The sequence below is a fragment of the Streptomyces sp. NPDC001914 genome (assembly GCF_042891215.1).
Lineage (GTDB): Bacteria > Actinomycetota > Actinomycetes > Streptomycetales > Streptomycetaceae > Streptomyces.
The window spans coordinates 167,852-261,179 of the sequence record NZ_JBIASW010000005.1 but is presented as its reverse complement, the minus strand read 5'-3'; the positions used below and the strand labels follow the sequence as shown (position 1 = coordinate 261,179).

General features: G+C 70.5%; 82 protein-coding genes and 3 tRNA genes (1 of these 85 only partly in view). 34 read left to right on the top strand and 51 right to left on the bottom strand.

Features of this window, described 5'->3' with window-relative positions:
* Window positions 1–170: 170 nt before the first annotated feature.
* Window positions 171–980 carry a carbon-nitrogen family hydrolase gene (locus ACFYYF_RS16760; protein WP_388776202.1) on the bottom strand — a complete coding sequence of 270 codons (810 nt, stop codon included), beginning with the start codon at window positions 978–980 and terminating at the stop codon, window positions 171–173.
* Window positions 981–1,134: 154 nt separating this feature from the next.
* On the opposite strand from ACFYYF_RS16760, the gene ACFYYF_RS16755 reads away from it, so the two are divergent.
* Complete coding sequence (locus ACFYYF_RS16755) at window positions 1,135–1,959, top strand: maleylpyruvate isomerase family mycothiol-dependent enzyme (RefSeq protein WP_365479071.1); 825 nt, start codon at window positions 1,135–1,137, stop codon at window positions 1,957–1,959.
* Window positions 1,960–2,196: 237 nt separating this feature from the next.
* On the opposite strand, the gene ACFYYF_RS16750 is transcribed toward ACFYYF_RS16755, so the two are convergent.
* Together ACFYYF_RS16750 and ACFYYF_RS16745 are read right to left on the bottom strand one after the other, a co-directional pair.
* The gene (locus ACFYYF_RS16750) at window positions 2,197–3,495 is read right to left on the bottom strand and encodes a nitrate/nitrite transporter (RefSeq protein ID WP_388776199.1); all 1,299 of its coding nucleotides are present in this window, start codon (window positions 3,493–3,495) and stop codon (window positions 2,197–2,199) included.
* Window positions 3,492–4,166, bottom strand: a complete 675-nt coding sequence (locus ACFYYF_RS16745; protein WP_361688497.1) for a GntR family transcriptional regulator — start codon at window positions 4,164–4,166, stop codon at window positions 3,492–3,494. Before ACFYYF_RS16745 ends, ACFYYF_RS16750 begins: the two co-directional genes overlap by 4 nt.
* 203 nt (window positions 4,167–4,369) lie before the next feature.
* On the opposite strand from ACFYYF_RS16745, the gene ACFYYF_RS16740 reads away from it, so the two are divergent.
* Entirely contained in the window at window positions 4,370–5,266 is an 897-nt protein-coding gene (locus ACFYYF_RS16740) for a serine hydrolase (RefSeq protein ID WP_361688494.1), read from the top strand.
* 83 nt (window positions 5,267–5,349) lie between these two features.
* On the opposite strand, the gene ACFYYF_RS16735 is transcribed toward ACFYYF_RS16740, so the two are convergent.
* From ACFYYF_RS16735 to pdhA (ACFYYF_RS16725), 3 genes are read right to left on the bottom strand one after another with little or no spacing between them, the layout of a single operon-like run.
* Window positions 5,350–6,807 carry a dihydrolipoamide acetyltransferase family protein gene (locus ACFYYF_RS16735; protein ID WP_388776195.1) on the bottom strand — a complete coding sequence of 486 codons (1,458 nt, stop codon included), beginning with the start codon at window positions 6,805–6,807 and terminating at the stop codon, window positions 5,350–5,352.
* Window positions 6,808–6,816: 9 nt separating this feature from the next.
* On the bottom strand, window positions 6,817–7,797 hold the full coding sequence (locus ACFYYF_RS16730; RefSeq protein WP_361688488.1) for an alpha-ketoacid dehydrogenase subunit beta: 981 nt from the start codon (window positions 7,795–7,797) through the stop codon (window positions 6,817–6,819).
* A 2-nt stretch (window positions 7,798–7,799) separates the two neighbouring features.
* Window positions 7,800–9,029: a pyruvate dehydrogenase (acetyl-transferring) E1 component subunit alpha gene (gene pdhA, locus ACFYYF_RS16725; RefSeq protein ID WP_361688485.1), complete on the bottom strand. Its 1,230-nt coding sequence runs from the start codon at window positions 9,027–9,029 to the stop codon at window positions 7,800–7,802.
* Window positions 9,030–9,441: 412 nt separating this feature from the next.
* Between pdhA (ACFYYF_RS16725) and ACFYYF_RS16720 the strand changes: the two genes are divergently transcribed.
* Window positions 9,442–10,104 carry a response regulator transcription factor gene (locus ACFYYF_RS16720; RefSeq protein ID WP_365479060.1) on the top strand — a complete coding sequence of 221 codons (663 nt, stop codon included), beginning with the start codon at window positions 9,442–9,444 and terminating at the stop codon, window positions 10,102–10,104.
* Between the two features lie 135 nt (window positions 10,105–10,239).
* Here the strand turns inward: ACFYYF_RS16720 and ACFYYF_RS16715 are convergent, their stop codons facing one another.
* Window positions 10,240–11,796, bottom strand: a complete 1,557-nt coding sequence (locus ACFYYF_RS16715; RefSeq protein ID WP_388776190.1) for a protein kinase — start codon at window positions 11,794–11,796, stop codon at window positions 10,240–10,242.
* Between the two features lie 304 nt (window positions 11,797–12,100).
* Between ACFYYF_RS16715 and ACFYYF_RS16710 the strand changes: the two genes are divergently transcribed.
* Window positions 12,101–13,717, top strand: coding sequence for a protein kinase (locus ACFYYF_RS16710; RefSeq protein WP_388776187.1), 1,617 nt, complete (start codon window positions 12,101–12,103; stop codon window positions 13,715–13,717).
* A 197-nt stretch (window positions 13,718–13,914) separates the two neighbouring features.
* Here ACFYYF_RS16710 and ACFYYF_RS16705 read toward each other — a convergent pair whose 3' ends face one another.
* Entirely contained in the window at window positions 13,915–14,457 is a 543-nt protein-coding gene (locus ACFYYF_RS16705; RefSeq protein ID WP_037614800.1) for a bacterial proteasome activator family protein, read from the bottom strand.
* Between the two features lie 228 nt (window positions 14,458–14,685).
* On the opposite strand from ACFYYF_RS16705, the gene ACFYYF_RS16700 reads away from it, so the two are divergent.
* On the top strand, window positions 14,686–15,549 hold the full coding sequence (locus tag ACFYYF_RS16700) for a hypothetical protein (protein WP_388776183.1): 864 nt from the start codon (window positions 14,686–14,688) through the stop codon (window positions 15,547–15,549).
* A 369-nt stretch (window positions 15,550–15,918) separates the two neighbouring features.
* On the opposite strand, the gene ACFYYF_RS16695 is transcribed toward ACFYYF_RS16700, so the two are convergent.
* From ACFYYF_RS16695 to pdhA (ACFYYF_RS16665), 7 genes are all read right to left on the bottom strand, one after another.
* A complete protein-coding gene (locus ACFYYF_RS16695) occupies window positions 15,919–16,899 on the bottom strand; it encodes an NAD(P)H-quinone oxidoreductase (protein ID WP_365479047.1) in 981 nt (326 codons plus the stop codon).
* A 30-nt stretch (window positions 16,900–16,929) separates the two neighbouring features.
* Window positions 16,930–18,036, bottom strand: coding sequence for a potassium channel family protein (locus tag ACFYYF_RS16690; protein ID WP_388776181.1), 1,107 nt, complete (start codon window positions 18,034–18,036; stop codon window positions 16,930–16,932).
* Window positions 18,037–18,103: 67 nt separating this feature from the next.
* Complete coding sequence (locus ACFYYF_RS16685) at window positions 18,104–19,588, bottom strand: molybdopterin molybdotransferase MoeA (protein ID WP_388776178.1); 1,485 nt, start codon at window positions 19,586–19,588, stop codon at window positions 18,104–18,106.
* Window positions 19,585–20,640, bottom strand: a complete 1,056-nt coding sequence (locus ACFYYF_RS16680) for a DUF6457 domain-containing protein (protein ID WP_388776175.1) — start codon at window positions 20,638–20,640, stop codon at window positions 19,585–19,587. The genes ACFYYF_RS16685 and ACFYYF_RS16680 overlap by 4 nt, the downstream gene beginning before the upstream one ends.
* Before the next feature lie 80 nt (window positions 20,641–20,720).
* Window positions 20,721–22,286: a dihydrolipoamide acetyltransferase family protein gene (locus ACFYYF_RS16675; protein WP_388776760.1), complete on the bottom strand. Its 1,566-nt coding sequence runs from the start codon at window positions 22,284–22,286 to the stop codon at window positions 20,721–20,723.
* Window positions 22,286–23,290 (bottom strand): alpha-ketoacid dehydrogenase subunit beta, encoded by a 1,005-nt coding sequence (locus ACFYYF_RS16670; protein WP_361688455.1) that lies wholly within the window; start codon window positions 23,288–23,290, stop codon window positions 22,286–22,288. Before ACFYYF_RS16670 ends, ACFYYF_RS16675 begins: the two co-directional genes overlap by 1 nt.
* A complete protein-coding gene (gene pdhA / locus ACFYYF_RS16665) occupies window positions 23,287–24,456 on the bottom strand; it encodes a pyruvate dehydrogenase (acetyl-transferring) E1 component subunit alpha (RefSeq protein ID WP_388776172.1) in 1,170 nt (389 codons plus the stop codon). The genes ACFYYF_RS16670 and pdhA (ACFYYF_RS16665) overlap by 4 nt, the downstream gene beginning before the upstream one ends.
* Window positions 24,457–24,630: 174 nt before the next feature.
* Between pdhA (ACFYYF_RS16665) and ACFYYF_RS16660 the strand changes: the two genes are divergently transcribed.
* Entirely contained in the window at window positions 24,631–25,131 is a 501-nt protein-coding gene (locus ACFYYF_RS16660; protein WP_382783426.1) for an Lrp/AsnC family transcriptional regulator, read from the top strand.
* A 213-nt stretch (window positions 25,132–25,344) separates the two neighbouring features.
* On the opposite strand, the gene ACFYYF_RS16655 is transcribed toward ACFYYF_RS16660, so the two are convergent.
* Both ACFYYF_RS16655 and ACFYYF_RS16650 read right to left on the bottom strand, forming a co-directional pair.
* The gene (locus tag ACFYYF_RS16655; RefSeq protein ID WP_361688449.1) at window positions 25,345–25,935 is read right to left on the bottom strand and encodes a TetR/AcrR family transcriptional regulator; all 591 of its coding nucleotides are present in this window, start codon (window positions 25,933–25,935) and stop codon (window positions 25,345–25,347) included.
* Window positions 25,932–27,446: a 3-hydroxyacyl-CoA dehydrogenase gene (locus tag ACFYYF_RS16650; protein ID WP_388776169.1), complete on the bottom strand. Its 1,515-nt coding sequence runs from the start codon at window positions 27,444–27,446 to the stop codon at window positions 25,932–25,934. Before ACFYYF_RS16650 ends, ACFYYF_RS16655 begins: the two co-directional genes overlap by 4 nt.
* 148 nt (window positions 27,447–27,594) lie before the next feature.
* On the opposite strand from ACFYYF_RS16650, the gene paaN reads away from it, so the two are divergent.
* Window positions 27,595–29,310: a phenylacetic acid degradation protein PaaN gene (gene paaN, locus ACFYYF_RS16645; RefSeq protein ID WP_361688443.1), complete on the top strand. Its 1,716-nt coding sequence runs from the start codon at window positions 27,595–27,597 to the stop codon at window positions 29,308–29,310.
* Window positions 29,311–29,332: 22 nt separating this feature from the next.
* Here paaN and ACFYYF_RS16640 read toward each other — a convergent pair whose 3' ends face one another.
* Genes ACFYYF_RS16640 through ACFYYF_RS16630 form a run of 3 tightly spaced genes read right to left on the bottom strand, consistent with a single transcriptional unit; the run spans window position 29,333 to window position 32,450 of the window.
* Window positions 29,333–30,082: a TrmH family RNA methyltransferase gene (locus tag ACFYYF_RS16640; protein WP_388776166.1), complete on the bottom strand. Its 750-nt coding sequence runs from the start codon at window positions 30,080–30,082 to the stop codon at window positions 29,333–29,335.
* Window positions 30,079–31,311 carry an HTTM domain-containing protein gene (locus ACFYYF_RS16635; protein ID WP_388776164.1) on the bottom strand — a complete coding sequence of 411 codons (1,233 nt, stop codon included), beginning with the start codon at window positions 31,309–31,311 and terminating at the stop codon, window positions 30,079–30,081. The genes ACFYYF_RS16640 and ACFYYF_RS16635 overlap by 4 nt, the downstream gene beginning before the upstream one ends.
* The gene (locus tag ACFYYF_RS16630; RefSeq protein WP_388776162.1) at window positions 31,308–32,450 is read right to left on the bottom strand and encodes a DUF5819 family protein; all 1,143 of its coding nucleotides are present in this window, start codon (window positions 32,448–32,450) and stop codon (window positions 31,308–31,310) included. The genes ACFYYF_RS16635 and ACFYYF_RS16630 overlap by 4 nt, the downstream gene beginning before the upstream one ends.
* A gap of 261 nt (window positions 32,451–32,711) precedes the next feature.
* On the opposite strand from ACFYYF_RS16630, the gene paaA reads away from it, so the two are divergent.
* From paaA to ACFYYF_RS16600, 6 genes are all read left to right on the top strand, one after another.
* A complete protein-coding gene (paaA, locus tag ACFYYF_RS16625) occupies window positions 32,712–33,752 on the top strand; it encodes a 1,2-phenylacetyl-CoA epoxidase subunit PaaA (RefSeq protein WP_361688434.1) in 1,041 nt (346 codons plus the stop codon).
* The gene (gene paaB, locus ACFYYF_RS16620) at window positions 33,749–34,036 is read left to right on the top strand and encodes a 1,2-phenylacetyl-CoA epoxidase subunit PaaB (protein WP_164372737.1); all 288 of its coding nucleotides are present in this window, start codon (window positions 33,749–33,751) and stop codon (window positions 34,034–34,036) included. The genes paaA and paaB overlap by 4 nt, the downstream gene beginning before the upstream one ends.
* On the top strand, window positions 34,033–34,752 hold the full coding sequence (gene paaC / locus ACFYYF_RS16615) for a 1,2-phenylacetyl-CoA epoxidase subunit PaaC (RefSeq protein ID WP_365479020.1): 720 nt from the start codon (window positions 34,033–34,035) through the stop codon (window positions 34,750–34,752). Before paaB ends, paaC begins: the two co-directional genes overlap by 4 nt.
* Window positions 34,746–35,273 (top strand): 1,2-phenylacetyl-CoA epoxidase subunit PaaD, encoded by a 528-nt coding sequence (gene paaD / locus ACFYYF_RS16610; RefSeq protein ID WP_361688427.1) that lies wholly within the window; start codon window positions 34,746–34,748, stop codon window positions 35,271–35,273. Before paaC ends, paaD begins: the two co-directional genes overlap by 7 nt.
* Window positions 35,273–36,337 (top strand): 1,2-phenylacetyl-CoA epoxidase subunit PaaE, encoded by a 1,065-nt coding sequence (paaE, locus tag ACFYYF_RS16605; RefSeq protein ID WP_388776157.1) that lies wholly within the window; start codon window positions 35,273–35,275, stop codon window positions 36,335–36,337. The genes paaD and paaE overlap by 1 nt, the downstream gene beginning before the upstream one ends.
* Window positions 36,338–36,567: 230 nt before the next feature.
* Entirely contained in the window at window positions 36,568–37,701 is a 1,134-nt protein-coding gene (locus ACFYYF_RS16600) for an acyl-CoA dehydrogenase family protein (RefSeq protein WP_388776154.1), read from the top strand.
* Window positions 37,702–37,856: 155 nt separating this feature from the next.
* Here ACFYYF_RS16600 and ACFYYF_RS16595 read toward each other — a convergent pair whose 3' ends face one another.
* The 4 genes from ACFYYF_RS16595 to ACFYYF_RS16580 all read right to left on the bottom strand — a co-directional run bounded on the left by ACFYYF_RS16595 (window position 37,857) and on the right by ACFYYF_RS16580 (window position 41,577).
* Window positions 37,857–38,204, bottom strand: a complete 348-nt coding sequence (locus tag ACFYYF_RS16595; protein WP_361688417.1) for a rhodanese-like domain-containing protein — start codon at window positions 38,202–38,204, stop codon at window positions 37,857–37,859.
* A 33-nt stretch (window positions 38,205–38,237) separates the two neighbouring features.
* On the bottom strand, window positions 38,238–39,287 hold the full coding sequence (locus ACFYYF_RS16590) for a hypothetical protein (RefSeq protein ID WP_388776151.1): 1,050 nt from the start codon (window positions 39,285–39,287) through the stop codon (window positions 38,238–38,240).
* A 144-nt stretch (window positions 39,288–39,431) separates the two neighbouring features.
* Window positions 39,432–41,027 (bottom strand): DUF2252 domain-containing protein, encoded by a 1,596-nt coding sequence (locus ACFYYF_RS16585; protein ID WP_388776148.1) that lies wholly within the window; start codon window positions 41,025–41,027, stop codon window positions 39,432–39,434.
* 187 nt (window positions 41,028–41,214) lie between these two features.
* The gene (locus ACFYYF_RS16580; RefSeq protein WP_388776145.1) at window positions 41,215–41,577 is read right to left on the bottom strand and encodes a winged helix-turn-helix transcriptional regulator; all 363 of its coding nucleotides are present in this window, start codon (window positions 41,575–41,577) and stop codon (window positions 41,215–41,217) included.
* Between the two features lie 299 nt (window positions 41,578–41,876).
* Between ACFYYF_RS16580 and ACFYYF_RS16575 the strand changes: the two genes are divergently transcribed.
* Window positions 41,877–42,527 (top strand): FMN-dependent NADH-azoreductase, encoded by a 651-nt coding sequence (locus tag ACFYYF_RS16575; RefSeq protein WP_388776142.1) that lies wholly within the window; start codon window positions 41,877–41,879, stop codon window positions 42,525–42,527.
* Window positions 42,528–43,029: 502 nt separating this feature from the next.
* Here ACFYYF_RS16575 and ACFYYF_RS16570 read toward each other — a convergent pair.
* Window positions 43,030–43,116 (bottom strand) — tRNA-Leu (locus ACFYYF_RS16570).
* 607 nt (window positions 43,117–43,723) lie between these two features.
* Between ACFYYF_RS16570 and ACFYYF_RS16565 the strand changes: the two genes are divergently transcribed.
* From ACFYYF_RS16565 to pknB, 6 genes are all read left to right on the top strand, one after another.
* The gene (locus tag ACFYYF_RS16565) at window positions 43,724–44,566 is read left to right on the top strand and encodes a DUF3662 and FHA domain-containing protein (protein WP_361688404.1); all 843 of its coding nucleotides are present in this window, start codon (window positions 43,724–43,726) and stop codon (window positions 44,564–44,566) included.
* A gap of 10 nt (window positions 44,567–44,576) precedes the next feature.
* Window positions 44,577–45,098, top strand: coding sequence for an FHA domain-containing protein (locus ACFYYF_RS16560; protein WP_361688401.1), 522 nt, complete (start codon window positions 44,577–44,579; stop codon window positions 45,096–45,098).
* Between the two features lie 120 nt (window positions 45,099–45,218).
* The gene (locus tag ACFYYF_RS16555; protein WP_365479000.1) at window positions 45,219–46,757 is read left to right on the top strand and encodes a Stp1/IreP family PP2C-type Ser/Thr phosphatase; all 1,539 of its coding nucleotides are present in this window, start codon (window positions 45,219–45,221) and stop codon (window positions 46,755–46,757) included.
* Window positions 46,758–46,783: 26 nt separating this feature from the next.
* On the top strand, window positions 46,784–48,229 hold the full coding sequence (locus ACFYYF_RS16550; RefSeq protein ID WP_361688396.1) for an FtsW/RodA/SpoVE family cell cycle protein: 1,446 nt from the start codon (window positions 46,784–46,786) through the stop codon (window positions 48,227–48,229).
* Window positions 48,226–49,707 carry a peptidoglycan D,D-transpeptidase FtsI family protein gene (locus ACFYYF_RS16545; protein WP_388776138.1) on the top strand — a complete coding sequence of 494 codons (1,482 nt, stop codon included), beginning with the start codon at window positions 48,226–48,228 and terminating at the stop codon, window positions 49,705–49,707. The genes ACFYYF_RS16550 and ACFYYF_RS16545 overlap by 4 nt, the downstream gene beginning before the upstream one ends.
* A 170-nt stretch (window positions 49,708–49,877) precedes the next feature.
* Window positions 49,878–51,866 (top strand): Stk1 family PASTA domain-containing Ser/Thr kinase, encoded by a 1,989-nt coding sequence (gene pknB, locus ACFYYF_RS16540; protein WP_388776136.1) that lies wholly within the window; start codon window positions 49,878–49,880, stop codon window positions 51,864–51,866.
* 195 nt (window positions 51,867–52,061) lie between these two features.
* On the opposite strand, the gene ACFYYF_RS16535 is transcribed toward pknB, so the two are convergent.
* The 5 genes from ACFYYF_RS16535 to ACFYYF_RS16515 form a co-directional block, all read right to left on the bottom strand.
* Window positions 52,062–52,823, bottom strand: a complete 762-nt coding sequence (locus tag ACFYYF_RS16535; protein WP_388776134.1) for a class E sortase — start codon at window positions 52,821–52,823, stop codon at window positions 52,062–52,064.
* Between the two features lie 99 nt (window positions 52,824–52,922).
* Complete coding sequence (locus tag ACFYYF_RS16530) at window positions 52,923–54,008, bottom strand: class E sortase (RefSeq protein WP_388776757.1); 1,086 nt, start codon at window positions 54,006–54,008, stop codon at window positions 52,923–52,925.
* Between the two features lie 404 nt (window positions 54,009–54,412).
* Entirely contained in the window at window positions 54,413–55,051 is a 639-nt protein-coding gene (locus ACFYYF_RS16525; protein WP_361688385.1) for an aminodeoxychorismate/anthranilate synthase component II, read from the bottom strand.
* Between the two features lie 189 nt (window positions 55,052–55,240).
* Window positions 55,241–55,984 (bottom strand): class E sortase, encoded by a 744-nt coding sequence (locus tag ACFYYF_RS16520; RefSeq protein ID WP_388776754.1) that lies wholly within the window; start codon window positions 55,982–55,984, stop codon window positions 55,241–55,243.
* 66 nt (window positions 55,985–56,050) lie between these two features.
* A complete protein-coding gene (locus ACFYYF_RS16515; RefSeq protein ID WP_361688382.1) occupies window positions 56,051–56,833 on the bottom strand; it encodes a DUF881 domain-containing protein in 783 nt (260 codons plus the stop codon).
* Window positions 56,834–56,975: 142 nt separating this feature from the next.
* On the opposite strand from ACFYYF_RS16515, the gene crgA reads away from it, so the two are divergent.
* The gene (crgA, locus tag ACFYYF_RS16510) at window positions 56,976–57,230 is read left to right on the top strand and encodes a cell division protein CrgA (protein ID WP_361688379.1); all 255 of its coding nucleotides are present in this window, start codon (window positions 56,976–56,978) and stop codon (window positions 57,228–57,230) included.
* 290 nt (window positions 57,231–57,520) lie between these two features.
* On the opposite strand, the gene ACFYYF_RS16505 is transcribed toward crgA, so the two are convergent.
* Together ACFYYF_RS16505 and ACFYYF_RS16500 are read right to left on the bottom strand one after the other, a co-directional pair.
* Window positions 57,521–58,432, bottom strand: coding sequence for a rhomboid family intramembrane serine protease (locus tag ACFYYF_RS16505; RefSeq protein ID WP_388776129.1), 912 nt, complete (start codon window positions 58,430–58,432; stop codon window positions 57,521–57,523).
* A 151-nt stretch (window positions 58,433–58,583) separates the two neighbouring features.
* Complete coding sequence (locus tag ACFYYF_RS16500; RefSeq protein ID WP_361688373.1) at window positions 58,584–59,111, bottom strand: peptidylprolyl isomerase; 528 nt, start codon at window positions 59,109–59,111, stop codon at window positions 58,584–58,586.
* A gap of 442 nt (window positions 59,112–59,553) precedes the next feature.
* Between ACFYYF_RS16500 and ACFYYF_RS16495 the strand changes: the two genes are divergently transcribed.
* Window positions 59,554–60,255 carry a DUF5324 family protein gene (locus tag ACFYYF_RS16495; protein ID WP_365478978.1) on the top strand — a complete coding sequence of 234 codons (702 nt, stop codon included), beginning with the start codon at window positions 59,554–59,556 and terminating at the stop codon, window positions 60,253–60,255.
* Window positions 60,256–60,748: 493 nt separating this feature from the next.
* Here ACFYYF_RS16495 and ACFYYF_RS16490 read toward each other — a convergent pair.
* Window positions 60,749–60,821, bottom strand: a tRNA-Ala gene (locus tag ACFYYF_RS16490).
* Between the two features lie 181 nt (window positions 60,822–61,002).
* On the opposite strand from ACFYYF_RS16490, the gene ACFYYF_RS16485 reads away from it, so the two are divergent.
* On the top strand, window positions 61,003–61,551 hold the full coding sequence (locus ACFYYF_RS16485) for a transcriptional regulator (protein WP_037614940.1): 549 nt from the start codon (window positions 61,003–61,005) through the stop codon (window positions 61,549–61,551).
* Window positions 61,552–61,677: 126 nt separating this feature from the next.
* Window positions 61,678–63,777 (top strand): protein kinase, encoded by a 2,100-nt coding sequence (locus ACFYYF_RS16480; protein WP_388776124.1) that lies wholly within the window; start codon window positions 61,678–61,680, stop codon window positions 63,775–63,777.
* Window positions 63,778–63,818: 41 nt separating this feature from the next.
* On the opposite strand, the gene ACFYYF_RS16475 is transcribed toward ACFYYF_RS16480, so the two are convergent.
* Both ACFYYF_RS16475 and ACFYYF_RS16470 read right to left on the bottom strand, forming a co-directional pair.
* Window positions 63,819–65,408, bottom strand: coding sequence for a hypothetical protein (locus ACFYYF_RS16475; RefSeq protein ID WP_388776122.1), 1,590 nt, complete (start codon window positions 65,406–65,408; stop codon window positions 63,819–63,821).
* A 262-nt stretch (window positions 65,409–65,670) separates the two neighbouring features.
* Window positions 65,671–65,799 (bottom strand): DLW-39 family protein, encoded by a 129-nt coding sequence (locus tag ACFYYF_RS16470; protein WP_003999697.1) that lies wholly within the window; start codon window positions 65,797–65,799, stop codon window positions 65,671–65,673.
* 327 nt (window positions 65,800–66,126) lie between these two features.
* On the opposite strand from ACFYYF_RS16470, the gene ACFYYF_RS16465 reads away from it, so the two are divergent.
* On the top strand, window positions 66,127–66,549 hold the full coding sequence (locus ACFYYF_RS16465; protein WP_388776119.1) for a DUF6344 domain-containing protein: 423 nt from the start codon (window positions 66,127–66,129) through the stop codon (window positions 66,547–66,549).
* A gap of 375 nt (window positions 66,550–66,924) precedes the next feature.
* On the opposite strand, the gene ACFYYF_RS16460 is transcribed toward ACFYYF_RS16465, so the two are convergent.
* The 10 genes from ACFYYF_RS16460 to dnaA all read right to left on the bottom strand — a co-directional run bounded on the left by ACFYYF_RS16460 (window position 66,925) and on the right by dnaA (window position 80,607).
* On the bottom strand, window positions 66,925–67,143 hold the full coding sequence (locus ACFYYF_RS16460; RefSeq protein ID WP_388776116.1) for a hypothetical protein: 219 nt from the start codon (window positions 67,141–67,143) through the stop codon (window positions 66,925–66,927).
* 47 nt (window positions 67,144–67,190) lie between these two features.
* Window positions 67,191–67,264, bottom strand: a tRNA-Ile gene (locus tag ACFYYF_RS16455).
* Window positions 67,265–67,365: 101 nt separating this feature from the next.
* The gene (locus ACFYYF_RS16450) at window positions 67,366–68,073 is read right to left on the bottom strand and encodes a DUF3566 domain-containing protein (RefSeq protein ID WP_361693345.1); all 708 of its coding nucleotides are present in this window, start codon (window positions 68,071–68,073) and stop codon (window positions 67,366–67,368) included.
* A gap of 18 nt (window positions 68,074–68,091) precedes the next feature.
* The gene (gene gyrA / locus ACFYYF_RS16445; protein WP_361693347.1) at window positions 68,092–70,683 is read right to left on the bottom strand and encodes a DNA gyrase subunit A; all 2,592 of its coding nucleotides are present in this window, start codon (window positions 70,681–70,683) and stop codon (window positions 68,092–68,094) included.
* A 42-nt stretch (window positions 70,684–70,725) separates the two neighbouring features.
* Entirely contained in the window at window positions 70,726–72,789 is a 2,064-nt protein-coding gene (gene gyrB, locus ACFYYF_RS16440) for a DNA topoisomerase (ATP-hydrolyzing) subunit B (protein ID WP_361693349.1), read from the bottom strand.
* Between the two features lie 678 nt (window positions 72,790–73,467).
* Window positions 73,468–74,043, bottom strand: coding sequence for a DUF721 domain-containing protein (locus ACFYYF_RS16435; RefSeq protein ID WP_388776112.1), 576 nt, complete (start codon window positions 74,041–74,043; stop codon window positions 73,468–73,470).
* Window positions 74,040–75,164 carry a DNA replication/repair protein RecF gene (gene recF, locus ACFYYF_RS16430; protein WP_361693353.1) on the bottom strand — a complete coding sequence of 375 codons (1,125 nt, stop codon included), beginning with the start codon at window positions 75,162–75,164 and terminating at the stop codon, window positions 74,040–74,042. Before recF ends, ACFYYF_RS16435 begins: the two co-directional genes overlap by 4 nt.
* 141 nt (window positions 75,165–75,305) lie before the next feature.
* Window positions 75,306–76,181 (bottom strand): phosphogluconate dehydrogenase (NAD(+)-dependent, decarboxylating), encoded by an 876-nt coding sequence (gene gnd / locus ACFYYF_RS16425; protein ID WP_361693355.1) that lies wholly within the window; start codon window positions 76,179–76,181, stop codon window positions 75,306–75,308.
* 189 nt (window positions 76,182–76,370) lie between these two features.
* Complete coding sequence (dnaN, locus tag ACFYYF_RS16420; protein ID WP_361693357.1) at window positions 76,371–77,501, bottom strand: DNA polymerase III subunit beta; 1,131 nt, start codon at window positions 77,499–77,501, stop codon at window positions 76,371–76,373.
* Window positions 77,502–78,591: 1,090 nt separating this feature from the next.
* The gene (gene dnaA / locus ACFYYF_RS16415; protein ID WP_388776107.1) at window positions 78,592–80,607 is read right to left on the bottom strand and encodes a chromosomal replication initiator protein DnaA; all 2,016 of its coding nucleotides are present in this window, start codon (window positions 80,605–80,607) and stop codon (window positions 78,592–78,594) included.
* A 398-nt stretch (window positions 80,608–81,005) separates the two neighbouring features.
* Here dnaA and rpmH point away from each other — a divergent pair, with 398 nt between their 5' ends.
* The 9 genes from rpmH (at window position 81,006) to ACFYYF_RS16370 (ending at window position 88,021) form a co-directional block, all read left to right on the top strand.
* A complete protein-coding gene (rpmH, locus tag ACFYYF_RS16410) occupies window positions 81,006–81,143 on the top strand; it encodes a 50S ribosomal protein L34 (protein WP_006381191.1) in 138 nt (45 codons plus the stop codon).
* A gap of 21 nt (window positions 81,144–81,164) precedes the next feature.
* Window positions 81,165–81,536 (top strand): ribonuclease P protein component, encoded by a 372-nt coding sequence (rnpA, locus tag ACFYYF_RS16405; protein WP_078942937.1) that lies wholly within the window; start codon window positions 81,165–81,167, stop codon window positions 81,534–81,536.
* Complete coding sequence (gene yidD, locus ACFYYF_RS16400; RefSeq protein WP_361693362.1) at window positions 81,533–81,886, top strand: membrane protein insertion efficiency factor YidD; 354 nt, start codon at window positions 81,533–81,535, stop codon at window positions 81,884–81,886. The genes rnpA and yidD overlap by 4 nt, the downstream gene beginning before the upstream one ends.
* 3 nt (window positions 81,887–81,889) lie before the next feature.
* Window positions 81,890–83,191, top strand: coding sequence for a membrane protein insertase YidC (yidC, locus tag ACFYYF_RS16395; RefSeq protein ID WP_388776102.1), 1,302 nt, complete (start codon window positions 81,890–81,892; stop codon window positions 83,189–83,191).
* 15 nt (window positions 83,192–83,206) lie between these two features.
* On the top strand, window positions 83,207–83,716 hold the full coding sequence (locus ACFYYF_RS16390; RefSeq protein ID WP_266760610.1) for a R3H domain-containing nucleic acid-binding protein: 510 nt from the start codon (window positions 83,207–83,209) through the stop codon (window positions 83,714–83,716).
* Between the two features lie 118 nt (window positions 83,717–83,834).
* On the top strand, window positions 83,835–84,551 hold the full coding sequence (gene rsmG / locus ACFYYF_RS16385; protein ID WP_361693366.1) for a 16S rRNA (guanine(527)-N(7))-methyltransferase RsmG: 717 nt from the start codon (window positions 83,835–83,837) through the stop codon (window positions 84,549–84,551).
* 360 nt (window positions 84,552–84,911) lie between these two features.
* Entirely contained in the window at window positions 84,912–85,985 is a 1,074-nt protein-coding gene (locus tag ACFYYF_RS16380; protein ID WP_361693398.1) for a ParA family protein, read from the top strand.
* Window positions 85,982–87,076: a ParB/RepB/Spo0J family partition protein gene (locus tag ACFYYF_RS16375; protein WP_388776099.1), complete on the top strand. Its 1,095-nt coding sequence runs from the start codon at window positions 85,982–85,984 to the stop codon at window positions 87,074–87,076. Before ACFYYF_RS16380 ends, ACFYYF_RS16375 begins: the two co-directional genes overlap by 4 nt.
* Before the next feature lie 327 nt (window positions 87,077–87,403).
* The gene (locus tag ACFYYF_RS16370) at window positions 87,404–88,021 is read left to right on the top strand and encodes a GNAT family N-acetyltransferase (protein ID WP_361693370.1); all 618 of its coding nucleotides are present in this window, start codon (window positions 87,404–87,406) and stop codon (window positions 88,019–88,021) included.
* Between the two features lie 88 nt (window positions 88,022–88,109).
* Here ACFYYF_RS16370 and trxA read toward each other — a convergent pair whose 3' ends face one another.
* The 6 genes from trxA to murJ all read right to left on the bottom strand — a co-directional run.
* Complete coding sequence (trxA, locus tag ACFYYF_RS16365; RefSeq protein WP_361693372.1) at window positions 88,110–88,442, bottom strand: thioredoxin; 333 nt, start codon at window positions 88,440–88,442, stop codon at window positions 88,110–88,112.
* Between the two features lie 45 nt (window positions 88,443–88,487).
* Window positions 88,488–89,447, bottom strand: coding sequence for a thioredoxin-disulfide reductase (gene trxB / locus ACFYYF_RS16360; protein WP_388776095.1), 960 nt, complete (start codon window positions 89,445–89,447; stop codon window positions 88,488–88,490).
* Window positions 89,448–89,570: 123 nt separating this feature from the next.
* A complete protein-coding gene (locus ACFYYF_RS16355) occupies window positions 89,571–90,497 on the bottom strand; it encodes an anti-sigma factor family protein (RefSeq protein WP_388776092.1) in 927 nt (308 codons plus the stop codon).
* Window positions 90,494–91,225: an RNA polymerase sigma factor SigM gene (gene sigM / locus ACFYYF_RS16350; RefSeq protein WP_361693378.1), complete on the bottom strand. Its 732-nt coding sequence runs from the start codon at window positions 91,223–91,225 to the stop codon at window positions 90,494–90,496. Before sigM ends, ACFYYF_RS16355 begins: the two co-directional genes overlap by 4 nt.
* Before the next feature lie 28 nt (window positions 91,226–91,253).
* Entirely contained in the window at window positions 91,254–92,969 is a 1,716-nt protein-coding gene (locus ACFYYF_RS16345; RefSeq protein WP_388776089.1) for a protein kinase family protein, read from the bottom strand.
* Window positions 92,970–93,087: 118 nt separating this feature from the next.
* Window positions 93,088–93,328 carry the 3' portion of a murein biosynthesis integral membrane protein MurJ gene (murJ, locus tag ACFYYF_RS16340; RefSeq protein ID WP_388776087.1) on the bottom strand. The gene runs 2,003 nt beyond the window's last position, so the window shows 241 of its 2,244 coding nt (coding positions 2,004–2,244); the start codon falls outside the window, past its right edge — the gene reads right to left on this strand; its stop codon occupies window positions 93,088–93,090.

Genomic DNA, 93,328 nt, shown 5'->3' with positions numbered 1-93,328 from the left:
CCGACGCGAGGCCGGGTCCGACGCGAGGCCGGGTCCGACGCGAGGCCGGGTCCGACGCGAGGCCGGGTCCGACGCGAGGCCGGGTCCGACGCGAGGCCGGGTCCGACGCGAGGCAGGGTCCGACGCGAGGCAGGGTCCGACGCGAGGCAGGGTCCGACGCGAGGCAGGGGTCAGCGGGACGGGGTCGCCAGGCCCAGCAGGCGGTCCTTCAGGGCCGGGAACTGTTCCCTGGTCTCCGCGACCTTCGCCGGGTCGAACTCCACGGTGAGGATCTCCTCGCCCGCACCCGCCTCGGCGAGGACCTCACCCCACGGGTCGACCACGATCGAGTGACCGGCCTGGGGAACTCCCGCGTGCGTACCGGCCGTTCCGCAGGCGAGGACGTACGCCTGGTTCTCCACGGCGCGCGCCTGCGCGAGCAGGGTCCAGTGGGAGCGGCGCCGCTCGGGCCAGCCGGCGGACAGGACGAGGGTCTGCGCCCCGGCGTCGACGAGTCCGCGGAAGAGTTCGGGGAACCGCAGGTCGTAGCAGGTGGCGAGGCCGATGACGGTCTCCGGCAGCCGCGCGGTCACCAGTTCCGTGCCCGCGCCCATGAGCACGGCCTCGCCCTGGTCGAAGCCGAAGCGGTGGATCTTGCGGTAGGCGGCGACGCGTTCGCCCGCGGGGGAGTAGACGAGAGAGGTGTTGTAGAGGGAGCCCCCGGGGCCGTTCCCGGAACCGGCGCGCTCGGGGATCGAGCCGGCGTGCAGCCACACGCCCGCGTCGCTCGCCGCCTTGCTCATCGCCTCGTGGGTCGGACCGTCCAGCGGCTCGGCCTCGGGCCCGAAGCCCTCGTAGGCGAAGGCGCCGGTGGTCCACAGTTCGGGGAGGACGACGAGATCGACTCCGGCTTGATCCCGTACCAGGTCCGCCACGCGGAGTCTGCGGTCCGCGACCGATTCGTCGTCGTTTACGTCGATCTGGAGGAGCGAGGCGCGCACACTACCACCGTCCTGGCATTCGAGCCGTCCATACGGGCCTACGATCGTCACACGAAAGCACTGCCGGGGTGCCTCACAGCAGCGTAACTTAGCGTCCCAAGACACCCGCTGCCTGTGAAATGCCCGCGTCCAACCGCCCGAGGGGTCCCGTTCCGTGAGTCTGCATCCGAGTCTTCAGTCCTACGCCGACGCCTGGGCCCACTCGATCGAAGCGATATCCGAGCTGGTGCAGCCGCTTGTGGAGGGCGAGTGGAACCGGCGGACTCCGTGCCCCGGCTGGTCGGTCCGTGACATCGTCTCGCACGTCATCGGGCTGGACTGCGAGATGCTCGGCGACCCGCGGCCGATCCACACGCTTCCCCGCGACCTCTACCACGTGACGAACGAACACCAGCGGTACATGGAGATGCAGGTCGACGTGCGCCGCCACCACACGGCGCCGGAGATGACCTCCGAGCTGGAGTACACGATCATCCGCCGCAACCGGCAGCTCCGGAACGAGTCGCGGCAGCCCGACGCGAAGGTGCGGGGCCCGCTGGGCACCGAGGTCACCCTGGAACACGCGATGCGCAACCGCGCGTTCGACGTGTGGGTGCACGAGCAGGACCTGCGCTACACGCTGGGCCGGCCGGGGAACCTCGACTCCCCCGGATCGGTCGTCGTGCGGGACCAGCTCCTGGCCGCGCTGCCGAAGATCGTCGCCAAGGACGCGGGGGCGCCGGCGAACTCCGCGGTCGTCTTCGACGTGCACGGTCCCGTGGAGTTCCTCCGCACCGTCCGTGTCGACGCCGACGGACGCGGCTCGATAGACGGTTCGCCCTCTCTCGGGCCCGCCGTCAGCCTCGCCCTGGACTGGGAGACCTTCGTCCGGCTGGCCTGTGGCCGCGTCGGCCCCGACGCGGTGTCCGACCGCATCAAGGCCGAGGGCGACCCGGAGCTGACCACGGCGATCCTGCGCAGCCTCGCCGTCACGCCGTAACGGGCGGGGCGGGGCGCACACACGGGCAGCGGGGCGGGGGTCTTCCCCCGCCCGCCGTCCCGCTCCGCACGTCCCGTACGACGGCAACCGCAAGCGCAGCCACGGTCACAGTCACCGCCGCAGCCGCAGCCGCAGCCGCAACGACGGCAACAGCGGCCGCGACAGCCACCGGCGCCGGCGCCCACCGCAGCGGCCGCGACCACCGCGTCGGCCGCGGGGCGGTGCGGCCCCCGGCGGTCACGCCGGTACGTGCACCGTCTCCACCCGGCTGGCGACGAGCCGCTCCCGCTCCCGGCGGGCCGCCTGCTCCCGCAGCCGGAAGATCTGGCTGAGCCCGAGCGCCTGGAGCACGAACACGGCGGAGAAGGCGATCCGGTAGTCGTCGCCGGTGGCGTCGAGCAGGACGCCGATGGCCAGCAGCGTCGTCATCGACGCGGTGAAACCACCCATGTTGGTGATCCCGGACGCGGTTCCCTGACGCTCCGGCGGGTTCGCCGGACGCGCGAAGTCGAAGCCGAGCATCGAGGCCGGCCCGCAGAAGCCGAGCACCACGCACATCACGACCAGCAGCCACATCGGCGCGTGCTCGCCGGGGTACACCAGCACCGCCGCCCACACGATCGCCGTCGCCGCGACCGTGCCCAGCGCGAGCGGCAGCCGCGCGGTGTGGTGCCGGGCGACGATCTGCCCGTACACCAGCCCGGCGGCCATGTTGGCCAGGACGACGAGCGTCAGCAGCTCACCGGCCGTGGCCCGGGTGAGGCCCTGGGCCTGGACGAGGAACGGCATCCCCCACAGCAGCAGGAACACCATCGCCGGGAACTGCGTGGTGAAGTGCACCCACAGACCCAGCCGGGTGCCGGGTTCCCGCCAGGACGCGACGATCTGACGGCGGACGTAGGCGGCTCCCTGGTGCGGGAACGGCTCCGGCCGGTGGCCTTCGGGGTGGTCCTCCAGGAACAGCAGCAGGAGGACGAGGACGAGCACACCGGCGGCGGCGCTGCCGGCGAACGCGGCCGTCCAGCCCACGCCGTGCAGCAGCCGGGCGATCACGAGCGTCGAGACGAGGTTGCCCGCCATGCCGGCCAGGCCCGCGAGCTGGGCGACGAGCGGTCCGCGCCGGGCGGGGAACCACCGGGTGCCGAGCCGCAGCACGCTGATGAACGTCATCGCGTCACCGCAGCCCAGCAGGGCGCGCGAGGCGAGCGCCATCCCGTACGACGATGAGAACGCGAAGCCCAGCTGTCCGGCCGTGAACAGCAGGACGCCGATGGTCAGCACCTTCTTGGTGCCGAGCCGGTCGACGAGGAGCCCGACCGGTATCTGCATGCCCGCGTAGACGAGCAGTTGGAGGATGGAGAAGGTGGACAGGGCGGAGGCGCCCACGTGGAAGCGGTCCACGGCGTCGAGCCCGGCCACCCCGAGGGACGTGCGGAAGATGACCGCGACGAAGTAGACCGAGACGCCGATGCTCCAGACGGCGATCGCGCGCCGACCGCCGGGCGGGTCGCCGGGCAGTGCGGTGGACGAGCTCATCGGACCTCTCCCCGTGCCAGGTTGGAGAACCAGCTCACGTGTCCGTGGATGAGCGCCACGACCGCGTCGGCGTCACCGGAACGCAGCGCCTGGAGGATCTGTTCGTGCTCGACGAGCGTCTTGGTGATCCGGTCGGGGTGGGCGTGCATCACGGCGACTCCCATCCTGAGCTGGCGGTCGCGGAGCTGGTCGTAGAGCCGGGAGAGGATCTCGTTGCCGCCGCTGCGGACGATCTCGGCGTGGAAGCAGCGGTCGGTGACGGCGGCGGCGGCCAGGTCCCCGGCGGCGGCCTGTTCCTTCTGCCGGTCGAGCAGTTCCTCCAGGCGGGCCAGGAGCTGCGGCGACGCCGGTACGGCCTTGCGCGCGGCGTGCTCCTCGACAAGCTGACGGGTCTCGACCACGTCGGCGATCTCCTGGGCGGAGACCGGCAGGACGAGCGCGCCCTTCTTCGGGTAGAGCTTGATCAGCCCTTCGGCCTCCAGGCGGAGCAGGGCCTCACGGACGGGGGTGCGCGACACGCCCACCGCGTCGGCGAGTTCGCCCTCGGTGAGCAGGGCCCCGCCTTCGTAACGGCGCTCCAGGACCCCGTCCTTGACGTGTGCGTAGACGCGGTCGGCTGCCGGCGGCTGTTTCACGGGGGGCCGCGCCGGCGCGGGAGGGGCTGAAGGCATGCGCACATCATAGATACAACACGTACGCATGGCCGGGGGCATTTCAGCATGCGGACCCCTCAACAGGCCCCGCCTGTAACCCAGGTCACATGAATTTCACGCGTTTGCCGCACATCCCTTTGCGCTTCCCGGGAGTCTGAACTGGGACGGCACTCCCATGTGCCGTTCTCCCAGGGGCATTTCGTGCATTCGGAGCGTTTATTTTGATTACCGGCATTAAGGGCACGCGTTTCCGCAGGGCCGCCGCCGTGACCCTCACCACCGGCGCCGTGCTGGCAGCCGGAGCCTTCGGCGCCGCGCCGGCGGGCGCTGTCGCCACCCCCACGATCGCCGCCAAGGGCGGCTACACGATGAACAACGGGACCGGCACGACCCTCTTCAAGAAGGCTGCGGACACCAAGCTGTCCACCGGTTCCACCACGAAGATCATGACGGCCAAGGTCGTGCTGGCCCAGTCGAACCTGAACCTCGATGCCAAGGTCACGGTCCAGAGGGCGTACAGCGACTACATCGTCGCCAACACCGCTTCCTCGGCCCACCTGATCGTCGGGGACAAGGTCACGGTCCGTCAGCTTCTCTACGGTCTGATGCTGCCGTCGGGTTGTGACGCCGCCTACGCGCTCGCCGACAAGTTCGGCTCGGGTTCGACGCGCGCCGCCCGCGTGAAGTCGTTCATCGGCAAGATGAACACCACGGCGCGGAGCCTCGGCATGACGAACACGCACTTCGACTCGTTCGACGGCATCGGCAACGGCAGCAACTACTCGACGCCGCGCGACCTGACGAAGCTCGCCAGCAGCGCCATGAAGAGCACCACCTTCAAGACGGTCGTCAAGACCGTCAGCACCAAGCAGAAGGTGACGACCGCGAGTGGCGGCTACCGCTACTACACGTGGGAGAACACCAACAAGCCGCTGCTGACCGGCTACTCCGGCACGATCGGCATCAAGACCGGTTCGGGCCCCGAGGCGAAGTACTGCCTCGTCTTCGCCGCCACCCGCAACGGCAAGACGATCATCGGCACGGTGCTCGCCTCCACGTCGATCAGCGCGCGCACCTCGGACGCCACGAAGCTGCTGAACTACAGCTTCGCCAGGTAAGCGACACACAGAAGGGGCCTGCCGCGCACCGCGCGGCAGGCCCCTTCCTGTTGGCGTCCGGGCCCGGACCCCGGCCGATCCGGTTACGCCCAGGTGATCAGCCGCTTGGGCTGCTCCAGGACGGCCGCGGTGTCGGCGAGGACCTTGGAGCCGAGCTCGCCGTCGACCAGGCGGTGGTCGAAGGACAGCGCCAGCGTGGTGACCTGACGGGGCTTCACCTTGCCCTTGTGGACCCAGGGCTGCAGCTTGATCGCGCCCACCGCGAGGATCGCGGACTCGCCGGGGTTGAGGATCGGCGTGCCCGTGTCGACGCCGAAGACGCCGACGTTGGTGATCGTGACCGTGCCGCCCTGCATCGCGGCCGGCGAGGTCTTGCCCTCGCGCGCGGTCGCCACCAGCTCGCCCAGCGACTCGGCGAGCTGAGGCAGGGTCTTGGCGTGCGCGTCCTTGATGTTCGGCACGATCAGACCGCGGGGGGTGGCCGCGGCGATGCCCAGGTTCACGTAGTGCTTCTGGACGATCTCCTGGTTGGCCTCGTCCCAGGACGCGTTCACGTCCGGGTTGCGCTTGATCGCGACCAGCAGGGCCTTGGCCACGAGCAGCAGCGGGTTGACCCGCAGCCCCTGCATGTCCTTGTCCTGCTTGAGCTCCTCGACCAGTCGCATCGTGCGCGTCACGTCGACCGTCACGAACTCGGTGACGTGCGGCGCGGTGAACGCCGAGCCGACCATCGCCGTGGCCGTCGCCTTGCGGACACCCTTCACCGGGATCCGGGTCTCGCGCGCGCCGTCGAACGACGCGGCCGGGGCCGGGACCTGCGGCTGGACGCGGGCCGGGGCCTGCGGAACCGTTGCGGGGGCCGGGGCCGCGACCGGGGCGGGCGCCTGCGCCGGAGCGGCCGCCGCGTGCACGTCCTCCCGCGTGATGATGCCGTCCGGGCCCGACGGGGTGACCGTCGCGAGGTCGACACCGAGGTCCTTGGCGAGCTTGCGGACCGGAGGCTTGGCGAGGGGCCGCTGCTGGGGGGCCGCGGACCCGTGGCCGTTGAGCTCGCCCTGGATCGCGGTGGCCGCGTACAGGGGCTCGCCCTGCTGGACGGGGGCCTCGACGCCCTTGCGGGGGCGCCGCTTGGTGGAGGACTCCGCCACGCCGTACCCGACGAGGACCGGCTTGCGGTCCTCGGGCTTGGCCTCCTCGACGGGGGCTTCCACGGGGGCGGCCGGAGCGGCCGGGGCCTGCTCGGCGGCCGGGGCCACCGGGGCGGGGGCCGCGCCACCGGACACGTCCACCGCGATGATCACCTGGCCGACGTCCACCGTCGTGCCCTCGGGGAAGCGGAGTTCGCTCACCACACCGTCGTACGGGATCGGCAGTTCGACCGCGGCCTTGGCGGTCTCGACCTCGCAGACGACCTGCCCGTCGGTGACCTTGTCACCGGGCTGGACGTACCACTTGAGGATCTCCGCCTCGGTGAGTCCCTCGCCCACGTCGGGCATCTTGAACTCGCGGAGTCCCGACGCGTTCTCAGTCATCGTCGTCACGACTCTCTCCTAGTACGCCAGCGAGCGGTCGACGGCGTCGAGCACCCGGTCGAGGCCCGGAAGGTACTCCTCCTCCAGGCGGGCCGGCGGGTACGGGGCGTGATAGCCGCCGACCCGCAGGACGGGCGCCTCCAGGTGGTAGAAGCACCGCTCGGTGATGCGGGCCGCGATCTCCGCGCCCGTCCCGAGGAACACCGGCGCCTCGTGCACGACGACCAGGCGGCGGGTCTTCTCGACCGAGGCCTGGATCGAGTCGAAGTCGATCGGCGACATCGAGCGCAGGTCCAGGACCTCGATCGACTTGCCCTCCTCCTGGGCGGCCGCGGCGGCCTCCAGGCAGACCTTCACCATCGGGCCGTACGCGACCAGGGTGAGGTCGCTGCCCTCGCGCGCCACCCGCGCCTTGTGCAGCGGACCGGGGATGGCGTCCTTGTTGACCTCGGACTTGTCCCAGTAGCGCCGCTTCGGCTCGAAGAAGATCACCGGGTCGTCGCTCTGGATGGCCTGCTGCATCATCCAGTAGGCGTCGCCGGCGTTCGAGGGAGAGACCACCTTCAGGCCCGCCACGTGCGCGAACAGCGCCTCCGGGGACTCCGAGTGGTGCTCGACCGCGCCGATGCCGCCGCCGTACGGGATGCGGATGACGACGGGGAGCTTGATCTTGCCGAGCGCCCGCGCGTGCATCTTCGCGAGCTGGGTGACGATCTGGTCGTACGCCGGGAAGACGAATCCGTCGAACTGGATCTCCACGACGGGGCGGTAGCCGCGCAGGGCCAGGCCGATCGCGGTGCCGACGATGCCCGACTCGGCGAGCGGGGTGTCGATGACCCGCTCCTCGCCGAAGTCCTTCTGGAGACCGTCGGTGACCCGGAAGACACCGCCGAGCTTGCCGACGTCCTCGCCCATGATGAGGACCTTGGGGTCGGCCTCGAGAGCCGTGCGCAGCGATTCGTTGATCGCCTTGGCCAGCGCCATCTTTTCGGTCGTCATGGCTACTTGCCCTCCCCGGCGTCCGCGAACGACGCCTGGTAGGCGGCGAACTGGGCGCGCTCCTCGTCGACGAGCGCGTGCCCGTCCGCGTACACGTTCTCGAAGATGGCGAAGTTGTCCGGGTCCGGCATGGCTCGCACCACTTCGCGTACTCGCTTGCCCAACGCTTCGCTCTCGGCCTCGAGTTCCGCGAAGAATCCCTCGTCCGCGTGGTTTCCGGCCTCGAGGTAGGCGCGCAGGCGCAGGATCGGGTCCTTCGCCTCCCACGCCTCGCGCTCCTCGTCGGCCCGGTACTTGGTCGGGTCGTCGGAGGTGGTGTGCGCGCCCATGCGGTAGGTGTACGCCTCGACCAGGGTGGGGCCCTCGCCGCTGCGGGCCCGCTCCAGGGCCCACTTGGTGACCGCGAGGCAGGCGAGGACGTCGTTGCCGTCGACGCGGACGCCGGGGAAGCCGAAGCCCTGCGCGCGCTGGTAGAGCGGCACGCGCATCTGGCGCTCGGTCGGCTCGGAGATCGCCCACTGGTTGTTCTGGCAGAAGAACACGACGGGCGCGTTGTAGACCGCGCCGAAGTTGAAGGCCTCCATGACGTCGCCCTGGCTGGAGGCGCCGTCACCGAAGTACGCGATCACGGCCGAGTCGGCGCCGTCCTTGGCGACGCCCATGGCGTAGCCGGTGGCGTGCAGCGTCTGCGAGCCGATGACGATCGTGTACAGGTGGAAGTTGTTGCCGTTCGGGTCCCAGCCGCCGTTGTTCACACCCCGGAACATGCCGAGCAGGTTGGTCGGGTCGACCCCGCGGCACCAGGCGACGCCGTGCTCGCGGTAGGTCGGGAAGACGTAGTCGTCGTCGCGGGTGGCGCGGCCGGAGCCGATCTGAGCGGCTTCCTGGCCGAGCATCGAGGCCCACAGGCCCAGCTCGCCCTGGCGCTGCAGGGAGGTGGCCTCCGCGTCGAAGCGGCGGCTCAGGACCATGTCCCGGTACAGGCCGCGCAGCGCCTCGGGGGTGATGTCGGCGACGTACGGGTCGTACGTGGCGTCCTTGACCCGCTTGCCTTCCGGGGTCAGCAGCTGAACGAGTTCCGGCTCGCCGCCCGTCGCCCCGGGCGACTTCTTGGCGGCCGCGCCGGCGCTCCTGCTCGCGGCGCTCTTGGTACCGGTCGTACTGGCGCTCGCGGCGCTCTTCGTACCGGCGCTGCGTCGCGGCTTGCGCGCGGCAGTGCTCTCCACGGTCACGTGTGCTCCTCCGTCGGTCCGGCCCCCGGGGTTGCCGGAAGGCTGGGGTCCCCCTCGCTCGCGGTTCGAGCTCGGGAGAGCGGCTCGCCTGTTCCGGCACCCGGGCACGGGGTGGGTGCCACTCGGCCGGGAACAGGCGTGACAGGTGCCCCGGCGAGCGCCCTGCAACTGCCACGTTACCCAGTGCTTCACATTTCTGTGAAACCCCTCCTGACCTGCGATTTTGATAGGAAATCCAAGTACTTGGAAACGTGGATTTCCTACTAGATCGAGCAGATCGGAACAGTTGCTGGTCACAGCACTGGTCACAGCCTTGCAGGGGGCCGGAACCCTGGCACGTTATCCCGGCCACCCCGGGCTCGGGAAGAGTTCACCTGGGGCAATGCCGATGGGCGTGTGTGAGACTGACAGCGTGCGTGAAATCGGGAAAATCACGGTATTCCTGCTCGATGACCACGAAGTGGTGCGCCGCGGTGTCCACGAACTGATCTCGGTCGAGGACGACCTCGAAGTGGTCGGGGAAGCCGGTACCGCGGCCGACGCACTGGTACGGATCCCGGCCACCCGCCCGGACGTGGCCGTCCTGGACGTGCGCCTCCCGGACGGCAGCGGTGTCGAGGTCTGCCGTGAGGTCCGCTCCGCGAACGAGGACATCAAATGCCTCATGCTGACGTCGTACGCCGATGACGAGGCCCTGTTCGACGCGATCATGGCGGGCGCCTCGGGCTATGTCCTCAAGGCCATTCGCGGTCATGAACTGCTCGCGGCCGTTCGGGATGTCGCGGCCGGGAAATCGCTGCTCGACCCGGTGGCCACCGCGCGTGTCCTGGAAAGGCTGCGGGACGGCGGCACCCGGGACGAGGGCCGGCTCGCCCGGCTCACCGACCAGGAACGCAGAATCCTCGACCTGATCGGCGAAGGGCTCACCAACCGCCAGATCGGGGAGCGACTGCACCTCGCCGAGAAGACGATCAAGAATTACGTGTCGAGCCTGCTGTCCAAACTGGGAATGCAGCGCCGGTCGCAGGCGGCCGCCTATGTGGCCCGCAAACAGGCGGAACAGCGGAACTCCTGAACGATCATGGGTCTGTGATCGGGAGCCTGCACCAGGAATCTGTGAACAGCGGCTCGTGATCAAAGGCTCGTGAACAGAGGCTGGTGATCACCACACTCCCGGGTCCGATACGCGTACGGACCCGGGAGGACCGGATCAGGGCCCGTCGCCCGCGTCGGGGGACTCGGTCCCGGCCGGCGCGCTGCTCTCCGGCTCGTCCGTCGGCGACGCCGGCGTGGTCGGTGCCGCCGTGGTCGGCGCGGTCTTCGTCGGCTGGCCCGTCGGCTGGTCCGGCGTCTCCGGGGTGGTCGCGTTCTGGGACGGCTCGTACGACGGGGGGTAGTCCGTGGTGTCGCCGGTGTTGGTCGAGTCGTCCGAGGTGCCGTCGTCCGTCGACTGCTCCGTCGTGTCGTCCGTGGGCTGCTCGGTGTCGTCGTCGTTCCCGCTGGAGTGCGAGACGGTCGGCGTCGGCGTGGTGCCGGTCCCCGAACCCGTGCCGTTGCCCATGTTGTGGAGCGCGAGCCCGACACCGCCGGCGATGGCGATCAGCGCGAAGAGCGCGAGGATCCACAGCTTGCCGCGGCCACTGCCCCGGTTGCCGTGCCCCTCGAAGCCGCCGTCGTCACCGGCCCCGTAGGGCGGGATGAGCGGCGCCGGGATCTGCGTGGTGCCGTAGTCGCCCGGGTGCGGCAGCGAGGCCGTGCCGACGAAACCGGCTCCCTGGCCGTGCGGCCCCTCGTGCATGGTGACCGGGCCGGTGTTCCAGGTGCCGGTGTGGCTGCCCTGGTCGTACAGCATCTGGAGCGCGTACTGGACGAGTCCGCGCATCTCCTCGGCGGTCTGGAACCGGTCGTCCGGATCCTTCGCGAGGGCACGCATGACGAGCCCGTCGAGCTCCGGCGGCACCTCGTGCGAGACCTCCGAGGGAGGCATCGGGATGTCCTGGACGTGCTGGTAGACCACCGACAGCGGGGTCTCGCCGGTGAACGGGGGCCGCAGCGCGAGGAGTTCGTAGAGCAGACAGCCGGTCGCGTACAGGTCGGAGCGGTGGTCGACGGCCTTGCCGAGCGCCTGCTCGGGGGAGAGGTACTGCGGGGTGCCCATGACCATGCCGGTCTGGGTCATCGTCGACTGCGCGCCGTGCAGGGCTCTCGCGATGCCGAAGTCCATCACCTTGACGGCGCCGGTCTCCGTGATGATCACGTTCGCCGGCTTGATGTCGCGGTGCACGATCCCGTGCTGGTGCGAGTAGGCCAGCGCCTCCAGGACTCCGGAGACGATGATCAGCGCCTGCTCGGGGCCGGGGGCCTCGGCGTTGATCAGCAGGTCGCGGATCGTGTGACCCTCGACGATCTCCATGACGATGTACGGGACGACGCCGTGCCCGACCACGTCCTCGCCGGAGTCGTACACGGCCACGACGGCGTGGTGGTTGAGCCCCGCGACCGACTGGGCCTCACGCGTGAAACGGGCCTTGGACACCGGGTCCTCGGCCAGATCGGCACGGAGCAGCTTCACCGCCACGGTCCGTCCCAGGCGCACGTCCTCGGCGGCGAACACCTCGGCCATGCCGCCCCGGCCGAGCCGGTGTGTCAGCCGATACCGGCCGTCGCCGACCAGCCCGCCGTTACCCCACATCTCCGGCGCATCTGACATACCGCCGCCAGTCGCCTCGGGGTCGGACGGGCCCTGAGCGCGCTGCTGCTGTGCCATCAGTCCTCGCCGTCGTTTCTGCCCGCGGTCTGCGCGGTGGTTGTTACGGTCTCCGTCGGGCCACGCTACAGGCTCCACGCAGGCCGCCGGTCCGGGATGAGCGTGAGACGGACCGGCCGTCCGTCCGCCGGAGGCCCGTCCGTGCAAATTCCGTGTACCGGCCGTACGTCACCTGTAACGCTTCCGCGACGCTTCTTTCTCAGACGGTCACGGAACGGGCACCGAGCTTGACGTGTCCGTGCCCTCGGGCAGACTTGGCCCGGAATAAGCCAATCGATCACCGATGCCGCGGGGGACGCAGAAGATGAGCCAGGACGGCGCACAGGGCCGCTACGCGGGGCGCGCGGTCGCCGGTGGCCGCTACCAGTTGCGCGATCTGCTCGGCGAGGGCGGTATGGCCTCGGTGCACCTCGCCTACGACTCGGTGCTCGACCGGCAGGTCGCGATCAAGACGCTGCACACCGAACTCGGCCGGGAACAGGCCTTCCGCGAGCGCTTCCGCCGTGAGGCCCAGTCGGTGGCCAAGCTCACGCACACGAACATCGTCTCGGTCTTCGACACCGGCGAGGACGACCTCGACGGCATGACGACGCCGTACATCGTCATGGAGTACATCGAGGGCAAGCCGCTCGGCTCGGTCCTCGACGCGGACATCCAGCAGTACGGCGCCATGCCCGCCGACAAGGCCCTGAAGATCACCGCGGACGTCCTGGCGGCCCTGGAGATCAGCCACGAGATGGGCCTGGTCCACCGGGACATCAAGCCCGGCAACGTGATGATGACCAAGCGCAACGTCGTCAAGGTCATGGACTTCGGCATCGCCCGCGCCATGCAGTCCGGCGTCACCTCCATGACGCAGACCGGCATGGTCGTCGGCACCCCGCAGTACCTCTCCCCCGAGCAGGCGCTCGGCCGGGGCGTCGACGCGCGGTCCGACCTGTACTCGGTCGGCATCATGCTGTTCCAGCTCGTCACCGGGCGGCTGCCGTTCGAGGCGGACTCCCCGCTGGCCATCGCCTACGCGCACGTCCAGGAGGAGCCGGTCGCGCCCTCCTCGGTCAACCGTTCGCTGCCCCCGGCCGTCGACGCGCTGATCGCCCGCGCGCTGAAGAAGAACCCGAACGAGCGCTTCCCGAGCGCCGAGATCATGCGCGACGAGTGCCTGCGGGTCGCCCAGTCGTTCCAGGCCGCCGCGCCGAACATCGTGCCGGGCGCCCAGACGCCGAGCGGTTCGGGCGTCGGCTCCGCCGTGTTCCCGCCGGTCGACCAGGGCACTCCGGCCCCCGGCCCCGTGCAGACGCCGTACCAGCCGCACCCGTACGGCACGCCGGCTCCCTCCCCGGCCTACGGCTACCCGCAGCAGGGCGGCTACCCGACGCCGCCGCAGACCGCCGCGTACTCCGGGCAGCACGGCGTCTCCACGCCTCCCCCGTACAACCTCTCGCCCCAGGCCGCGGGCGGCCAGGGCGGCGCCAAGAGCAACAAGCCGGTCGTGGTCGGCTCGGTCCTGGTCTCGCTCATCGCCATCGGCGGTCTGATCACGGCGCTCACGCTGAACGGCGGGAGCGACGACGACAAGGGTGGAGGCGGCCACAGCACCGCCAGCTCGTCGGCCACCGCGGCCGAGGGGCACAAGGGCCCGGACACGTCGAAGACGATCGACACCGAGAAGTGCACGGACCCGACGGAGTCCTACAACGACCCGAAGAAGATCGAGGTCCCGGACTTCCACTTCAAGAACCTCAGCTCGGTGAAGTCCTGTTTCCAGGCCGCCGGTTGGCGGATGAAGATCACGCGGGTGGACGAGAACACGTACGGCGAGGACACGATCATGGACCAGTTCCCCTCCGCCGGTGACGACGTCGACCCCAAGAAAATGCCCGAGATCGAGCTCAAGGTGTCCTCGGGTGATCCGTCCTAGCGACCCCGGGCACCTACGGGACGCGGAATCCGGACGCGAAAGCGGGATGCGAAGCGGGACGCGGAGACAGGACGTGGAATCGAGGACGGGCCCGGCACTTGAGTGCCGGGCCCGTTTCCTGTCGGTGGTGACCGCACGCCGCCGGGGTGACGGGGCGGTGGCTCGATGACCGCGTGACGACGCGGCGACCCGCGCGGTTACAGGTACGGCCCGCCCGAACGGCCTCCCGTACGGGGGTCCTCGTCGCCCTCCAGACCGCCGACACCCGGCGGCAGCGCACGGCGCATCTGCTCCAACTGCGCCCTGGCCGCCATCTGCTGGGCGAACAGGGTCGTCTGGATCCCGTGGAAGAGCCCTTCCAGCCAGCCCACCAACTGAGCCTGCGCGATCCTCAGTTCGGCGTCGCTGGGAGTCCCCTCGTCCGTGAAGGGCAAGGAGAGCCGCTCCAGTTCCTCCACGAGCTCCGGAGCGAGACCGTCCTCCAGCTCCTTGACGGAACTCGCGTGGATCTCCTTGAGGCGGACCCGGCTGGCCTCGTCCAGAGGTGCCGCGCGCACTTCCTCCAGCAGCTGCTTGATCATGCTGCCGATGCGCATCACCTTGGCGGGCTGTTCCACCATCTCCGTCACCGGGATCTCTCGGGAGTCCTCGTCCCCGGTGCCGCCGAGCGCCATCCCGTCCTGTCCGACGACCAGGATCTGAGGGTTCTCGGGCGACCGTTCGTTCCTCGGCATCTCCATGCCGCCATTCTCTCGCACCCACGTACTCCATCACGGTGGTGCCCCCCGTACACGGTGATCCACCACCTACGTCGCACCAGTTGGCGAAGTGAGGGGGCGGAACGGCCTCTGAAGTGCGCGAATGACGTCACTTTCTGTCGAGATGCCGGGATCACGACGTCATGTGAGGCTGGTTCCGTCGATCACGGCACCCGTCTTGGCGAACCGTTCCGGGAGGGGGTCACCGACGTGACTCCATGGCTGAGCACCCTGCCCACGGCCGGACTCCTCACGGCCGCCCTGCTGACCGGCGCCGCCCCCGTCACCCACGCCGCTCCGGTGGTCTCCGGGAGCTTCTCGTTCGCGGCCGCGGCCGGGTCCGGAGGCCTCACCTCCGCCCCGGCTCACGCATCCACCGCGGGGCACGCCTCCACCGCGGGGCACGCCTCCACCGCGGGGCACGCCTCCACTGCCCTGGCCCGCTCCGGGGACCTCGGGCCCACCGCCGGGGCCGGCCGCAGGGGCGGCTCGGCCGCCGTCTCACGGGACCCCTCGGATCCCGTCGGCACCTCACCGGTTCCGCCCGCCGGCGGCGACGGCTCGGCCTCTCCCTCCACAGGGGTGACCACCACACCCGCCCCGTCCACCACACCCACTCCGGGGTCCGGATCACCGCATCCGTCACCTGGACGGACCACCCCGCCCGTTCCCTCCGGCCAGGGGCCCACCGCCTCGGACGCGGCCGGTCCCACGGCCTCCGATCCGGTCCGTCCCACCCCTACGGCGGACCCCTCCCGCGCGGGCAGCTACGCGGGCCAGGGACGCGACCGGCCCGGCCGCGCCGAGCCGGTCACTCCGGACGGACAGGACAGCCAGGACCCGGACAGTCCTGACCTCCAGGACACGGCCCCCGCCGCGGACACCTCGATCACGGAGCCGAGCGAGACCTCGGACCCCTCGGGCGACAACGCGGCCCCCGTCCAGCAGAGCGTCGTGGGCCCCGGCTCCACGCCCGACGGAGACCTGGCGATCCTGCCGCTCGGCAGCGGCCTGATCCTCATCGGCCTGGGCCTCGGCCTGGCCTTCCTGGGCCTACGAGCCCGCAACCCCTGAGCCACCCTCCGGAAACCGGGCCGTACCCGACCGCTGAACCGGCCCCTGGGAACCGGGCGGTACCCGGCCGCTGAGCCGGCCTCCGGAAGCGGGGCGGTACCCGACGGCTGAGCCGGCCTCCGGAAACCGGGCGGTACCCGACCCCTGAGCCGGCCTCCGGCAACCGGGCCCTACCCGCGACCGCTGAACCAGCCCCCGGAAACCCGGCGGTACCTGGCCCCTGAGCCGCCCTGCGGAGCCTGCGGGTGCGCGCCCGGCCGAGCCTGGGCCCGGAAACCCGCCTGTACGCGCATACGGGGCGGGGCGCGATCGCCGGACCGCGCCCCGCCCCGCCTCAGCGGCACCGCCCGCCGCGGGCGAGCTCGCCCCCTAGGGGGCGATGAGCAGCACCTTTCCGATGTGGCTGCTCTCCTCCAGCACCCGGTGCGCGTCCGCCGCGTCGCTCATGGGCAGCTCGCGGTCGACGACCGGACGCACATGGCCGGAGTCGAGCAACGGCCACACGTGCTCACGCACGGCCGCCACGATCGCCGCCTTCTCGCCGAGCGGCCGGGCCCGCAGCGAGGTCGCGCTGATCGCGGCACGCTTGGTCAGGAGAGCGGCGATGTTCAGCTCCGCCGTGACGCCGCCCTGCATGCCGATGATGGCGAGCCGTCCGTTGACGGCGAGGGCACGCACGTTCCGGTCGAGGTACTTGGCCCCCATGTTGTCGAGGATGACGTCCGCGCCCGCCCCGCCGGTGGCCTGCCTGATCTCCTCGACGAAGTCCTGCTCCCGGTAGTTGATCAGGATGTCCGCGCCCAGCTCCGCGCAGAAGTCGAGCTTCTCCTTGGTGCCCGCCGTGACCGCGACCTTCGCGCCCACGGCCTTCGCGAGCTGGATCGCCATGGTGCCGATGCCACTGGAACCGCCGTGCACGAGCAGGGTCTCGCCGGGACGCAGGTGGGCGACCATGAAGACGTTCGACCAGACGGTGCAGGTCACCTCGGGCAGTGCCGCCGCCTGACGGAGCTCCAGCCCCGCGGGCACGGGCAGCAACTGTCCGGCCGGGACGGCGACCTTCTGGGCGTATCCGCCGCCCGAGAGCAGCGCGCACACCTCGTCGCCCACCGACCAGCCGAGAACACCCGGGCCGACCGCGGCGACGCGCCCCGAGCATTCGAGTCCGGGGTAGGGGGAGGCGCCGGGCGGCGGGTTGTACAGACCCTGCCGTTGCAGCAGATCGGCACGGTTGACGGCGCTCGCCACCACCTCGACCAGCACTTCGCCCTCGGCCGGCACCGGATCGGGCACCTCGTCCCAGACCAGCGCCTCGGGCCCACCAGGTTCAGGAATCGTGATCGCGTACATGAGAAGGACGCTACTCCTGGAAGGTGCCGCCTACTCCCGCGGCAGGGGCCGAATGTCCGTCGCCTGCCGCGGGCTGTACGAGACCCGGACGATCGTGATCAGCCGGTCCGTCAGCTCCAGCGCTGCGGCGTCCGGATCGTCGTATCCGAGGACGCGGTGCCCCCGTACGACGCTGACCACCAGGTCGGTGGTGTCGCGGGCGCTCATGCCCACCTCCGCCTTGGTGACGGGCCGCTCCACGATGTCGAGCCCGCTGCCCTGATGGATCAGGTCCTCCATCACCATGCCCGCGGCGGGGCTGAGCACGGAGAGACCGAGCAGCCGGCCCGCGGCGCTGGCACTGGTGATGACCGCGTCGGCACCGGACTGCCGCAGCAGCGGCGCGTTCTCCTCCTCGCGGACGGCGGCGACGATCTTCGCCCCGCGGTTGAGCTGCCGTGCCGTCAGAGTGACCAGGACCGCCGTGTCGTCCCGCTGGGTGGCGATGATGATCTGCCGTGCCCGGTGGAGCTCGGCGCGCATCAGGACATCGCTGCGCGTGGCGTCCCCGATCACCCCCGCGTACCCCTCGGCCGTGGCCGCGTCGACCACCCTGGAGCTCGGGTCGACGACGACGACCTGCTCCTTCTTGAGTCCGCTCGCGCAGACGGTCTCGATGGCCGACCGCCCCTTGGTCCCGAACCCGACAACGACGGTGTGATCGCGCAAAGCCGCCCTCCAGCGGTTCAGTCGCCACTCCTCACGGGTGCGTTCCGTGAGGACCTCCAGCGTGGTGCCGACCAGGATGATCAGGAACAGCACCCGCAGGGGCGTGATGACCAGGATGTTGACGAGCCGGGCGATGTCACTGGTCGGGGTGATGTCGCCGTATCCGGTGGTGGAGAGGGTGACCGTCGCGTAGTAGAAGGCGTCGAGCATGTCGACGCTGCCGTCGGAGTTGTCGGTGTAGCCACCGCGGTCGACCCAGACGATGAGCGCGGTGAGCACGAGCAGCAGCAGCGCCATCGACAGCCGCTTCGCCACCTGCCGGATCGGCCGCTGCACGACCTTCTGCGGCAGCTTCACCTGGTAGGTCACGAGGTGTTCGTCCGCCTGGCGGGCGATCGTGTCGTCGCCCGGAAGTTTCACGTGAAACACTCCCCGCTCGGATTCATGCCGCTCAGGCCCGCGACCGGCTCGGCCGGGCCCCACCCGGCCCGCCGGCTCAGGCGAAGCACGCGTCGATCCCCGTGACGGCCCACGGCAGATCGATGAGGTCCAGCTCCTGCCCGGCACGGGCGCCGCCCGGCGGTACGACCGCGAGTGCGTCGGCGGCGGCGATCCCGCGCAGCATCGCCGGACCGTTGTAGTGCAGCGGCGCGGCCCGTTCGCCGCGCAGCGAGACGGGGATGAGCCGGGTGTCGTACGGGTGCCCCTGCACGGCCTCTCCGAGCGGCAGCGTGTACGGCTCCGGGGCCGCGCGTCCCGCCAGCGTGCGCAGCAGCGGCTCGGCGAGCGTGAGCAGCCCGGAGACGGCGGCGAGGGGGTTGCCGGGCAGGCCGACGAGGTGCTGGTTCTCCTGGGTGCGGGCCAGCAGCATCGGGTGTCCCGGCCGCACCTTGACGCCGTCCACGAGCAGTTCGGCGCCGATCCGGCGCAGGGTGGGGTGGACGTGGTCGACGGGGCCGCCCGCGGTGCCGCCGGTGGTGACGATCAGATCGGCCATGGAGCCGGTGATCGCCTTGTGCAGCGCCTCGGCGTCGTCGCCGAGCCGACGCACCGCGACGACCTCGGCGCCCAACGCCCGCAGCCACGGCGGCAGCATGGGACCGAGCGCGTCCCGGATGAGCCCTTCCCGGGGCAGCCCCTCGGTGAGCAACTCGTCTCCGAGGACGAGGACTTCGGCACGCGGGCGGGGGACGACGGCGAGCGTGTCGTAGCCGGCGGCCGCCGCTAGACCCAGCACGGCGGGGGTGACCAGGGCTCCGAGCGGCAGCAGTTGGTCGCCGCTGCGGCACTCCTGGCCGCGCGGGCGGATGTCCTGCCCGTGCGCGAGGGCCAGGACGCCCCGGGAACGGACGGGGGACGACTCCGGCGCGGCGCTCGCGTGCAGGCGTCCCTTGTCGTCGAGGTGGCCGTGTTCACTGCGCAGGACGGCGGTCGCGTCGCGCGGGACCCGTGCCCCGGTGGCGATCCGGACCGCCTCGCCGTCGCTGAGCCGCTCCGGTTCCGCGTGCCCGGCCAGCACACCGTCCTCCCGCACCTCCCAGGGACCGGGTCCGGCGACCGCCCAGCCGTCCATGGCCGAGGTGTCGAAAGGGGGGAGGTCGGTGAGCGCGGTCAGGGGAGCGGCGAGAACGAGGCCGAGGGAGGCGTCGAGGGGCACCGGGACGGGGGTACGGCGGGGCAGCGAGCGGGCGGCCCGCTCGGCGACGGTCCGGGCCTGCGGCCACGGCGTGGCCCGGTGCCGGCCGTGCTTGCCCTGACCGCTGTCCTGGCCGCTGTCCTGACCTCCGGGCGGCGGGACCGCCGCCGGGTCGCTCCCCTGGGGGCCGGGGACGGCACGCTCCGCCCGGCCGGGCTCGCCGAGCGGGCGGGCGCCCGTGCCCTTGACCAGGGCGAGCGCCTCCTCGACGTCGAAGTCGTCGTCCTGACCGTCCCGGCTGTCCTGGCCGTTCCGGCTGTCCCGGGTGGAGCGGGCGGCGGTCATCCGGCGTCCGGCCCGGTGGCGGACGTGGCCGGGCCGCCGGGCGAGGCGGTGTCCGGCGCGGCTTCGGTCGTGTCCTCGTCGGCCCAGCGGAGCGCGAGCGCGGCGGCCTTGCGGGCGGCTTCGGCGACCGCTTCCGGGCCTCCGCCGGCCCGGGCGGCCGCGTATCCCACGAGGAACGTGGTCAGCGGCGCGGCCGGCCTGGCGACGCCGTGCGCGGCGTCGCGTGCCAGGTCGAGCAGCGCACCGGTGTCGACGTCCAGGTCGATGCCCAGTTCGTCCTTGACTGCGGAAATCCATTCATCCAGCACGTGCCCATGCTCCCTGATGCGTGCTCGAGCGGCGGCGATGTCGCCCCAGGTGTCGCAGTCGAAGGACGCGACGGGTTCGGCGATGCGAGCGAGGTCGAGGGCGGCGACGAGCCGCCGCAGCGGCAGCCCGGTGAGGCTCCCGTGCGCGGCGGCGAGCACGCCCAGCTCGCGGCGCAGCGCGTCGGCACGGTAGACGGCCACCAGGGGCTGGTCCCGCCCCTCGGGGTCGACGAGGAGAACACCGTCGATCCGAACGCCGGGGTCTTCGGCACGGACGCCGGGTCCGGTGGGGGTCGGGTGGGATGCGCCCGAAAGGAGCGCGGGCTCGGGTGGACCGGCGGAGCGGAGGGTGTCCAGCAGGCGCCGGACCGTCTTCTCCTCCAGGAACGGCAGATCCGCCGAGAGCACGAGGACGTACGGCGCCGTGGTGTGCCGCAGCCCGGCGTCCAGGGCGGCGACCGGTCCCCCGCCCGGTGGGTCCTCGCGGGCCCACTCCACGGGCCGCGCGGTGGGTCTGGGCCCGGCCACGACCACCGTGCGGGTGGCATCGGCGCAGGCGGCCAGCACCCGGTCGAGCAGGGTGCGGCCGCCCACCCGCACACCGGGCTTGTCCTGGCCGCCGAGCCGGCGGGCGGCACCGCCCGCGAGCACGACGGCGTCGTACCCGGCGTCGGCGCCGGGGTCGCCCCGCCGGTCACGGCCGCCCGGCCGCCCGGTCGCGCCCTCGTGCTCGTACGCGGTCATGCCCCGAGTATGGGCGCCCGGGAGTCGGGTGCCACCCCCGGGGCACGGCCGCGGTGACCGGGGGTGGCCGGACCCGTGTCCTACAGAGTCCGCAGCAGCACGGCCGGCTGCTCCACGCAGTCCGCCACGTACCGCAGGAAGCCGCCCGCCGTACCGCCGTCGCAGACGCGGTGGTCGAAGGAGAGCGAGAGCTGGACGACCTGACGAACCGCCAACTCGCCCTGGTGGACCCAGGGCTTGGGGATGATGCGGCCGACGCCGAGCATGGCCGCCTCGGGGTGGTTGATGATCGGCGTGGAGCCGTCGACGCCGAACACGCCGTAGTTGTTCAGCGTGAACGTGCCGCCCGTCAGGTCCGCCGGTGTCAGCGTCCCGGTCCGGGCCGACTCGGTCAGCCGGGCGAACTCCGCGCTCAGGCCCTCCGCGTCCCGTGCGTGCGCGTCCCGCACGACGGGGACGACGAGCCCGCGCTCGGTCTGGGCCGCGAAGCCCAGGTGCACCTGGTCGAGCCGGACGATCTCGCGGGCGTCCATGTCGACCGTGGAGTTCAGTTCCGGGAAGCGGGCCAGCGCCGCGGTGCAGATGCGGGCCAGCAGTGCCAGCAGGGAGATCTTCGGGCCGCCGGCCGCGTTCATCACCCTGCGTGCCTGCATGAGCTCAGTCGCGTCGGCGTCCACCCAGCAGGTCGCGTCCGGGATCTCGCGTCGGCTGCGCGAGAGCTTGTCGGCGACGGCGCCACGCACTCCCTTGAGGGGGACGCGGACACCCGCCGGGGTCGTGCCCCGGGAGACGCCGGACGTGCCGGGCACCACCGACGCGATGTCCGCGTACGAGGTCACCTGGTCGTCCGTGCCGCCGAAGGCGGGCACCGCGGCGGGCGCGACCGGTGCGGTGCGCTGCGGCGCCGGGGCGGGGGTGGACCGCAGTCGACCGGTCGCCGCCGCGCGCAGCGCGTACTCGACGTCCGCTCGCAGGATGAGTCCTTCGGGGCCGGAGCCCTCCAGCTCCCGCAGGTCCACGCCGTTCTCCCGGGCGAGCCGGCGCACGAGCGGCGAGATGACCGGCACGGGGCCGTCGCCCCGCGATGGAGCGGCGCCGTTGCGGGCGCTGCGCGGCGCGTCCGGCGTGCCCGCCGCGGCCGACGGCGCGGCACCGGCGGGTACGGGGCGGTCCTGCCCGGACCGGGCGGGTGAGGGGGTGGCCGAGGGCGCCGGGGAGGGCGACCCGGCCGGTGCGGCGGTCCCGCCCGAGGGGCGCGCCCCCGGGGTGGCTCCGCCGGCGGGGCGCACCCGTCGGCGGCGCGCCGGAGGCGCTCCCGTGCCGTATCCCACGAGCACGTTCCCGGAGCCCTCGTCGCTCCGCTCGTCCGTGCCGGTCCCGCTGTCGTCGGCCGCGGCCGGGGCGCCCACGGCGACGGTCAGCAGCGGTGCCCCGACGGGCAGTTCGGTGCCCTCCTCGCCGAAGCGGGCGGTGACCACGCCGCCGTAGGGGCAGGGGACCTCGACCATCGCCTTGGCCGTCTCGACCTCGACGACGAGCTGGTCGACGGCGACGACGTCACCGACCTCCACCAGCCAGCGGACGATCTCCGCCTCGGTGAGCCCCTCCCCGAGGTCGGGGAGCTTGAACTCCAGCACCTGTGCCATCAGCTCTGCGCCTCCCATTGCAGACGTCCCACGGCGTCCAGGATCCGGTCGACGCCGGGCAGGTGGTGCCGCTCCAGCATCGGGGGCGGATACGGGATGTCGAACCCGGCGACGCGGAGCACCGGCGCCTCCAGGTGGTGGAAGCAGCGCTCCGTGACGCGGGCCGCGATCTCCCCGCCCGGTCCTCCGAACCCGCCCGACTCGTGCACCACGACCGCTCGTCCGGTCCGCCGCACCGACGCCGCGACCGTCTCGTCGTCGAACGGCACCAGCGAGCGCAGGTCGACGACTTCGAGGTCCCAGCCCTCGGCCCGCGCCGCCTCGGCGGCTTCGAGGCAGACGGGCACGGACGGCCCGTACGTGATCAGCGTGGCGCTCCGGCCGGGGCGCCGCACCACGGCGCGGCCTATCGGCTCAACGGCCGGCGGCTCGTCCGGGTTCCAGGAATCCTTCGACCAGTACAGCCTCTTGGGCTCCAGGAAGACCACCGGGTCGTCCGAGGCGATGGCCTCGCGCAGCAGTCCGTAGGCGTCGGAGACGGTCGCGGGCATGACGACATGAAGACCCGGGGTCGCCATGTAGTAGGCCTCGGAGGAGTCGCTGTGGTGCTCGACGCCGCCGATGCCACCGCCGTAGGGGACGCGGATCGTGATGGGCAGGGGCATCGCGCCGCGCGTGCGGTTGCGCATCTTCGCCACGTGCGAGATCAGCTGCTCGAACGCCGGGTAGGCGAACGCGTCGAACTGCATCTCGACGACCGGCCGCAGGCCGTACATGGCCATGCCGACCGCCGCGCCGAGGATGCCCGCCTCGGCGAGGGGCGTGTCCGTGCAGCGGTCGTCGCCGAACTCCTTGGCGAGTCCGTCGGTGACCCGGAAGACGCCGCCGAGGGTGCCGACGTCCTCGCCCAGGACGTGGACGGAGGGGTCGGCGGCCATGGCGTCGCGCAGGGCGCGCCCGAGCGCCTGCGCCATGGTGGCCGGTTTGAGGGCAACCGTGGTCATCGCCCGGCTCCTTCCGGGCCGTGCGGGCCCGCTCCGAGCGTGCCGTCCGCCTCGGCGTCCAGCTCCGCTCTCAGCTGGCTCTCCTGCTCAAGCAGTTGAGGAGTGGGGTGGGCATACACATGGGCGAACAGATCCATGGGGTCGAGCACCGGGTCCTGGTTCATGCGCTCGCGCAGGTCCGCGGCCATCGCCTCGGCCTCGTCGCGCACCGCCTGCAGGGCTGCCTCGTCGAGCAGGCCGCGCTCGGTCAGCTCCCGCTCCACCAGCGCGACGGGGTCGTGGGCGCGCCAGGTCTCGACCTCGGCGTCGCCTCGGTAGCGGGTGGCGTCGTCCGCGTTGGTGTGGGCGTCGATGCGGTAGGTCACGGCCTCGACGAGGGTGGGACCGCCGCCCGCGCGCGCGTGGGCGATGGCCTCGCTCAGGACCTGGTGCACGGCCAGCGCGTCGTTGCCGTCGACCAGGCGGCCCGGCATCCCGTAGCCGACGGCCTTGTGGGCCAGCGACGGGGCGGCGGTCTGCTTGGCGAGCGGGACGGAGATGGCGAAGCCGTTGTTCTGCACGAGGAAGACGACGGGTGCCTGCCACACGGCGGCGAAGTTCAGCGCTTCGTGGAAGTCGCCCTCGCTGGTGCCGCCGTCGCCGACCAGGGCGAGCGCGACCACGTCGTCGCCCTTGAGGCGCGCGGCGTGCGCGAGGCCCACGGCGTGCGGGAGCTGGGTCGCGAGCGGGGTGCACAGGGGCGCGATGCGGTGCTCGTGCGGGTCGTAGCCGGTGTGCCAGTCACCGCGCAGGAGGGTGAGGGCCTGGACGGGGTCGAGGCCGCGGGCGACGGCGGCGAGGGTGTCGCGGTAGCTGGGGAAGAGCCAGTCGCGCTCCTCCAGCACGAGCGCGGCGGCGACCTCGCAGGCCTCCTGTCCGGTGCTGGACGGGTACACGGCGAGACGGCCCTGCTTGGTGAGCGCGGTGGCCTGGACGTTGTACCGGCGGCCGCGGACCAGTTCGGTGTGCAGGCGGCGCAGCAGGGCCGGGTCGGCCTTGGCGGCCGCGTCGGTGCCGAGGACGCGGTGGGGCAGCGCGTCGGGCAGCAGCGGCGCAGGGTCGGTGCGGGGCTGCCAGGCGGGCGGCGGCGTGGGCCGGTAGGCCCCTCGCTGCTCCATGACCGTCATGACGGCACCTCCTCGTGGGAGCGGCTTCGGACGCGTCACGGGTGTGATGCGCCTCACCTACCGATTGTTCGGTCGCCGGCACATTTTGGCTACAGGCGCCGCCAGGCTGTGGACAAACGGTTCTGCGCAGCCTGAGATGGATGCAGTACGTCCATGGTAGGGAGGCGGGGGGACATGGCACCTGAACAAATGGCCGAGCCGCCGGAGGCGGGACCCTCCGTGCCGCCCGCCCGTCCGCTCGACGCGATCGACCAGGACATCCTGCACATGCTGCAGGCGGACGGCCGTGCCTCCATACGTTCCGTGGCCGAGCGGGTCCATGTCTCGCGGGCGAACGCCTACGCGCGGATCAACCGGCTCATCGAGGACGGGGTGATCCGCGGTTTCGGGGCGCGCGTCGACCACGAACGCGCGGGTCAGGGCACCTCGGCGTACATCACCCTCAAGATCGTGCAGAACTCCTGGCGCACGGTGCGGGAACGGCTGAGGGTGCTGCCCGGGGCCTCGCACATCGCCCTGGTGGGCGGCGACTTCGACGTCCTTCTGCTGGTGCACACGCCGGACAACCGGGCCCTGCGCGAACTGGTCCTCACCCGGCTCCAGGCCATCCCGGAGGTGCTCAGCAGCAGGACGCTGCTGGTCTTCGAGGAGGAGGACCTGGAACCGGAGGCCTGAGCCGCCGGGTCTCCCGGCCGTACAGCAGCGCCCGTGGACCCGGCGCGGCCGGGCATCGGGCGACGAGCGGTCGCCGGGGCCGGCACCGCCGTGCGCCGGGCTGAAGAGGCGCGCCCGGCCCGGCCACCGGCCCCCGCGCCAACGGCCCAGTCCACGCCACAGGCCCGCCCGCACCGCTGGCCCAGCCCGCACCCACCGGTCCCGCCGGTGGAATCACGGCTCCCGCCGGAGCCCTCCGAAGACCAGCACCACCACGGCGTCGGCCACTTCGCGCGCGCCCATGCCCCGCGCGTCGGGGCGGTACCACTCCACGAGCGAGTTGATCATTCCGAAGACCAGCCGGGTCGCGAGCCGGACCTCCACGTCGCCGCGCACGTCCCCGTCGGCGGCCGCGGCCTTCAGGAGCTCGGCGACCCTGTGGTCGAAGTCGCGGCGCCGCTCCAGGGCCCACCGCTCGGTGTCCGTGTTGCCGCGCACCCGCAGGAGCAGCGTCACGTACGGCAGCTCGGAGGTGAGCACCTCGACCATGCGCCGCACGACGTACTCCAGGCGCTCCACGGCACGTCCCACGCGCGCGGGTTCCTCGTCGAGGATCTCGAAGAGGCCGTCCAGCGCCCGGCTCACCGCGCGCCGCAGCAGCTCCTCCTTGCCCGAGACGTGGTGGTAGATCGACGACTTGGAGATGCCCGCCGCCTTGGAGAGGTGCTCCATGGAGGTGCCGTCGTAGCCGCGTTCGTTGAAGACCTGGACGGCGACGGAGAGCAGCGTCTCGGGGGTGTACGTGTCCCGTTTGGCGGTGGTCACCGGTCGCCCTCCCGCTTCTCGTTGGCGTACGCGTGGCGGTAGAGCGCCAGGGACGGGGCGTAGCGCCCGGAGGGGTCGCGCACGTGCAGTTCGTCCAGGAGGTCGTACGACCAGTTCACGCCGAGCCTGCGGCTCCACTCGAAGGGGCCGAGGGGGTAGTTGACGCCGAGACGCATCGCGGTGTCGATGTCCTCCTCGGTGGCCACGCCCTTGGCGACCGCGTCGTAGGCGAGGTCGACGATCCGGGCGACCGTGCGGGCGACGATCATGCCGGGGCAGTCGCCGATCACGCTGACGTCCTTGCCCAGCGCCTGGAAGAGGCCGATGGCCTCGGAGAGCGTCTGGGGAGCGGTGTCCTGGGACGCCGACAGGGCGATCCGGGTGGCCTTGCGGTAGTCGAGCGCGAGGTCGAAGTAGACGACGTCACGGAACTCGACCGAGGTCTGACCGTCGGCGAGGACCAGCTGGCCGCCGCTCGGCAGCACCAGGCGGGTGCCGTGGTCCTCCTCGTCCTCGCGGACCTGGATGCCCGCCTCGCGGATCAGGGCGAGGACGTCGGCGGCGGGACCCAGGTCGCCCTCGGCTACGACGTACGCGGGCGGCTGCGCCTTCTCCGCGGTGTGCGGCTCGGCGGGTTCGGCGCCGTCCCCGTGGTCGTACCAGCCGTGTCCCGTCTTGCGGCCGAGCCGGCCCGACTCCACGAGCCGGCGCTGGGCGAGCGAGGGCGTGAAGCGCACGTCCTGGAAGAAGGATCGCCACACGGAGTGGGTCACGGACTCGTTGACGTCCTGGCCGATCAGGTCGGTGAGTTCGAAGGCGCCCATCCGGAAACCGCCGGACTCGCGCAGGACGGCGTCGATGGTGGCGGGGTCCGCCGCCTGGGACTCGTGGACCGCGAAGGCCTCGGCGTAGAAGGGGCGCGCGATGCGGTTGACGATGAAACCGGGCGTGTCCGCGCAGGCGACGGGCGTCTTGCCCCAGGCGCGGGCCGTCTCGTACGCGCGCGTGGCCGAGGTGACGTCGGTCGCGAATCCGGAGACGACCTCCACGAGCGGCAGCAGTGGCGCCGGGTTGAAGAAGTGCAGCCCGACGAGACGGCCCGGATTGCGCAGCGGGCCGCCGATGGCCGTGACGGACAGCGAGGAGGTGTTGGTGGCCAGCAGGCAGTCGTCCCCGACGATGTCCTCGAGGTCGCCGAACAGCCGCTGCTTGACGTCGAGTTCTTCGAGCACCGCCTCGATCACGAGCGCGCAGTCCGCGAGGTCGGCGAGGTTCGCGGCCGGCTGGAGACGGGCGCGCGCCGCGTCCCGGTCGGCGCCGGTGAGCCGGTCCTTCGCGACGAGCCGGTCCAGACGGGCGCCGATCGCTTCGGCCGCCGCCGCGGCACGCCCGGGAGCCGCGTCGTAGAGCCGCACGGGATGGCCCGCCACCAGCGCGACCTGGGCGATGCCCTGGCCCATGGTGCCGGTTCCGACGACTGCCACGGGGCTGCCGAGGTCGAGTGCTGTCATGTGCGCGATCCTCCCGCACGCCGTTTTCCACAGATGCGGCGGACCCCCTTGTCCCGACCGATCGTTCGGTTACTCTAACCCTGACTGTCCATTCCTGCCCAGCTCGCGAGCTCGACGAGGAGCTCTTGAGACAAGGAGTTGGTCCTTGATGGCCGCCGAACTCACCGCGCACCAGTTGATCGCCAAGCACCGGCCGACCCTGGATCAGGCGCTGGAAGCGATCCGCACGCGCGCGTACTGGTCCCCGCATCCCGAGCACCCCAAGGCGTACGGCGAGCACGGCAGCCTGGGCATGGCCGAGGGCAAGGCCGCCTTCGACGCCCTCCTGGGCACCCGCCTCGACCTGGACCAGCCCGGCACGGACGACTGGGTCGGGGGCGAGGTGTCGCCGTACGGCATCGAGCTCGGCGTCACGTACCCGCACGCGGACATCGACACGCTGCTGCCCGCCATGCGCGCGGGGCAGCGCGCCTGGCGCGACGCGGGCGCCGAGATCCGCGCGGTGGTCTGTCTGGAGATCCTCAAGCGGATCAGCGACCGCACGCACGAATTCGCTCACGCGGTCATGCACACCAGCGGCCAGGCCTTCATGATGGCGTTCCAGGCGGGCGGCCCGCACGCGCAGGACCGCGGCCTGGAGGCGGTGGCCTACGCCTACGTGGAGCAGGTCCGCACCCCCGACACCGCGGAGTGGAGCAAGCCCCAGGGCAAGCGCGACCCGCTCGCGCTCACCAAGCAGTTCACGCCCGTCCCGCGCGGCATCGCGCTGATGATCGGCTGCAACACCTTCCCGACGTGGAACGGCTACCCGGGCCTGTTCGCCTCGCTGGCCACGGGCAACGCGGTCCTGGTGAAGCCCCACCCGCGCGCGGTGCTCCCGCTCGCGCTCACCGTGCAGGTCGCGCGCGAGGTGCTCGCCGAGGCGGGCTTCGACCCGAACCTGGTGGCGCTCGCCGCCGAGCGTCCCGGCGAGGGCATCGCGAAGACGCTGGCCACCCGCCCCGAGATCCGCATCGTCGACTACACCGGCTCCACCGCCTTCGGCGACTGGCTGGAGGCCAACGCCCGCCAGGCGCAGGTCTACACGGAGAAGGCCGGCGTCAACACGGTGATCGTGGAGTCGACCGCCGACTACAAGGGGATGCTGTCCAACCTGGCGTTCTCCCTGTCGCTCTACAGCGGCCAGATGTGCACCACCCCGCAGAACCTCCTGATCCCGCGCGAGGGCGTCTCCACGGACGAGGGCCACAAGTCCTACGACGAGGTGGTGGCCGATCTCGCGAAGTCGGTCGGCGGGCTCCTCGGCGACGACGCCCGCGCGAACGCCCTGCTCGGCGCCATCGTGAACCCGGACGTCAAGGCCCGTCTCGAGGCCGCCGCCGGTCTCGGCGAGGTGGCCCTGCCCTCGCGGCAGATCGACAACCCGGAGTTCCCGGGTGCCGTCGTGCGCTCGCCGCTGATCGTGAAGCTCGACGGCGCCCGCAAGTACTGGGAGAACGCCGGAAACGGCGACGACGAGGCCGCCTACCTGAGCGAGTGCTTCGGCCCGGTGTCCTTCGCCGTCGCGGTCGACTCGGCCGCCGAGGCCGTGGAGCTGCTGCGCCGCACCACTCGGGACAAGGGCGCGATGACCGTCGGCGCGTACACGACCGACGAGGCGTTCGAGCGCGAGGTGCAGGAGGCCTGCCTGGAGGAGTGCGCCCAGCTCTCCCTGAACCTCACGGGCGGGGTGTACGTCAACCAGACGGCCGCGTTCTCGGACTTTCACGGCTCGGGCGGCAACGCCGCGGCCAACGCGGCGCTGTGCGACGGGGCGTTCGTGGCGAACCGCTTCCGGGTGATCGAGGTGCGCCGGGAGGCGTGAGTCCCGGCGCCCGTCGGGCGCCCTACGCCGGTGCGCCCTCCGCGGTGCTCCAGTGGAACAGCGTCATGGCCACACTGGTCGCGAGGTTGTAGCTGGAGACCTGGGGGCGCATCGGCAGCGAGACCAGATGGTCGGCCCGGGAGCGCAGTTCGGCGGACAGCCCGCTGCGCTCCGAGCCGAAGGCGAGCAGGGCGTCGTCGGGAAGCTTCGTCCCCCGGATGTCCTCGCCCTCGGGGTCGAGCGCGAACACCGGGCCCGCGGGCAGTTCCTCCACGCTCAGGCGCTCCACGGCGGTCGCGAAGTGCAGGCCGGCCCCGCCGCGTACGACCGTGGGGTGCCAGGGGTCGAGCGTGCCCGTCGTGACCACGCCCGTCGCGCCGAAGCCCGCCGCGAGCCGGATCACCGCCCCCGCGTTGCCGAGGTTGCGCGGATTGTCGAGGACGACCACGGGCGCGGTCCGCGGCGCGCGGGCCAGCGTCTCCAGGTTGGCGGCGCGTGAGGGACGTACGGCGAGAGCCGCCACCGAGGTGGGATGCGGTCGCGGCACGAGTGCCGTGAACGCCGCCTGGGGTACCTCGGTCAGCAGCTCGCCGAGAGCGGCGCGCACGTCGGGGGCGAGTTCCGCGGCCAGTTCGAGGACCGCCGCCCTGTCGGTCGTGACGGCGACCGGGACCCGCGCCCCGAAGCGCACCGCGTGCTTGAGGGCGTGGAAGCCGTCGAGCAGGACGGAGTCGTCGCAGAGCTGGCGCCAGACACGTACCGGGTCGTTCATGCGGTGAAGCCTACGTGCGGCTGCGCCGCCTCCTCCGAAGCGTCCGGTCCGGGCTCCCGGGGCCCCGGAACGCTGCGGCCGCCGCCGGGAAACAGCCTGTCCCGCACGCGTGCCGCCCGTCCGCCCAGGTACCGCAGGAAGGACGTGGGCAGGAACACGGAGTCCGCGGCGATCATCGCGAGCGAGAAGAACGGCAGCCCGAGGACCACCGCGATCACCGCGTGCTCGGTCATCATGACCGCCAGCAGGACGTTCTTGACCCGCCGGTTGAACAGGGTGAAGGGGAAGGCGACCTGGGCGGCGACCGTCCCGTACGTCATCAGCATCACGATCGTGCCGTGCGCGGACATCAGGTCGGACAGCGCGGGCCACGGAGAGAAGGACTGCAGGTGGAGCGGGTAGTAGACGGCGGTGCCGTCCTGCCAGCGCGAGCCCTGGATCTTGTACCAGCCCGCAGTCGCGTAGATCAGGCACGCCTCGGCCATGATGATCATCAGAGTGGCGTTGTGCACGAGATTGCCGACGACGTCCAGCAGGACGCGCGGCTCCTGGGTGCGGGCGAGGCGGCCGGCGGCCCACCACAGCCCCTGCACCGCCCACAGCACCCAGAAGACCGTGAGCCAGCCGCCCAGGAACCCTCCGTCGATCCGTCCGGCGCCCGTCGCCACCGCCAGGACCGTCCCGAGCCCCGACCACAGCAGCGGCCCCGCCCGGTCGGATCCGGCCCACTCGCCGCGCGCGTACGCCTCGCGGACGAGGCGCTCCCGCCGCGCGTCGAGGGACCACACCTGGGCGCAGCGCGTGAACACCAGATAGATCGCCATCAGATGGAGGACGTTGTCCCCGCCGTCCCCGATGAAGACACTGCGGTTCTGCAGGGACAGCACGCCGATCATGAAGACGACGGACATCGCGCGGGTCCGCCATCCCACGAGCAGCAGGGCGGCGGAGAGGACGGCGACGGCGTAGACGGTCTCGAACCACACCCGGCCGTCGGACCACAGCAGGACCGTGAAGGCGTGGTTGTTCGCGACGAGCTGCCGGGCGAGGTCCCAGCTCCAGGGCGCGTCGGGCCCGTACATCTCCAGGCGGTGGGGGTACTCGCGCAGCAGGAACAGCAGCCAGGTGGCGGCGAGGCCGATCCGGACCACGGCGCTCTGGTACGGGCCGAGGGCGGACTCGGTGACCCGGGCGATGCCGCGCGCGATCGTCGAAGCGAATCGGTTCACCGGGCGCTCGCCTCCGTCCGCCCGTCCGCGCGGTCGCTCCCCGGAACGGTCCACCAGGGCAGTTCGCGGACGACGGGCCGGTCGGACACCTTCTCGTCGCTCCACCGGGGCGGCGGCACGTCGGTGGTGAGGGAGCGGAACTGGAGGCGTTCGACGACGGCGCCCTCACCGCCCGCGTGCTCGCGGTCGAGACGCAGGACACCGATACGGCGCAGGTACTGCTCCGAAAGGTCGCCGCGCAGGCCCACGGCACGGTTCTCGCCGTCGTGCGTACCCAGGTACAGGTCCCAGGCGCGGCGCAGTTCGTTCTGCTGCGTGTGGCTCGGCAGCAGGTTGCCGTCGATGTCCAGGGCGTCGAGCGCGGACAGGTCGTACCAGCCCGTCTCGCGGCTGATGCCGGCCTCGGTGCGCACCAGGGCGCGGACCTGGACCGCGATGTCCTGCTGCAGCGGGTTGGGGGCGAAGAGCTTCCAGTTCTGCTCGAACTCGGGGTAGATCCAGTCGTCGATCGCGCTGCCGTGCTGCTTGGTCACCGTGTTCGACGGCGCGACGTGCAGGAACACCATGCCGAGGTGCACACAGGCGACGACGGCGACGACGGCCAGGGCGAGGGCGGCGGCGATCTGCGAGGGCAAGGACAGGGCCGCGAGTCCCACGGGCGCCCCTCCCCCCGGACAGCCGGCTTCCTCGGGGTACTCCGGAAAGACCACCCCACCGGGCTCGGCACCGTCGAGACCCGCGGGTGCGGACGCGGGCTCCTGGGGGAGCGCGGGGTCGACGGTCGCGACCGTGGGCTCCTGAGAGGGGGCGGAGGCGACAGCCCCGGCTTCAGGGCTCTCGGGCTCCTCGGAGGCACTGACCACGTTCTTCTCAGGCGCAGCGGTGTCGTCAGGCGCACCGATGTCGGGTCCGGTCACCTCGGGCTCGTCGGATGCGCTGACCGCGTTCTTCTCGGGTCCACCGGTGTTCTCGGGCGCGCCGGTCTCGGGTCCGGCCGTCCCGGGTTCCGGAAGAGGCACCGCCTCGCCGGCCGGCCGGGGGCCGGGCAACGGCGTATCGCCGGTGACAGCGCCGGGCGCGCCCTCCTCGGGCGCGGCCGAACCCCGCTCCCGCTCAGAGCCCTCGTGCCTCGCGTCCATCCCGCCCCGATTCACGATCCCGGATCCGACTGCCTGCCGCCGGACTGCGGGCACCGTACCGCCACGTCGTACCGCGCCACGACGTGCGCAAGCGAACCGTACTCAGAGCCCGCCCTCCGGCACAGCCCCGTGTGTCACAACCCGCACGCCGGCACCCACGAGTCATCCACAGCGGTTGACACCGTACGGCGCTCGACCGACCATTGTTGCGAATGGACCGAACGATCGGTCGGTCGGGAGCGAGAGGTCGAGGGGGACCGCATGGCGACAGCATCAGCGCACCACACGGCCCGCACACAAGCGGACGAAGCCGCCGACGAAGCCGCGCGCACAGCGGCGTACGAGGTCGTCTTCGACGCCGCGGTGGCGGCCGACGAACGCATCGAGCCCCGCGACTGGATGCCCGACGCCTACCGCTCCACCCTGGTCCGCCAGATCGCGCAGCACGCCCACTCCGAGATCATCGGCATGCAGCCCGAGGCCAACTGGATCACGCGCGCGCCCTCGCTGCGCCGCAAGGCGATCCTGATGGCGAAGGTCCAGGACGAGGCGGGACACGGGCTGTATCTGTACAGCGCGGCCGAGACGCTCGGCGTCGGCCGTGACGAGCTGCTGGACAAGCTGCACTCCGGCCGCCAGAAGTACTCGTCGATCTTCAACTACCCGACGCTGACATGGGCGGACGTCGGCGCCATCGGTTGGCTCGTGGACGGCGCGGCGATCACCAACCAGGTCCCCCTGTGCCGCTGCTCGTACGGCCCATATGCGCGCGCCATGATCCGCGTGTGCAAGGAGGAGTCCTTCCACCAGCGCCAGGGGTACGAGCTGCTGCTGGCCCTGAGCCAGGGCACCCCCGAGCAGCACGCGATGGCGCAGGACGCGGTCGACCGCTGGTGGTGGCCCTCCCTGATGATGTTCGGCCCGCCCGACGACGAGTCCTCGCACTCGGCCCAGTCGATGGCGTGGAAGATCAAGCGCCACTCGAACGACGAGCTGCGCCAGCGCTTCGTCGACATCGCCGTCCCCCAGGCCGAATCGCTCGGCCTGACCCTGCCCGACCCCGACCTCGTGTGGAACGAGGAGCGCGGACACCACGACTTCGGCGCCATCGACTGGACGGAGTTCTGGGACGTCCTCAAGGGCAACGGCCCGTGCAACGACCAGCGGATCACCCAGCGCCGGCGCGCCCACGAGGAGGGCGCCTGGGTGCGGGAGGCGGCCGCGGCGTACGCGGACAAGCACACGAGCCAGGCCGTCGGCTCGACGAGCACGACCGGTGAGACAGGAGCGACCCGAGCATGACGAACACCGACTGGCCGCTGTGGGAGGTCTTCGTGCGCTCGCGCCGGGGACTGTCGCACACCCACGCCGGCAGCCTGCACGCGCCGGACGCCGAACTGGCCCTGCGCAACGCCCGCGATCTGTACACCCGCCGCGGCGAGGGCGTGTCGATCTGGGTCGTCCCGTCCGCCGCCGTCACGGCCTCCTCGCCCGACGAGAAGGACCCGTTCTTCGAGCCGTCCGCGGACAAGCCCTACCGCCACCCGACGTTCTACGAGATCCCGGAAGGGGTGAAGCACCTGTGACTCTCACCGTGAACACCGCGGCCGCCCTGGCCCTCGCCGACGACGCCCTGGTGCTCTCGCACCGCCTGGGGGAGTGGGCCGGCCACGCGCCCGTCCTCGAAGAGGAAGTCGCCCTGGCCAACATCGCGCTGGACCTGCTCGGCCAGGCCCGCGTGCTGCTGTCCATGGCCGGCGACGAGGACGAGCTGGCCTACCTCCGCGAGGAGCGCGCCTTCCGCAACCTCCAGCTCGTCGAGCAGCCGAACGGCGACTTCGCGCACACCATCGCCCGGCAGCTCTACTTCTCCACCTACCAGCGACTCCTTTACGCGCACCTGGCCTCCGGGGACAGCGAGTTCGCCCCGCTCGCGGCCAAGGCAGTCAAGGAGGTCGCCTACCACCAGGACCACGCCGAGCAGTGGACCCTGCGCCTCGGCGACGGCACGGACGAGAGCCACGAGCGGATGGACCGGGCGTGCCGCGCGCTGTGGCGCTTCACCGGCGAGATGTTCCAGCCGCTGGACGGCGTCGGCGTCGACTGGGACGGACTCCGCGCCGCGTGGACGGAGTCCGTGGAGGCCACGCTGCGCCGGGCGACGCTGACCGTCCCCGAGGGCCCGCAGACCGGGGCCTGGGCGGCCGGCGCCGGACGCCAGGGCCTGCACACCGAGTCCTTCGGGCGGATGCTCGCCGAGATGCAGCACCTGCACCGCAGCCACCCGGGGGCGTCATGGTGACGACCACGGCCGTGGAGGAGGAGCTGCGCAGGCTGGCCGGCTCCGTTCTCGACCCCGAGCTGCCCGTTCTCACCCTGGACGACCTCGGCGTCCTGCGCGCCGTCCACCTCCGCGGCACGGACAGCGTCGAGGTCGAGCTGACCCCGACCTACACCGGCTGCCCGGCCGTCGAGGCCATGTCCATGGACATCGAGCGGGTGCTCCACGAACACGGCATCCGCGAGGTGTCCGTGCGGACGGTGCTCAGCCCCGCCTGGTCGACCGACGACATCTCGGACGAAGGCCGCCGCAAACTGCGGGAGTTCGGCATAGCGCCGCCTCGCGGCGGACGCCCCGCCGGACCGGTGGCCCTCGACCTGGGTCCGACCCGGACACGCACGGACGAGCTCGACCCCGTCCGCTGCCCGGCCTGCGGATCGGCCGACACCGAACTGCTCAGCCGCTTCTCCTCCACCGCGTGCAAGGCGCTGCGCCGCTGTCTGTCCTGCCGCGAACCGTTCGACCACTTCAAGGAGCTGTGATGGCCCGCTTCCACCCGCTCACGGTGGCCGCGGTCGACCGGATCACCGACGACGCCGTGGCCCTGACCTTCGCGGTGCCCGCGGAGCTGCGCGAGGACTACCGGCACGCCGCCGGCCAGCATCTGGCCCTGCGCCGCACGGTCGACGGCACAGAGATCCGCCGCACGTACTCCATCTGCTCGCCGGCGCCCTCCCCCGCCGGCGAGGCGCCGGTCACCCTGAAGGTCGGCGTGCGCCTGGTCGACGGCGGCGCGTTCTCGACGTACGCGCTCAAGGAGATCGCCGTCGGCGACACGGTGGAGGTGATGATTCCGGCGGGACGCTTCACGCTGGAGCCCTCACCCGGCCTGTACGCGGCGGTGGTGGGCGGCAGCGGGATCACCCCCGTGCTGTCGATCGTCTCGACCCTGCTGGCGCGGGAGCCGGACGCGAGCTTCTGCCTGATCCGCAGCGACCGCACGTCGGCCTCGACGATGTTCCTGGAGGAGGTCGCCGACCTCAAGGACCGCTATCCGCAGCGGTTCCAGCTCGTGACGGTCCTCTCCCGGGAGGAGCAGCAGGCCGGGCTGCCGTCGGGCCGGCTCGACCAGGAGCGGCTCGCCTCGCTGCTTCCGGCGCTGCTGCCCGTTGACCGGGTGGCGGGATGGTTCCTGTGCGGGCCGATGGGGCTCGTCCAGGGCGCCGAGCGGGCGCTGCGCGGGCTCGGGGTGTCCCGGACGCGGATCCACGAGGAGATCTTCCACGTGGACGCCGGCACGACCACCGCTTCCGCCGTACCGGCTCCCGCGCACAGCACGGTCACCGCTCGGCTCGACGGACGCGGCGGCACCTGGCCCGTCCAGGACGGCGAGTCGCTGCTGGACGCGGTCCTGCGCAACCGCCCGGACGCCCCCTACGCCTGCAAGGGCGGCGTGTGCGGCACCTGCCGGGCGTTCCTGGTCTCGGGCGAGGTGCGGATGGACCGCAACTTCGCGCTGGAACCCGAGGAGACGGAGGCCGGGTACGTACTGGCCTGCCAGTCCCATCCCGCCACGGAGAAGGTCGAGTTGGACTTCGACCGCTGAGCCGGACTCCCCGCCACCGAATCGAACGCCGCCGCGTCGGACGCCGAACGCCGGGAAGGCCCCGGCCGCCGGCACGAAGACCCGGCCGCCGATACGCGGGCCGGGCCGCCGGGAGGGGAGTGACCGATCGTCGGCCGTTCCCTTCTCGTAGAACCTGTTCTATCTTGACGCACCGTCAGATCAGGCTGTCCGTCTGATCGTTGGTCCGGTGTGCGCGGGAGGACGGGATCGTGGACTTCACCTTCACCGAGGAGCAGCAGGCGGCGGCCGAGGCGGCACGGGGGGTGTTCGCCGGAGTCTCCCCCGACGGGGTGCCCAGCCCCGCGCTCACCGCGGGCGCCGTGGCCGAGGACTTCGACCGGCCCCTGTGGGCGAGGCTCGCCGAGGCGGACCTGCTGAGCCTGCTGCTCGACGAGGAGGCCGGCGGGGCGGGCCTGGACGCGATCGCGCTGTGTCTGGTGCTGCGGGAGTCGGCGAAGGTGCTGGCACGGGTGCCGCTGCTGGAGAACAGCGCGGCGACGGCGGCCGTACGGCGCTACAGCGGCGAGGAGTTGAGGGCGGAGCTGCCGGCGCGGGCCGGCCGGGGCGAACTCGTGCTGACGGTCGCCGCCAACGGCAGGACCGGACACGACCCGGCCGAACGCGCCGTGACCGCGCGGCGGGACGGCACCGGGTGGGTCCTCGACGGCGTGCAGACGGCGATCCCCTGGGCCCTGGACGCCGACTTCGTCGTCGTGCCCGCGCACACGGACGCCGACCTGACCGTCCTCGCCCTGATCCCCCGCGACCACGAAGGGGCCGTGCTCGCCGAGCAGTTCTCCACCACCGGCGAGCGGCTCGGCGAACTGCGCCTGGAGTCCGCCCGGATCGCCGACCGGTATGTCGTCGCCGCGCCGGGGGCCTGGGAGTGGCTGCGCGACCTGCTGACGACCGGCACCTGCGCGCTGGCACTCGGGCTCGGGGAGGAAGTGCTCCGGATGACGAGCGCGTACACGAGCAAGCGGGAGCAGTTCGGGTTCCCCGTCGCCACGTTCCAGGCGGTCGCCGTCCAGGCCGCCGACCGCTACATCGACCTGCGCGCGATGGAGGCGACGCTCTGGCAGGCCGCGTGGCGGATCAGCACGGGAGCGGGCGGCGCGCTCCCGGCCGCGGGTGATGTGGCGGTCGCCAAGATCTGGGCGTCCGAAGGAGTCCGCCGGGTCGTGCAGACCGCCCAGCATCTGCACGGAGGGTTCGGCGCCGACACCGAGTACGCGCTGCACCGGTACCACGCCTGGGCCAAGTACCTGGAGCTGTCGCTCGGCCCGGCCGCGGCGCACGAGGAAGCGCTGGGCGACCTGCTGGCCGCACACGCCCTGGGGTGACGGCACCCGGCCCTCCGGCCGCTCCGGCTCCCGCTCCCGCCCCCGCCCCCGCCCCCGGGGTGAACGGAGCCCGAGGTGAGCCCTCCCGGGTAAGGGAAGAGAGTCGGCCGCCGGTACTCCGGGCGTTCCGGCTCCCCCGAGTGAGCGGGCTCTGGCTACAGGACGGAGCCGGGCTCGCCCTTGGCGTTCACGACCGGGCGGCCGACGGCCTCCCAGGTCTGCATGCCGCCCTCGACGTTCGCGGCGTCGATGCCCTGCTGGACCAGGTACATGGTGACCTGGGCGGAACGCCCGCCGGAGCGGCAGATCACGTTGACCCGGCCGTCCTGCGGCGCCGCCTCGGTCAGCTCGCCGAAACGGGCCACGAAGTCGCTCATGGGGATGTGCAGGGCCCCCTGGGCGTGACCTGCCTCCCACTCGTCGTCCTCCCGGACGTCCAGCAGGAAGTCGTCGACCGCGAGATTGTCGACCCCGACCGTGGGCACACCAGCTCCGAAACTCATGCCTCCGACGCTACCCGACCGCGCCGGTGAAGCTCAGGGAGCCTGGGCGATCAGCGCCGCCAGCTCGTGCTCGCGCTCGCCGACCTGCGTGATCAGTTGCTCGGCGATCTCCTCCAGGAGACGGTCCGGGTCTTCCGGGGCCAGCTTGAGCATGGCGCCGATGGCGCTCTCCTCCAGCTCGCGGGCGACCAGCGTGAGCATCTCCTTGCGCTGGGAAAGCCATTCGAGACGGGCGTAGAGCTCCTCGCTGCGGCTCGGCTTCCACTCCTCGGGCGTGGGACCGGCGGCCCACTCCGCGGCCAGCTCCCGGAGCAACGCCTCGTCGCCCCTGGCGTACGCGGTGTTCACCCGGGCGATGAACTCGTCACGCCGCTTGCGCTCGGTGTCGTCCTGCGCGAGATCCGGGTGGGCCTTGCGGACCAGCTCGCGGAAGAGCTTGCGGGCCTCCTCGCTGGGACGCACGCGCTGCGGCGGCCGGACGGGCTGGTCGGTGAGCATGGCCACGGCCTCGGGGAACAGGCCGTCCGAGTCCATCCAGCCGTGGAACAGCTCCTCGACACCGGGCATGGGCATGACCCGCGCCCGCGCCTCGTGCGCCTTGAATATGTCCTCCGGGTCGCCGGTGAGCGACGCGCGCGCCTCGGCGATCTGGGCCTCCAGTTCGTCGAGCCGGGAGTACATGGGACCGAGCTTCTGGTGGTGCAGCCGGGAGAAGTTGTCGACCTCGACGCGGAAGGTCTCCACGGCGATCTCGAACTCGATCAACGCCTGCTCGGCCGCCCGCACGGCCCGCTCGAGGCGCGCCTCGGGCCGGTCCTCAGCGTCCGGAGCCGGGCTCACGCCCTCGCCGTCCCGGGCCCCGGCCTGCTCCTCGGGCCGGCCCTCGCCCTGTTCCGCCGTCGCGGAGCCGGACCGGGAGCCGGACGGAGCGCCGGAAGCGGCGGCCGTGCCCTCCGCGTCCGTGCCGCGGCCGTCGTCGCCGGGGGCGGCATGGGGCGTCGTGCCCTGCGGGGCGCCCGAGTGTTCCCGGCCCCCCTCGGAGGCGGGCTCGGACTGGCTCTGATCGGCTTCCGGGGTCGTCACCCGACCAGCGTAGGCCACACTCCCCCGGGGCTCACTGCCTTCCCCGCCCCTACAGCCACCTGACCGGCCGCAACGACCCCATTGACCCCAACCACCCCGATCATCCCGACCCCGGAAACCCGCACCGGCCGCCGGCCTCCTCGGTCACACTCCCGGTTCGGAAGCGATCCGTCCGCCGCGGACCGCTGCCGTCAGGGCCCCGTGGTCCGCCTCCGTGCGGTCCGCGTAGGCGACGGCGAAGGTGGCGACGGCCTCGTCCAGCTCCTCGCCCTTGCCGCAGTAGCCGGCGATCAGACGCGGGTCGACGCTGTGGCTGTGGGCGCGTGCCAGCAGAGCTCCGGTCATGCGTCCGTAGTCGTCGATGTGGTCGGCGGGCAGCGCGGCTGGGTCGACACTGCCCTTGCGGTTGCGGAACTGGCGCACCTGGTAGGGCAGACCGTCGACCGAGGTCCAGCCGAGAAGGTTGTCGCTGACGACCTGCATGCGCTTCTGGCCGAGGACGACTCTGCGGCCCTCGTGGGACGGCTCGGGCACCGGATGGCCGATGGTCGCCAGGTGCGGGAGCAGTGCCGAGGCGCGGGCCTCCTTGACCTGGAGGACCAGGGGTTCCCCGCGGTGGTCCAGGAGCAGCACGACGTACGAGCGGGTGCCGACGCTGCCGGTGCCGACGACGCGGAAGGCGACGTCGTGCACCGCGTAGCGGGCGAGCAGGGGGAGGCGGTCCTCGGAGAGCGTCGTCAGATAGTGCTCCAGGGACGCCGCGACCGCGGCCGCCTCCTGGTCGGGAACGCGGCGCAGCACGGGCGCCGCGTCGACGAAGCGGCGGCCGCCGCCCTCCACGGCCTCCGTCGACTTGGCGGCGAAGCGTCCGCTGGTGTTGGCCCGCGCCTTCTCGGAGACCCGCTCCAGGGTGCCGAGGAGGTCGTGGGAGTCGGTGTGCGAGACGAGTTCCTCGTCGGCGATGGCGTTCCAGGCGTCCAGCACCGGCAGCTTGGCCAGCAGGCGCATGGTCCGGCGGTACGCGCCCACACAGTCGTGCGCGGCCGAGCGGCAGGTGTCCTCGTCGGCTCCGGCCTCCCGGCCCGCGAGCACGAGCGAGGTGGCGAGCCGCTTGAGGTCCCATTCCCAGGGGCCGTACACCGTCTCGTCGAAGTCGTTCAGGTCGATGACCAGGCCGCCGCGCGCGTCCCCGTACAGGCCGAAGTTCGCCGCGTGCGCGTCGCCGCAGATCTGGGCGCTCACGCCGGTCATCGGGGTGCGGGCGAGGTCGTGGGCCATGAGGCCGGCGCTGCCGCGCAGGAACGCGAAGGGTGTGGCCGCCATCCTGCCGACCCTTATCGGGGTGAGACCGGGGATCCGGCCCCGGTTGGACTCCTCGACCGCGGTCACGGCGTCCGGCCGGTCGGCGTCCACCAGGAACTCCGCGTGCGCCGCGCGCGGGACCCGCCCGCGCAGGGCCTTCCCCTCTTCCTTGGGTGAGCCCTTCACCGGCCAGGCGGCGAACCCCGGAACCGCGAACCCGCGGGCCCCGAACGCCTCGGCCACCGGTCCGCCTCCGGCCACCGCGGGGCTGCCCCCGGCCACCGGCCCGTCCTCGGGCGAAAGGCTCTGCCCGGACTCCGGCACCACCACGCCCGCGGCCTGGCCGGCATCGCCGTCCCGCCGCGACGGCTCGGTCCGCCCGGCCCCTCCCGCCGGCGCCGTCCGCCGTTCCGCCCCCGCTGTACCGACCTCGGCCATCACGACCGCCTCCCCCGCGCACGAACATCAACTCGTGCTGACCGTACAGCCGGTCGCGAGAACGCGTCAGACCCTGTGGACAACTCCGCCGGCACCGCACGCGACGGGCCGGCGAACCCGCCCCGGGAGCGCGTTCCGGAGCCCGGCAGAAGCGTCGCCGTCATCGCACGAGGGCAAGGCCGGGCCACTACGGCACCCGGCAGGGCCCGCTCTCCGGCAGGTACCGCTCCGCCCAGGAGCCCAGCTCCTTGAGGGCCGGTTCCAGCGCCGCGCCCGCGTCCGTCAGGGCGTAGGAGACGCGCAGCGGCGGGCCCTCGTCGACGTTGCGGACGACCAGACCGGCCGCGCCGAGTTCGGTGAGCCGGTCCGAGAGCATCCGCTCGCTGATGCCGGGGATCGCTCTGCGCAGGTCGGCGAAGTGGACGGGGTGCTGCATCAGGACCGCGACGACGAGACCCGTCCATCGTTTTCCGAGCAGCGTGAAGACACGGGTCATGCCGTCGTCGACCTTCTGGCACGGCCCCGCGTCGTGGCTTCCCGGTAGTGGCATGCCTCCAGGGTACTGCGCCTCCACAAGGGGATGAAAAAAAGTAAGTAGCTGTGTTATCTCTAGTTAGCGACGAAAGAGAAGCCCGCCAGGGCGACTCGGCTCCCTGCGACAGCTCTGCCCCGATCCGGTTCACACCCCCACCAGGACCCGGCCCGAAGCGGAACCTCGGAGCCCGCTCGGGCCCGACCCGGCCCGGGAATCCGGCGCCGCACCCGGAACCGACCCATCCGGCCACCCCGGCGCCGACACCACATACACATCTATAAGCCCACATACACCTCTTTTGCCTGGAGATCATCATGGCCACCCTGCTCCACATCGACTCGTCCGCCTCCCCGTCCGGCGTCTCCGTCTCGCGCAACGTGACGGACGCCTTCCGCGCGGCCTGGCAGGAGCAGCACCCCGACGGCACGGTCGTCCACCGCGACCTCGCCGCCCACCCCGTGCCGCACATCACCGCCGACGCCCACTCCGCCGGTTTCGCCGCCCCGGACACCCACACCCCCGGGCAGGCCGAGGCCTTCGCCGCACGCCTGAAGCTGATCGAGGAGGTGGAGAACGCGGACGCGATCCTGATCGGCGCCCCCATGTACAACTTCTCCATCCCCTCGACCCTCAAGGCGTGGCTGGACAACGTCATCCTCATCGGGCGCACCGCCATGACGGAGGAGTCGGCGATCAAGGGCACCCCGGTCACCGTCGTCGCCAGCCGCGGCGGCTCGTACGCGCCGGGCACCCCGCGCGAAGGCTTCGAGTACGTGCAGAACTACCTGCAGGCCGTGCTGGGCGACATGCTCGCCCTGGACGTCGAGTTCATCGTCCCGGAGCTCACCATGGCCCCGCACAACCCGGCGATGGCCGACCTGGTCCCGCTCTTCGAGGCGTCCCGGAGCAAGGCCCTCGACGAGGCGGCGGCCCGGGCCAAGAAGGCCGCGGCGCACGCCGCCTGACACCGGAACCCGGCGCCGCCGCCTGATCCCACTGATCCCGGCACCCGGTCGACGCGGCCGCTGCCGCGCCCACCCGACACAACACAGCGCGGAACGGCACCGCGCAGAACGGCACGGCACAGAACGGCACAGCGCGGCACGGCGGTACGGCGTCGCACAGCCCCGCAGGGCCCGGTTTCCGGCCCCTGCGGGGCTGTTCCGTGTCCCACGGGCGTCCGGGTTCATGAACGCCCGTTCACGGGCCGGGGGTCACGCACGGGCGTCCACCGGCCGCCGCCCCGCCGGCTCCCCGCCGATTCCCCGGCACGTGCGTGAGAGCATCGTCACACTTCACAGCGCCCCCGGCCGTCCGCGCGACCCACGACGACCGGCACCACCCGGCACGCGACATGGCGCGAGGACCCGAGAAGGCCCGCGGAGGCCCTCTCCCGGGAGGAGCGCGGCGCAAGCGTCCCAGACAACGCGAAAGCCCCTCAGGTCGATGACCTGAGGGGCTTTCGGCTGGTGCGCGAGGGGGGAGTTGAACCCCCACGCCCTTGCGGGCACTGGAACCTGAATCCAGCGCGTCTGCCTATTCCGCCACCCGCGCATTGGGTGTGTCTTCCGTCTCCCGCTTTGCCGCGAGCGCCTTCCGACATGCAGAAGATTAGCACGCTGCCAGGGGTGGAATCACATCCCTTTCCCCCGCCCCTCCCTCCCGCGCACCGGCCGCACCGCAGGCCCGGCCGGCCACGGCCCGCGCGGGCCCGGCGCCCTTGCCCCGCCCGGCCTCCCGGCCACGGACGGCTCCGCGTCAGGCGCCGGCCGGCTCCTCACCTGCACCCCGGCACCCGTCACACGTTTCAGAGAGAACCGGTTCACGTATCAACCTCGTACCGGTCCAGCGCATCTCCCCAGGAGTCGGACGGGCCGCACAGTCAGGTGCGGGACACTGGTCCTGGGGCGCCTCTACGATCCATGGCAGAAGCAGTGCCGGGAAGAGTTCGAAGAGGGGCCTCTCAGGGAACTTCGGGAGGGGACTTCGGAAGGTGTCGACAACCCGTCGACCGTGCCGACAGGGGGAACCAGCCGATTTCCCGACGCGTGGATACGATCAGTAAGCAGTACCAGCAAGGCCGGGTAGGCCGGCTGGTCCAGCAGGGCCGGAAAGACGACAGCAAGCTGTACCAGGACGGCAACGACGGAGGAGGTGCCCCATGGGAGTCCTGAAGAAGTTCGAGCAGCGTCTCGAAGGTCTGGTCAACGGCACCTTCGCCAAGGTGTTCAAGTCCGAGGTCCAGCCCGTGGAGATCGCCGGAGCGCTGCAGCGCGAGTGCGACAACAACGCCACGATCTGGAACCGCGACCGGACCGTCGTCCCGAACGACTTCATCGTCGAGCTGAGCACGCCCGACTTCGAGCGCCTCAGCCCCTACTCCGGACAGCTCGGCGACGAGCTCGCCGGAATGGTCCGCGACTACGCCAAGCAGCAGCGCTACACCTTCATGGGCCCCATCAAGGTCCACCTGGAGAAGGCGGACGACCTCGACACCGGCCTGTACCGGGTCCGCAGCCGTACGCTCGCCTCCTCCGCCAACCAGCAGTCTCCCGAGCGCGCCCCCGCGGGCCCCGCCCCGGCGGGCCCCCGCGGAGCCCAGGGTGGCTACGGCTACCCGCCCTCGGCCGCTCCCCCCATGCCTTCCGCACCGCCGCCCGGCGGCCGTCCGGGCGCGGCACCCATGGGTGCCCGGCCCCCGGCCGGCCCGGCCGCGGGCGGCCGTATGCGGCACTGGGTCGAGATCAATGGCTCACGCCATCAGATCTCCCGCCCGACGCTGGTGCTGGGCCGCAGCACCGAAGCCGACGTGCGGATCGACGACCCCGGCGTATCGCGCCGGCACTGTGAGATCCGGACCGGAACGCCCTCGACGATCCAGGATCTCGGGTCCACCAACGGCATCGTGGTGGACGGGCAGCACACCACCCGCGCTACGCTCCGCGACGGCTCGCGGATCGTCGTGGGCAGCACCACCATCATTTACCGGCAAGCCGAAGGGTGAAGCGGGGGCAATGTCAGAGCTGACCCTCACGGTCATGCGGCTGGGTTTCCTGGCCGTACTGTGGCTGTTCGTGATCGTGGCCGTGCAGGTCATCCGCAGCGACCTGTTCGGAACGCGCGTCACACAGCGCGGCTCGCGCAGGGAAGCCGCGAGGCCCCAGCAGGCCGCGCGACAGGCCGCGCCTCCGCAGCAGCGCCAGCAGCAGGCGCCCGCCGGCGGCGGTCGGCAGCGCCGTGGCGCACCGTCCAAGCTGGTCGTCTCGGAGGGCACCCTCACGGGCACCACCGTGGCGCTCCAGGGCCAGACCATCACCCTGGGACGGGCGCACGACAGCACCATCGTGCTGGACGACGACTACGCGTCCAGCCGGCATGCCAGGATCTACCCCGACCGGGACGGCCAGTGGATCGTCGAGGACCTCGGCTCCACCAACGGCACGTATCTCGACCGGAGCCGGCTGACGACCCCGACGCCCGTTCCGCTGGGCGCGCCGATCCGCATCGGCAAGACCGTCATCGAGCTGCGGAAGTAGTACGACAATGAGCGAGCGGAGCGAGCACGCAGCGGCGGTCCACACAAGGGACCCCGGCGCGCTCCCGACCGGAGGGTGGGCACCGTGCGGATGTACCCGGAGCCGACGGGCGAGGTGCGCATGAGTCTGTCACTGCGCTTCGCCGCCGGATCGCACAAAGGCATGATCCGCGAGGGCAACGAGGACTCGGGCTACGCCGGTCCCCGTCTGCTCGCGATCGCCGACGGGATGGGCGGCCAGGCCGCCGGTGAGGTCGCCAGCTCCGAGGTGATCTCCACCATCGTCGCGCTCGACGACGACGTGCCCGGATCCGACATCCTCACCTCGCTCGGCACCGCCGTGCAGCGTGCCAACGACCAGCTCCGGCTGATGGTCGAGGAGGACCCGCAGCTCGAGGGCATGGGCACCACGCTCACCGCCCTGCTGTGGACCGGCCAGCGGCTCGGTCTCGTGCACGTCGGCGACTCCCGCGCGTACCTGCTGCGGGACGGCGTCCTCACGCAGATCACGCAGGACCACACCTGGGTGCAGCGCCTCGTCGACGAGGGCCGCATCACCGAGGAGGAGGCCACCACCCACCCGCAGCGCTCCCTGCTGATGCGCGCGCTGGGCAGTGGCGACCACGTCGAACCCGACCTCTCGATCCGCGAGGTCCGCGCCGGCGACCGGTACCTGATCTGCTCCGACGGCCTCAGCGGCGTCGTCTCCCACCAGACGATGGAAGACACCCTCGCCAGCTACCAGGGCCCGCAGGAGACCGTGCAGGAGCTCATCCAGCTCGCGCTGCGCGGCGGCGGCCCGGACAACATCACCGTCATCGTGGCCGACGTCCTCGACATCGACTCCGGCGACACCCTCGCGGCCCAGCTCTCCGACACCCCGGTCGTCGTCGGCGCGGTCGCCGAGAACCAGCACCAGCTGCACGACAACGGCGCCATGCAGACCCCCGCCGGCCGTGCCTCCGGCCTCGGCCGGCCCGTGCCCGGACAGGGCGGCGGCGAGTTCGGCCCGCCCGGCAGCGGCGACACCACCGGCTACGTCTCCACGAACGGCTTCAGCGACTACACGGACGAGGACTTCGTGAAGCCGCGCTCCGGACGCAGGTGGCTCAAGAGATCCTTCTACGTCGTCCTGACGCTCGCCGTCATCGGCGGCGGCCTGTACGGCGGCTACCGCTGGACGCAGACGCAGTACTACGTCGGCGCCCAGGACGACCACGTCGCCCTCTACCGCGGCATCAGCCAGGACCTGGCCTGGGTCTCGCTCTCGAAGGTGGAGAAGAACCACCCCGAGATCGAACTCAAGTACCTGCCGCCGTACCAGCAGCAGCAGGTCAAGGCGACCATCACCGAGGGCGGCCTCGCCGACGCGCAGCGCAAGATCGACGAACTCGCCGTGCAGGCCTCCGCCTGCCGCAAGGACGCCCAGCGCCGCGCCGCCGAGAGCCAGAACAGCGCGAAACCCAGTTCCGCCAAGGCCGACGGGACCACGGGAACCACAAAGACCTCTCTGACGTCCAAGGCCACGTCCAGCCCGAGCCCGACCCCGTCGAGCTCGGAACCTTCGTCCTCCAAGTCCACGACCGCACCCACTCCCACACCCGGCCCCAGCCTCTCCGACGAGGAGCAGAAGCTGGTCTCGCTGTGCGGTAAGCAGTAAGAAGCCGTGAGGGGCCCTGTCACACGATGAGCAGTAGTACGAACACGCCGACACACCACACGTCCACGATCGGATCGATCGGCACACCGAGCCGACGCAACACCGAACTGGCCTTGCTGGTGTTCGCCGTCGTCATCCCGGTGTTCGCCTACGCCAACGTGGGCCTCGCCATCGACGACAAGGTGCCCACGGGCCTGCTGAGCTACGGCCTCGGCCTCGGCCTGCTGGCCGGCGTCGCCCACCTCGCGGTACGCAAGTTCGCCCCGTACGCGGACCCGCTGCTGCTGCCGCTGGCCACGCTCCTCAACGGGCTCGGCCTGGTGATCATCTGGCGGCTCGACCAGTCGAAGCTGCTCCAGTCGATCAACCAGGCGGGCAACGCGGCACCGCGCCAGCTGCTGTACACCGCGCTGGCCATCGCCCTGTTCGTCGCCGTGCTGTTCTTCCTGAAGGACCACCGCGTCCTGCAGCGCTACACGTACATCTCCATGGTCGGCGCGCTGGTCCTGCTGCTGCTCCCGCTGGTCCCGGGCCTCGGTGCCAACATCTACGGCGCCAAGATCTGGATCTCGGTCGCCGGGTTCTCCATCCAGCCCGGTGAGTTCGCGAAGATCGTCCTCGCGATCTTCTTCGCCGGCTACCTGATGGTGAAGCGCGACGCGCTCGCCCTGGCCAGCCGCCGCTTCATGGGCCTCTACCTTCCCCGCGGCCGCGACCTCGGCCCGATCCTCGTGGTCTGGTTCATCTCGATCCTGATCCTGGTCTTCGAGACCGACCTCGGTACGTCGCTGCTGTTCTTCGGAATGTTCGTCATCATGCTGTACGTCGCCACCGAGCGGACCAGCTGGATCGTCTTCGGTCTGCTGATGTCCGCGGGCGGCGCGGTCGGTGTGGCGACCTTCGAACCGCACATCCAGACCCGTGTCCAGGCCTGGCTCGACCCGATGCACGAGTACCTGCTCAGCCAGTCCGGGGTCCAGGACGGCATCATCCACTCCGAGCAGGCCATGCAGGCGCTGTGGGCGTTCGGCTCCGGCGGCACCCTCGGCACCGGCCTCGGCCAGGGCCACTCCGAGCTCATCCGCTTCGCGGCCAACTCCGACTTCATCCTCGCCACGTTCGGCGAGGAGCTGGGGCTCGCCGGAGTCATGGCGATCCTGGTGCTCTACGGCCTGATCGTCGAGCGCGGCATCCGCACGGCACTGGCGGCCCGCGACCCCTTCGGCAAGCTCCTCGCCGTCGGCCTCTCCGGCGCCTTCGCCCTCCAGGTCTTCGTGGTCGCCGGCGGCGTCATGGGCCTGATCCCGCTGACCGGTATGACCATGCCCTTCCTGGCCTCCGGCGGTTCCTCCGTCATCGCCAACTGGGCGCTCGTCGGCGTACTGATCCGCATCAGCGACACCGCCCGGCGCCCGGCGCCCGCGCCCGCCCCCAGCCCCGACGCCGAGATGACCCAGGTGGTCCGCCCGTGAACAAGCCCCTGCGCCGGATCGCGATCTTCTGCGGGCTCCTCGTCCTCGCCCTGTTGCTGCGCGACAACTACATCCAGTACGTCCAGGCGGACAGCCTGCGGACGGACTCGCACAACCGCCGTGTCGCCATCGAGCGGTACGCCACCCCGCGCGGCAACATCATCGTCGACGGCAACCCCATCACCGGGGCCACCGAGACGAAGAAGAACGGCATCAACGACTTCGTCTACAAGCGCACCTACAAGGACGGCGCCATGTGGGCGCCGGTCACCGGGTACGCCTCGCAGGCCTTCGACGCCTCCCAGCTGGAGAAGCTGGACGACGGCATCCTCACCGGCAACGACGACCGGCTCTTCTTCCGCAACACCCTCGACATGGTCACGGGCAAGGCGAAGCAGGGCGGCAACGTCGTCACCACCCTCAACGCCGCCGCGCAGAAGGCGGCCTACAAGGGCCTGCTGAGCCGGGGCAAGGGCGCCGTCGCCGCGATCAACCCGCAGACCGGCGCGATCCTGGCGCTGGCCTCCACCCCGTCGTACGACCCCTCCTCCTTCGCCGGGAACACGAACGACGACGCGAAGGCCTGGAACAAGCTCCAGAAGAAGAACAACCCCGACGACCCGATGCTCAACCGGGCGCTGCGCGAGACCTACCCGCCGGGCTCCACCTTCAAGGTGGTCACCGCGGCCGCGGCCCTGGAGAACGGCCTGTACAAGTCGGCGGAGGAACACACCGACACCCCGCTGCCGTACATCCTGAAGGGCACCCGGACCGAGCTGAAGAACGAGGGGAACATCCCCTGCAAGGACGCCACCATGCGCGTCGCGCTCAAGGTGTCCTGCAACACGGTCTTCGGCAAGATCGGCGCCGACCTCGGCAAGGACAAGATGCAGGAGGAGGCCGAGAAGTTCGGCTTCAACTCCGAGCAGCTCACCCCGGTGCGCTCCAACGCCTCCGTCTTCCCCAAGAAGATGGACGACGCCCAGACCGCGCTCAGCTCCATCGGCCAGTTCGAGACCGCCGCGACCCCGCTCCAGATGGCCATGGTGGCCTCCGCCGTGGCCAACCAGGGCACGCTCATGAAGCCCTACATGGTCGACAAGCTGCAGGCCCCCAACCTGGACGTCATCTCGCAGACCGAGCCCGAGAAGCTGAGCCAGCCGCTCTCGGAGGGCAACGCCCAGATCCTGCAGTCGATGATGGAGACGGTCGTCAAGGACGGCACGGGTCAGCGGGCGCAGATCCCCGGTGTCACCGTCGGCGGCAAGACCGGTACCGCCCAGCACGGTGTCGCCAACAGTGAGAATCCTTACGCGTGGTTCATCTCCTACGCGAAGCTCCCCGACGGCAGCTCCCCGGTCGCCGTTGCGGTCGTCGTCGAGGACAGCAACGCCAGCCGCGACGACATCTCCGGTGGCGGTCTGGCCGCCCCCATCGCAAGGGACGTGATGAAGGCAGTCATCGACAGCAAGAAGTGACCCCGCTCACGTCCCCATCACATCGGTGCACGTTGCGATACCGGTCCTGTCACGGGTGACGGTCTAGGCCAGGTCACACAAGCCGATCCGGGTACGGTATGCCCGGACAGCACACCGCCGGACCACACAAAGGTGCGGTCGGGACCGACGGAGAGGGCTGGTAGGTAGCTATGGAAGAGCCGCGTCGCCTCGGCGGCCGGTACGAGCTGGGCCACGTGCTCGGCCGTGGTGGCATGGCCGAGGTCTACCTCGCGCATGACACCCGGCTCGGCCGTACGGTGGCGGTGAAGACGCTGCGGGCCGACCTCGCACGCGACCCGTCGTTCCAGGCCCGGTTCCGCCGGGAGGCCCAGTCGGCCGCCTCGCTCAACCATCCCGCGATCGTCGCCGTCTACGACACGGGTGAGGACTACATCGACAACACCTCCATCCCGTACATCGTGATGGAGTACGTCGACGGATCCACGCTGCGCGAGCTGCTGCACTCGGGACGCAGACTGCTGCCCGAGCGGTCCATGGAGATGACGATCGGCATCCTCCAGGCCCTGGAGTACTCGCACCGCGCCGGCATCGTCCACCGCGACATCAAGCCCGCCAACGTCATGCTCACGCGCAACGGCCAGGTCAAGGTCATGGACTTCGGCATCGCCCGCGCCATGGGCGACGCCGGCATGACGATGACGCAGACCGCCGCGGTCATCGGCACCGCCCAGTACCTCTCTCCCGAGCAGGCCAAGGGCGAACAGGTCGACGCCCGCTCGGACCTCTACTCCACCGGCTGCCTGCTCTACGAGCTGCTGACCGTGCGTCCGCCCTTCGTGGGCGACTCCCCGGTCGCCGTCGCGTACCAGCACGTCCGCGAGGAGCCCCAGCCCCCGTCGGTCTTCGACCCCGAGATCACGCCCGAGATGGACGCGATCGTGCTGCGGGCCCTCGTGAAGGACCCGGACTACCGCTACCAGTCCGCCGACGAGATGCGCGCCGACATCGAGGCCTGCCTCGACGGCCAGCCCGTCGCGGCCAGCGCCGCCATGGGCTCGGTCGGTTACGGCGGCTACGGCGACGACCAGCCGACCACGGCCCTGCGCTCCGCGGACTCCCAGGCCACGTCGATGCTGCCGCCCATGAACCCGGACGACGGCGGTTACGGCTACGACGACCGCCCCGACCGGCGCCGCCAGAAGAAGAACAACACCTCGACGATCCTTCTGGTCGTCGCGGGTGTCCTGGTGCTCATCGGCGCGATCCTGATCGGGAAGTACGCCTTCTCGGGCAAGGGAACGAACAGCGATTCGTTCAAGGTGCCCAATTTCGTCAGCCAGACGTACAAAGACGCCCAGAACATGGCGGACAACCGTGAGCTGAAGCTCTCGCCCACGCGCAAGCCGTGCGAGAACGAGCCCAAGGGCAACGTCTGCTCGCAGGACCCGACCTTCGGCTCGACGGTGAAGAAGGGCGACACGATCAACGTGGTCGTGTCCACCGGTGCCCCGAAGGTGGCGGTGCCGAGCGTCACGGGCAAGACCCTGGACGAGGCCAAGCAGATCCTCGAGGACGAGAAGTACGGGTTCACGGTCAAGACGAAGTACGAGGAGTCCGAGGAGACCCCGAACAAGGTCCTGGAGCAGAACCCGAGCCTCGGTGAAGAGGTGCAGAAGGGTTCGACCATCACCCTGACCGTCTCCAAGGAGAAGAAGCAGTCCGTCGTCCCGGACGTCTCCGGCAAGGACTGCGACCAGGCCAAGGCGCAGATGACGGCCAACAACCTCGTCGGCGAATGCGTCGAGGTGGACACCGCGGACCAGAACCTGGTCGGCAAGGTCGTCCAGACGACCCCGACGGCCGGCACGCAGGCCGACCCGGGCTCCAAGGTGCAGATCCAGATCGGCAAGGCCAAGCAGTCGACGGTGCCGAGCGTCTTCGGCAAGACCGTGGCCGAGGCCCGGCAGATCCTGCAGCAGGCGGGCTTCAACAACATCCAGTTCGCCCCGGGCAGTGACGGAAGCGACGACGCCAAGGTGATCAACCAGGACCCGGGTGCCAACCAGCCGGTCGACAGCCCGGACAACACGACGGTCACGCTGACGACGATCAAGGTCGGCGGCAACAACGGAGGCAACAACGGAGGCGGCGGCCTCTTCGGCGGCAACAACGGCTAGGCCGCACCAAGGTCCGCCCTCGGGCGACCGAACGGAAAGGGCCCCCGCACCGAAGAGTGCGGGGGCCCTTTCCGTCGTTGCTGCCGGAGTTCTTCCGTCGTTGGTGACGGGGTGCTTCCGTCCTTCCGCCGTCACTCCGTCAATCCGGCGCTGCGGGGCGGCGGGGCGGCGGGGCGGCGGGGCGGCGCCTGCGGGCTAGCGCAGTTCCTTCGGAGGGGTGCGGGCGTTGTCGACCTTCTCCACGCGCTCCAGTTCGCCCCACACCACGTAGCGGTAGCGCGAGGTGTACACGGGGGTGCAGGTCGTCAGGGTGATGTAGTGGCCGGGCTTCGTCTTGCCGGACTGCTTCGGGACCGTCTGGAGCACCTGGACGTTGTACTTCGAGGTCTCCGGAAGGATGTCGAAGACCTTGTAGACGTACCACTTGTCCCGGGTCTCGAAGACGATCGCGTCGCCCTTGCCGATCTTGTCGATGTTGTGGAACTTGGCCCCGTGGCCGTCCCGGTGGGCGGCGAGGGTGAAGTTGCCGTTCTTGCCGGTCATCGGCAGGGACGACTTGACGGGTTCCGTGTAGTAGCCGGCGACACCGTCGTTGAGGATCTTCGTCGCCGTGCCCTTCTCGACCAGGACCTCGCCGTTCTTCATCGCAGGGACGTGCAGGAAGCCGATGCCGTCCTTGGTGTCCAGGGCACCCGGACCGTTCGGCGACTGCGCCCAGTGGTCACGCACCTTGTCGCCCTGCTTGTGCGCCTCGCGGTCGGCCATGACGTTCGTCCACCACAGCGAGTAGACGACGAACAGGCCGAGCACCAGCCCCACCGTGATGAGCAGTTCTCCGAAGACGCTGACCGTCGTCGCGAACCACCCCATGGGCCGGCGCCCGCCGCGCACGTCACCGGAGACCGCGTATCCGGCGTCCGATCCGGCGCGTTCGTCGTGGTCGGTCCTCGCTGCCACTGTTCATCTGCCCCGTCTGGTCTGTCTCAAGGTTGTCTCTCGTGCACGTCCCGCCGCGCGCGTCCGTCACTACGTACGTACGGGCGCCGGAGTCCGTCCTCAGCCCATCAGCGCGTCGGGTTTGCCCTTGCTGCGCGGCCGGTCCTCGACCATCTTGCCCCAGACGATCATCCGGTACTTACTGGTGAACTCCGGTGTGCAGGTGGTCAGCGTGATGTAGCGACCCGGCCCGGTGAATCCCGACCCCTTGGGGATCGGATCCAGCACGCTCGTGTTGCCCGGACTCGTCACCGGCAGGATCGACGCCATCTTGTAGACGTAGTAGTCGTCCTGGGTCTCGACCACGATCTCGTCGCCCGGCTTGAGGCGGTTGATGTAGCGGAACGGTTCGCCGTGGGTGTTGCGGTGCCCGGCGAGCGCGAAGTTCCCGGTCTTGGCGTCGGGCATCGCCGTCTTGAGGGGCGCCTCGCCGTAGTGGCCGACCATGCCGCGGTCCAGGACCTTCGTCTTGTCGATGCCCTCCGCGATCGGCGCGACCACGTCCAGCTTCGGGATGTGCAGGATGGCGAAGCCCTGCCCCGGGGAGAACGTGCCCGGATTGCGCTTGCCGTTCGCCCAGTCCTGCTGAAGGCTGCTCGCCTCGCTGCCGGCCTGCTGGTGCGCCCGCACGTTCGACCACCAGAGCTGGTAGGTCACGAACAGCAGCATGAGCACACCGGTGGTGATGAACACCTCGCCGACCATCCGGCTCACCAGGACCGCCGCGCCCGGTTTCGACGCCCGTGCGGCACGCCGGGCGTCCATCCGGCTCCGCGGGGCTCCAGCGGCCCCCTGAGCCGCTTCCTGGGGCTCCAGGGGGTCCTGTGGCTCTCCGGGCCGTCCGTGGCGTCTGGCGGCCTTACGGCGGGCCGCACGCCCTCCGACGGCGGGACCGGTGCCGGCGTCGGCCGTACGTGCGCGGCGCTCCGTCCTCGCGGGCGAGCCGGGGAGACGCAGCGCGACCGTCTCGTCGTCGAACGGCAGACCCGGCGCGACCGGTTCCGTGACCGCGGCCCCGACCGGTTCGGCGGCGGGAGCGGCCGCCGGTCCGCGGTAGTGGGGAACCCCGGGCTCCTGGTACGGCGGGGCGTACGCCCGCTCGTACTCGTCCGCGTACGACGGCGCCGCCGCCGGGGTGACGGGCATCGCCTGCGTCGGGGCCTGCGCCCGGACCGCCTGGGCCTGCGCCTGCGCCTGCGCCTGCGCGCGAGCCTGAGCCTGCGCTTGGGCCTGTGCGTGAGCCTGCGCTTGGGCCTGCGCTTGGGCCTGCGCTTGGGCTTGGGCTTGGGCTTGGGCTTGGGCGTGAGCCTGCGCGGCATACGTCTGCGCCGCCTGCATCCGTGCGGCCTGTTCCTGCTGCTGGGCGGCATACCAGTCGGGTCCGTACCCGGCCTGGCCGTAGTCCTGCTGCGGCACGCCCTGTCCCTGGCCGGGCAACGGATCCGTCAGCGGGTCCGCGAGCCCTCCGACCGCCGCCTCGAACGCGCCGGCGCCCCCGTACGCGGCCTCGCCGCCGTAGGGGGAGCTCTCGCGCTCGGGGCGCAGCGCGGTCACGCCGTGGCCCTGCCCACCACCGGGGCGAGCCCCGCCGACCTCGCCACGGCCACCTTGTCACCGCACTCGAGCAGCCAGTTGGCGAGCATCCGGTGGCCGTGCTCGGTCAGCACCGACTCCGGGTGGAACTGCACACCCTCCACCGGCAGTTCACGGTGCCGGAGCCCCATGACGATCCCGTCGTGGGTACGGGCCGTGACCTCCAGCTCGTCCGGAACCGTCTCCGGCTCGGCCGCCAGCGAGTGGTAGCGGGTCGCCGTGAAGGGCGACGGCAGTCCGGCGAAGACGCCCTTGCCCTGGTGCTCCACGAGCGAGGTCTTGCCGTGCAGCAGCTCGGGCGCCCGATCGACCACGCCCCCGTACGCCACCTGCATCGACTGCATCCCCAGGCAGACGCCGAAAACGGGGACCCCGGTCGCGGCGCAGTGCCGGACCATGTCGATGCAGACACCGGCCTGTTCGGGAGCGCCGGGCCCCGGGGACAGGAGCACCCCGTCGAAGCCGTCCTGGGCGTGCGCCGTCGACACCTCGTCGTTGCGCAGCACCTCGCACTCCGCGCCCAACTGGTACAGGTACTGGACCAGGTTGAAGACGAAGCTGTCGTAGTTGTCCACGACGAGGATGCGCGTGCTCACTGGTTGTCCACCGTCACATCGTTGAAGGGCAGCAGTGGTTCGGCCCAGGGGAAGATGTACTGGAAGAGCACGTAGACCACCGCCAGGACGAGGACGAGCGAGATCAGCGCCCTCACCCATACGCTCCCCGGCAGATGCCGCCAGATCCAGCCGTACATGCCGTCCCTTCCGTCGCCGTACGCCAACAGACTAACGGCGCAGAGCCGCCGGTCTCCCTGCCTCCACAGGCTGTGTGGAGTCAAGATGTGCCCAGACGATCAACCGATGGCTGTGCCCCCACTCCGGATCGCACGTGGTCAGCGTGAGATAGCGTCCCGGACGCGTATACCCGGACTTACGTGGCACAGGGTCGATCACCTCAACGTCGGAGGGCACTGTTTTGTAAGGGCCTTTGTCGATCCGATACGTGAACCAGGTCGTCCCGTCCGTCAGCACCACGGCGTCACCCCGCCGGAGCTCGGGAAAGTCCTTGAACGGATCACCGTACGTACGCCGGTGGCCCGCGACCGAGAAGTTGCCCTCCTGGCCGAGCTGAGCGGTCCCCCGGTAGTGGCCGAGCCCCTTCTTCAGCACCTGCGTGGCCGTGCCTTCGAGCACGGGCTTGTTCCACGTGAAACCAAGACGCGGGATGTACATGACCGCGAACGGGCCGCCGTACTTGTAGGGTCCCGGCGCCTTCGGGCTCCCGGTGGCCGTCCCGCCGCTCCCGGTGGCCGTCCCGCCGCCGCCCGTGCCTCCCGATGAGTCCGGACGGGTCTCCGGCGGCTCGGTCACCGCACCCTTCGACCACTGCTTCTGGAGCACTTCGATCTGGTGGTCCATCGCGCTGTCGGCCTTGACCCCCGTCCAGAACAGCACGTAGACCACGAAGAGCACGACCAGGGTGCCGAGGGTCAGGCACAGCTCACTGATCGTCCTGACGACCACTCGCACCGACACAAGGCCCCCCGGCGGCAGTTCGCTCCACAGGCTTCGCCCACTGCTCCGCGAGGTCCGGGCTCACTGCTCCACGGGCTTCGCGTAGTGGAGATCCACTGTGCCCGAGTAGCCGGGAAGAGTCACCGGGCCGTCCTCCTCGACTTTCCAGCCGAGCCCGTAGACGTTGACGTACACCATGTAGTTCTGGATCGCCGGGGAGGCGGCGAGCGACTTCTGGAGCTTCGCCGGGTCCCCGACGGCGGTGATCTTGTAGGGGGGCGAGTAGACGCGGCCCTGGAGGATCAGGGTGTTGCCGACGCAGCGCACGGCGCTGGTGGAGATCAACCGCTGGTCCATCACCTTGATGCCCTTGGCGCCGCCCTGCCACAGGGCGTTCACCACCGCCTGAAGGTCCTGCTGGTGGATGACGAGGTAGTCGGGCTGCGGCTCGGGGTAGCCGGGCAGCTTCGCCGTCGCGTTCGGCGGGGCGTCGTTGAGCGTGACCGTGACGGCCTCGCCCTTGAGCTTCTGGGTGCCCGCGCTCTTCTCCAGTGCGGCGAGCTCGGCGTCGCTGTCCGCGCTGCTGCCGTCCTCGCTGCCGGCGAGGGCGTCCACGTCCCGGCGCAGGGTGCCGTTGGACTCGTCGAGCGTCGCGTTCTTGTGGCTGCGTTCCTGGATCAGGTCGGAGAGCTTCAGCAGCGACGAGTCCGTACGGATGTTCGTGCCCTTGGCCGTGTCGAAGCTCGTGAAGAAGATGAGACCCGCGAGGGCGAAGACGCCCACCGTGAGCACACGGACGGGACGGAAACGGTGAGTACCGCCAGGACTGGAATTTGTCCCGGGGGAGTCGGCAGAATTACTCAACGTACCCTTATCTCCTTCGGCGCCGCGGAAGCACTACGCTAACGGACGCCCGGGGGAGCGCTCAGTGTCCCCTTGTACGCTGCCCCGGAGCCCGCCCCAGTTCCCTGCGCGGCCACGCAGCGCATCGACAGGAGAGACCCTCGTGCCGAAGTCACGTATCCGCAAGAAGGCCGACTACACGCCGCCCCCGGCGAAGCAGGCGACCAACATCAAGATGACCAGCAACGCCTGGGTCGCACCGGCCATGCTGGCCATGTTCCTCATCGGCCTCGCCTGGATCGTCGTCTTCTACGTGACGGACGGCACCCTGCCGATCGACGCGCTGGACAACTGGAACATCGTGGTCGGCTTCGGCTTCATCGCGGCAGGGTTCGGCGTCTCCACCCAGTGGAAGTGACCGTCCTCGCTCACCTGGAAGCGCCGCGGGCACGAGCTCTGCCCACAGCTCTCCACTGAGTTATCCACAAGAGTTGTCCACAGGTGGAAAAGAAAGACGATCTGTGGATAACTAATGGGCGGTTGACGCCGGTGTGACTGGTCCACCGCCCCCCGCAAACCTGTTCGCCCCCTGTCCGACCTGGGAAAACTCGGGTCAGCGACAGGGGGCACAGCTGTTCCCGCAGCACGTGCACAAGATCGGCCACGATCTGTGGACAACATCACGTCTCAGGTGAGCCGGACGTTCTCTCAGGTGAGCTGCGTCGTCCTGAGCAGCGTCGTGACGACCACCGCGGCCAGCATCAGCCCGGCCACCCCGTACTGGACGAGGTTCCTCCGCTCGCGCGGGGCGTGGACCATGGCGTAGCCGACCACCACACCGCCGATCAGACCGCCGACGTGCGCCTGCCAGGCGATGTTGAAGCCGGGCGAGAAGCTGATGATCAGGTTGACCACCAGCAGGCCGATGACCGGGCGCATGTCGTAGTTGAGCCGGCGCATCAGCACCGCCGTGGCGCCGAACAGCCCGAAGATCGCGCCGGATGCGCCGAGCGACGGCTGGCCCGGGTCGGCGAGCAGGTAGCTGAGCGCGCTGCCCGCGAGGCCGGAGACGAAGTAGAGGGTGATGTACCGGGCGCGGCCGAGCGCCGCTTCCAGGGGACCGCCGATCCACCACAGGCTGACCATGTTGAACAGGATGTGCATGACGCCGCCGTGCAGGAACATCGACGTCACCATGCGGTACCACTGGCCCTCGGCAACGCCCTGCACCTCGCCGGAGAGCCAGGCACGGCCGAAGAGGTCGAAGCTGTTGGTGAAGGCGGAGCCCACCGCGACCTGGACGAGGTAGAGGGCCAGGTTGAGGCCGATCAGCACCTTGGTGACGAGCCGGGGATCGGACGCGACGGCACCGCCCGCGAGGGTACGGGGCTGGTTGGCCGCCGGGGCGTGGCCGGTGCCGGAGCCGCCGCGGACGCAGTCGGGGCACTGGAAGCCGACGGAGGCGCTGACCATGCACTCGGGACAGATCGGGCGCTCGCAGCGCGTACAGCGCACCCCGGCCTCGCGGTCCGGGTGCCGGTAGCAGCCGGGGAGGCTCTGGGCGTCCTGCGGTCCCTGGTCCGGCGGGCCCTGCGGGCTGCCGGGCGGCTGCTGGTCCATGGGGTCCCCTCAATCTCCGTACGGCTCGCACGCGGTCTCGGCGGGTCCGGGTGCAACGCACCGCCCCGTCCATCCTTACGGATGAACGGGGCGTTTGGTTCCCTGCGGGACGCTTCGGGCTCACGTGCGAGAACCCGGCGCGGGCTCGGCGCTAGCGGGTCTCGACGACGACCGATTCGATCACGACGTCCTCGACCGGGCGCTCCGTGCGCGGGTTGGTCGGTGCGCCGGCGATGGTGTCCACGACCTTCTGGCTGGCCGCGTCCGTGATCTCGCCGAAGATGGTGTGCTTGCGGGTCAGCCAGGCCGTCGGGGCGACGGTGATGAAGAACTGCGAGCCGTTGGTGGCGGGGCCGGCGTTGGCCATGGCCAGCAGGTAGGGCCGGTCGAAGCGGAGGTCCGGGTGGAACTCGTCCTCGAACTGGTAGCCGGGACCGCCGGTGCCGTTGCCCAGCGGATCGCCGCCCTGGATCATGAAGCCGCTGATCACCCGGTGGAAGACCGTGCCGTCGTACAGCTTGTCCATGGATGTCACACCCGTCTCCGGGTTGACCCACTCGCGCTCACCCGTGGCGAGTTCGACGAAGTTCCGGACCGTCTTCGGCGCGTGGTTCGGCAGGAGCCGGATGTCGATGTCGCCCTGGCTGGTCTTCAGGGTGGCGTAAAGCTGCTCGGCCACGATCTGCCTTCCGTTGCCTTCTCTTGACGGCCCGATCCTCGCACGGACCGGGCCGCTCGGCCCCCGACCGCCACCCCCGGACGCACGTGCGGATACCGGCTCCCGGAAGAACGTCGTACCGACGGAACTCCGTGCGCACGGAAAGTCGTACGTACGGAAATCCCGTCGAGTCGCGCCGGACGGGAGCGGGCCGGGGCGATCCGTGGCATTGTCGACGACAAGCTCCCGTTGCCCGTATTGATCCGCTATCTCACTTGATCGACACCTGACCGGCTCCGTCCCCGGGAGTCTCCGGGAGTCGGCACCCGTGACACGGATGCCCGCCCTCACATGCCCCGGACCTCTTGGGCGGGCATGATCCCCCCAGGGGTGGAAAGGTGAACTGTGTGTCTTTGGGGGTACCTGATACCCCCGACGTACGCCACCGAGGAGGAGGAAACCCGTGACCCGCATCGACAGCGTGCGCGCCGCGACCGGCTCGGCGAAGGACAGCGTGCTGCACGCCGCGGAAGTGGTGGCGCCTTACGCCGACACGGCCAAGGACAGGGCCTCGTACTACGCGACCGAAGCACGTGTACGGCTGGCGCCGAAGGTGTCGCAGGCCGCCGAACAGGCCCGCGTGCAGTACGACGCCCACCTCGCGCCGCGCCTTGAGCAGGCCCGTACCCATGTGCCGCCGAAGGTCGAAGAGGTCGCCCAGGAGGCGGCCATCCGCACCCGCAAGGCGGCTCGCCAGGCCGCCGAGTACTCCAAGCCGAAGATCGAGCAGGCGGTGGCCGCGACACAGCCCGTTCGGGACGAGGCCGCGGCACGCGGTGTGGCGGCCATCGCCGCTCTGCGCGGCCAGGTCACACCGCAGGAGATCCAGAAGCTCGTCCGCAAGCACGACCGCCGGGCGAGGGCCGGTCGTCTCGTGAAGGGGCTGGTCGTGCTGGGTCTTCTGGCGGGCGGCGCTTTCGCCGCCTGGAAGTGGTGGGACAAGCAGGCCAACCCGGACTGGCTCGTCGAACCTCCGGCCGCGACCGAGGTGCCCGAGGGAGGACACCTGTCGGCGGTCGACGGCACCGGCCAGTCCGACCTGGACCCCGAGGTCCAGGCCAAGGAGGCCGAGGAGAAGGCGGCGGAGCGCGACGAGCGCCGCTGACCGGTTCAACATCGAGGCGGGGCAGGAGACTTGAGGGTCTCCTGCCCCGCCTCGATGTTTCACGTGGAACATCGGTACGGGCGGACGTGAACGCCCGGTGCGGGATTTACCCGTACCGCCCGCGATGACGTTTGCAACGGTCATCGTGTGCAGCATCCATGGAGATGTTGTTGACGGAATGCGTCGAACCGATCACTCGGCAGCCCGCGTGGCAGCTCACACAAGGGTCCCGCCGGCCCCAACACCTCCACCGCACCCCGCCGGCCGTACGCACAGCGAGCCCACAGGACGCGCGCCACGTGCGCTCTTTGCGCAAAGAACTGCAACGCCTGCAAAGTCACTCCTGTGACTCACGTCACCGGGGTCACGTCACGGGTCACTCACGGCGGCCCGTCCGGCCCAGGAGCCGCCCCACCAGCGGAGCGCAACGGCTCCAGGGGGGCATACGAAAACCGGCCAGCCGCCGCTGTGGGCGTCTGACCGGTCCGGTGTGTGGAGCCTAGGGGAGTCGAACCCCTGACATCTGCCATGCAAAGACAGCGCTCTACCAACTGAGCTAAGGCCCCGTAAGAGGAGCGTCCGACCACAGGAACCATCCGTCGACGGGCGCCGCAGACCAGAGTACCGGGTCCCCCAGGGGATCTCGCAAAATATTGGGGGTCCCCGTGGACGACCACTCTCCGTAAGATGCTCGACGTGGTTCGCTGTCGCGAACCGCGGTACTTGGGGAAGCGATGGGGAGACGCAATGGACGCCGCACAGCAGGAAGCAACCGCGAGAGCCCGGGAGCTGCAGCGGAACTGGTACGGGGAGCCGCTGGGGGCGCTCTTCCGTAGGCTCATAGAGGACCTGGGCCTGAACCAGGCCCGTCTCGCCGGAGTGCTGGGGCTGTCCGCACCCATGTTGTCGCAGCTGATGAGCGGTCAGCGGGCCAAGATCGGCAACCCGGCGGTGGTCCAGCGCGTCCAACTCCTCCAGGACCTGGCGGGGCAGGTCGCCGACGGGAGCGTCAGCGCCGCCGAGGCGACCGAGCGGATGGACGAGATCAAGAAGTCCCAGGGGGGATCGGTGCTCAGCAACACCACGCAGTCCACGACCAGTTCGGGAGCCCCGACGGTCAAGCGGGTGGTCCGCGAGATCCAGTCGCTGCTGCGGTCGGTGGCCGCCGCCGGAGACATCATCGACGCGGCGGACACCCTCGCCCCGACCCACCCGGAACTGGCAGAGTTCCTCCGGGTCTACGGTGCCGGCCGTACGTCCGACGCGGTCGCGCACTACCAGTCCCACCAGAGCTGAGCCGAGCCCGGCCGCCGACCGCCCGGGGCTGGAGGCAGTGACACCTTCCAGCCGCCGCACGTCATGCAGCCGGGCACCTCGGAAGAGGTCTCCGGACCGACCGCCGAAGGGGAGCGACGTACGACCATGGGTGAGGTCTTCGCAGGCCGGTACGAACTGGTCGACCCGATCGGGCGCGGGGGAGTCGGTGCGGTGTGGCGCGCCTGGGACCACCGGCGCCGCCGCTACGTGGCCGCCAAGGTGCTCCAGCAGAGCGACGCCCACGCCCTGCTGCGGTTCGTGCGGGAACAGGCACTGCGGATCGACCATCCTCATGTGCTGGCTCCCGCGAGCTGGGCCGCCGACGACGACAAGGTCCTGTTCACGATGGATCTGGTCGCCGGTGGCTCGCTGGTCCATCTGGTCAACGACTACGGCCCCTTGCCTCCCGCCTTCGTCTGCACCCTGACCGACCAGCTCCTCGCGGGTCTCGCCGCCGTGCACGCGGAGGGGGTGGTGCACCGGGACATCAAGCCCGCCAACGTGCTCCTCGAAGCAACCGGGACGGGCCGGCCGCGGCTGCGTCTGTCCGACTTCGGCATCGCCATGCGGCTGGGTGAACCCCGGCTCACCGAGACCAACTACGTGGTGGGGACGCCGGGTTACTTCGCGCCCGAGCAGATGCTGGGCTCCGAGCCCGATTTCCCCGCCGATCTGTTCGCCGTCGGCCTGGTCGCCCTGTACCTCCTGGAGGGCAGCAAGCCCGACGCCAAGGCGCTGATCGAGTACTTCGCCGAGCACGGCACGCCCTCCGCTCCGCGGGGCATACCCGAGCCCCTGTGGCAGGTTCTGGCGATGCTCCTCCAGCCCGATCCGCACGCCCGGTTCCGGACCGCCACAGGGGCCCGTAAAGCCCTCGCGGCCGCTGTCGAGCTGCTGCCCGAGCCCGGACCCGACGACGAGCTGATCGAGGTCTTCGACCAACTCGGGCCGCTGCCCGAGGGGTTCGGTCCCCGAGGTCCCCTGGGACGGGGGGCCGCCTCACCTGGAGGTCCCCGGACGCCGGCCTCCCGCGGCCTTGCGGACACCACCGAGGCCGCCGGCTGGAGACAGGACCTGGACGACACCGACGACTCCGGCCACTCCGGCGTTCCTCCGGCCCCGCCGTCCGCGTCCGGCCCGGAACAGGTGTACGGCACCGGGCACGGCCCGCGCCCCAACGACCCTGAGGGGCCAGGAGAGTTGCCCGCGCCGGGGCCCGACGTTCCCGCGAGTGCCCTGTCCGGGCCCGGTGCCGAGGACGGCCCATCCGCTCCGGCGGGCCCCGCGGAGGCGGGAGTCGGGCCCGACGAAGAGCACGTACGACGTCCTGCCGCCCTCGATGGCGTGGGGGCTCGGCCCACATCCGGTGCTGTCGGGGCTGAGCCCAGGTCCAGCGGTGCACAGCCTCGGTGGGCGTCCGGCGGCGCAGAGACCCACCCCGTCGGCGACGGCGTACAGCCTCGGTCCGCGCCCGACGGCACACAGGCTCGACCCGCCCCCACCGGCGCACACGAACAGCCCGCGTCCACCGGCGCACAGGCCCGCCCCGCCGCCAACGGCGTACAGCCTCGGTCCGCGCCCGGCGGCGCAGGTACTCGGCCGGCGTCCGACGGCGCACGGCCGCGGCCCGGGGCCCGGGACGGCCTGTCCCCTGCCGCGCCGGACGGCACGCCCCTGGACCCCGCCCCCGGGATCTCCTCCCGGCCGCCGTCGATGTCGGACACCGGAAGTTTTCACCTGCCCCCGCCGCGGCCCGCGACCACCGCCACCGACCCCCGGCGGCAACCGCACACCGAGTCCTCGGCGATCCGGTCACCGCTCGCCCAGGAGTCCCGGCCGGACCGTCAGGCGCCCACTCCCCCCGCCCCGGTCCCGCTCCCCCCGCCGACGTCCGCGCCGTTCACCCCGCCGCCCTTCGACCCGACCCCGACGCCGACTCCCCCGACCTCGCCACTCCCCGTGTACGCGTCCGCCCCGCACCGGTCCCCGGTTCCGCCCGCCGCGATGCCGCAGCACACGTACGCCCCCACGGCTTCGTACACCGCTCGGTCCGTCCAGGTCCCGCCAGGGACCGCGGCGCGTCCGGACCACCGCAGGAGGCACACACGGCCGCGCCCGGGGCCACCCGCCAAGGTCGCCGTGCCGATGCTGCTGCTCGCCCTGGCCTGCTTCGCGGTCGGGTTCTGGGCACTGACCCAGGTCTGAGTCCGGGAGGGCTCCGGTGGGCGAGGAAGCGGCGCCGGGCGCTACCTGCCCCGTGTCGCCCCGTGCTCCCAAGGGGCCGGTGCCCGCGTCGGGAGCGAGGCGGAGGCCGTGTCCGCGTCCTCGGGTACGGGACGGACGGTCCGCGCCGCCCGGCGGCGCGCGATCACGGTCCACAGTCCGAGCGTGAGCGTCAGCAGGGTTCCGGCGCCGATACCCCCCGCGGCGATCAATTTCATGATCCCGCCGCGTCCGGCGTCGCCCCCGCCGTTCCCGGTGCCCACCGCGCCGTCCGCGGCCGTTTCGCCGCCGGTCCCGTCGGAGCCGCCTTCCGGGGCGGTGAACGCGTCCCGGGGTGTCGGGCTCCCGTCGTAGGCCGGCCCCTTCCGCGCCTTCCCGTCCACGCGCACCCGCAGCGTCAGCCCGAACGGCCCCTCGCCGAAACGGTCGGCGACCTGGGCGGCGAGATGGACCACGAGGTAGTAGGAGCCGGCGAACCGCATGCCGCTCACGCGGTCGGCGAGGGCGTACCGGTTCTCGTAGGCGACGGGCGGCAGGGGGTCGAGCGCGGCGGACCGCTGACCGCCGTCGTACCCCGAGCCCACGTCGTCGACGAGGCCGCGGACCGGGTTGTAGAGGGACATGACCAGGGCCGTGCCGACGGAGCCCTGCCCGCCGCTCGCGCTGCCCAGGTCGACGGTCGCGTGGACCTGCTGTCCCCAGTCGACGGGCACCTTGTAGAACAGCGTCTGTCCCGGGCTGATGCCGTCCTTCCAGACACCCTGCCCGAGCGGGGCGGCCCCGCTGAATCCCGCGCCGCCGCGGCGGCTCTTCGCCGCCCCGACGAGTGGTGCGGGTGAAGCGGAGTCCCAGACCTCCGGAGCGCTCGTGGAGCCGGACGACTTCAGACCGGGCTCCGACACATAGCCGAGTTCCAGGTCCCAGGGCAGAGCCGCGGCCGAACCCGTACCGGAGGGGACCGTCGTACGGCTCCTCGATCCGCCCGCTCCGGTGCGTTCGACGACCACGTAGTACGTTCCCGCCGCCTGGCACGCGTACTGCTCACCGCTCGTCTCGCGGGACGCCCAGGCGGCGACGGGGTGCGGGCTCTGCGTGGCGCCGAAGTGGACCGTGCCGCTGAAGGAGCAGTTGCGGCCGTTGGCGTCCTGCAGGGAGACCTTGAGGCCGTCCGAGTAGGAGACGGTCGCACCGGGGCGGGGGACGGCCGTGACGGACACGTACGCGTCGGAGACGGCGTCGAGTTCGAGGCGGTAGTACAGCCGGCCGTCCCGTCCCGCAACTCCGACGGAACTCCTGTACGTCCGGCCGGGCCGCAGGAGTTCGGAGTCGGTGGTACCGGACGCGCCCTCGACGGGGGAGGCATCCTCGGCGAAGGCGTACGGCCCGGACGGATCGTCGGCGGCCGTGCTCGCGCCCTCCGCGCCGGTCCTCACATCGGCGGTCCTGACATCGGCGGTCCGGGCTTCGGCGGTACCGGGGGCGGCGACCGCCCGGCCCGCGGGTGCGAGGGGCACGCACAGCGCGGCCGCCGCTGCCGCGGCCGCGAGGGTCCGGCCGTGCCACGACCTCGCGCACCCGTCTCCGGCCCGCCGGCCCTTCGTGCGCCGCCCCATCACGCGCCACCCCTCGTCGCAGCCCCTTGGCGCGCACCATCCTGCCCCGTCGGCCACCGCCGCACCGGGCTATCGGCGGGAGCGGCCGAAAGGAGGCGGCCGAACCGCCACCCGTCTCATCCCCGCAGCCGATTCACTCCGGTCGGCTTGCTTTCGTGAACCGGACCGGGTCCGGGGGAGCACAAGACCGGTCCGGGCTCCGGGAAACACAAAACCCCGACCGCGAGGCGGCCGGGGTCTGCTCCGAGACTGTTGTCGATCCTCACGAACCCGTGGGCACGGAGTCGGTCGCCTCCGTCCACAGATCCTGCTCGGCGCGATCCGCCTGGATCTGGCGGTACACGAGGAGCCCGCCGATGGCGGCCAGTGCGACCAGGAGAAGCTTCTTCACCGCGCGACCTCGTCTTTCGTTGACGTAGGGGACTTCTGGCGCCCGACTATACACACCGACCGATACCGATCGGTGACCTGGATCCGCCCTCAACTGGGGCCCCGCGCCCAGCGGTAGACCGGGAGTCGACCGATCCGATCTCACGGTGATCACACGTCACAGATTGCGACTTTCACGGTCATTCGCGGACTTTACCGATCACTTGCGGCCATCCGGGTGGTGTTCATCTGAACATCAACGCGCCACGGACTCAGGTCCACCACTTCGCGGCCCGCATACACATCATGAGGAAAGTACGCAAATCGCCCGACCCGAAAGTGAGGGGCCGTGACCCAGAACAAGGTCATGAAGCTGTGGAGCGCGATCGTCACCGCCTTCCTGGCGCTGTGCACGACGCTCGGACTCGTCACCACCACCGCGGCCGCCGCGGTACCGCAGGCCGGCCCGGCCCGCAACGCCGAGACCTCGGTGGCGACTCCGGCGATCGCCCCGGCCCTCGCCTCCTGGGCCTGGTCCTACAGCCGGGCCCTGCCCCCCACGATGAAGCAACGCATCCGCGCCGAGGCGCACGGCTCCTCGCCGAACTGCCGCCACCGCGCACCCGCCGACGAGGGCACGGCGGACTCCGCCGCTCCCGGCGGCCTGGAAGGGCTCGCGGAACCCGGCACCTGTTCCGGGCCGGAAGCCGTCGCAGCGACCGACACGGAGCCCCTGGGGGCTCTCACGCCGGTGACACAGCTCCAGCGCTGACCCGGCGCCGATCCGGGCGCAGCACCTGACGTAAACGCAGCACAGGCACAGACGCAGGACAGGCACAGAGGCAGGACAGGCACAGAGGCAGGCACAGGCAGACACCGGAACCGGCACAGGCACCAGCGCCGATCCGCGGACCAACGATGCTCGGCCCCTCCCTCTGTTCCACGGACCCTCCACGCGGCCCCTCGCACACTCCGTGGCGTGCGGCCCGTACCCCCTCACCGAACCCTGAAGTAGCGGCGAACTTGCGTACAAAGCACCCAGGGCAAAGGCCCGGCGACTCGGACGAGTCGCCGGGCCTTCGGCATTGCGACACCCTCGCGCCGCTGGAAGATCCACTGAATCGGTCAGCGCGACCCCAGGAAGCCGTCAGCGGTGCTCGGGCGGGTACGGCGTCGACGGCTCCAGCAGGAGCAAGACGTACAGAAGGAGCACGACGAGCGCCACGAGGATGAATGCAGCCAGGAGGATCCAGCCGCAGGACGCCTGATCCAGCTTTCCTCGTTCATACGGATCGTCGTAGAGGGGGTCGCGACCACCAGCTCTGTCAGGATCGGTCATCGCGCCTCTCGGGTCGATGTCAGCCATGGACGCAGAAGACCCCCGGCCCAAGTGGACCGGGGGTCTTCGTGCTGTGGGGCTAACAGGATTTGAACCTGTGGCCTCATCCTTATCAGGGATGCGCTCTAACCAACTGAGCTATAGCCCCGCCGCGCTTTGCGGTGTGTGTCCCGCGCGCTGACCTCTGAAGATTAGCGCACGACGCGGCCAGTCCCAAAATCGATAGTCGGAGGGCGTTTGAACGCGCCCTCACTCGTCCTCTGCGAGGGTCAGCTCCACACCGCCGACGAAGCCGGCGGAGAGGTTGTAGATGAACGCTCCGAGGGTCGCCAGAGCGGTCGCGAGGACCACGTCGATGACCGCGATGATCGACGTGAACAGCAGGACGTGCGGGAGCGAGAGGAACGACTGGAGGTCGAAGCCGTTGGACTCGTTCGACCCGGTCGCCTCGGAGATCGTGCCGCCGACGGTCGAGAAGACGCCCATCGCGTCCATGACCATCCACAGCACCGCCGCCGCCACGATCGTGCAGATGCCGAGCGCGATGGAGAGCAGGAAGCTGACCTTCATCACCGACCACGGGTCGGCCTTGGCCACCCGCAGCCGGGCCTTGCGCACGCGCGGCGTCGTGCGCGCGCCGGTGCGCGGCCGGCGGACCGCGCCGGACGGCGCCTGCGCCGGGTACGCCTGCGGCGGGTGATACGGCTGGGCGGCCTGCTGCCCGTGCCGCTCGCCGGGCAGCGGTGATGCCGCCGCGGCCGGCGCCACCGGCGGCACGCCCGGAGCGACCGGGGCCGCCTGCCCGCCCGCGTGCTGCTGGGCCTGCTGGCCCCGGGTGTCCGTCACAGTTCCCCCCTGGGATCCATGAGAGTCATGGGAGTCGGTCCCGTCCATGGCGGTGCCACGGCCGCCGTCCGTATCCGTACCGGTCGATCCGGCGCCCGTGGCTCCACTCACGACGACTCACTCCTCGCGCTACTCGGCCGAGGACGGCTCGCCCTCTTCCGTACCGACGGCCTCGACGCCTTCGGCGGTCTCGTCCACGGCTTCGTCGCCGTCGACCTCCTCCGCCTCCCGGCCGGCCTCGGCGTTACGAGCGATGCCGACCACGGCATCGCGCTTGCCCAGGTTGATCAGTTGGACGCCCATGGTGTCACGGCCCGTCTCCCTGACCTCGTTGACTCGCGTACGAATCACACCACCGGACAGTGTGATGGCGAGGATCTCGTCGGTCTCCTCGACCACCAGCGCGCCGACGAGCGAACCACGGTCCTCGACGATCTTGGCGGCCTTGATTCCGAGGCCGCCGCGACCCTGGACGCGGTACTCGTCGACGGCGGTCCGCTTCGCGTACCCACCGTCTGTGGCAGTGAACACGAACGTACCGGGTCGAACAACATTCATCGAGAGGAGTTCGTCGCTCTCGCGGAAGCTCATACCCTTGACGCCCGAGGTCGCACGGCCCATCGGTCGCAAGGCGTCATCCGTCGCCGTGAACCTGATCGACTGGGCCTTCTTGCTGATCAGAAGCAGATCGTCCTCTGCGGAGACGAGTTCGGCTCCGATCAGTTCGTCGTCGGATCCGTCCTCGGTCTCACGCAGGTTGATCGCGATGACACCCCCGGAACGGGGCGAATCGTAATCCTTGAGCGGCGTCTTCTTGACCAGTCCGCCCTTGGTGGCGAGCACCAGGTAGGGCGCGGCCTCGTAGTCGCGGATCGCGAGGATCTCGGCGATCGCCTCGTCCGGCTGGAAGGCCAGCAGGTTGGCGACGTGCTGTCCACGCGCGTCACGGCCGGCGTCCGGGAGCTCGTAGGCCTTGGCGCGGTAGACCCGGCCCTTGTTCGTGAAGAACAGCAGCCAGTGGTGCGTCGTCGACACGAAGAAGTGGTCGACGATGTCGTCCTGCTTCAGCTTCGTGCCGCGGACACCCTTGCCGCCCCGCTTCTGCGAGCGGTAGTCCTCCGTCTTGGTGCGCTTGATGTAGCCGCCGCGCGTGATGGTGACGACGATGTCCTCTTCGGCGATCAGGTCCTCGATGGACATGTCACCGTCGAAGGGCACCAGCTTGGAGCGGCGGTCGTCGCCGAACTTCTCGACGATCGCGGCGAGCTCCTCGCTGATGATGCCGCGCTGGCGCACCGGCGAGGCGAGGATCTCGTTGTACTCGCGGATCCTGGCCTGGAGCTCGTCGTGCTCCTGGATGATCTTCTGACGCTCCAGGGCGGCCAGCCGGCGGAGCTGCATCTCGAGGATCGCGTTGGCCTGGATCTCGTCGATCTCCAGGAGGCCCATCAGGCCCTCGCGCGCGATCTCCACGGTGTCGCTGCGCCGGATGAGCGCGATGACCTCGTCGATGGCGTCCAGGGCCTTCAGCAGGCCGCGCAGGATGTGCGCGCGCTCCTCGGCCTTGCGCAGCCGGAACTTCGTCCGGCGGACGATGACCTCGATCTGGTGCGCCACCCAGTGGCGGATGAACGCGTCCAGGGAGAGGGTGCGCGGCACGCCGTCGACGAGCGCCAGCATGTTCGCGCCGAAGTTCGTCTGCAGGTCGGTGTGCTTGTACAGGTTGTTCAGGACGACCTTGGCGACGGCGTCCCGCTTGAGGACGATCACGAGCCGCTGGCCGGTACGGGAGCTGGTCTCGTCCCGGACGTCCGCGATGCCGCCGACCTTGCCGTCCTTGACCAGGTCGGCGATCTTCTGGGCGAGGTTGTCGGGGTTGACCTGGTACGGGAGTTCGGTGACCACCAGGCACTGGCGGTTCTGGATCTCCTCGACCTCGACGACCGCGCGCATCGTGATGGAGCCGCGGCCCGTGCGGTACGCCTCCTCGATGCCCTTGCGGCCGACCACCAGGGCGCCGCTCGGGAAGTCGGGGCCCTTGATGCGCTCGATCAGCGCGTCCAGGAGCTCCTCGTGCGAGGCCTCGGGGTTCTCCAGGTACCACTGGGCACCGGCCGCGACCTCGCGCAGGTTGTGCGGCGGGATGTTGGTCGCCATGCCGACCGCGATACCGGCGGAGCCGTTGATCAGCAGGTTCGGGAACCGGGCCGGCAGGACGGTCGGCTCCTGGGAGCGGCCGTCGTAGTTGTCCGTGAAGTCGACGGTCTCCTCGTCGATGTCGCGGACCATCTCCATGGACAGCGGCATCATCTTGCACTCGGTGTACCGCATCGCGGCCGCCGGGTCGTTGCCGGGAGATCCGAAGTTGCCGTTGGAGTCCACCAGCGGCATGCGCATCGACCACGGCTGCGCGAGGCGGACCAGCGCGTCGTAGATCGAGGAGTCGCCGTGCGGGTGGTAGTTGCCCATGACGTCGCCGACGACGCGGGCGCACTTGTAGAAGCCCTTCTCGGGCCGGTAGCCGCCGTCGTACATCGCGTACAGGACGCGGCGGTGGACGGGCTTGAGGCCGTCCCGTACGTCGGGCAGGGCACGCGACACGATGACGGACATCGCGTAGTCGAGGTACGAGCGCTGCATCTCGGTCTCGAGCCCGACGGGCTCGATGCGCAGGGTCGACTCGTCCTCTTCAGGAGTGATCGGAGCGTTCTCGTCGGTCATTGCTGGTGAAGATCCTTTCTGACGCGGTCAGCTGAGACCGACTCAGATGTCGAGGAAGCGGACGTCCTTGGCATTGCGCTGGATGAACGCGCGGCGCGCCTCGACGTCCTCACCCATGAGGACCGAGAACAGGTCGTCGGCCTGGGCGGCGTCGTCGAGCGTGACCTGGCCGAGGACCCGGTGCTCGATGTCCATCGTGGTCACGCGCAGTTCCTCGGCGTTCATCTCACCGAGACCCTTGAAGCGCTGGATCGAGTCCTCGCGGACCCGCTTGCCCGCCTGGCGGCCGAGCTCGATGAGGGCGTCGCGCTCGCGGTCCGAGTACGCGTACTCGAAGTCGTCCCGGCCCCACTTGATCTTGTACAGCGGCGGACGGGACAGGAACACGTGCCCGGCCTCGACCAGCGGCCGCATGAAGCGGAACAGGAAGGTCAGCAGCAGGGTGTTGATGTGCTGGCCGTCGACGTCGGCGTCCGCCATCAGAATGATCTTGTGATAGCGGAGCTTCTCGATGTCGAAGTCCTCGTGGACTCCGGTGCCGAAGGCGGAGATCAGCGCCTGGATCTCCTGGTTCTGCAGGATCTTGTCGATCCGCGCCTTCTCGACGTTGAGGATCTTGCCGCGGATCGGGAGGATCGCCTGGTACTGCGGGTTGCGGCCGGACTTGGCCGAGCCGCCGGCGGAGTCACCCTCGACGATGAAGATCTCGCACTTGGTGGGGTCGTTCGACTGGCAGTCCGAGAGCTTGCCCGGCAGGGACGCCGACTCCAGGAGGCCCTTGCGGCGGGTGAGGTCACGCGCCTTGCGGGCCGCCACGCGCGCGGTGGCCGCCTGGATGGACTTGCGGATGATGTCCGCGGCCTCGTTCGGGTTGCGGTCGAGCCAGTCGTTGAGGTGTTCGTAGACCGCCTTCTGGACGAAGGTCTTGGCCTCCGTGTTGCCCAGCTTGGTCTTGGTCTGGCCCTCGAACTGGGGCTCGCTCAGCTTGACCGAGATGATCGCGGTCAGACCCTCGCGGATGTCGTCGCCCGTGAGGTTGTCGTCCTTCTCGCGGAGCAGCTTCTTGTCGCGCGCGTACTTGTTGATGAGCGAGGTCAGCGCCGCACGGAAGCCCTCCTCGTGCGTACCGCCCTCGTGGGTGTGGATGATGTTGGCGAAGGAGTACACGCCCTCGCTGTAGCCGCTGTTCCACTGCATCGCGACCTCGAGGGACAGGCTCTTGTCCTTGTCCTCCGCCTCCAGGTCGATGACGGTGGGGTGCACCGGCTCTCCCTTGCGGGAGTTGAGGTACTTCACGAAGTCGACGATGCCGCCTTCGTAGTGGTACGTGACGGTCTTGACCTCGGCCTTCTCGTCGGCGCCCGCCTCGTCCGCGCCGGAGGTGGCCTTCGCCGACTCACGCTCGTCCGTGAGCTTGATCGTCAGGCCCTTGTTGAGGAACGCCATCTCCTGGAAGCGCCGCGAGAGCGTCTCGAAGGAGTACTCCGTGGTCTCGAAGATGTCGGCGTCGGCCCAGAAGGTGACCGACGTGCCGGTCTCGGCGATCGCCTCGTGCTGGGCCAGCGGAGCCGTCGGGACGCCCATCTTGTAGTCCTGCGTCCAGCGGTGGCCGTCCGTCCTGACCTCGACGGAGACCTTGCTCGACAGGGCGTTGACGACGGAGACGCCGACGCCGTGCAGACCGCCGGACACCGCGTATCCGCCGCCGCCGAACTTGCCGCCCGCGTGCAGCACGGTCAGCACGACCTCGAGGGCCGGCTTGCCCTCGGAGGCGACGATGCCCACGGGGATGCCACGGCCGTTGTCGACGACGCGCACGCCGCCGTCCGGGAGGATCGTGACCTCGATCGTGTCCGCGTGGCCTGCCAGCGCCTCGTCGACCGAGTTGTCCACCACCTCGTACACGAGGTGGTGGAGTCCACGCTCACCGGTGGAACCGATGTACATGCCAGGTCGCTTGCGGACCGCGTCCAGACCCTCGAGGACGGTGATGGCACTGGCGTCGTACGAGGATGTGACCTCGCCGTTCGCGCCGGCGTCGGTGGACGGGATGTTCTCGTTGGGGTTGCCGGAATCGGCCACGAAGCGCCCTTTCTGGCACAGCACAAGCCGAACTCCCGGCGGGTGGCCGGAGCGGCTGCGGCGTGTTGCGGTGGTAAGCCTTAGTCAGCGTTGCTCGGTGCGTCCCACTAGTGGGGCGGGATTAGCTTCCAGTCTACCGGTAGCGCCGACAGTGATGGGGGTTTGCCGGTACCTGAGTCCGCATGTGCCGCCCTGAACCGGTCTCGCCCGACTCCCCATATGCGGACCCGGGCCCAAAGAGGCTCACAGCGGCACTCAGCCCTTCCGAGTGTCAACCCCCGGCTACTCACGGGTCAGGTCGCCGTCCACCACCGCGCGCGGGCACCCGCAACGGTCGGCGAGAGCCCGTCGCCGGCGTCCCACGGGGTGGCCGAGAAGCCCTTCGGGCAGCTACTGACACGCCTGTGACCTGCGCTTATGAAGGGTCTTCAGGATCACCGGGCAGGGGGTGGCGGAGGGCGGCTCACCCTGCGGGTGACAGGCACCGGACACGCGGGGGGACCAGGGGTCGTCCAGGGGCGGGACCGACGACGGGTCGGGGCGCGGGACGATCGGTCCCCGCCGGCGCCGTTCGACGGCCGCGCACACCCCGAAGGGGGCCACGGCACGGCTCGGCCCCTTCGCGGACGATGGCCGGAAATCGCCTGCGGCCCCCGGCCCGGACACGGTCACCGCCCGGACACGGTCACCCGAGGGGACGGGTCACCCGTAGGTGTCGCCGGGACCCGTGCTGCCCGGAGCGCGCAGCGGCCCGTACCGGCGCGGGGGGCCCGTCGGCCCCTGGACCTTGATCAGACGCACGGTGCCGTGCCCGAGGTCCTGGTTCAGCCGCGCGACGAGCTGCGGTGCCAGCAGGCGCAGCTGGGTCGCCCAGGCGGTCGAGTCGCACTGCACCGTGAGCACCCGCTCGGCCGGGTCGTCGTCGTAGCGCAGCGGAACACAGTGCTTGGCCAGGTCCTCGCCGACGATCTGCGGCCAGCGGCCCATCACGCCGCCCACCGCGGCCGGGGTCTCCCAGCCGCGCTCGGTCAGCAGCCGGTTGATGGCGGAGCCGAGCGCCATGGGGTCGCGTCCGTCGGCACCCGAGCCGGAGCGCAGGCCGCCGCCGCGGCGCGCCTGCTTCTTCTGCTGGGCCGCGTCCCCACGCGCGCGTGCCTGCTCCTTCGCGGCGCGCAGCGCCACGCGCGCGAGGTCGACGCCGGACGGCTCCGGGGCCTTCCCGCGGGGCGCGGCGCCGGACGCGCCCTCGGCACCCTTTCCCGGTGTGTTCTCGGTCATACGCGTTCCACCGTTCCCTCGGACACGGCGTACCGCGTCCCGGCCAGAACATCCGGTACGTCGTCGTCGACGGCGGCCGTCACGAGCACCTGCTCGCCAGGGGCGACCAGCTCCGCCAGACGCTCACGCCTGCGGCTGTCCAGCTCCGCGAAGACGTCGTCGAGGACGAGGACCGGCTCATTGCCCTCGGCCTTGAGCAGGTCGTACGAGGCCAGGCGCAGCGCGAGCGCGTACGACCAGGACTCGCCGTGCGAGGCGTATCCCTTGGCCGGCAGCTGGCCCAGCTTGAGGACCAGATCGTCCCGGTGGGGACCCACGAGGGTCACCCCGCGCTCGATCTCCGCCTTGCGGGCCTCCTCCATGGCGGCCATGAGCTGTCCGTACAGTTCCTCGCGGGCGTGGCCCACGACGCCGGGCGAGGACGCCCTGTACTCCAGGGCGAGGGGCCCGCCGCCGGGCGCGAGCTGCTCGTACGCCTTGTCGGCCAGCGGCTGGAGCGCGGCGACCAGGTCGAGCCGCTGGGCCATCAGCTCGGCTCCCACGCGCGCGAGGTGCTGGTCCCACACGTCGAGCGTGGACAGGTCCATCGTGCGGCCGCCGTGCCGGCGGGCGAGCGCGGCTGACTTCAGGAGGGTGTTGCGCTGTTTGAGGACCCGGTCGTAGTCGGACCGGACGCCCGCCATGCGCGGGGAACGGGCGGTGATCAGCTCGTCGAGGAACCGGCGTCGCTCCCCGGGATCGCCCTTGATCAGCGCCAGGTCCTCGGGCGCGAACAGGACGGTCCGTACGATGCCGAGGACGTCACGGGGTCTGACCTGGGAGGACCTGTTGATGCGGGCGCGGTTCGCCCTGCCCGGGTTCAGCTCCAGCTCGATGAGCTGCTGGCGCTCGCCCTGGCGGACATTGGCCCGGATGATCGCCCGGTCGGCGCCCATGCGCACCAGCGGCGCGTCCGAGGAGACGCGGTGGCTGCCGAGGGTGGCGAGATAGCCGACGGCCTCGACCAGGTTCGTCTTGCCCTGTCCGTTGGGTCCCACGAACGCGGTGACGCCCGGGTCGAGCGGGACCTCGACCCGGGCGTACGAGCGGTAGTCGGCCAGCGACAGATGCGTGACGTGCATGGTCGTTCGCCGACCTCCCCCAGCGTGGTGTTTCGGGTGTTGCGGGTTCTCCCCGGGGTCCGTGCGGACCCCGGTCCTCAGGTTCTTCCCCCGGCTGTGGACAACCGGGTCACCCCGGGTGCGGAGAACCCGGGGCCTTCATCAGGCCTTCTCGACGGCGTGGCCGCCGAACTGGTTGCGCAGCGCCGCGATCATCTTCATCTGCGGCGAGTCGTCCTGCCGCGAGGCGAAGCGGGCGAAGAGCGACGCGGTGATCGCGGGCAGCGGCACCGCGTGGTCGATGGCGGCCTCGACCGTCCACCGGCCCTCGCCGGAATCCTGCGCGAAGCCCTTGAGCTTCTCCAGGTGCTCGTCCTCGTCCAGCGCGTTGACGGCGAGGTCGAGCAGCCAGGAGCGGATGACCGTGCCCTCCTGCCAGGAGCGGAAGACCTCGCGCACGTCGGTGACGGAGTCGGCCTTCTCCAGCAGCTCCCAGCCCTCGGCGTAGGCCTGCATCATCGCGTACTCGATGCCGTTGTGGACCATCTTCGCGAAGTGGCCCGCGCCGACCTTGCCGGCGTGCACCGCTCCGAAGTCGCCCTCGGGCTTGAGGGCGTCGAAGACCGGCTGCACCGCGGCGACGTGCTCGGCGTGGCCGCCGTACATCAGCGCGTAGCCGTTCTCCAGGCCCCAGACGCCGCCGGAGACACCGCAGTCGACGAAGCCGATGCCCTTGATGCCCAGCTCGACGGCGTGCTTCTCGTCGTCCGTCCAGCGCGAGTTCCCGCCGTCCACGACGACGTCGCCCGGCTCCAGGAGGGCGGCCAGCTCGTCGATGGTGGACTGGGTCGCGGCGCCCGCGGGGACCATGACCCACACCACGCGCGGGCCCTTGAGCTTGCCCACGAGTTCTTCCAGGCTGTGGACATCGGCGAGGTCCGGGTTGCGGTCGTATCCGATGACGGTGTGACCTGCGCGGCGGATCCGCTCGCGCATGTTGCCGCCCATCTTGCCGAGGCCGACGAGACCGAGCTCCATCAGTTGTTCCTTAGGGGTTGCGACGTGGCGTGAGGGCACTCTCGTACCTGGGTCCGAGCCTAAACCGGGGGGTACCACCCACGCCTTTCGGGCACCGGTGGAACTCACGCACATCTGTGGGCATACCCGCTCAGACGTATGCCCGCCCGCGGTGCGCCCGCCGGCCCCGGGGACCGGCGGGCTCCGGGGTCAGCCGGACAGGCGCACCGGCATGATCAGGTACTTGTAGGCCTCGTCCGCCTCGGCGTCCAGGGCGGGCTTGCCGCTGAGCAGCGCCGGCTTCGTGGAGGTCGTGAAGGAGAGCTGGGCCACCGGCGAGTCGATGGCGCTCAGGCCGTCGAGCAGGAACGTCGGGTTGAAGGCGATCGACACGTCGTCGCCCTCGAGCTGGGCGTCGACCCTTTCCACAGCCTGTGCGTCGTCGCTGGAGCCGGCCTCCAGGATCAGCACGCCCTGCTCGAAGCTCAGCCGCACCGGGGTGTTGCGCTCGGCGACCAGGGCCACGCGCTTGACGGCCTCCACGAAGGGGGCGGTCTCGATGACGGCGATGGAGTTGAACTCCGTCGGGAACAGCGAGCGGTACTTCGGGAGGTCGCCTTCGAGCAGACGGGTGGTCGTACGCCGCCCGGCGCCCTCGAAACCGATCAGGCCCTCGCCCGCGCCGGAGCCGGACAGCGCCAGGATCACGCTGTCGCCGCCCGTGAGGGCCTTGGCGGTGTCCAGGAGCGTCTTGGCGGGCACCAGGGCGACCGCGGACGCCTCGGGGTTCTCCGGCTTCCACAGGAACTCGCGGACCGCGAAGCGGTACCGGTCGGTGGACGCCAGGGTGACCTTGTCGCCCTCGATCTCGATGCGCACACCGGTGAGCACGGGAAGCGTGTCGTCGCGCCCGGCGGCGATGGCCACCTGGGCGGCGGCGGAGGCGAAGACCTCACCGGGGACGGTGCCGGTCGCCGACGGCATCTGGGGCAGTGCCGGGTACTCCTCCACAGGCAGGGTGTGGAGTGTGAACCGCGAGGAGCCGCAGACCACGGTCGCCCGTACACCGTCTGTGGAAATCTCCACCGGCCGGTTGGGGAGCGCGCGGCAGATGTCCGCGAGGAGACGGCCGGACACGAGGACCGTGCCCTCCTCGTCGATCTCCGCGTCCACGGAGACCCGTGCCGAGACCTCGTAGTCGAAGCTGGACAGGCTCAGTGCGCCCTCTTCGGCCTTCAGAAGGAGGCCGGCGAGCACAGGAGCCGGCGGACGGGCCGGGAGGCTGCGTGCCGCCCAGGCCACTGCCTCCGCGAGTACGTCGCGTTCCACCCGGATCTTCACCGTTGCCGCCTCCGTCTGTTGCCGGCGCTCTCGCCCTGCTGGCCTTCGTCGTCTGACTCGGTGTCGTCCCGACTGCTTCGGGGAAGGACACCGGGGACCAGTCTGACGCACCGCGCTGACAGTCGTTGCCCCTCGGGGTCAAGTCGTGCCGAGCGGCAGTCGAGCCGCCGGGAGCGAGTTGTGCACAGCCCCCTCTTCGAAACGGTTCTCAGGCTCTCTCTAGTTGGTCTTAGTAGTAGGGCCTGTGGATACCGTGGATAACCCCGTTTTCGCAGCTCAGAGGCGATTTTTTATCCACCGCGCCTGTGGGTGGAGGCGGTGGACAACTCGGGGTCTCTGTGGAGAACAAAAAGTTCTGCACACTCGGTCCACAGCCGGGGGCGACTTCTCCCCAGCGTCGTCCCCAGCTTTACCCCCGTTCCCCACAGGCCAATCCGGCACCTCGGTGTGACGCCTTTCACTCGACGCGGTGAGATGGCGCGGCTGGTTGCCGAACAGTGGACAGGGATGTGGAGAAGCTGGGGATCGCTGGGGACAACCGGCTCCAGCCTGTGGGCCGCCGGTGGACAACTTGGTGCACAGGCTGTGGATCTTCTCATCGTCCACAGCCTGTGGAGAGTCTTCATCCACGAATCCACAGGCGCCTGACCTGGTCTGATGACCTTTCAACAGTGCTACCTGTGGAAACGATCTGGACAACTTCCCAGTCCCCAGGATGTGGACGGAAAAAAGTCGCCACATCTGTGGAGAGAGGCCGTAACCCGGCTCGGATTCGAACAGCAGATGTCGGGCCGGTAGCGCCCGCGGAGGGCCGGGAACCCCCGGAACGCGTCCCTGAAGCCCTCGGAAGCCTGCGCGCGGGCGCGGAAAGAGCCGCGTACGGAGGCGCCACGGACGGCGGCACGGGAGCGGGAGCGGCGACGGGGCGGTGACGGGCTCGGCATCTAGAGGCGGCACCGAGGGACGGCACGGGGCGGGAACGGGAGCCCGCGGCGAGGGCCGCGACGGAGGGCGGGAACGGCGAAGGGCGCCCCGGGACGATGTCCCTGGACGCCCCGGAGCGGTCGCCGCCGGCCTGTGCCGGCCTCCGTCAGCCGTTCTTGATGCGGTTCGTGAGCTCGGTGACCTGGTTGTAGATGGAACGGCGCTCGGCCATCAGCGCGCGGATCTTGCGGTCCGCGTGCATCACGGTCGTGTGGTCGCGGCCGCCGAACTGCGCGCCGATCTTCGGCAGCGACAGATCGGTGAGCTCACGGCACAGATACATGGCGATCTGCCGTGCCGTCACCAGGACGCGGCTGCGCGAGGACCCGCACAGATCGTCCACCGTGAGCCCGAAGTAGTCGGCGGTGGACGCCATGATCGCGGTCGCGGTGATCTCGGGGGCCGAGTCCTCACCACCGGGGATCAGGTCCTTGAGGACGATCTCCGTCAGCCCGAGGTCCACCGGCTGCCGGTTGAGCGACGCGAACGCCGTCACCCGGATCAGCGCGCCCTCCAGCTCGCGGATGTTGCGCGAGATCCGGGACGCGATGAACTCCAGCACCTCCGGCGGGGCGTTGAGCTGCTCCTGGACCGCCTTCTTGCGGAGGATGGCGATACGGGTCTCCAGCTCGGGAGGCTGGACGTCGGTGATCAGACCCCACTCGAAGCGGTTGCGCAGCCGGTCCTCCAGCGTGACGAGCTGCTTGGGCGGCCGGTCGCTGGAGAGCACGATCTGCTTGTTCGCGTTGTGCAGGGTGTTGAAGGTGTGGAAGAACTCCTCCTGCGTCGACTCCTTGTCCGCGAGGAACTGGATGTCGTCGACGAGCAGGATGTCCATCTCCCGGTACCGCTTGCGGAAGCTGTCGCCCTTGCCGTCGCGGATGGAGTTGATGAACTCGTTGGTGAACTCCTCCGAACTCACGTACCGCACCCGGGTGCCCGGGTAGAGGCTGCGCGCGTAGTGCCCGATCGCGTGCAGCAGGTGCGTCTTGCCGAGTCCCGACTCCCCGTAGATGAAGAGGGGGTTGTAGGCCTTCGCCGGCGCCTCGGCGACGGCCACGGCCGCGGCGTGCGCGAAACGGTTCGACGCGCCGATCACGAACGTGTCGAAGAGGTACTTCGGGTTCAGCCGCGCGGTGGGCTCGCCCGGACCCGGGGCCGACGCGGGCTGCGCGGACTTCGACCCCGGCGCACCGCCGGCGGACGGCAGGGAGGGGACACCCCGGCGTCCCTGGCCGCCGTCGGAGGAGTCCTGCAGATCGCGGCGGTCGGGGCGCTGGTCGTAGTCGGTGCGCTGCTGCTCGTAGGGCGGGCGCTCCACCGACTGGGGCCGGTAGTCCTGCGGCGGCGAGGCGTAGGGGTCCCGCTCGGGGAAGCCGAGGCGCTGCTGCTGCCAGCCGTAGTCGTCCTGGGAGTGGCGCGGCCAGGCGCCCGGCTCCGGGCGCTGGTAGTCGGGGTACGCGGGGCGGGCGGTGGGGAGCTGGTCGCCGGGGGCACCGGGCAGCGGTTCGGCGCGGCCGCCGCGGTGGTCGTCCGCGCGGTGGCGGCCGTAGCCCTCGTACCCGTCGCGACGGGAGTCGTAGGGAGCGCGGTCGTCGCGTCCCTGCGGCTCGTACCCGCCGCGGTCGTCCCGTCCCTGCCCGGCGTCGTAGCCGCCGCGCTCGTCCCGTCCCTGTCCCTCGTACGCGCCGCGGTCCTCCCGTGCCGGTGATCCGTCGTATCCGCCGCCGTCGTAGCCGCCGCGGTCGTCGCGGCCCTGGCTCTCGTAGGGGTCACGGCCCTGGGAGGGTCCGGCGGGGAGCTCGGGCTCCTCGTAGCGGGGCGGGGCGGGCATGGAGGGCTCGCCCGCGGAGTCGTCGACGGTGATGGCGATCCGGATGGGGCGCCCGCACTCGCGGCTCAGCGTCTCGCTGACGATCGGGGCGAGACGGCCTTCCAGTACGTTCTTGGCGAACTCGTTGGGAACGGCGAGCAGCGCGGTGTCGGCGACCAGGGCCAGGGGCTGGCAGCGCTTGATCCAGTGCTCGTCCTTCCCCTCGACACCCTGTCCGCGGCCCTCGCCCAGCAGTTGTTCCAGTACGCGTGGCCACACTGCGGCAAGATCGGCAGGTACGTCAGCCACGGGGCACGCTCTCTCACGGGTCCCACGAACGTGTGGTTCTGGGAACAGGTTGGGAAGTCAGTCGCTTGGGGCGGGGGGAACAAAACCGCTGGGGCGGCGGGAAGGGAACGAATCGGAGTTCAGCCACGGTAGTCAGGGCGACGGGTGCGGTTCAAGTTGTTGTCCCCAGCCTGTGGATAGTGTCCCCCGCCGGAGGTTGGTTTGACCGGATGGCGTAGCCGCGCGTACCGTAACCAGGTCGAGTTGTCGATGGCTGCTGCCGCCTGCCTCCGATGGGCACAGATCGCGAAGAGCGATCGGGAAGCGGTGCACTCGGGCGTAATGCGAGTTTCCTCGTGGGCGCACGGTGACAGCCAGGACGGCACCCCGCCACCACCGATTCTTTCTGGAGCCCCCGAGTGAGCAAGCGCACCTTCCAGCCGAACAACCGTCGTCGCGCCAAGACCCACGGCTTCCGCCTGCGGATGCGCACCCGTGCCGGCCGCGCGATTCTCGCGAACCGCCGTGGCAAGGGTCGCGCCAGCCTGTCCGCCTGATTACTCACAGGTCATGATCTCGTGCTGCCTACCGAGCATCGGCTGAGGCGGCGCGAAGACTTCGCGACCGCGGTACGCCGAGGACGCCGGGCCGGACGCCCGCTTCTCGTCGTCCATCTACGCAGCGGTGCACCGGACCCGCACGCGCCTGGGGAGAGCGCTCCCTCGACGCGTGCGGGTTTCGTCGTGAGCAAAGCCGTGGGCGGAGCGGTCGTGCGCAACAAGGTGAAGCGCAGACTTCGCCATCTGATGCGCGACCGAGTCGCCCTGTTGCCCCCCGGTAGCCTGGTAGTCGTACGAGCGCTGCCCGGTGCGGGTGACGCCGACCATGAACAGCTGGCCCGAGACCTGGATGCCGCCCTGCAGCGGCTGCTGGGAGGGGGCGCGCGATGAAGTACCCACTGCTTGCACTCATCAAGCTGTACCAGTGGACGATCAGCCCGTTGCTCGGGCCGGTCTGCAAGTACTACCCGTCGTGCTCCCGATACGGCTACACAGCCATCGACCGGCACGGTGCGATCAAGGGAACGGCACTGACCGCCTGGCGCATCCTCCGGTGCAATCCGTGGTCGCTGGGCGGCGTGGACCATGTCCCGCCGCGCAAGCGTCCGCGGTGGCACGAATTGCTGCGTAACGCCTGGCGTGCACGCAGGGGCGGGACCTCCGCCGCCGAACCGGCCACCGGGGAGCCCACTGCCCCGAGCCCGGCCGCCGAGACCCCGTCCCATGCTCAAGGAGCTTGATTAGTGGACACGATTGCCAGTCTTTTCAGCTTCATCACGACACCCGTTTCCTGGGTCATCGTCCAGTTCCACACGGTGTACGGCGCCATCTTCGGCCCCGACACCGGGTGGGCCTGGGGCTTGTCCATCGTGTCCCTGGTGATTCTGATCCGCATCTGCCTGATCCCGCTCTTCGTGAAGCAGATCAAGGCGACCCGGGCCATGCAGACGCTGCAGCCCGAGATGAAGAAGATCCAGGAGCGCTACAAGAACGACAAGCAGCGCCAGTCCGAAGAGATGATGAAGCTGTATAAGGAGGCGGGTACCAACCCGCTGTCCTCGTGCCTTCCCATCCTGGCGCAGTCCCCGTTCTTCTTCGCCCTGTACCACGTGCTCAACGGCATCGCGACGGGCACGACGATCGGCGTCATCAACGAGGAGCTGCTCGCCAGCGCCCGTAAGGCCCACATCTTCGGTGCCCCGCTCGCGGCGAAGTTCACCGACAGCGCCGAGACGGTCGAAAAGCTCGGTGCCACGCTGACGGACGTCCGCGTCGTCACCGCCATCATGATCGTCCTGATGTCGGCCTCGCAGTTCTACACCCAGCGTCAGCTGATGACGAAGAACGTCGACACCACGGTGAAGACGCCCTTCATGCAGCAGCAGAAGATGCTGATGTACGTCTTCCCGGTCATGTTCGCCGTCTTCGGCATCAACTTCCCGGTCGGTGTCCTCGTCTACTGGCTGACCACCAACGTGTGGACCATGGGCCAGCAGATGTACGTCATCCGCAACAACCCGACGCCGGGCTCGAAGGCTCAGGCCGCGTACCTGGAGCGCCTGGAGAAGCGGGTCACCCAGCACGGCAAGACCCGCGGCCGCGGCGAGAAGGCCATCGTCAAGGCCATCGTCATCAAGGGCCGTGAGCGCAACGAGTCCGAGCGCAAGTTCATCAACAGCCTGACCAAGGCGGGCCTCGTGGCCCAGGCCGACGGGCTCGTGGTGGCCGGTGAGAACACGACCGTCGTCGAGTCCGAGGACGGCACCACGACCACCACGGCCGCCGCTCCCAAGCGTCAGCAGCCGAAGCGCCAGTCCAAGGCACAGCGTCAGTCGGGCGGGGCCTCCTCCGGCAGCGCGCCGGCGGACGACGCGGAGCCGAAGACCTCGCTCAGCAAGTCCGACGAGCCGCAGGACGCCAAGCCCGCCACCGCGGCCAAGCCCTCCCCCGGGGGCGGCAACAAGCCCGGCACCGGCACCCGCAGCAAGGCCCAGTCCGGACAGCGCAAGGGCCCGCAGCGGCCCAAGTCCCCGTCCAAGAAGTAAGAAGGAGTCCATCCCGTGACGGAAGGCACCACCTCCGCCGCCGCTGAGGGCGACACCCTGACCCGCCTGGAGCAGGAGGGCGAGATCGCGGCGGACTACCTCGAGGGTCTGCTCGACATCGCCGATCTCGACGGCGACATCGACATGGACGTCGAGGCCGACCGCGCCGCTGTCTCGATCATCAGCGACTCCGGCGGCCGAGACCTGCAGAAGCTGGTCGGCCGCGACGGCGAGGTGCTGGAGGCGCTCCAGGAGCTCACGCGTCTGGCCGTGCACCGGGAGACCGGGGACCGCAGCCGGCTGATGCTGGACATCGCGGGATTCCGGGCCAAGAAGCGCGAGGAGCTCTCCGAGCTGGGTGCCAAGGCCGCGGCCGAGGTCAAGAGCTCCGGTGAGCCGGTGAAGATGGACCCGATGACGCCCTTCGAGCGCAAGGTCGTGCACGACGCGGTCAAGGCCGCCGGGCTGCGCAGTGAGTCCGAGGGCGAGGAGCCGCAGCGCTTCGTCGTCGTGCTCCCTGCCTGATCGGTACGTACGTTCCTTCGGCCCCGTCTGTTGCGCAGACGGGGCCGAATTTTGTCAGCCTGATAGTCCTGGTGATCAGCGCTCAGTGCGCTCAAGCGGTACGGAAGGACGGTCCCCCGTGACGGAGGCAGCGGAGCTTCCCCCCGCGCCCGAGCAGGCGCGCGAGGTATTCGGTGATCGCTTCGCGGATGCGGTCCGGTACGCGGAACTGCTGGCCGAGGCGGGGGTGCAGCGTGGGCTGATCGGCCCGCGGGAAGTGCCCCGGCTGTGGGAGCGGCACCTGCTGAACTGCGCGGTGCTCTCCGAGGTCGTGCCCGAGGGCGTGACCGTGTGCGACGTCGGTTCCGGTGCGGGGCTGCCCGGCATTCCCCTGGCGCTCGTCAGGGAGGACCTCAAGATCACACTGCTTGAGCCCCTGCTGCGGCGGACCAACTTCCTCACCGAGGTCGTGGAACTGCTCGGTCTCGACCATGTGACCGTCGTCCGCGGGCGTGCGGAGGAGGTCATGGGCAAGCTGCAGCCGGTTCACGTGGTGACGGCGAGGGCGGTCGCTCCGCTCGACCGGCTGGCTACCTGGGGCATTCCGCTGCTACGCCCGTACGGCGAGATGCTGGCCCTCAAGGGCGACACCGCCGAGGAGGAGCTGAAGGCCTCAGCCACGGCGCTGAGCAAGCTCGGTGCCGTGGAGACGTCCATCCTCCAGGTCGGTGAGGGCGTCGTGGATCCCCTGTCCACCGTGGTGCGGGTGGAGGTGGGCGAGAGCCCCGGCGGTGTGCGCTTCGCCGCGAAGCGGGCCAAGGCCGCCAGGACGGGCCGGACGCGCCGCCGGCGCTGATCCGGTCGATGTGAGCCTTGCACTCCCGGTTCCTACGTGAAGGGGCCGGGAGTTTCGGTGTTCGGATCCAGGAGTTGTTTCTCACTCCCCGTGGACCGATCCCGATGATGCGACCTATTGCGCAAAAGCTTCCAAACCTGCGCATATCGGAGTGTCGCGCCGCGATGATCCAAGCGGCTCGGCATCGTGTTTCACGTGAAACGTCGCTCACTGTTGCACGGCATCATCAGTCGCGGCCGAGCTGCGGCCGAACCCCGCGATCGGAGACCTCTCGGGTCGCTCGGAGGGGGTTCGGAGTTGTCCACAGAGGTGGATTTCTCCACAGAACAACGGGCCTCGCTGGTTCGCGACCCCAATCGCATGGGAGGCTCTGTTCATTGCGAGCCTGAAGTCGAGGAGAGTGAATCCTTGCGGTCCGACGCCAACATCGCGGGACCGATGACCGATCCGGTCCCCGGTCCCCGTACCGAATCGATGGGGGAGGATGTTTCACGTGAAACACCACCCCCGATGGACGACACTCCCATCGGTCGTGCTGCCCAACTGGCTGTGGAGGCGCTAGGTCGCGCCGGCGAGGGTCTGCCACGGCCCGAGCAGACCCGAGTCATCGTGGTCGCCAACCAGAAGGGTGGGGTGGGCAAGACCACGACCACGGTCAACCTTGCAGCCTCGCTGGCGCTGCACGGCGGCCGGGTCCTGGTGATCGACCTCGACCCTCAGGGCAATGCCTCTACGGCGCTGGGTATCGACCACCACGCCGAGGTTCCATCGATCTATGACGTGCTGATCGACAGCAAGCCGCTCTCCGAGGTCGTTCAGCCGGTCCCGGATGTCGAAGGTCTCTTCTGCGCCCCGGCCACCATCGATCTCGCCGGTGCGGAGATCGAACTGGTGTCGCTGGTGGCCCGTGAGAGCCGGCTGGAACGAGCGATCCTGGCGTACGAGCAGCCGCTGGACTACATCCTCATCGACTGCCCGCCGTCGCTCGGTCTGCTGACGGTCAACGCCTTGGTCGCCGGTGCGGAAGTCCTCATCCCCATCCAGTGCGAGTACTACGCACTCGAAGGCCTGGGGCAGCTCCTGCGCAACGTCGACCTGGTGCGCGGGCACCTGAACCCCGACCTGCACGTCTCGACGATTCTGCTCACCATGTACGACGGCAGGACCCGCCTCGCGTCCCAGGTCGCGGAGGAGGTGCGCAGCCACTTCGGCAAGGAGGTGCTGCGGACGAGCATTCCGCGCTCGGTCCGTATTTCGGAGGCCCCGAGTTACGGTCAGACGGTTCTGACCTACGATCCGGGTTCGAGCGGTGCTCTCTCGTATCTTGAGGCCGCGCGCGAGATCGCCCTGCGAGGAGTCGGAGTGGCGTACGACGCGCAACATGCCCAGCTGGGCGGACAGAACGATCAGAACATGGTGGAGGGGATCCAGTGAGCGACCGACGACGGGGTCTGGGGCGGGGCCTGGGCGCGCTGATCCCTGCGGCTCCGACCGGTGAGCGGCCGGGCGTTTCGGCGAGTGGGGCACCCTCCTCGCCGGCCACCGGCCCGGTACTCACCACGGAGCGCGGGGTGGCGGCGGCGAAGGTGACCACGCTGCCCTCTGTTTCACATGAAACGGAGGACGCGGCGTCGATCGCGGCGCTGGAGGCGTTTCAGGCTCCCGTCGGGGCCCACTTCGCCGAGCTGCCTCTCGACGCCATCACGCCGAATCCTCGCCAGCCGCGTGAGATCTTCGACGAGGACGCGCTGGCCGAGCTCGTCACCTCCATCAAGGAGGTCGGACTCCTCCAGCCGGTCGTCGTACGCCAGGTGGGCTCCGGGCGCTACGAGCTCATCATGGGAGAGCGCCGCTTCCGGGCCTGCCGTGAGGCGGGGCTCGAGGCCATTCCCGCCATCGTGCGGGCCACGGAGGACGAGAAGCTTCTCCTGGACGCCCTCCTGGAGAACCTCCACCGGGCTCAGCTGAACCCGCTGGAGGAGGCGGCGGCCTACGACCAGCTCCTCAAGGACTTCAACTGCACGCATGACCAGCTGGCGGACCGGATCGGACGGTCACGTCCCCAGGTCTCCAACACCCTGCGGCTGCTGAAGCTCTCCCCGTCGGTTCAGCGCCGTGTGGCTGCCGGAGTTCTCTCGGCCGGCCATGCCCGGGCACTCCTCGCGGTCGACGACTCGGAGGAGCAGGACCGCCTGGCTCACCGGATCGTCGCCGAGGGCCTTTCGGTGCGAGCCGTGGAAGAGATCGTGACCCTCATGGGGTCGCGTCCGCAGAGGGCTCAGCGCGCCAAGGGTCCGCGGGCCGGCAGCCGGGTCTCTCCGGCGCTGAGTGATCTGGCGACGCGTCTCTCCGATCGCTTCGAGACCCGGGTGAAGGTCGACCTGGGGCAGAAGAAGGGCAAGATCACTGTCGAGTTCGCTTCGATGGAAGACCTTGAGCGCATCCTCGGCTCCCTCGCTCCGGGAGAAGGACCGGTCCTTCAGAAGAGCCTTCTGGACGACGACTCGGACGACGCGGAAGCCTGATCCGGCTTCCTGGTGCACCGATGTCCGATCGGGTTCACCGTGAGAGCGGGCCGTGTCCGGCGTGTGCCGGATTACGGCCCGCTCTTTGCTTTCTGGCGGTATCGATGTAATCCCTTCGTGGATACGATGCGATGGGTATGGCGCATCCACCTGGCAGCACCTTCATCGGGGAGGCGGGGGTATGCAGACCGTGAGCCGTACCGGACTGGTGACCGTGGGTCTGGGTCTGGGAGCGGTCGGCGGTTTCGTCGGCAGCCTGCTCAGAGAGCGGAGCCATCTGACAGCCGCCCGTGACGCCGCGGGCGAAGGAAGCGAGGAACAGCCTTCATGGGGCGTCGGCTCGTACCGCTCACGCTGGACAACCTTCCGGACCTTCCCAACCGCTGTCGTACGTGCGTCTTCTGGGAACTGGATCCAGTCAGCGGTGAAGCCGCGGTAGGTGCGGGCACGAGTGCCGTGGAGAAGGAGGCGTGGATCTCCTCGGTGCTGCTGGACTGGGGATCCTGCGGCCGGGTCGCGTACGTGGACGAGGTGCCGGTGGGCTATGTGCTCTACGCGCCGCCGGCCTACGTCCCCCGCTCCACGGCGTTCCCCACGAGCCCTGTGGCACCGGACGCGGTTCAGCTCATGACCTCGTTCATCATGCCGGGCTATCAGGGACAGGGACTGGGCCGGGTACTGGTCCAGACGGTGGCCAAGGATCTGCTTCGTCGGGGATTCAAGGCGATCGAGGCTTTCGGGGACGCCCGGTGGAAGGAGCCCGCCTGTGTCCTCCCCGCCGACCATCTTGTCGCGGTGGGCTTCAAGACCGTGCGCTCCCACGCCAGGTATCCCCGCTTGCGGCTGGAACTGCGGACGACGCTCTCCTGGAAGGAAGACGTGGAGCTGGCCCTGGACCGGCTCCTGGGAGCCGTGCAGAAGGAGCCCGCGCTTCGTCCTCTGTGACGCTCACAAAAAGAATGGGCCAGCCCGAGCGGGCTGGCCCATTCTCTGTTTCACGTGAAACAGACGCCGCGTGTGCGGCCGCCGACGACTACTCGGCGATGAAGTCCTCAAGGTCGCGCACGATCGCGGCCTTGGGCTTCGCGCCGACGATCGTCTTGGCGACCTCGCCACCCTGGTAGACGTTCAGGGTCGGGATCGACATGACGCCGTACTTGGCGGCCGTCGCCGGGTTCTCGTCGATGTTGAGCTTGACGATCTCGATCTTGTCGCCGTGCTCGGCGGCGATGGCCTCGAGCGAGGGGGCGATCTGACGGCACGGACCGCACCAGGCGGCCCAGAAGTCCACCAGGACGGGCTTGTCGTTCTTGAGGACGTCCTGCTCGAAGGAGTCGTCGGTCACGTTCTTGAGGGTGCCGGCCACGGCGGGCTCCTTAACTTGTTTGTGCGGTGGGGAGGAGGGAGGTGATCAGACGGTTGCGGCCGCGGTCTCGCTGTCCGCGAGGGCGGCGAGGTAGCGCTCGGCGTCGAGGGCGGCGGAGCAGCCGGTACCGGCCGCGGTGATCGCCTGGCGGTACGTGTGGTCGACGACGTCGCCGGCGCCGAAGACACCCGTCAGGTTGGTGCGGGTCGAAGGCGCGGCGACCTTCAGGTAACCCTCGCCGTCCAGGTCGAGCTGGCCCTTGAAGAGCTCGGTGCGCGGGTCGTGACCGATCGCGATGAACAGCCCGGTCACCGGCAGCTCGGAGGTCTCACCGGTCTTCAGGTTGCGCAGCGTCAGACCGGCCAGCTTCGGGTCGCCCTTGATCTCGGCGACCTCGCTGTCCCAGACGAACTTGATCTTCGGGTCCGCGAAGGCACGCTCCTGCATCGCCTTGGAGGCGCGAAGGCTGTCCCGGCGGTGCACGATGGTGACGGACTTGGCGAAGCGCGAGAGGAAGGTTGCCTCCTCCATCGCGGTGTCGCCACCACCGATGACGGCGATGTCGTGGTCCTTGAAGAAGAACCCGTCACAGGTAGCGCACCAGGAGACGCCACGCCCGGAGAGCGTGTCCTCGTTCGGGAGGCCGAGCTTTCGGTGCTGCGAGCCCGTCGTGACGATGACGGCCTTGGCGCGGTGCACCGTGCCGGCGGTGTCCGTGACGGTCTTGATCTCGCCCGTGAGGTCGACGGCGACGACATCGTCCGGGATCAGCTCCGCACCGAAGCGCTCGGCCTGGGCGCGCATGTTGTCCATGAGCTCCGGGCCCATGACGCCGTCCTGGAAGCCGGGGAAGTTCTCGACCTCGGTGGTGTTCATCAGCGCGCCGCCCGCGGTGACGGCGCCTTCGAAGACCAGCGGCTTCAGCGACGCGCGCGCGGTGTAGAGCGCCGCCGTGTAGCCGGCGGGCCCAGACCCGATGATGATCACGTTACGGACGTCGCTCACGGCTTGATTCCTCGTCTCTGGAGACTGCTGCGTTCCGGTGGGAGCATCTCTCAGTACTCTCACCCCACCCAACGGATCCTAAGGGGCTTCAATTCCCGCTGTGTCAGGGCACACGGAGACCGTTCAGGAACGCGGGTACGAGCGAGTCAGCAGCAGCTTGCCGGGAGGCGGAGAGGACTGCTTCTGCTTGGCGCAGGAGGCGTCGACGAGGTAGGCCGTGACCTTGGCCTTGTCGGAGGAGTCCGACACCACGAGGAGATAGACGCTCTTCCCCTGGAACGAGCCCTCCTTGGCGGCGAGGAGTACCCCGGGATCTCCGGTCCCCTGCTCCACGCACGGGGGAACCGCGGGGACGGGGGTGATCAGGGTCTGCACTCCGCCGGAGTCGGTTCCGGTGTCCTGTGACTGGGCACCCCAGGGTTTGGCGCTGGCGGGGCCGTCGCTCGGCTTCTTGTCCTTCGTCAGGAGACCCGAGACCTCGCCCTTCAGCGTCTGCTCCGAGAAGGTCGTCCGTGATCCCGACTCTTGCCGGGTCGCTGTCTGGTGGGCAGTGCCGGAGCTGTCGCCGCCCAGGGACTGCACGAGGATCGCGCCGAGCCCCAGAGCCGCCGCGGCGAACGCGGTGGTGAGGAGGATCGTCCTGCGGCGGCCACGACGGGCCCGATGAGGGCGACCCGGGCCGGTGGCTCCCCGAGGATGTCCTGAAGGACTGGCGACGGTCGCGGTCGACGTTTCACGTGAAACATGAGGGCGCTCGGCGTGGGCGAGGGCGTCGGCCGGTTCGTCGGGGGCTGTGGAGCTCAGCAGAGCTTCCGCGGCCAGGGCGGCGTCGATGCGTTCGGCGACGTCGTCCGGCATGCGCGGGGGACCCGGCAGGGTGCCGAGAAGGCCCCGGATCTCCTCCAGGGAGTCGTAGACGTCGGCGCAGAGCGCGCACCCGTCGAGGTGCTGCCGTACGTCCTCGGTGCGGGAAGGTGAGAGCAGACCTTCGGTGAGGTCGGAGATCTCCGCGACGTCCGGGTGCCCGGCCTTGTCCGTCGTGGACGTCATGCCCGACCACCTCCGCCCTTCACAGCCGCTGAATCGCTTGGACCTGCGTCGCGGGGGCCCGCCGCACGAGGTCCCGCTGCGGGTGGGACGGATGTCCCCTGCGTCCGGTTCCGTCCGCCGCCCGACTTCTTCGTCTCCTCGTCACCCGGGTTGTCCGCGCGGAGGTGGGTGAGCAGAGGAAGGAGTCTGGCTCTGCCGCGTGCGCAGCGGCTCTTCACCGTGCCGGTCGGCACATCGAGGATGCGGGCCGCCTCCGCCACGGGGTAGCCCTGCATGTCCACCAGGACGAGGGCGGCGCGCTGGTCTGCGGGAAGCGTGCCCAGGGCGCCTATGAGCTCGCGGTGGAGGTCGTTGCGCTCGGCCGGGGCGGCGGCGGACTCGTGCGGTTCGAGGAGCTGCTCCAGGCGCTGGGTGTCGTCCACGGGGGACGTCTTCCTGGAGGCCGCCTTGCGGGCCCGGTCCAGGCAGGCGTTCACCGTGATGCGGTGCAGCCAGGTCGTGACGGCCGACTGGCCCCGGAAGGTGTGGGCGGCCCGGTAGGCCGAGACGAGCGCGTCCTGGACCGCGTCAGCGGCCTCCTCGCGGTCTCCCAGCGTTCGCAGGGCCACCGCCCACAGCCGGTCCCGATGACGCCGTACAAGCTCACCGAAGGCGTCTGGATCACCTTCGACATGGCGGGCCAGGAGGTCCTGATCGCTTGCTTCGCCGTGTGTGGCTTCATCGGCCATCGGACCCCCTCCCCTCCGTCGATGGACGTCAGCCGGTGAACTTCACGTCCGTGATCGCCTGCTTCCAGCCGGCGCCGCTGTAGCCGTCGCTGGGAGCATTCGGCACGTCGGTGATCCAAAGCAGCACGTACTGCGTCTTCACCGACTTGGACGCCTTCACGTCCAGGGTGGTGCCGGTCGTGGTGGAGGAACCGATCTCCTTCATGCCGTCGACCGACGTCGAGGGAGACAGTGCGTCGGCGGCGTACAGGTGGATCGTGGTGTGGTCTCCGGTGTACCGGAGCCCTATCGAGGCGTTCTTCACCGCCTGGGCCGAGCCCAGGTCGTAGACGATGCCCACACCGGGCTTGTACGGCGCCAGCTTGGGCCCTGCGAGGTACTTCTTCGTGCGCCAGAACGTGGTGCTGTTGCCGTCGAAGGTCTTGTCCACGTCGTCGGCCGCCTGGGCGGAGCCGTCGACCAGGTACTCCTGAGCCTGTTTGATGGCGATCGGCTTGGTCGGGGCGGTCTTGTTGCCGCCCTTCTCGTTGCCGTCCGTCGTCTGGGTCTGCTTGGTGTCCTCGGGCTTGTCGTGGTCCATCAGCGCGTCCGCGAGCTGCCAGCTGCCCAGGCCCAGGGCGGCGATGAGGAGAGCCGACACGGCCCACTTCAGGGCTGTGCCGGTACGGCTCTGCAGCGGGGGCGGCGGAGTCGGCAGGGTCTGGGTGGCGCCCGGACGCGGCGACTGCCGGCCGTACGTGCCCTGCTGGTACGTCGTGCGCTGGTACTCGGGCGGCGCGGTGAACGCCGGCTCCGGCGGACGGATGCGGGGCATCTCGCCGATCGCCTTCACGAGCTCCTCCAGCGTGGTGCACGGGGACTCGTGGCGGGAGGCGGTCGCTCCGTCGTTGGCGAGCGCGCGCATGGCGAGCTCCGACAGGCCCCGGTGGACACCGGCGCGCACCTGGTCGGGTGCGATGAGGCCGACGCCCTTGGGCAGCCCTGACAGGCCGTAGGCGTCGCTCTCGTACGGCCAGCGCTGGGTGAGGGCGGCGTAGAGGAGTGCGCCGATCGCCTCCGTGTCGGTGCGCTGCGGGGTGTCCGAACTGATGCCGCGCAGCGCCGCGTTCACGGCGAGGCCGCGGATGCGCCACTGGCCGGTGGACGTGCGCAGCACCGCACCGGGGGTCAGCTTGAGATGGGCGAGGCCCTCGCGGTGCGCGGCGGCCATGGCCCCCGAGACCTGACTGACCATCTGGTAGGCCTCGTGCACCTCGAGGGGGCCCGAGGCGAGGAGGGCGGTGAGCTCCGTGGCGTCCGGAAGCCACTCGTGCACCACGTAGACGAGGTCGTTCTCCTCGACCGCGTCCAGGACCTGGACGAACCGGGGGTCGCCCAGCAGGGCGGAGGACCGGGCCGCCGCCAGCACCGAGCGGGCTCGCGGGTGATCGGCGGGCAGCAGGTGCACTCCGACGGCGCGGCGGAGCTTCTCGTCCATCGCGCGCCAACTGCTGAAACCGTCCAGTCGGGTGACGCACTCTTCGAGGCGGTAGCGCCTGGCGAGTTTGTGACCACTGTGCAGTTCGGGCGGTGAGGTTTTTCCGGGACCCTCGGTCCCGCCGCTCCCCTGTGCCTCTTCGCTGTCCGTTTCCCGCTCCCGGTTGAGGGCCACCCCGTCGGACGTGGTTTGGTCCGCCTTGGCGGTCAGCGGCTCGTCACCGCTGTTGTCTGCCACGTCGACGGCAGCTGTGCTCCGTTCCGCCACCGTCGTCCCTGCCTCCCCATCCATTGCGCGCTGTCCGACGCAGAAACCAATTGTGCCCACAGTCCGGCGCTATGCACGACACACGGCGACGGACGATGGTTGTGCGCGTACCCCCGCTTCAGCGCCCCAGGCGCCCGCGGACCATCCCGACCATTGAGTTGAGTTCTTCGATGCGCATCTTGCGCGCCGCGACGTAGAAGACACCGAGCAGGGCGATCGATCCGAGGACGAGCGCCGCGATCGAGCCGATCACGCCGTACCCGAGGACTCGGGTGATCGCGAAGCCTACGGCCCCGCCCACCACGGCGCCAGGGACGGAGGCCAGGCACAGACGGGCGTACGTGCGCAGCACGCGGTCT

Bases quoted from the DNA above. Each gene is read 5' to 3' on its own strand.
- ACFYYF_RS16550 (WP_361688396.1), top strand. From the start codon at position 46,784: ATGAGCAGTAGTACGAACACGCCGACACACCACACGTCCACGATCGGA.
- paaE (WP_388776157.1), top strand. From the start codon at position 35,273: ATGGCCCGCTTCCACCCGCTCACGGTGGCCGCGGTCGACCGGATCACC.
- ACFYYF_RS16660 (WP_382783426.1), top strand. From the start codon at position 24,631: ATGGCACCTGAACAAATGGCCGAGCCGCCGGAGGCGGGACCCTCCGTG.
- ACFYYF_RS16355 (WP_388776092.1), bottom strand. From the start codon at position 90,497: ATGACGTCCACGACGGACAAGGCCGGGCACCCGGACGTCGCGGAGATC.
- ACFYYF_RS16670 (WP_361688455.1), bottom strand. From the start codon at position 23,290: ATGACCACGGTTGCCCTCAAACCGGCCACCATGGCGCAGGCGCTCGGG.
- ACFYYF_RS16460 (WP_388776116.1), bottom strand. From the start codon at position 67,143: ATGGCTGACATCGACCCGAGAGGCGCGATGACCGATCCTGACAGAGCT.
- ACFYYF_RS16435 (WP_388776112.1), bottom strand. From the start codon at position 74,043: ATGACCGAGAACACACCGGGAAAGGGTGCCGAGGGCGCGTCCGGCGCC.
- paaA (WP_361688434.1), top strand. From the start codon at position 32,712: ATGGCGACAGCATCAGCGCACCACACGGCCCGCACACAAGCGGACGAA.
- ACFYYF_RS16505 (WP_388776129.1), bottom strand. From the start codon at position 58,432: ATGGACCAGCAGCCGCCCGGCAGCCCGCAGGGCCCGCCGGACCAGGGA.
- ACFYYF_RS16560 (WP_361688401.1), top strand. From the start codon at position 44,577: ATGTCAGAGCTGACCCTCACGGTCATGCGGCTGGGTTTCCTGGCCGTA.
- ACFYYF_RS16685 (WP_388776178.1), bottom strand. From the start codon at position 19,588: ATGACCGCCGCCCGCTCCACCCGGGACAGCCGGAACGGCCAGGACAGC.
- ACFYYF_RS16580 (WP_388776145.1), bottom strand. From the start codon at position 41,577: ATGCCACTACCGGGAAGCCACGACGCGGGGCCGTGCCAGAAGGTCGAC.
- gnd (WP_361693355.1), bottom strand. From the start codon at position 76,181: ATGGAGCTCGGTCTCGTCGGCCTCGGCAAGATGGGCGGCAACATGCGC.
- ACFYYF_RS16370 (WP_361693370.1), top strand. From the start codon at position 87,404: ATGGGGCGTCGGCTCGTACCGCTCACGCTGGACAACCTTCCGGACCTT.
- ACFYYF_RS16640 (WP_388776166.1), bottom strand. From the start codon at position 30,082: ATGAACGACCCGGTACGTGTCTGGCGCCAGCTCTGCGACGACTCCGTC.
- ACFYYF_RS16485 (WP_037614940.1), top strand. From the start codon at position 61,003: ATGGACGCCGCACAGCAGGAAGCAACCGCGAGAGCCCGGGAGCTGCAG.
- paaD (WP_361688427.1), top strand. From the start codon at position 34,746: ATGGTGACGACCACGGCCGTGGAGGAGGAGCTGCGCAGGCTGGCCGGC.
- ACFYYF_RS16705 (WP_037614800.1), bottom strand. From the start codon at position 14,457: ATGGAGATGCCGAGGAACGAACGGTCGCCCGAGAACCCTCAGATCCTG.
- ACFYYF_RS16715 (WP_388776190.1), bottom strand. From the start codon at position 11,796: ATGGCACAGCAGCAGCGCGCTCAGGGCCCGTCCGACCCCGAGGCGACT.
- ACFYYF_RS16750 (WP_388776199.1), bottom strand. From the start codon at position 3,495: ATGAGCTCGTCCACCGCACTGCCCGGCGACCCGCCCGGCGGTCGGCGC.
- ACFYYF_RS16650 (WP_388776169.1), bottom strand. From the start codon at position 27,446: ATGACAGCACTCGACCTCGGCAGCCCCGTGGCAGTCGTCGGAACCGGC.
- ACFYYF_RS16480 (WP_388776124.1), top strand. From the start codon at position 61,678: ATGGGTGAGGTCTTCGCAGGCCGGTACGAACTGGTCGACCCGATCGGG.
- ACFYYF_RS16680 (WP_388776175.1), bottom strand. From the start codon at position 20,640: ATGACCGCGTACGAGCACGAGGGCGCGACCGGGCGGCCGGGCGGCCGT.
- ACFYYF_RS16475 (WP_388776122.1), bottom strand. From the start codon at position 65,408: ATGGGGCGGCGCACGAAGGGCCGGCGGGCCGGAGACGGGTGCGCGAGG.
- ACFYYF_RS16530 (WP_388776757.1), bottom strand. From the start codon at position 54,008: ATGCCCGTCACCCCGGCGGCGGCGCCGTCGTACGCGGACGAGTACGAG.
- ACFYYF_RS16630 (WP_388776162.1), bottom strand. From the start codon at position 32,450: ATGGACGCGAGGCACGAGGGCTCTGAGCGGGAGCGGGGTTCGGCCGCG.
- sigM (WP_361693378.1), bottom strand. From the start codon at position 91,225: ATGGCCGATGAAGCCACACACGGCGAAGCAAGCGATCAGGACCTCCTG.
- paaN (WP_361688443.1), top strand. From the start codon at position 27,595: ATGGCCGCCGAACTCACCGCGCACCAGTTGATCGCCAAGCACCGGCCG.
- ACFYYF_RS16675 (WP_388776760.1), bottom strand. From the start codon at position 22,286: ATGGCACAGGTGCTGGAGTTCAAGCTCCCCGACCTCGGGGAGGGGCTC.
- ACFYYF_RS16745 (WP_361688497.1), bottom strand. From the start codon at position 4,166: ATGCCTTCAGCCCCTCCCGCGCCGGCGCGGCCCCCCGTGAAACAGCCG.
- ACFYYF_RS16380 (WP_361693398.1), top strand. From the start codon at position 84,912: ATGGGAGGCTCTGTTCATTGCGAGCCTGAAGTCGAGGAGAGTGAATCC.
- pknB (WP_388776136.1), top strand. From the start codon at position 49,878: ATGGAAGAGCCGCGTCGCCTCGGCGGCCGGTACGAGCTGGGCCACGTG.
- ACFYYF_RS16595 (WP_361688417.1), bottom strand. From the start codon at position 38,204: ATGAGTTTCGGAGCTGGTGTGCCCACGGTCGGGGTCGACAATCTCGCG.
- gyrA (WP_361693347.1), bottom strand. From the start codon at position 70,683: ATGACCGACGAGAACGCTCCGATCACTCCTGAAGAGGACGAGTCGACC.
- yidD (WP_361693362.1), top strand. From the start codon at position 81,533: ATGAAGTACCCACTGCTTGCACTCATCAAGCTGTACCAGTGGACGATC.
- ACFYYF_RS16695 (WP_365479047.1), bottom strand. From the start codon at position 16,899: ATGTACGCGATCACGATTCCTGAACCTGGTGGGCCCGAGGCGCTGGTC.
- ACFYYF_RS16555 (WP_365479000.1), top strand. From the start codon at position 45,219: ATGAGTCTGTCACTGCGCTTCGCCGCCGGATCGCACAAAGGCATGATC.
- ACFYYF_RS16565 (WP_361688404.1), top strand. From the start codon at position 43,724: ATGGGAGTCCTGAAGAAGTTCGAGCAGCGTCTCGAAGGTCTGGTCAAC.
- ACFYYF_RS16585 (WP_388776148.1), bottom strand. From the start codon at position 41,027: ATGGCCGAGGTCGGTACAGCGGGGGCGGAACGGCGGACGGCGCCGGCG.
- recF (WP_361693353.1), bottom strand. From the start codon at position 75,164: ATGCACGTCACGCATCTGTCGCTGGCCGACTACCGCTCGTACGCCCGG.
- ACFYYF_RS16710 (WP_388776187.1), top strand. From the start codon at position 12,101: ATGAGCCAGGACGGCGCACAGGGCCGCTACGCGGGGCGCGCGGTCGCC.
- ACFYYF_RS16575 (WP_388776142.1), top strand. From the start codon at position 41,877: ATGGCCACCCTGCTCCACATCGACTCGTCCGCCTCCCCGTCCGGCGTC.
- ACFYYF_RS16730 (WP_361688488.1), bottom strand. From the start codon at position 7,797: ATGACGACCGAAAAGATGGCGCTGGCCAAGGCGATCAACGAATCGCTG.
- paaB (WP_164372737.1), top strand. From the start codon at position 33,749: ATGACGAACACCGACTGGCCGCTGTGGGAGGTCTTCGTGCGCTCGCGC.
- pdhA (WP_388776172.1), bottom strand. From the start codon at position 24,456: ATGACGGTCATGGAGCAGCGAGGGGCCTACCGGCCCACGCCGCCGCCC.